Here is a 115343-nt window from a genome sequence, read left to right on the forward strand (position 1 = left end):
TGGCAAGAATGCCGGGCGAGCATGATACACTTAAGCTCCGGTTAAACTCCCGTCCAAACCGAAGCAATGAGCTAGAAACGTCAAGGCCATGTCTACGCAGAAAACCTTTCTTGTTCTATCCGCCCTGGGCGAAGACCATCCGGGTATTGTCGATCGGCTGTCGAAGGCGGTGCTCGACCAGGGCTGCAGCATTGAAGACAGCCGCATGACTGTGCTGGGCGGCGACTTTGCCGCCATTTTGCTGATCGAGGGCAAATGGAACACCCTGGCGAAGGTGGAGAATGTTCTGCCGGAGCTCGAGCGTCAACTTGGGCTCACCATCACCAGCAAACGCACCGGCGAGCGCGATCGCGGCGGCAATGAGATTCCCTATGCGGTGGACGTTGTCGCCATGGATCATCCTGGCATTGTCCATAATCTCGCCGGGTTCTTTGCCGATCGTGGCATCAACATCGAGGACATGGCAACTAACACCTATGCCGCCGCCCACACCGGCACGCCCATGTTCGCGGTGCACATGACCGTTGGCATCCCTGCCGACACGCACATCGCGACCTTGCGCGAAGAGTTCATGGACTACTGCGACGGACTGAATCTCGACGCGGTGCTCGAGCCCCTGAAAGCCTGAGGGCACCCGCCAAGTGCGCTCCACGGGCCAGCGCTGTTTGAGCCAGTGCTGTTTGAGCCAGCGCTGTTTGAGCGCCACTTGAGAAAGACCGGCCATCGCACCCACCTTCCCAGAGGCGCCGCAGTGAATCCGACGGATTATTGAGTCCCATGGATTCTATCGTCCAGGCCGTATGAACGATGGGCGCCGACACAACCGAGTTTCTCAACAACAAGGGGACGGACGCATGCCTCCAGCCATCGGCGACAAGATTCCAGAACTGACCGTCAAAATCACCGGCGACCGAGACATCGCCCTAAGCGATTTCCGCGGACGCAACTTGGTGCTCTACTTCTACCCCAAGGCCAGCACGCCTGGCTGCACCCAGGAGGGGCTGGACTTCACCGCCGCCGCGGACGACTTCGCCACCGCCAACACCGCCATTCTTGGTGCCTCGCGGGACGGGCTGAAAGCGCAAGACAATTTCAAAGCCAAACAGGAATTCAGCTTCGATCTCGTATCTGACAAGGACGAGGCGCTGTGCCAACTCTTTGACGTGATCAAGCTCAAGAAAATGTACGGCAAGGAATCCCTCGGCGTGGAGCGCAGCACCTTCCTGATCGATGCCGACGGCGTCTTGCGCCGGGAGTGGCGCAAAGTCACCGTGAAAGGCCATGTTGAACAAGTTCTTGCCGCCGCGCGCGAGCTCGCTTGAGACAACGCCGGGCCGGCTTCCCCAGCGGCCATCCGCTAACCGCGCCCTGACCGGGCACGCTGTCCAGACACCGCCATGATCAAGCGACAAAAGGATTCGACCTGCCTGTTCGTGCTCGACACCAATGTGCTGATGCACGACCCGACGGCCATTTTTCGCTTCCACGAGCATCACGTCTTTTTGCCCATGGTGGTGCTCGAGGAGCTTGACGCCGGCAAGAAAGGCATGTCGGAGGTCGCCCGCAACGCCCGTCAGACCAGCCGTTTTCTCGATGATCTGATCAGCGACGCCAGCCGCGAAGACATCGACGCGGGCCTGACAATACACATGCTTGGCGAGAACAGCCGCAGCATCGCCGCGCCGCCTTCGGGGCGGCTGTTCTTTCAGACCCAGCCCCTGTCGGCGACCGCTGCGATCAATCTACCCGGGAAAAACGCCGACAATAATATTCTCGCCACCGCACTGGCGCTGCGCGAGCAGCGCCCGGAGCTGCAGGTTGTCATCGTCTCCAAAGACATCAACCTGCGCATCAAGGCGACGGTACTCGGCATCGACGCTGAGGACTATTCCAACGACCAGGTACTCGATGATGTCGACCTGCTCTACACCGGCCTGCGCACGCTCCCGGCCGATTTCTGGGACAGGCACGCCAAGACGCTCGACTCCTGGAAAGAGGAAGGCCGCACCTTCTACCGCATCACCGGGCCAGACCTGACCGACTGGTACCCGGGCGAATGTCTGTCACTCGAAGACAACCCGCCGTTCGAGGCCATGGTGCGGGAAAAGCATGGCGAGCAGGAAGCCATCATCGAGCTGGTCGAGGACTACAGCCTGCCGCGGCACAACGTCTGGGGCATTCGCGCGCGCAATCCCGAGCAGAATTTCGCGCTCAACATGCTGATGAATCCAGAGATCGACTTCGTCACCCTGCTCGGCACCGCTGGCACCGGCAAAACCCTGCTGGCGCTGGCCGCCGGACTGGCCCAGGTGCTCGATCGCAGCATCTACCGCGAGATCATCATGACCCGGGTGACGGTGCCGGTGGGCGAGGATATCGGCTTCCTGCCAGGCACCGAGGAAGAAAAAATGACTCCCTGGATGGGGGCACTGATGGACAACTTGGAAGTACTCACCCAGACCGAGGGCGGAGAATGGGGCCGTGCCGCCACCAACGACCTGGTGCGCAACCGCATCCGCATTTCATCGCTCAACTTCATGCGCGGGCGGACCTTTCTGCACAAATACATCATTTTGGACGAAGCGCAGAATCTCACCGCCAAGCAGATGAAAACTCTCATCACCCGCGCCGGCCCTGGCACCAAAATCGTCTGCCTGGGCAACATCGCGCAAATCGACACCCCCTACCTGACCGAAACCAGCTCCGGGCTGACCTATGTGGTCGATCGGTTCAAGGACTGGGAACACAGCGGCCACATCACCCTGATTCGCGGCGAACGCTCGCGCCTGGCGGATTTTGCCTCCGACCGGCTATAAGATCCTGCATACCTTAAGCCATCGTCGTTTCTGATTTTCGACGACGCAGGAGAGGAAGCCCGCCAGATATGCTGTGGGGATGTTGCTGCGGGGATATTGCTGTGGGGAAGTCAGAATGCTGCCGTGGGTCACGCACTGGCGCGCATGACCCGCGGCATTAGCTGGTACTTACCAGCGCGAGCCACCGCCGCCGCCGCGGGAGGGGCGATCGCTGCGTGGCTTGGCCTGATTAACCCGGAGCGGGCGGCCTTTGAGCGGGGTTTCGTTCAAGGCTTTGATGGCGGCATCGGCTTCGGAATTGTTCGGCATCTCGACGAAGCCAAACCCTTTGGAGTCACCGGTGAATTTGTCGGTGATTAAATTGGCGCTCTCCACCTGGCCATAGGCACCAAAGGTGTCGCGAAGTTCGTCTTGGGTGACGCCATAAGCCAGGTTGCCAACATAGATATTCATCAATCGTTATCTCTCTAAGAACATTGCGCATCGAATAAAAAGTTTCCCGGCGAGCGATGCGCGACCAGCCGGGAGATACTCAGGCCCCATCCGTTATGGAGTGGACCACGATATAAAGTAGATCATCCCTGGGGATGACGCTAGTGGGGGATTACCTGAAAAATTTCGCTAACGCGCGGCTCTTGGTGCGTCCCTGCTCGCAGACCGGGGGCTCTTGCGTCCGCGCCCGCCAGCACCTGGCGGTGTCTGGCGACGTGCCCGCGGTGGCCTAGAGCGCGGACGGGCATCCGCGGAATCCTCCGTCTCCCCGCTGCTCGCCGGGCGGTCGGAAAAACCCGCGACTGGCTGATTGTCGATCCGCCGACCGAGCAAACGCTCAATGCCGGCGAGCAGTGAGCGTTCCTCCGGGCTGACCAGCGAGACCGCGGTGCCGTTCTCCCCAGCTCGCCCGGTGCGGCCGATGCGGTGGACATAGTCCTCCGGCACGTTCGGCAGCTCGTAATTCACAACATGCGGCAGACGTTCGATGTCGAGCCCGCGCGCGGCGATGTCGGTGGCGACCAGGGTGCGCACCGCGCCGCGTTTGAAATCGGCCAGCGCGCGGGTGCGGGCGCTCTGGCTCTTGTTGCCATGAATGGCCGCTGCACTGATGCCATCGCGCTCGAGTTGCTGCGCGAGCCGGTTGGCGCCATGCTTGGTGCGGGTGAAGACCAGGGTTTGATCCCAGCCGCCGCTGGCGATCAGGTGCGAGAGCAGCGCGCGTTTGTGGCCGCGGGCGATTGGGTGCGCCAGCTGGCGCACGGTCTCGGCCGCGGTATTGCGGCGCGCGACCTCGATGCGCAGAGGATGGGTCAGCAGGCCGGTGGCCAGCTGCTCGATCTCGCGTGAATAGGTGGCGGAGAACAATAAGTTCTGGCGCTTTGCCGGCAGCAGCTTGAGCACGCGGCGGATGGCGGGCATGAAGCCCATGTCGAGCATGCGGTCGGCCTCGTCGAGCACCAGCAGTTCGATTCCAGCCAGACTCAGATTCCCCTGATCGGCGTGGTCGAGCAAGCGCCCGGGGGTGGCGACCAGAATATCAACGCCACGGCGCAACTCGTTGGTTTGTGGTCCAATGCCGACACCGCCAAAAATCTGCAGGGCGCGCAGCGGCAGGAACTGGCCGTAGGCGCGCACGCTCTCGCCAACCTGAGCGGCCAGTTCGCGCGTGGGCGTCAGCACCAGCGCGCGCGGCCTGCGTGAGCGGGGCGCGCCGCGGCCTGAGGAGTCTTGTGTGGTCGGCTGGGAGCTTTCGCTCAGGCGTTGCAACAGCGGCAAGGTGAAGGCGGCCGTCTTGCCGGTGCCGGTCTGGGCGCCGGCCATTACATCGCGACCGTCGAGGACAGCCGGGATGGCCTGACGTTGAATCGGTGTGGGCTGGGTATAGCCTTGCGCTTCGACAGCGCGCAGCAGTTCGGCCGACAGGCCGAGGTCGGAAAATGACATGGAAACTCCTGAAGATATCTGGGTGGCCTACCCAGAATTCAGGCTGGGCCGGTATAGGCGTCGGGGTAATAACGTTGGCGAACTTGTAGTGCCTAAGGTGTGCGATCAACGGGCGGGCGGTAAGGCGGACATCCGTGAGAGCGGGCAGCACCTACCGGAGGGCGCTGCATCTTGGGGTGCACCATACGCGAATAGCGCGGAAAAGCAAGCACAATATTCGCCTGCCCCGATTTCAATCCCGCGTTTCGCGCACGCTGCGCAAGGGCCCCGGCAGTGCCCGCTAGTGCTGGGTTTTCGCCCGTGGGCGCAGCGATGTCGCGCGGCCACTCCTTGGCATCCTCGTGACAATTGGCATTGCAAACTTTTGCCAACGGGACATGAACGGTACTTCACAAGTTCGGAACCTGCACGTATACTCGGGGACCATTCGCTTTGGCGAATACGCAACTCGGGGCCGCGGGAGCGGTCGGACGGGCAAGAGCCAACTGACGACAACGGCTCGGCCCACGCGACCAACCTTGGCAAGAAAGCCTGGGTCGTTTAAGCAGTCCCGGTTTCGTTGTGACATAAACCGCTTATCCCGCAAGACGTAACCATTCAGGAGAGAGACAATGAGAAAGTTTTCAAAAGTGCTTGGCGCTGCAGCAATTGTAGGCGCAGCTGCGTTCTCGATGGGTACCGCGCAGGCTTGGTGGGGTCCCGGTTGGGGTGGCCCTGGCGGCTACAACAACAACGGCTGGGGCGATGGCCTCGGTGACATGTTCGGTGACGGTTATGGCAACATGGACTTCAGCATGTCCGGCGGTGGCGGTGGTCGCGGTTATGGTCGCGGTCGCGGTTACGGCTATGGCCGTGACAACTATGGCTACGGCTACGCCCCCTATGGCTATGGCCAACCCTACGGCGGCGGCTACGGCCCGGGCTATGGCTATGCGCCTCCGGCTCCTTACGGTGCTCCCTATGGCGCGCCGGCTCCTGCCGCTCCGGCAAACAGCGGTGAGTCCAAGTAAGTTGACTTGACCTGCCCTCTCGCGAGCAGACCGCTCGCGAGCTGGCGCTTCAGGCAGTCATTTGCTTGATGCATGAGGCCGCGCCCTGTGGGCGCGGCTTTTTTTTTGCCCGCCATTTTTGACCTGCCAAATGCGCGCACCCGGATGGTTTGGCGCATGCCCTGGCGGCTGATTCGGCGCGTCGATCAGCTCGCGTCTCTTGATCTCCGTCAATGACAGCTGCACAATGGCAAAAAATCGAGACGGAGTGGAGCGCTTTGAGTCAGGAAAAGATTATCTCGTTTGAAAATATCCGGGTGGCTTGTCGCAACTGCTCGCTCAACGCGCTCTGTTTGCCGATGGGTCTGGCGAGCGAGGATGTCGAACGACTGGAGAGCGTGGTCAAGCGCTCGCGCCCTCTGCATCGTGGCGAACACATTTTTCAGGGCGGCGAACGTTTTCAGTCGCTGTTCGTGGTTAAGACCGGATCGGTCAAGACCTATACGCCAAGCCCTGAGGGCGGAGAACAAGTGCTCGGCTTCCACCTGCCGGGCGAGCTAATCGGCCTGGATGCGATCGATCAGGACTTTCACTCTTGCTCGGCACGGGTTCTCGAGACCTCGGCGATTTGCGAAGTTCCCTTCAAGCGGCTTGAGGAACTGGCCGCCACCCTGCCCTCGCTGCAACATCAGCTCTATCGGCTGTTGAGCAAAGAGATCGTCGAGGAATCCGAACTGCTGATGCTGCTTGGCAAACGCAATGCCGAGGAGCGCCTGGCTGCGTTTCTGGTGAGCCTGTCGCAACGACTCGGGAAACGGGGCCTTTCGACAACGGATTTCCACCTGAGCATGTCGCGCCATGAAATCGGCAACTACCTCGGTCTGGCAGTCGAGACCGTCAGCCGGCTCTTTACCCGCTTTCAGGACGAACGCCTGCTGGATGTCGACCGCAAGCATGTTCAAGTTCGCAACATGCCAAGGCTCGAGGATCTCGCCGGCATTGCGCGCAACCAAACAAGCTGTCGCGAAACCAGCTAAAATTTGCGGTTTTTTCTCAGGGTTTTTCGTTATGCACGAGCTTCGCAATCGGCCCTCGCGGTTTCTACCTGCCCTCCCCGGCATCGGGCGACCGGCCATCAGCATCCCGACTGCACTGTTGGCGACCTTGCTGTTGTTCTTCTCCGGCGCTCTGCTGGCATCCGAGTCTGGCGCCGCGCATCTGGATCTGACCACCACCTGGGTCGGCTTCACCTCGCTGCTGATTTTTGTCGTCGCCTATGGCCTGGTGATGACCGAGGAGTTCACCCATCTCCCCAAATCCAAGCCGGTCATGCTAGCGGCGGGCCTCATCTGGCTGCTGGTGGCTTACTACTATTCCACCCACCATGGCTCGTCACATGCGCCGGCCGAAGCGGTGCGGCACAACATCATGGAGTATGGCGAGCTGTTTCTCTTCCTGCTCGCCGCCATGACCTATATCAACACCATGGAGGAGCGCCTCGTCTTCGACGCCTTGCGCTCCTGGCTGCTGCGCATGGGCTTTAGCTACCGCACTTTATTTTGGATGACCGGCTTCATGGCCTTTCTCATCTCGCCGGTGGCGGACAATCTGACCACGGCACTGCTGATGTGCGCGGTGGTGATGGCGGTCGGCGCGGACAATCCGAAGTTTGTCGGCTTGGCTTGCATCAATATCGTCATCGCCGCCAACTCGGGCGGTGCCTTTAGCCCGTTCGGAGACATCACAACCCTGATGGTATGGCAGAAAGGCCTTGTGCCCTTCGCCGAATTCTTCCGCTTGTTCATTCCATCGTTGATCAGCTTTTTGGTGCCGGCCTGGTTCATGCACAAGGAAATTCCCAACATCAAGCCCGCCGCCAGCGACGAGCGCGTGCGCATGAAACGCGGTGCCATCCGCGTTGTGCTGCTGTTCATGGCAACCATCGCCACGGCGGTGAGCTTCCACAACTACTACCATCTGCCGCCGGTGCTGGGCATGATGACCGGGCTGGCCTACCTGGGCTTTTTCGGCTACTACCTCAATCGCACCGGTGAGCTCGCGACCGTGCGTGCCGGAAACATCGTCGACAGCATCCCCTTTAACTTCTTTAACAAAGTGGCGCGCGCCGAATGGGACACTCTGCTGTTTTTCTACGGCGTGGTGCTGTGCGTTGGCGGCTTGGGCTTTATCGGTTATCTGTCGCTGGTCAGCCATTTCGCCTACGACGGCATGGGGCCAACCATCGCCAACACCTTGGTCGGGCTTCTTTCAGCCGTAGTCGACAATATTCCAGTGATGTTCGCGGTACTGACCATGAACCCCGAGATGAGCCACGGGCAGTGGCTGCTGGTGACCCTGACCGCCGGTATCGGCGGCAGCCTGCTCTCAATCGGCTCCGCCGCTGGCGTGGCGCTGATGGGCCAGTCGAAAGGGATGTATACCTTCTTTGGCCACCTCAAATGGGCACCCCATATCGCAGCCGGCTATTTCGCCGCCATTGCCAGCCACTTCATTATCAACTTCGGGACCTTTGCTGAAAAGGTGAGCTGAAGCACGACCTTTGGTTCTAGTACCTCATTTCAGCTTAACTTGCGGATATAAGTGCTTCAACTTCACACGCGCTTTGTCGTTGGTGAATTGCCAGTCGACGCCGATTTGGGCCTCGTTGCGTTGTTCTGCCCAGGCGGCGGTTTCGCGGCGAAGCGTTTCGATATCGCCGATGCGGCGGTCTAGGCACTGCTTGGTCATGACACTGAGTTCGATTTCGGCAATGTCCAACCAGCTGCCGTGCTTTGGTGTGTAGTGGATTTCCAAGCGCTCGATCAACCGCCGCGCTTCCTCAGGTGGGAAGGCTTTGTACAGAGAGGCGGGCGTATGCGTATTGAGGTTGTCCCAGACGATAACGACTTTCTCGGCGTCGGGATAGTCCACGTCCAGCAATGTCTTGATTTCTTGGGCTAAATCGATCGCGGTTTTGGTTTCGCGCACACTGACTTTGCGCCATTGCCCCAAGGGTTCTGTGATCATGAAGTTCACCGCCGTACCGGCGCGCTCATATTCATAATCGTAGCGTTCGGGTTGGCCCGGTTGCATCGGCAGGGGCTGGCGTGTCTCGGCAATCAACTGGGTCGGTTGTTCATCAATGCAGACAACTGGCTTCTTGGGGTCGTAGGGGCGGCGGTAGACCTCCAGGACATCTTCCATTTGCGCCACAAAGGCGGCGTCTTCCCCGGGGGGAATCACCCAGCACTTGCGCCGATGCGGTTGGAGTGCGTTTTTTTTAGTGCGCGCATCACCGTGGGTGCCGAGATGCTCTCAACGACATCCAGTTCCACCAACTTCCCCGCGAGTAAATTCAACGTCCAGCGCGCGTATCCGGGAGGCGGCTCGCTACAGGCAATTTGCACCAACCGCGCCTGCTTTTCCCCATCGAGCAGGGGCTCGCAGCTCGGGTGCTCACGTTGCTTGCGTGAAAGCGCCGCTTCAAATCCTTGTTCGACGAACCGCTCGCGAATGCTGAAGACAGTGCGCGGCGCGCAACCGAACGCCTCAGCGGCTTGTGCATCGCTCCAATTCGCCCCTTCGGCATCGACCTTGAGCAATACATTCGCATGTTTGATCTTCTGCGCCGCCGCTTGCCCTTTGCTCACCAGGTCTTCCAACAAACCACGCTCTTCATCGCTGAGACGGACTACATATTTCTTTGTCATAGCGGTATCTCCTTCTGCAATGCTCTAAGAGATACCACTAGCGGCTTGTTTTCGCAACATAAGCCGAAATAAGGTACTAGGCCGGGTGACGGGCGCGGGGTTTTGCAGCAACAGGATGCCGCTGCAAAGCCTAACTTTTTAGCCAGACACAGGCTCCACCACTTGCCTTGTCGATGGCCTGCAGCCGGCCGCGATGGGCTTCGAGCTCTGCCTCGGTAGCGCGGATGACCGCTAACGGCGGGCGATCTGTCGATAGAGTGCGAACCGCCCGCGGCCCCTGCCCCGGACGGCTCGATGCTGGCTCCTGATCCAGCGCCAGGCTGCCCTGACCGCCGGTCATGGCCAGATAGACCTCGGCCAGAATCTCGGCATCGAGCAGCGCGCCATGCAGGTCGCGCCTGGAGTTGTCAATGTTGTAGCGCTTGCACAGCGCATCCAGGCTGTTGCGCTGCCCCGGATGACGGCTGCGGGCCAAAGCCAGGGTATCGATCACCTCGCACTGGCTCTCGACCTTGGGAGAGTCCTTCCGCCACAACCGCAGCTCGTGATTCAAAAAGCCCAGGTCAAAGGCGGCGTTGTGAATGATGAGTTGCGCACCGCCAATGTAGTCGAGAAAGGTTTCGGCGACCTCGCCGAAGCGCGGCTTGTCGGCGAGGAAGTCGCTTGAAATGCCATGCACTTCGACCGCACCCTCCTCCACCGCGCGATCCGGCTGCAGGTATTGGTGGAAATTCCGGCGCGTCAAGCGCCGGTCCACGAGCTCGACACAGCCGATTTCGATGATGCGGTGGCCTTCCTTGGGCTCAAGCCCGGTGGTTTCGGTGTCCAGCACAATCTGTCGCATGGCGATTTATCCTGAGGTTTTCGCTAGCCCTGCAATGCCGCGGTTGGCGAGCTGGTCGGCGATTTCATTTTCGCGATGGCCGCTGTGCCCGCGCACCCACTGCCAGCGCACGCGATGCCCAGACAGAGCGCTGTCCAAGCGCTGCCACAGGTCCTGATTCTTGACCGGCGCGCGCGCCTTGGTCAGCCAGCCGTTGCGCTTCCAGTTAGCCATCCAACGTTCCACGCCATCGCGTACATAGCGCGAGTCGACGGTGAGAATGACCTCAGTGGGGCGTTTGAGCGCCTCCAGCGCCTGAATCACCGCCATCAGCTCCATGCGGTTGTTGGTGGTGGCCGGCTCGCCACCAAATAGCTCTTTCTCCACCGTGCCATAGCGCATCAGCGCACCCCAGCCGCCTGGGCCCGGATTGCCCTTGCAGGCGCCATCGGTGAAGATCTCGACTGCTTGGGTCATACCTCAATCTCTGCCTCTTCGTTCACGACTTGACTTCCTCGCATCCCCTCACTGCTCATCCCTGCGCCTTCAATCACGGCTCGACTCCCGCGCCGTGGGCTTGACCGCGCGACCGGGCAAGAGCGATGGCCGCGGCTTCCAGCTTGAACGCAACGGGGTCAATGTCGACAGCCGCTTGACCGCGCGGACCGCGTAAACACCGCCAAAAACCGGCCAATAGCGCCCGCCAAGGTGATCCATCCAGTCGAGCCGAGGCGAGAACGCCCGCCGCCACGGCGGGCGGAACACCAGCATGCGTTTGACCTCGACATGAAAGCCGATCAACTTAAGCCAGTCGCAGACGCGAAACAGCGTCAGGCGCGAGCCGCACCAGGGCACGACACCGCGCCGCCGCGGCCACACGCGCCGGACACCCCAGGTACTGAGAGGATTGAAGCCAAACAAAAACACCCGCCCCTCGGCAACCAGCACCCGGTCGACCTCACGCAAGACCCGGTGCGGGTCGGGGGAGAAATCCAGACTATGCGGCAGCACCACGGCATCCACGCTGTCGGCAGCAAAGGGCAGCCGCGCAAGCTCTCCTTTCAGCGGCAGCACCCTGCCCGGTGTCGCACCCGTCAGCGCCCCGGCTTCGGTCTGCAACCATAGCCGATGACGAATCCGACAGGCATCCAGCGCACTGACAAAGGGCTCCGCAGCGCCGACCTGAAGGAGAAAATAACCAAAGGCATCCTCGAGCAGACTCTCGAGACAATCCGCCTCCGCCTCCGCGACACCGCGCCCGAGCGGGCTGCGGTACCAGGCATCGAGCGCGGTCAGCGGGTCCGCTGATATGGCATCGCAGTCTTTCATGAAAGCTCCTTTGGAGCGAAGGCGGAAATGACCGCCAAGGATAACGCGCCCGAGCTTTGTTCGCAGAACCGAAAAACTCGGATAAGACTGGCAATCGTCAGGGTTATCCCGTACAGTAAGCTTTGTAATAGTGTTATTCGCTCAATCGTTGCGGGTCAGCTTGGCGCATCCTAGCAAGCATGGTGGACAAACTTTGTCCTTATCCTGACTCAGTTCTTACCCCGTTAGTTCTTATCCCACCGGAGGATCAGTGTGTGACCGTGACAGAACACTCTGCCCGAGAGCCACTCACTGGCAAGGCTCAAGCCATCAAGATTCCGACGTTAAAAGCGCCAAATAGCGCCCGCTCCGGTATCAGCTCCCGCATGAGCCCCGGCAAGAACCCTAGCATCCTGCCGGGCATGCGGCCTGTTATCCACCGGTCCAACATTGGCGCCCACCGCCCAAGCGCCGCGGGAAGCATCCGCCGCTCCGCACTGCTCGCCACGCTGCCGCTGGCCATGGCGACACTCAGCGGCTGCGGCTCGACGCCCGGGCGAAATACCGACATGCTCGCGGACCAGCCGCGCTCAGTATCGGCGCGCGAATACGGCTTTGTTCGCCCCGCCATCGATCCTCAATCCCTGGCGCGCAATCACAGCGGACGCGCCGCGCGAGGTGATGCAGTTGCATCCCTCGCCATCTCCGGCAACCCCTGGCAGCGCATCAGCGGCGGCCGCAGTCTGAATATCCCGGCGAATCCGCGCGTAGCCAAAAGCCTGGAGCAGCTAGCCAGAAACAAAAACTACCTAAACGAGCTCGCCGCCCGCGCGCGCCCCTACCTCCACCTGATACTGACTGAGCTCGAGCGCAGCGGTCTGCCGACCGGGCTGGCACTACTGCCCGAGATCGAGAGCCGCTATAACCCGCGCGCCGTCTCACCCATGCGCGCCGCCGGCATGTGGCAGTTCATGCCCTACACCGGCAAGGAAATGGGCCTGGAGCAGAATGCCTGGTACGACGGCCGTTACGACGTGATGGCATCGACTCGCGGTGCCGTGCGCTATCTGCGCGAGCTCAACCAAGACTTCGACGGCGACTGGGCGCTGACCCTTGCCGCCTACAATGCAGGCCCGGCGCGCGTGCGCGCCGCCCAGAAAGCAAATGAGCGCGCCGGCAAGCCGACTGACTACTGGTCACTCAACCTGCCAGGCGAGACCGAGGAATATGTGCCCAAGCTCCTCGCCGTCGCCAGCCTGGTGCAAAGCCCCCAGCGTTACGGACAGCGGCTGCCGGCATTACCCGCGGGCTCGCCATTGGCCGTCGTCACGACCCAGGCGCCGGTTGACCTGGCACAAGCAGCCCGCGCCAGCGGCATCTCCGCCAGGACCCTGGCCAGGCTGAACCCCGCGCTCAAGAAAGGCCGCAATCGCGCTGGACAGACCGCCTATCTGCTGGTGCCGGTCGAGGCGGCCTCGCGCCTGAGCCAACACCTGAGCCAGGTCTCCAGTGGCACAGACAAGGCCTTGGCATCAACAAGACAAGCTCCGGGCGGCAGCTCCTGAGCGCTTTTCTTAATAACGCGTGGCTGGCCTCAGAAAACAAAAGTTTTTTTGATTTTACTGGACCTTTTCCCGAAACAGGTATAGCCTAACAAATAAGGCGTCGCCTGCGATGCTCGATCACCGCCTGGGTATTTTCTTGAGCCTAATCATTACCCAGGGTGCATGATGCAAAGGCTGTTGTGCATGTCCGCCCCGAGGGGAAAGCCTGATGCCCAAGCGGACGCACCCACTTGAACCAACAGGTTCAAGAACAAAGGACGGTACCGGCACACGCGGGGGGCGCCGTTTTTTTGCCCGACACTCTTGCGGCTAATTCCCCTATCGCTCCAATCCCTCTCGCCCCAATCCCTCTCGGTCGATCTTAAGTTAGCCATTGTTCCAGGCTGATCGCAACCATGAGCGCCAGCAGCCTGTGCCAGCAATGATTCCCTCCGTCGCGTCGCTTCGGCGCGAACTGCGCTCCAGGCGGCGATCGCTCAGCCCAAGCACTCAGCGTCAGCACGCGCAACGGGTTGCCGCGCGCATCCTGTCCCTGCCTGGAATCGCGAGGGCTCGGCGCATCGCGCTCTATGTCGCAGCCGATGGTGAACTCGATCCGACCCCGATCCGCAAGCGCCTCGCGCGCGCCGGCCTCCACTGGTATCTGCCGGTGATCACCTCATGTTCTCCGCCACGCTTGGCCTTTCATGCCGATCGCACGCCTCGGCGGCGACGCCCCAATGCCTTTGGCATTCCGGAACCTCCCCATCGCCGGCAGGCTGCGGTGAAGCTGTTGGCGCTCGACGTGGTTTTGCTACCACTGGTCGGATTCGATGCCCACTGCCAACGCATCGGCATGGGGCTTGGTTTCTACGACCGCCGTTTTGGGGATATTCGTTCGCGCGTGCACTGGCACCGGCGCCCGCGCCTGATCGGTCTGGCTCACGAGTGCCAACGTCTGGAGTCCATCCACGCCAAACCCTGGGATGTCGCCCTCGATGCTGTGATCACCGAGGCGGGCCTCTATCGCTGTGGCGCGGATCAGGAACGCACAAACGCCAGAGTAGAATCTTAATTATCCCTTAACTATCGTTGATAACTTCCTGTTATAAAATTTCTTGTTGCGGCAATCGTCTGAGTCGCTGTTGACGGGTTTGACCGAGTATTCGCAACCGCTTATACTGCGCGGCTGTAACGACGGACCCGCATTCGCTTGCGCCATCCGGGATCAACCGTGGGCTTGGGCTTTACTGAGTTGCCCCGCCCCACCGACAGCGACCGGTTGCGAAAAACCGGTGATCAGAAAACGGTCTGAAAATGGACGGGACGATGGCGCAGCCACACCAGGGCAGAGCCGAAATCCGGCATTTGCTGCGCTGGCAGGGGATCATGACAGCAATCATGTTGCTTGCGGCAGCACCTTTTGGCTTTGCTGCCCTGCTCTCCGCCGCAGTTGGAGGCGCCGCGTGCCTGCTGGCGAATCTGGCTGCTGCCTTTTGGGTCTTTCGTCGCTATCGTGCACAACAGCCGGGCGCCTTGGTGCTTCGGTTTTATGGTGCTGAAATTGTCAAGATCACCTTGATTCTGACACTTTTTGCGATCGCCTATGTGGCGTTCGAGAGTTTGATTTTGCCGATTGTGCTGGGGAGCTATCTGATCGTCCAGACAGTACCGGCGCTGATTCCCGATCGCTCCGGCGATGGATCGGCGCAGCGTCGCTGCTAGCGAGATCACATAGACCCGCACGTTCTGCATCATTTTTATCTATTACAAACGCAATCGAGAAGAACCCCACGGGCCATCCCATGTCTTCAGAAGCCGCGATGACCGCACAGGATTACATCCAGCACCATCTGACCAACCTGACCTTTGGCTGGCATCCGGAGTATGGGCTGGGCTTTGCGCGCGACAGCGCAGAAGCCGCCGAGATGGGCTTCTGGGCCTTTCACGTCGACACCATGTTCTTCTCGCTGCTGTTGGGTGGCCTCTTCCTGTGGTTCTTCAAGCGGGTTGGAGAGAAAGCCACGGCTGGAGTTCCCAGTGGCGCTCAAAATTTTGTCGAGTGGATCATCGATTTCATCAATGAGAACGTACGCGGCTCCTTCAGCGGCCAGAATCCCATGGTCGCGCCGCTGGCGCTGACTATTTTCATCTGGGTCCTGTTGATGAATACCATGGACCTGATTCCGGTCGACCTGCTGCCGTTCTACTTCCAGCATCTCACCGGAACCTTCGGCGCCGATCCGCATCACGTCTTCCTCAAGGTGGTGCCGACGACAGATCCCAACACCACCTTCGCAATGTCCCTGGTGGTCTTTTTCCTGGTGATCTACTACAGCATCAAGGTCAAGGGCGTCGGCGGTTTTGTCGGCGAGCTCACTCTGCAGCCCTTCGGCAAATGGGGCATGCCGGCCAACCTGTTGCTCGAGGGCATCAACTTGCTCTCCAAGCCGGTCTCGCTATCCCTGCGACTGTTCGGCAACCTCTACGCGGGTGAGATGATCTTCATCTTGATCGCAATGATGTACGGTCAAAACATTATCATGGATGTCTCCGGCGGCGCGCTGCAGCTGGCCTGGGCCATTTTCCATATTCTGATCGTGACCCTGCAGGCGTTCATTTTCATGGTGCTGACCATCGTCTATCTGGATATGGCACATCAGGAGCACCACTGATTCGGCTCGTTTCTGATCCAGTTCGTTTCTGATGCGCGTCGCTCAGCCTTTTTCTTTCTGTTTCACTCTTTAATTTCCAACACCCACGGGGGACACAATGGAACTTGCACAAGCCGTTCAATTCATCGCCGCTGGTCTGATGCTTGGTCTGGGCGCTGTCGGCGCCGCGATTGGTATCGGCGTACTCGGTGGCCGTTTCCTCGAAGGTGCGGCGCGTCAGCCGGAGCTTATTCCAATGCTGCGCACCCAGTTCTTCATCGTCATGGGTCTGACCGACGCACTGCCGGTCATCTCGATCGCCATGGGTCTGTACTTGATGTTCGCTGTCTGACGCGCCTCCGGCACCACTCGCCGGATACCTGTCACCCGTCTCTCCAGAGGCTTACGGATGAATATCAATCTCACACTGATCCTCCAGATGATCTCCTTCACGGCTTTCGTCTGGTTTTGTATGACCTATGTCTGGCCGCCCATCATTCACGCGCTCGACGACCGTAAAAAGCGCATCGCTGAAGGGCTGGCTGCCGCCGAGCGTGGTGCCAAAGAGCAGGAGCTCGGCCAACAGCGCGCGCTTGAGGTAATGCACAAAGCCAAAACCGATGCCGCCGAGATCGTCAACCAGGCACAGCGCCGCTACAACGATATCCTTGAGCAGGCCAAGCAAGACGCCGTTGCCGAAGGCAGCCGGCTGAAGCACGCGGCCGAGGCTGAAATCGAGCTGGAGACCAACCGCGCGCGCGAAGAACTGCGTGAACAGGTCGCCACACTCGCGATGGCCGCGGCTGAAAAAATCCTCCAGAAGGAAATCGACGCCAGCGCACACCGCGAACTGGTCGAGTCCTTCGCCAAGCAAATTTAAGGCGAGACCATGGCCGGAGACTTCACGACGATCGCCCGCCCCTATGCCGAGGCTGCCTTTGCGTTGGCCAAGGCCGAGGATGCGCTCGAGCCCTGGTCGCAGGCGCTGATGACCTTGGGCGCCATTGCCGCTGACCCGCAGCTCGATACCGTCATCGGCAACCCGAATGTCGCGCGCGAGCAGCTCTGCGACTTGGTACTGGCCGTCGCCACTAGCGACTCCGGCGCCAACGCACTGCCAAGCGGCCCAGCCAATCTGGTGCGTCTGCTGGCAAACAATGATCGCCTCCCTGCCCTGCCGGAGATCGCGCGCATGTTCGATCTACGCAAGACGGCCGAGCAAGGGGTGCGCAAGGTCCTGGTCCGCAGCGCTTTCCCGCTCGACGATCAGGAACAGCAGGGTCTGATCACCTCATTGAAGGCCCACTTCGGCGCCGAGGTCGAGCTCAGCGTCGAGCAAGACGAGAACCTGATCGGCGGCGTGGAAATTCGCGCCGACGACCTGGTCATCGACAGCTCGATCCGGGGCAAGCTGCAGCAGCTCTCAAACGAATTGCAATTCTGAACGGAACACCGCCATGCAACTGAATCCTGCCGAGATCAGTGATCTGATCAAACAGAAAATCGAGCAGTTCGACCTCAAGACCGAGGCGCGCGCCGAAGGCACCATCGTGAGCCTGACCGACGGCATTGTCCGCATTTACGGACTGTCCGACGCTCAGTATTACGAAATGATTGAGTTCCCGAACAACACCTTCGGACTAGCGCTCAACCTCGAGCGCGACTCGGTCGGCGCCGTTATCTTGGGCGACTACACCCACCTCTCTGAAGGCGACTGGGCACGCTGCACCGGACGCGTGCTGGAAGTCCCGGTCGGCGAAGGACTGCTCGGCCGTGTGGTCGACTCCCTCGGCGCCCCGGTCGACGGCAAGGGGCCGGTCGATTGTAGCGAGACCTCATCGATCGAGAAAATCGCCCCCGGCGTCATCCAGCGCCAGTCGGTCGATCAACCCCTGCCCACCGGTCTTAAGGCCATCGACGCCATGGTCCCGGTGGGTCGCGGCCAGCGCGAGCTAATCATCGGCGACCGCCAGACCGGCAAGACCGCGGTGGCCATTGATGCCATCATCAATCAGAAAAACACCGGCGTTAAATGTATCTATGTGGCCGTCGGCCAGAAGAACTCCTCGGTTGCAGGCGTGCAGCGCAAGCTCGAGGAATTCGGCGCCATGGACCACACCATCATCGTGCATGCCGGTGCCTCGGACTCGGCTGCGATGCAGTTCATTGCCCCCTACGCGGGCTGCGCCATGGGCGAGTACTTCCGCGACAAGGGCGAGGATGCGCTCATCATCTACGATGACCTGACCAAACAGGCCTGGGCCTATCGTCAGGTGTCCCTGCTGCTGCGCCGCCCGCCGGGCCGCGAAGCCTATCCGGGTGATGTGTTCTATCTGCACTCGCGTCTGCTTGAGCGCGCCGCGCGCGTCAACGCCGACTATGTCGAGAAGCAAACCGGCGGTCGGGTGCGCGGCAAGACTGGCTCGCTCACCGCGCTGCCCATCATCGAGACCCAGGCGGGTGACGTCTCGGCCTTCGTCCCGACCAACGTCATTTCCATCACCGACGGGCAGATCTTCCTCGAAACCGATCTGTTCAACGCGGGTATCCGCCCGGCCATCAACGCCGGTCTGTCGGTTTCGCGTGTCGGTGGCGCAGCCCAGACTAAGATCATCAAAAAGCTCGGCGGCGGTATTCGTCTGGCACTGGCCCAGTATCGCGAGCTGGCGGCCTTCTCGCAGTTCGCCTCCGACCTCGACGAGACCACCCGCAAGCAGCTTGAACGCGGCGAGCGCGTGACCGAGCTGATGAAGCAGATGCAGTACTCACCGATGACCACGGGCGCCATGGCGGTGTCGCTGTTCGCGGCCAACGAGGGCTACCTCGATGACGTGGATGTCGGCAAAGTGGTGGCCTTCGAGCAGGCGCTGCAGGGCTACATGAAAAGCTCGCACAAGAGTCTGATCGACAAGATCGACGAAACCGGCGACTACAGCGACGACATCAAGGAAGCCTTGCACCAAGCCATCAAGGACTTCAAGGCTAACAACACCTGGTAAGCGCGGGTAGCGCGCGGCCTCGCTCTCCCTCAGGCGCGCCGAGCGCCTAGGGGGATGCAACAGCTGCGGCTTGCCCAGCGCTCACGAGCCCATGCGCACCCCAGGGGTGCCATCGATTAACCAGGAACGCATCAGGAACTCCTCATGGCTGGCGCTAAAGAAATTCGCACCAAGATCACGAGCATCAAAAGCACCCAGAAGATCACGGGCGCGATGGAGATGGTCGCCGCATCCAAGATGCGCAAGGCGCAGGAACGGATGCAGGCAACCCGTCCCTATGCGGAAAAAATGATTCAAGTTATCCGCCATCTGGCCAAGGCTTCGCCCGAGTATCGTCACAGCTTCATGTCGCAAGAACGCGAGGTAAAGCGAGTCGGCTATATTGTCGTCTCATCCGACCGCGGTCTGTGCGGTGGCCTGAACACCAATCTGTTCAGAATGCTGGTCAAGGAATTCAAACAAAAGCGCAGCGACGGCATCGACATTACGTTTTGTACCATCGGCACCAAGGCGCTTGGTTTTTTCAAACGTTTTGGCGGCGAAGTGAAAGCGCAGGCATCGCAACTTGGCGACAAGCCCCGCATCGCCGACATCATCGGCCCGGTCAAGGTCATGCTCGACGCCTTCGAGAGTGGCGAGGTCGATGCGGTCTACATCGCCTATAACGACTTCGTCAACACCATGACCCAGAAGCCGACGCTGCGCCAGCTGGTACCCATTCTCCCCGAGGATGATCAGCCGGCCGCCTCCGGCCCGGTATGGGATTACATCTACGAGCCCGACGCCCGCCTGGTGCTCGACAACCTGCTCGCCCGCTATATCGAATCGCTGGTCTATCAGGGTGTGGTCGAGAACGGCGCCTGCGAACAGGCTGCCCGTATGGTGGCGATGAAATCCGCCTCCGACAACGCCGGCAGCCTGATCGACGAACTGCAACTGGTCTACAACAAGGCGCGCCAGGCCGCGATCACCCAGGAAATTTCCGAGATCGTCAGCGGAGCTGCGGCTGTCTAGCTGCCCTAACCCTGACGTGCGTCACCGTTTTTCAGAATTTAATTTTCGAACCCGCCGCAAGGCAGAAGAGAGGAAAGCATTATGAGCTCCGGTAAGGTGGTGGAAATCATCGGTGCCGTCGTAGACGTGCAATTTCCGCGCGATCAGATGCCTAAGGTTTATGACGCGCTCACAATCGACGCCACTGGCCTGACGCTCGAGGTGGAACAGCAAATCGGCGACGGCGTCGTGCGCACCATCGCGATGGGCAGTACCGATGGCCTGAAGCGTGGTGTCGATGTCAGCAGCACGGGCGCGCCCATCAATGTCCCGGTTGGCAAGGCCACCCTCGGGCGCATCATGGACGTACTCGGCAACCCGATCGACGAACTCGGCGCTGTCGGCGCCGATGAGACCTGGGCCATTCACCGTCCAGCGCCCAAGTTCGAGGATCAGGCCAGCTCGACCGAGGTATTGGAAACCGGCATCAAGGTTGTCGATCTGATCATGCCCATCGCCAAGGGCGGCAAGGTTGGCCTGTTCGGCGGCGCCGGCGTGGGCAAGACCGTGACGCTCATGGAGCTGATCCGCAACATCGCCGTCGAGCACTCGGGTTATTCGGTCTTCGCTGGTGTTGGAGAGCGTACCCGCGAGGGTAACGACTTCTACCACGAGATGAAGGAGTCGAACGTTCTCGACAAGGTCGCACTGGTCTATGGCCAGATGAACGAGCCCCCGGGCAACCGCCTGCGGGTCGCCCTGACCGGCCTGACCATGGCCGAGTTCTTCCGCGAGGAAGGCCGCGACGTGCTGATGTTCGTCGACAACATCTACCGCTACACCCTAGCCGGCACCGAGGTCTCAGCGTTGCTTGGCCGTATGCCTTCAGCGGTGGGTTACCAGCCGACCCTGGCCTCAGAGATGGGCGCCCTGCAGGAGCGCATCACCTCCACCAAGACCGGTTCCATCACCTCCTTCCAGGCGGTTTATGTCCCGGCGGACGACCTCACCGACCCCTCCCCGGCGACGACCTTCGCCCACTTGGACGCCACCCTGGTATTGTCGCGGCAGATCGCCGAGCTCGGCATCTACCCCGCGGTCGATCCGCTCGACTCCACCAGCCGCATCCTCGATCCGAACGTGGTCGGCCAGGAGCACTATGAGACCGCCCGCGCCGTGCAGGGCACCCTGCAGCGCTATAAGGAACTCAAGGACATCATCGCCATCCTTGGCATGGACGAGCTGTCCGAAGAAGACAAGCTGACCGTCTCGCGCGCACGTAAGATTCAGCGCTTCCTGTCTCAGCCCTTCTTCGTCGCCGAGGTCTTCACCGGCGCAACCGGCAAGTACGTGTCGCTCAAAGACACCATCGCCGGCTTCCAGGCCATCGTCAACGGCGACCACGACGCCCTGCCCGAGCAGGCCTTCTACATGGTCGGTTCCATCGACGAGGCCGTCGCCAAGGCTGAGAAGATGTAAGGCCCACGGCGAGTCGGCGCATGCATCCATTTGAGACCGCAACGCTCCGCACTCGCCTGTTCGCTTTGCATCAACCGGCCTATCAGGGAGACTCAACACAATGGCAATGACCGTACATGTCGATATCGTCAGCGCCGAGGGTGCCATCCACTCCGGTATGGCGGCCATGGTCTATGCGCCCGGCGAAATGGGCGAACTTGGCATCGCGCCGCGCCACACGCCGCTGATCACGCGGCTGAAGCCAGGCGATGTGCGGGTAGAGGACGACAAGGGCGGCATGGAGCATTTCTACGTCTCCGGTGGCATGCTCGAAGTGCAGCCGGACGTGGTCACCGTGCTGGCCGACACCGCCATCCGCGCCCAGAACATCGACGAGGCCAAGGCACTCGAAGCCAAACGCCGCGCCGAGGACGCATTGGCTGGCAAGGCGGCCGAGTTCGAATACGCCAAGGCTCAGGCTGAGCTGGCCGAGGCCATCGCCCAGTTGCGCGCGATCGAGAAATTGCGCAAGATGCGAGCGAGTTGATTCAACTGGCCAGGGCACGCAGCACCAACTGCCTATCGCAAACCCTCGCCACTCGCGAGGGTTTTTGCGTTATGCGCAAAAATCTTTGCATGTCCGCTGGTTTCGGTCCTCTTTCCCCATTTAGCCCCGATCATTCGCGCGGCATCCATCATCGGGAGACAGCGTTGCCATGAAACTCGGTGTCGTCATTCTCGCTGCCGGCAAAGGCACCCGGATGCGCTCGGCGTTGCCCAAGATCCTGCATCCGCTGGCCGGTCGTCCCTTGCTGCGCCATGTTCTGGATGCGGCCGAAGCCCTTGGCGCGGTGCGCATCTGCTGCGTTTATGGTCATGGCGGGGATCTGGTGCCCAAGACCCTGGCGGACGCAAACTGCGATTGGGTCGAGCAGAGCGAGCGTCTTGGCACCGGCCATGCCGTACTCCAAGCCATGCCCAGCATGGCGGGCATGGACCGCATCCTGGTGCTCTATGGCGATGTTCCGCTGATTGAGCCCGAGACCCTGAATCGCCTGGTGGCCGACAGCAATGGAAAGGCGCTGGGGCTGATCAGCATGCACATGGATGACCCCAGTGGCTATGGTCGCATTGTGCGCGACAAACGCGGTCATGTACTGCGCATTGTCGAGCACAAAGACGCCAGCGAAGCCGAGCTGGGCATTCAGGAAATCAACACTGGCATCATCGTCGCCGACGCGCGTCGCCTGGGCGAATGGCTGACGCAAATCGGCAACGACAATGTACAGGGCGAATACTATCTGACCGATGTAATCGGCATGGCGACTGCTCAGGGGATTGAGGTCATCACCACCCACCCCGAGGCGCCGCAGGAAATCGCCGGCGTCAATGACCGCCTCCAGCTCGCTGAGCTGGAACGCTACCATCAGCGCCGCCTGGCCGAGACCCTGATGATCCAGGGCACCACGGTACTTGACCCGGCGCGACTCGACATCCGCGGCACCCTGATCTGCGAACGCGATGTGACGCTCGATGTGAACCTGATCGTCGAAGGCCGGGTGAGACTTGGCGCGAACGTGCGCATTGGGCCGAACTGCCTGCTCAAAGACTGCGAAATCGGCACCGGCAGCGAAATCTTTGCCAACAGCATTGTCGAGGGCGCGCACGTCGGCGCCGGCGCGCGCATCGGTCCCTTCGCGCGTCTGCGGCCGGAGGCCGACATCGGCGATCATTGCCACATCGGCAACTTTGTCGAAGTCAAGAAATCCAGCATTGCGGCAGGCACCAAGGTCAATCACCTCAGCTACATCGGCAATGCCGAACTCGGCAGCCAGGTCAACATCGGCGCCGGCACCATCACCTGCAATTACGACGGCGCCAACAAGCATCTGACCAAGATCGGCGATGGTGCCTTTATCGGCTCCAACTCCGCGCTGGTAGCCCCGGTCGAGGTCGGCGCGGACGCTACCATTGGTGCCGGATCGGTCATCGCCCGCGACGCACCGGCCGGCCGACTGACTCTGACCCGCGCCCCCCAGAAGACGATCGATGGCTGGGAGCGCCCGCGCAAACAGCAGAAGAAACCTTAGGTGATTCATTATGTGCGGCATTGTCGGTGCCATCGCCCAACGTCCCGTTGCTGACATCCTGATTGAAGGCTTGCGGCGGCTGGAATACCGCGGCTACGACTCCGCCGGCATCGCAGTGCTGTCCGAGGCAGGTGAGCTAAAACGCTTGCGCTGCCTGGGCAAGGTCGCGGCCTTGGCCGAGGTCCTGGCGGACACCACGCTGCCCGGGACCCTGGGGATCGCCCACACCCGCTGGGCAACCCATGGCGAGCCCGCGCAGCGCAATGCGCACCCGCACATTTGCCACGAGCGCTGCGCCCTGGTGCACAACGGCATCATCGAAAACCATGAGACGCTGCGGCAGCAGCAGCGCGATGCCGGGCACAGGTTCACGTCAGAGACGGACACCGAGGTCGCGGTCCACGCAATTCACGACGCGCTCGAGGCCGGGCTCGACCTGACCGAGGCCGTGCGCGACTGCTGCCAACGCCTGCAAGGCGCCTATGCGCTTGGCGTGATCGACCGTCAAGACCCCGAGCGGCTGGTCGCCGCCCGTCGCGGCAGCCCGCTGGTGATTGGCGTGGGCTTTCAAGAGTATTTCATCGCCTCCGACGTGCCGGCCCTGCTGCCGGTGACCAATCGGTTTATCTTTCTTGAAGACGGCGACCTCGCCGAGCTGACGCGCACCTCCTTGCACATCTGGAATGCCGACGGGCAGGAAGTCGAGCGGCTCGTGCGCACCTCCACCCTTTCGGTTGATGCCACCGAGCGCGGCCAGTACCGGCATTTCATGCTAAAGGAGATCTACGAGCAGCCGCGCGCCATCGCCGAAACCCTGGAGGGACGCCTTGGCGCCGACCATGTCCTCCCCGCGGCCTTCGGCACCGAGGCCGAGGCGCTGTTCGCACAGGTGCGTGCGGTCACCATTGTCGCCTGCGGAACCAGCTTTCATGCCGGTCTGGTGGCCAAGCACTGGATCGAATCACTCGCCGGCATCCATTGCCAGGTGGAGGTGGCCAGCGAATACCGCTACCGCCAGCACGTGGTGCCGGAAGCATCCCTGTTTGTCACCATCTCCCAATCCGGCGAGACCGCGGACACCCTCGCTGCACTGCAGATGGCCAAGCAGGCCGGCTACCTCGGCACGCTCGCCATCTGCAATGTGGCCGAGAGCTCGCTGGTGCGCGAATCCGAACTGCAACTGCTGACCCGCGCCGGCCCAGAGATCGGCGTGGCCTCAACCAAAGCCTTTACCACCCAGTTGGCCGCCCTGCTGCTGCTGACACTCGCGCTTGGGCATCGGCGTCACCTGAGCGCTGAGCGCGAGGCCCATGCCGTCGCAGTCCTGCGCAACCTCCCAACCCAGATTGAGCGCGCGCTCACCATCGACGAGGCCGTCGCGGAACTAGCCCAGCATTTCGTGGAGAAGCATCACACGCTTTTCCTCGGGCGCGGGGAGCAGCACGCCATCGCGATGGAGGGCGCGCTCAAGCTTAAGGAAATTTCCTACATTCACGCCGAGGCCTATCCGGCCGGCGAGCTCAAGCACGGCCCCTTGGCCTTGATTGACGAAGACATGCCAGTGGTGGCAGTCGCGCCCAACAATGCCCTGCTCGAGAAGCTCAAATCCAATCTCGAGGAAGTGCGCGCTCGGGGAGGCGAATTATTCGTCTTTGCAGACGATAAAGTGGCCTGGCAGCAAGCCGATGGCGTACATGTGCGGCGGCTGCCGGAGACCGATGACCTGATCGATCCGCTGGTGTTCAGCATTCCGATGCAACTGCTGGCCTATCATGTGGCCGTGCTGAAAGGCACGGATGTTGACCAACCACGCAATCTTGCCAAATCCGTCACCGTCGAATAGCCTATCCACCCCGACCAGCGCACACGCCCTGAGTCAATGGACAGAGTCAAACCGGTGTCGCCGGGCCTAGCACGCGACCTTGATCAACACCACCAGATGCACGATCTTGTGGGCTCTGCTTGAAAAGTGTAGGCTCAAACCTGCGCGGTCGAAGATACCCCGTCCCGGCTGCCGGTCTCCCGTTCACCGAGCTTTTTGGCGTATTTCACAGAATTGGTCAGTCTGCGTCGCGGAGTCATAAAGGTTATGCTGAAGCAGCCGCTTTCGTCTTCATGAGACGATCGATACCATGCGCGTTTCGCCTTGAGCATTTCCCCATCGGGGTTAAAATGGCGCCCATGCAATCATATTCTGCGGTCGCCTTAATCATGAGCCGTCACCGGGTAGCACCGGTCGCTTCATGCAGGCGAAATTTTTAGCCCGCGCAGCACTCCCATGGACAGCGATCAAATCAACTGCATTGAAAATTCCGAGATCATCGCGAAGGTTCTCACCAAGCATTTCAAGGCGCGGGGGAAGCTCTGCCTGTCAACAATCGGTGGCGATTGCAAGGCCAACTCAAAAATTGTCGACAACGACCCCTTTGCTGAGTACATGCTGCTCGACGCCTTGCCGCCCCCCATTGGCGAAACCATCGAGAACGAAGAAAAACTCGAAATCCGCGGCTCGATCGAATCCCTCTACAGCTGGTTCCATACTGACCAACTCGATGTCGTCATCGAAGATGGCGAGCGCTATTACGAGATTCCTTACCCCGACAAGCTCTATCAGCTGCAGCGGCGTAACGCCTTTCGCATTCAGCTGCCCCCGCGCCTCACGGCGACCATGACCGGCGAGATCGAAAGCCCGGTCCGAGAAGAAGCACATCCGTTTCGCGCCATGTTACACAATTTGTCTGCCACGGGCGCCGCCATGTGCGTAAGCGGAAAGACCGCCTCTTTGATCAGTGAGGGCACCAGTCTCTACCAGAGTCGCATCCGGGTTCCGAACATTCTTGATGTGACCGTCGATGCCGAGGTGCGCAACTGCCGCCCCGGAAACGGCGACGGCGACCTGGTCCTTGGCCTGGAATTTCTGTGCCTATCGAGAAAAGACGCCCACACGATCACCCGCGCGGTGATGGAAATCCAGCGCCAGGTGCTGGCCGAGTTCGAAGACTGACAGCGCGCGTTACTTGCCGGCGCCGCTCTTGCGGGCTTTAATCATCTGCTGACCAACGGCCTGATGGAGCAGCTTAAAGGTGCGCCGCTGGGCTTCCTGATTAGTCGTCTTGGGCTCACCGATAAGCCCGAGCCGTGCCTGAAAATAAGCCAGATCGGACTGGAGTTGGATCATAACCAGGCGCCGCTGGATAATTTCCTCACGCGCGTCAGGGCTCTCACCAATGTTTGGCGTGGGTGGCGCCTTGGCCGGGGCTTTATCGGTCATTCAGTCCTCGTTGCGCTGCGATTAGCTCTCAACACTTCTGGCAATTGTATTCCATGCGCGCACCGCGGTCTCGTGCCATGATTGCATAAGGACAAAACGCCACGCTCGGCGCTCCGCAACATCAATCCTTACTCACGCACGCTGACAGCGACCCACCCAATGAACGCGCTCCTTGAGCTTTTTCACGACTCATCCGCTTTTCACGGCGGCAACGCAGCCTTCATCGAGCAACTCTACGAGCGTTACCTGCGCGATCCCGCCAGCGTGGAACGCGACTGGCGTGAGCGCTTCGACGCTCTGCCCAAGCGTGCCGACGAAGACCTATCTCACCAGCGCGAGCGCGAGCACTTCACCCGCGCGAAAGACGCCCTAAGCAATGCCGGTTGGTCGGTTCAGCAGACGCCTCAGGCACGCGGCTCCCTGGACGGCGCTTTGGATGTCAACATCGCCAAGCAAGCTGCCGTGCTGCGGCTGATCAACACCTACCGCTGTCGTGGCCATCAGCTTGCCGACCTTGACCCCTTGCGCCTGCGCCCGCCGCCCGAGGTGGCGGATATGGAGCCAAGCTACCACGGCTTGCTCGAGAGTGATCTGGATCAAGTCTTTCACAGCGGATCGCTCTACGGCCCCGAGCATATGACGCTGCGCGAAATCATCGCCCGGCTCGAGCGCAGCTACCGCGGCAGCGTCGGCTGCGAGTATATGCACATCACCACCACGCCTGAGAAGCGGTGGGTGCAAAAACGCGTCGAGAGCTACCAGGCGCGCCCGGAGCTGACCGCCAAGGACCGCCGCTGGCTGCTCCAGTTGCTCACCGCGGCCGAGGGCATCGAGCAGCATCTACACCGGCGCTATGTCGGACAAAAGCGTTTCTCGCTCGAGGGTGGCGAGGCGATGATCCCGCTGCTCGATGAGCTCATCCAGCGCGCGGGGCGCGACGGCGCGCGCGAGATCGTCATCGGCATGGCCCATCGCGGCCGCCTCAACGTGCTGACCAATGTACTGGGCAAGCCACCACAGGATATCTTTGCCGAGTTCGAGGGCCGGGTCGCGCTCAAATCGGGCCAGCGCGCCGGCGACGTGAAATACCATCTCGGTTTCGCCAGCGATGTCGACACCCCGGGTGGACCGGTGCACCTGGCACTGGGTTTCAATCCGTCCCATCTCGAGATCATCAATCCGGTCATTCAAGGCTCGGTGCGCGCGCGCCAGCGCCGTCGCGGCGACCACGCCGGCAAACAGGTGCTGCCGGTGCTAATTCATGGCGACTCAGCCTTCGCCGGTCAGGGCGTGGTGATGGAGACCCTGCAGCTGTCGCAGACGCGCAGCCATGGCACCGGTGGCACGGTGCACATCATCATCAACAACCAGATTGGCTTCACCACCAGCAATCCACTCGACACCCGCTCGACGCTCTATTGCACCGATGTCGCCAAGATGGTCCAGGGGCCCGTGTTTCATGTTAACGGGGATGATCCCGAGGCAGTGATTTTTGTCACCCGCATGGCGCTCGATTTTCGCAACCGCTTTCGCCGCGATGTCTTTATCGATCTGGTCTGCTACCGCCGCCTCGGCCACAACGAGGCCGACGAGCCGGCGGTGACCCAGCCGCTGATGTATCGCAAGATTCGCCAGCACCCGAGTGCACGCGCCATCTATGCCCAGCGTCTGATCGCCGCCGACGATCTGACCGCGGACGCCGCCGATGCCATGATGGCCGACTACCGCCACGCCATCGAGCATGGCCTAGTGGTCACCCGCCCGGTGCTGCATGAAAATGAGCAGGGTGCTCGCGCCAACTGGCGCACCGACTGGCGCCGCTTTGCCGACAGCCACTGGACCGCACCCCACGACACCGCCCTCCCCCTGAATGACATACGTGCGCTGGCTGAGCGCCTGTTGCGCCTGCCTGACGGCTTCGAACTGCACCCGCGGGTGACCAAGATCTGGTCCGAACGCCGCCAGATGGCCGCCGGCGAGCAGCTGATCAACTGGGGCTTTGCCGAGAACATGGCCTACGCCAGCCTGCTGGAGGCCGGCACCCCGGTGCGGCTATGCGGTCAGGATGCCGGGCGGGGCACATTTTTTCATCGCCATGCGAAAATCCACTGTCAGGCCAGCGGCGATGAATACACGCCGCTGCAGCATCTCAGCGCGGATCAAGGCGCTTTCGTCGCGATTGACTCCATCCTCTCAGAGGAAGCGGTGCTGGGGTTTGAATACGGCTTCGCGAGCGCGGAGCCCGACGCGCTGACACTCTGGGAGGCGCAGTTTGGCGACTTCGCCAACGGCGCCCAGGTGGTGTTTGATCAGTTCATCAGCTCCGCCGGCACCAAATGGGGACTTCAATGCGGCCTGGTCATGCTGCTGCCGCATGGTCTCGAGGGCCAGGGCGCCGAACATTCCTCCGCCCGACTCGAGCGCTATCTGCAGCTGTGCGCGGAGCACAATATGCAGGTTTGCGTCCCCACCACGCCAGCGCAAATTTTCCACCTGCTGCGCCGCCAGATGCTGCGCCCCTATCGGCGCCCGCTGATCGTGATGACGCCCAAGAGCCTGCTGCGCCACCGCCTGGCGGTCTCCGCGCTTGAGGACCTCAGCCGCGGCGGCTTCCAGCCGTTGATTCCCGAATGCGACCCGCTGCCGAGCGAAGGCATCGAGCGCGTTGTTTTCTGCAGTGGCAAGCTGTACTTCGACCTGCTTGAAGAACGCCACACCCGGGGCTTAGAAAATGTCGCCCTGGTGCGCATTGAACAGCTCTACCCCTTTCCGAAAGAGGAATTTGCCGCCACACTGGCCAACTACGCCGAGGTGGAGGAATTCATCTGGTGCCAGGAAGAGGCCCAGAACCAGGGCGCCTGGGATCTGATCAAGCACCGCTTTCAGGCGCTGATCCGCGAGGGCAAACGGGTCTATTATGTTGGCCGACCGGCCTCGGCGGCACCTGCCGTTGGGCATCGCTCGGTACATCTCGAACAGCAGCAACGGCTGATCGACCAAGCCTTGACCGGTCGCGTCAGCCCCAGCATGAATCACAACATCGATCGCATTTCTCCATCGCCATGACAACCAATCATCACCATGACAACTGAGGTTCATGTCCCCGCCCTGCCTGAGTCCGTTGCCGATGCGACGATACTCGAGTGGCACAAAAACCCCGGCGACCCGGTGCGCGCCAACGAGACCCTGCTCGACCTCGAGACCGACAAGGTGGTACTGGAAGTCCCAGCCCCCTGCGATGGCGTTCTGCAAGAGATTCTGGCCAAGGCCGGCGACACCGTCAGCGCCGAGACCCTGCTCGCGCGCATCGACGAGAGCCAGGCGGGCACCCAAGCTCAAGCGCGGCCTTCCGATCAGCCGCCAACCCCTCACCCGAGCGCCGAGCGCGACACCCCGGTCGCACCGGCCGCGCGGCTGCTGATCACCGAGTTGGGGCTGGATGCGTCGCAAATACCGGGCAGCGGCCGCGATGGGCGCATTCACAAGGCCGATGTGGTTGCCTGGCTCGACCGCCACGAAGCGACCGAGCCCGAGGCCGACGGCGACCAGGCAGCCTTCTTGCACGAGGCCGACGCGTCGGCGAGCACCCAAGCCAGTGCCCGCGCGCCAGCAACGGATGAGACGCGACCGCAGCAGCGGGTTCCGATGACCCGCCTGCGCGCGCGCATTGCCGAGCGCCTGCTCGCGGCACAACAGCAAACCGCCGCGCTCACCACCTTCAATGAGGTCGACATGAGCGCCGTGCTGGCGGTGCGCGCCCGCTACCGCGATGCCTTCGAGCAGCAGCACGGCGTGCGCCTTGGCATGATGTCGTTTTTCGTCAAGGCCGCGGTGGCTGCGCTCCAGCAATTCCCCATCGTCAACGCCACCATCGACGGCAACGACATTCTCTATCATGGCTATTACGACATCGGCATTGCGGTCAGCACCGAGCGCGGCTTGGTGGTCCCCATCCTGCGCGACTGCGACCGCCTCGGCCTGGCCGAGATCGAAGCCGGAATCACCACCTTTGGCAGTAAAGCGCGTGACGGCAGCCTGAGCTTTGACGAACTCACCGGCGGAACCTTCTCCATCACCAACGGCGGCGTTTTCGGCTCTCTGCTCTCGACCCCTATCGTCAACCCGCCACAGAGCGCCATTCTCGGCATGCACAAGGTCGAGGAGCGCCCGGTGGCCATCGACGGGCAAGTTGCCATTCGCCCAATGATGTATCTCGCGTTATCCTATGATCATCGGCTGATCGATGGACGCGAAGCAGTGCGCTTTCTCGTGGCGATCAAAAATGCCGTCGAAGACCCGACCAGACTCTTGCTGAATTTATAATCTGGTCACGCTAGCGCCAGAGGATTACCGCCACCAATGAAGGTCATGATCCGTGTCGACCGCGTCGCCGCCGTCCTTGCCGGCTGCGACATCTATGGTGATCTGATCGCCGAAGTCGACCCGCGTGAGCTCAATCTTGACGAGCGCAACGCGCTCGCCTTCGCACCGGAACAGCACGGCGTCACCGACCTAACCGCGCCTTTGCCGACACCCGGCAGCTACCCGGCTCCACCAGAAACGGCCACGCCAGATATCCGCGCCTGGCTGCGCTGGCGCATCAAATGCGCACGCATCCACGAGCTCGCCCTGATCCAGCAACGGGCCGAATGGAAGGCCCAGGCCGACGCCTACCTCAGGTACTGGACGCAACAGCCCCCGGAGCGCTTTATCCGCAAGGACTGGCCGGCCATTTACTACAGCGCCGCCCTGCCCGCCGGAGACGTCGAAGCCCCACCCCTGCCGGAGCGCGATGCCACCGAGGAGCTCGCACGCATCGAGCAAGTCCTGGCCGAAAAGCTCGACGAAGCGCGCGAGCTCGCCGAGCAGCGCAACCGCGACATGGAAAAGCAAAAGGCCCAGGCCGCCGCCCGGCGGCAAGCGTCCCAGCAGCGGCGCACCCAGCAGCTCGCCACCTGGGTCGAGAACCACATGGATGACAACGCCAGGGCCAGATTCAAGCTCAACCTGCTGCCAGAGGATGAAATCCTCGACGCCATCCGCGCAGCCGCCTACGAACCCTTCGACAGCCTTGAGCGTTATCGCAAAATCCGCTTCGACGACATCACCCACGGCGATCTGTGTCTGGAAGGCCAGAGCCTGGATTGCGACACCGATGAAGCCAAGCATCTCAGCGCCGAGCAGTTCGAGCGCTTCCGCGCGATCGAAGCCGCCGCCCCCGAGGGCGCCAAGCTCAAGGCACTCATCCACAGCTGCGCCTGCGAGACCTGCAATGCCGGCACCATCCGCCGCAGTGTGCAGGTAGTGATTCCCGTCGGCGAGCTCTTGTTCAGCCGCGAGTATGCACTTGACTCTGGTGGCCAGACGGCACCCGCCGATGCACCAGCATCCGAGCAGCAGCGCCCGCCACCCGCCAATGCGCCAGCCTCCGAGCAACAGCAGCGCCCGGCGCCCGCCGCAGAGCAACAATACGCCAGCGACTGAGAACCGCCACTCCTTCGTCGCAGTCAGCCATGGCTCATTTGTATGTTGCCGTCACCGCCCACGGCTACGGGCATCTAGCGCAGGTCGCGCCCGTCATTCACGCGCTGCGTCAGCGCCTTCCCGCGCTGCGCGTCACCCTGCAGGGAAACCTGAATCCCGAAGTCGTCCGCTACCGCCTGCCGGCGGGCGTCGAGCAGGTCGCGCACGCCGCCGATGTCGCCCTGCCGATGGACAACCCGCTACAGGTGCGCTGGGAGCAAGGGCTCGCGCTCTACCAAGCGTTCGAGGCCGACTACGACCGCCATCTCGCGCACCAGATCGCACTCCTGGAAGACGCCCGCCCGGACCTGCTGCTGGCCGACATCCCCTGGCTCCCACTCGATGCCGCCCGCCAACTCGGCATTCCAGCCGCGGGCCTGTGCTCCTTAAACTGGCTGGATATTCTGCAACAGAGCCCAGTCGGCGAACGCCTCCCCAAGGCTGTAACGGCCCGCCTGCAATCGGCGTATGCCGGTGCCAAGTTATTCATTCGCCCGGCCCCGTCCATGGCCATGCCCTGGCTGGAAAACAGCATCGCCGTCGGTCCCATCGCCGAACAGCGCCCGCGCGATCCAAAGGGTTTGCGCAAGCAGCTGGGATTGGCACAGGATCAGCGCCTAATCCTGATGCAATTCGGCGGCACCGGCACCCTAGCACTCGACCCAGAACCACTCGCACGCGCGCGCATGCAGCTTCTCACCGCCGACCCCGGCATTCCCGCAAGCTCCACGGTCAGCCGCATCGGCGGCCCAGGACTCGGCATGCTCGAAGTACTCGCCTCCTGCGACGCCATGATCACCAAGCCCGGCTATGGCAGCTTCGCCGAGGCCGCCTGCCATGGCATACCCGTGCTCTATGTCCCCCGCGATGACTGGCCCGAAACCCAAGCACTGATCGACTGGCTGCGCCACCAGGTACCCACCGACGTCATCGCGACCGAACGGCTCGCACGCGGCGACATCGTCGAACCCCTCGAGACACTGCTAGAGCAAACCCGCCAGTCCAACCACAAACCCGTCGCACCAACCGGCATCGACCAAACGCTCAAGCATCTCCTGCCCTGGCTGCAGCGCAGCTCGTCATAGCAGAAACGACAGATGAACTTTGGGTTTCGGGTCGGGTAACGGGCGCGGGGGTCTCCAGCGGCAGGACGCCGCTGGGAAGCCTACAGGGATGTATTCACGGCGTCCCCCGCGACCGTTATCCGACCCGAAACAAGCCGCAAACTCACGGCTCATTCCGCTAAGGATCGGCGATATAGCAATCACAAATGCGTTTTCGGCTTAAAGCACCAATCAACGGCCAGCAGCAAACTCACAAGCCGCCAGCGCCTCTCTCGCCCGCGCCACAGCAGCGCGGACCTGGTTCGGAGCAGTGCCGCCAAAGTGATCACGCGCCGCCACCGAGCCCTCAAGCGTCAGAATGGAAAAGACATCCTCGCCGATTGCCGGCGAGAACCGGCGCAGCTCCGCCAGACTGAGGTCCGCCAGATCGCAGCCGCGCTCCACGCCAAGCGCCACCGCGCGCCCGACAATCTCGTGCGCATCGCGAAAAGGCACACCCTTGCGCACCAGATAGTCGGCCAGATCAGTCGCGGTGGTAAAACCCTGCAAGGCCGCCGCGCGCATACGCTCGCGATTGCAGCGCAGCGCGCCCATCATGTCGGTGAACACCTTCAGCCCACCGCGCAGCGTGTCGGCGATGTCGAACAGCGGTTCCTTGTCCTCTTGATTATCCTTGTTGTAAGCCAGCGGCTGAGCTTTCATCAGCGTCAGCAAAGCCACAAGATGGCCGAACAAGCGCGCGCTCTTGCCGCGCAGCAACTCAGGCACATCCGGGTTTTTCTTCTGCGGCATGATCGAAGAACCAGTGCAGAAGGCATCAGACAGCGTAATAAAGCCGAACTGCGCCGAAGACCAGATGATCAGCTCCTCGGAAAAGCGCGACAGATGCATACCGATAATGGCCGCGGCAGCGCTAAATTCGATGGCGAAATCCCGGTCGGACACGGCATCGAGCGAGTTTGCCGCCGGGCGGTCGAAACCGAGCAGTTCGGCGGTGTAGTCGCGGTCGATCGGGTAGGTAGTTCCGGCCAGGGCGGCGGCACCAAGCGGCATCACATTAATACGCCGGCGCGCGTCGCGCAGGCGCTCAAGATCGCGCTCGAGCATTTCGTACCAGGCCATCATGTGGTGACCGAAGGTAACCGGCTGCGCCGCCTGCAGGTGGGTAAACCCCGGCAAAACAGTCGCGGCCTCGCGCTCAGCCAGATCGACCAGCGCCTGCTGCAGCCCGCGAATAGCCCGGCTGATGTGGTCCACTTCCTCGCGCAGCCATAGGCGAATATCAGTCGCAACCTGATCATTGCGCGAACGTCCGGTATGCAGGCGCTTGCCGGCATCACCAATGTCGGCGGTCAGCGCCGCTTCAATGTTCATGTGCACATCTTCGAGCGGCACCGACCAGGGGAAGTTATTCTGCTCGATACGTGTTGCAATCCGCTCAAGACCCTCGACAATGGCCTGGCACTCACCGTCGCTTAAAATTCCCTGACGCGCGAGCATGCGCGCATGCGCCTGGGAGCCCTGAATATCCTGCCGATACAAGCGTCGATCAAAGCCTACCGAGGCGGTAAAGGCCTCGACAAAGGCGTCGGTCGGTTCGTTAAAGCGCCCTGCCCAGGGCTTTTGACTAGACTCTGGTTGTTGCATGAGTTCCGCCGCAAACGGTGAATGGCTATCGCAAATCGCCGTTAATGCCTAAAGTTATATGATCGAATCGGTGGTGAGAGAACAAATGAGACGCCCGCCCCAGGCTGAACCAACGCCAGCTGATCCCACCAAGGCTGATCCCACCAAGGCGAGTCTGCTACCTGACTTCTGCAGCCTGCCGATGGTGCTGGGCGTGGTTATTTACGCCGAGCTGCTGGCGATTCTGATCACTCTGACCTCGCCGCAGCCGCTGACGACATTCTGGACCAGAATGGGGCCGCTGTCAGTTTTCGTCCAGCTGATCGCCCTGCTCAGCGCCGCGCTCCTGTGCGGCGCGCGACCGTTGCTCGGACGCGTCGATGCCCGTCTCGGCGCGCTCAGCGCGCTCGCCATGATTATCGGCGCGAGCGCCGCAGTCACCTTCGGCGCTGCTCTGCTGATTCCGCAGGAGATGACTCAAGCCCTGTTTCCGCGCGACGGCCTTGGTGGACTCATACTGCGCGCGCTTTGCATCAGCGCCATCGTCGGCGCGCTCATGTTGCGCTACCTTTATTTACATCAGCAATGGCGTTCCCAGGTGGAAGCGGTCGCCAATGCCCGCTTCAAAACCCTACAGGCAAAGATTCGCCCGCATTTTCTGTTCAATAGCATGAATACCATTGCCAGCCTGACGCGCACCGACCCCAAGCTCGCTGAGGAGACAGTGCTGGATTTGGCAGATTTGTTTCGTGCCTCGCTGGCTGCGGATACCGACACCGCCACCCTGAGCGAAGAATTCGAGCTGGCGCGCCGTTATCTGAATATCGAACAGCAACGCCTTGGCGCGCGTATGCGCGTAGAGTGGGACATCGCGCAGGTACCAGAAGATGCTCTGCTACCGCCATTAATTCTCCAGCCCCTAGTCGAGAACGCTGTTTACCACGGCATTCATCCCTCCATGCATCCGGGCTATATCCGCATCAGTGCGCGCTATCGTCACGGGCAAATTCATGTAACCATCGTCAACAGCCTGCCAGCGGACGGGGAGCGCGTTAGATCGAGCCCCCGCGGCCACCGGATGGCGATCGATAACGTCAGTCAGCGACTCGATGCGATGTTCCCCGGAACCGCCAGCCTGCGCCACGGTGCCAAAGACCAGGAATACCTGGTGCGATTCGCCTTTCCTCACCCCAGGAGACGGGCATGAAGATACTCATCGTCGATGATGAAGCTCATGCACGCGAGCGCCTGCGCCGCCTGATTGGCGAGCTCGATGGCGATTATCAGCTGGTCGCCGAGGCCGACAATGGTGCCGATGCGCTGCGCCGCTGTGTCGAGACCAACGCCGATCTGGTGCTGCTCGACATCCGCATGCCCGGCATCGACGGGCTCAGCGCCGCCGAGCAGCTGGCGCGGCTCAATCCGCCGCCGGCGGTTATCTTGATTACCGCCTATCCCGAGTACGCGCTGGAAGCATTTGAGCATCAGGTCGCGAATTATCTGGTCAAGCCAGTCCGCGGCGAGCGGCTGCGCGAGGCGCTCGAGCGGCTGCATGTCGTTACCAGACCGCAGCAACAGCCGCCGGAGGATGGCAGCACGCCATCGGCCTCCCCGCGGCGCTATCTGAGCGCCCAGTATCGCGGTGGGGTGCAGACGGTGGCGGTGGAAGATATCCTGTTCTTGCAGGCCGAGCAGAAATACGTCACCGTCCATCACGGCAGCGGCAAGCTGCTGATCGATGAATCACTCAAGACCCTGGAGCAGGAGTTCCCCGGGCGCTTTTTGCGCATTCATCGCAGCACCCTGGTCTGCGCCCGACGCCTGATCGGACTCGACAAAAGCCCGGATGGTGGGATTCTCGCCGTCCTTGACGGCAGTGACCAACGCCTGCCCGTGAGCCGCCGCCACCTGCCCAACGTGCGCCGCTTTTTGCGCGCCAGCTGAATTCGCTCCCGGCAAAATACGCATTATCGATGCGGCAGCCCCGCGCAAATCGCTATACTCCCCGGTCTGAATTTTTTTGACCCTTTTGCACCGGACCTCATGTCATGACCGATACCCTCAAGATCGCTACCCGCAAATCCCCCCTTGCCATGTGGCAGGCCGAGCATGTCGCCGCCGCTCTCGGTCGCTTGCACCCGGAGTTGGAGGTTGAGATCGTCGGCATGACCACCCGTGGCGATAAGATCCTCGACGCCCCCTTGGCCAAGGTCGGCGGCAAGGGATTGTTCGTCAAAGAGCTTGAACAAGGCATGCTCGAGGGCACCGCAGACATTGCCGTGCATTCAATGAAAGACGTCCCCGTCGGCTTCCCCGATGGGCTGCATCTGGCCGCCATCCTAGAGCGTGAGAATCCGCACGATGCTTTCGTCTCCAATCGCTTTGCAAGCATCGATGAGCTGCCCCAGGGCGCCTGCGTCGGCACCTCCAGCCTCAGGCGCCAATGCCAGCTCGCCGCCCGCCGCCCTGATCTGCGCATCGAGCCGCTGCGGGGCAATGTCAACACCCGCCTGGCCAAGCTCGACGACGGCGCCTATGACGCCATCATCCTGGCCGCCGCCGGGCTGATTCGCCTTGGCTTTGGCGAGCGCATCCGCGCCACCTTGCCACCGGAGCAGAGCCTGCCAGCGATCGGCCAGGGCGCCATCGGCATCGAGTGTCGCAGCGACGATGCCCGCGTCAATGCCTTGATCGCCCCGCTGCACCACGCCAGCACCGCCGAGCGCGTTCTTGCTGAGCGCGCCATGAACGAGCGCCTCGACGGCGGCTGCCAGGTGCCCATCGCCGGCCATGCCATCCACCAGGACGGACAGCTTTACCTGCGCGGGCTGGTCGGCACCCCGAATGGCCTGCGCCTTCTGCGCGCCGAGGAAAGCGCCGCCCCCGATCAGGCCGAGGCCATGGGCACGCGCGTGGCCGAGGCGCTGCTTGCACAGGGCGCCGATGAGATTCTCAGCGCGCTGAGTGAAGAATGACAAACCCTGCCCGCAACTCAATAGCGCGCGACCTGCCGGACGGCTCGCTCCCCGGCCCCCCGTGCGATCTCGGCGGCCAGACTGTGCTAGTCACCCGCCCGGCGGAGCAGGCAGCGCCGCTGTGCGCACTGGTCAAGCAGGCCAATGGCGAGCCGCTGCTCTTCCCCACCGTCAGCATTCGCCCATCGGACCATGCGGGGGAAGCACAGCAACGCCTGCAAGAGCCCTGGGACATCCTGATTTTCATCAGCCGCAACGCGGTCAATTTCGCGCTCAAGCTGTTGCCCGGCGGGAAGCTTCCTGCCGCGCCGCCCGCGGGACCGATGATCGCCGCCGTTGGCGCGGCCACGGCTGCAGCTCTGGGCGACGCGGGACGCACGCCCGACCTGATCCCCAGCCAGCATTTCGACAGTGAAGGCTTACTTGAGCTGCCCGAGCTCACGCAGGTGCAGGGCCGGCGCATCCTGATCGTGCGCGGAGAAGGCGGCCGACCGATGCTCGGTGACACCTTGGCGCAACGCCAGGCCAATGTTGTCTACGCTGAGGTCTACAGCCGTGGCCTGCCCGAGCGCGATGCCACGGATCAGTTACCGCTCTGGCATGAAAAACTCAAGCTGCTGACCGCCACCAGCGACGAGGTGCTGCACAATCTCCACCGCCTGGTGCCCGAGTCCGAGCACCCCTGGCTGCGCACCCTGCCGCTGGCCGTCTACAGCAATCGCACCGCCGCCAGCGCGATGGAGTTGGGCTTTCGCACCGTGGCTGTCGCCTCCGAATCGAGCGACCCGGCCCTTGTCGATGCGCTATGCCGGCTGGCGCAGCGCGCACCGCGCTAGCGAATATCCCCCGGCTGATCATTGCGCAGGTAGGCTTCTTCCTCGGGTGTCAGGTCGACCTCATCAAAGCCGTTGATCATCGGCATAACATGCTCGCGGAAGGAGTGGCCGGTGGTCAGCATGTAAACATGGATAAGCACGAAGGCCAGAATCAAAAATGCCGCTGCCGTGTGCACCTGGGCGATATTGCTCAGCCATACCGGCGCTCCTGGAAGGCCGCTCCAGAGAAAATAGAACAAATACAAAAGCCCGGTGATCCAAATCGCCGGAAAGAGCACAATCTTTAGCATCAGGTAGGCCAGCGCCTGTAGCGGATTGTGCTTGCGCCAATAGGCCTTGCGGTAAGGATGGCGTTCCCCCTTGAAAATGCCATAAGCATAGAATCTTAGCACCCCCCACATGCCCTGCCAGGTGGGGATAAAATGCCGCCAGGTGCGGGTGGTGAACAACCAGAACACGCTAAAGGCCCACAGCAGCAACAGCGCCAGAGCCGCGCCTGTATGCAAGGTCACCGCAGTTCTGAAGCTCAGTAGCTGATGAAAGCCGTGCAGCCCAAAGCCCGTAACCAGCAGCACCAGGATCAACAGCATTTGCGCCCAGTGCCAGAAGCGCTCAAACAGACTGAAGATTTTAACCCGTTGAATCGTCATCAGTGGCGCGCTCCCTTGGGTGAGAAAATGCGGATGAGACTGTGAATGATGATGCCCGCCAGGGTGCCACCAACCAGCAGGGTGCCGATGATGTCCAGCCAGTGGTTATGATCCCGCCCGGGAAGATAAATCCCCTCCACCGAGGCCAGACGGCTCGCCTTTGGCTGATGGCAGTCGCGGCAGGCCAGCGCGTTCTCTTTGGGCGCGACCATGTGGGTGATGGGCCACCATGACAGCGTCTCGATAAAGCCAAACTCGCCTGAGTACTCCAGCCCGAAATCCGCCATGCCCTTGGCGATGGCCGCGCCCATGTCGTAGTTGCCCCAATAGGCCGCCTTATCCTCGCCCCAGAGCTTGGTATAGACCAGCGTCCCCCGCCCCTTGTCATAGGGTTGCCAGGTATGCATGCGCTTGAACGGCCAGATGCGCGAGCTCGGATCATCGTGCGAGCCGCTAAAGCCGTTGATCTCAATAAATTCCGCATTCGGGTCGAACTGGGTATCGATGGTGGTATAGCGCATCTGCCCGTCGAACCAGGCATATTGCGGGATCACATTCTCGTCATAGGTAAAGTCGCCCTTGATCGACTTATAGGTATAACGGTGCTCACCATTGCCCTGGATATAGCCTTCCTCGTGGTAGCCCTCGCCATCGCGGGTCTTACCAGAGGTGCGCCAGTCCCAGTCAACGATAGTCGCCACGCCACCACGCGCGAACTCAGGAATATGGCAGGTCTGGCAGGCAACGCTCTGCACATGATCATTGAGCTTGAAATTGGCCAGTGAATCGACCGGATGCGGCGCCAGCCCATGGCAGGACTCACAGGTGGCGACATCGGTGCGCATGCCCGGCTGGCCGGTGCCCTCAAGATCCTTCGACACCACCTGATAGCGACTGCCGGCCCAAATATGCCTGCTAGTGATATGGCAGGCGGTGCAGGCGAAGTTGAGCCCGTCCTCGCCCATGTGCACATCAAGCCGGCGCGGCGGCGCTTTCAGCGCGCTCGATAGATCGCCGTGCTTCACATTGTCGCCGCCGCCGCCGTAGAAGTGACAGGTACCGCAGTTGGCGCGCTCGGGCAGGCCAACACTCTGCGCAACGGCAGGGAAGTCGATCGGCGGCTTGCCCTCAAACATCACCGAGCAGGCACTGTTTCCGGGGCTGTTTGGGGTTTTGTAGTAGGTGCCGGTGGTCTCGTGACAGACCAGGCAGTCGATCTTGGTCTCGTCGCTGAAGTCGAAGCTTTCGTCCTTCCAGCCATAACCGGCGTGACACTGCGCACACATCCCCTCGTTACCTCGGGAATTGGTGCAGAAATTATTGATTAAATAGCGTTTACCCAGTTGCTGCCCGGTATCAGGATTCACATAGGACCAGGTCCAATGGATGTTCTGCATGAAATGCTTGCCAGTCTCGGTGTGGCAGCCAAGACAGGCTTTGGTCACCTCCGAGCCATCGGCAAAGGGACCTTTGAGCTGATCAAACTTGCTGTGGTCCGCCGTCCCGCCCTGCAGCGGACCGGACACCTGCGTGCGGTTGTCTGGCGTGGCCGGGGGCGTGGGCCAGCCGTCGTGTGCCGCCTCGGCAAGAACACTCGGCGCCCCACCCAGGATCAAGACACCCAAGCTTAAGGCCGCCACAATCCGCACGGCCAGTATTCGCAAGGCCAGTATCCGCAAAGCTAGTATCCGTGCGATCAAGCTTCGCCCGATCAAGCTTCGCCCGATCAGACTTGGCGGCCGCGGAACTTGAACCGGCGGCGAACAGGAAAACCAGGTACAGTGACGCATACAATCGACTCCTTTGGCAGTTTGGTGTGGCTATTGTTTTCGGATACCAGATAGCAAGCCGCTACCGGCGCACCACGACCACAAATCCAGCATCGTCGAAGATTGCAAACTTGTCAGTGACTTCGCGCAACCAATCAAAATTGTCCGAGCCAATTTTAGGGAAATCAAAATGCTGAAAAGTTGGCAAATTTCCAATTCTTTTCTCGCCAACTTGTTCAACATGATCAATACTTTGAGTTACAATAAAACGAGCAGACCCGCGACGATGACTGTCGCCTACAGACAAGCCCGCGCAGGCTCCATATAACACTCTGTTTTCGTAGACATTAACGCCCTTGCCCCAAGGCCCTAAACTCTACAAGACCCCAAACTTACACAAGGCATAGCCTCTCCATGATGATGTTGCGACCCAAACCCGCCTTTGCCTCGCCTCGCAGGCGCCGACGGATTGACCTGTTCAGCGCGGTCTTGGTCTTCGTCCTTCTTGGGCTGCCGATGTCGCTGATCTATCAGGTCTCGGTCCACTATCTTGGCGATAATCCCGCCATCGCCTTTGTCGATATGCTGCGCGTTGGGGAACCCTAGCCAAAGAGCTCGTTGCTCCCGGCTCCGGTACAATCAACGTACGACGAGAGCCGACGCACACTAATGCCCGCCAGCCAAACGCCCGATAAAGAGCAAGGACACCGCAGCACCCAGTCACTTCGTCGCAATGGAACGCCACATCTGACCCCAGGTCTTAGCCAGGGTCCGATCCCTCAGCGCGCGCTCAAACCGCGCCGGCAGCAACTCCTCACCTGCCTGCTGCTGCTGACACTCACACCCTTCTGGACTCTCACGCCTTCCTCGCCTGGCGCATACGCAGCCCCGTCCGATCCATTCCCCCGCCCACCGGCGTTGCAGCCGGCGATGCGCTTCTGGATGAGGATCTATTCTGAATTCGATATTTCCAGCGGCTTAATCCACGACAGCCGCGACCTGTCGATCATCTACACCCCGCTGTATCTGAACCAGGGCGCCCCCCTTGCCTCGCAAAACCGGGTGATTGAAGAAACCATCGCCCACTATCGCGCGGCCATGCTGGCGTTGGCCGAAGGCAAAAGAGCCGACCTCAATGCCTTTGAGCAGCACGCACTCGAGCCCTGGCGCCGGCGTGGCGGTCAGCCGCATGAGTTGCGCGAGGCGGCGGAACGCATCCGCTTCCAGCGCGGACAGGAGGATCGCTTTCGCGAAGGGCTGGAGCGCGCGCAGCCCTGGCAGCCCCAGGTCGAGACCATCTTCCGCGAGCGCGGGCTGCCTGTCGGTCTCGCCGCCCTGCCCCATGTGGAGTCATCCTACAACCCCAAGGCGATCTCCAAGGTCGGCGCCGCCGGCCTGTGGCAATTCATGCCCACCACGGCGCGGCGCTATATCCGGGTGGATGAGGAAATTGACGAGCGCTACGATGTCATTAAATCGACCCAGGCTGCGGCCAATCTGCTGCATCACAACTACTCGGTGCTCGAGCGCTGGCCGCTGGCCATCAGCGCCTACAACCATGGTCTAGCCGGCGTGCGCCGTGCCGTGCGCGCCACCGGCAGCCATGACATCGTGCGCATCATTGATGAATACCAGGGCAACCGCTTCGGCTTCGCATCGCGCAATTTTTATGTCGCCTTCATTGCCGCCCATGATCTGTCGGTCGCACCGGATCGCTATTTCCGCCCACTCGACCCGAGCGAGGCGCTTGAGGTCGTGGCACCGGCTTATCTCCCCGCGCCGCGACTCGCTGAGTTTCTCGGCATCAGCCTACACGACCTGCGCGCCGTCAACCCGCAGATGCATCACGATGTCTGGAACGGCAAGCAGCTGATCGCCCGCAATGACCGCCTGCGCCTGCCCCCGCCCATCGAGCAGCCGCTGGCCGAGCGCAAACTGGCCGAATTCTCCGCGCGCTTCGGGTTCGATGGCCAGCTACCGCTCACCTATTACGATCTCAGCTATGGGGAGTCGCTTTCCGGTGTCGCCCACCGGCTCGACACCAGTATCAGCGAACTGGTCGCCATGAACGGCCTCGACGACGCCCATGCGCTGCAAACCGGCCAGCGCCTGCGCATCCCGCGCGGAGAAGTTCCCATCCCACTCGGTCCCGGTGCAGCAATCCTGCTGCCAGAACTGCTCTCCCTGCAAACACCAGAAGAGGACACCCTGGCCATCGCCGCCGCCGCGCTCGACCAGGAGCCAACACCCGCGCCAACACCCGCACAAGCATCTCCAAGCCCGCCGGAGCTTGCCTCACAAGCCACCGCGCCGACTGAGGCCCCGCCGATCGCGGCCAACACCACGGCAGCCGACCAACCCGCGGATGTCGCGCAGCCACAGACCAGCATCCCCAGCGCCGGCACCCCAGATGCCCCCCCAGATGGCCTCCCAGATAGCCCAGCAGATGCCCTCCTAGCCTCTGTCGAGCCAGCCAACGCAACGCCCCTGGCCGAGACCCAGCCCGATCTCGCCGCCGACCCGACCGACTACAGCGTCTCCGCCGACGCCAGCATCGAAATCCAGGTTGCAGAAACGCTCGGTCACTATGCCCAGTGGCTAAAGGTCGATGCCAAACAACTGCGCGCCGACAATGCGCTTGGCGATGACAAGCCGCTGATGATCGGCCAGCGTCTGAAGCTGGATTTTTCGCACATTTCCGCGGAGCAGTTCGAACAGCAGCGCATCGCCTTCCATCGCAATCGTCAGCTCGACTATTTTGCGCAGTACCGCATCACCGGCGTCGCCGAGCACCTGATTCGTGAGGGCCAAAGCCTGTGGGACATCGCCGTCAAGACCTACCAGATCCCGCTCTGGCTGCTGCGACAATATAATCCGGACGTCGAAACCAACGCCGTGCTGCCACTCGACCGACCGCTCTATGTTCCCATCGTCGAGACCCGCATGAAATCCAATGCATCCCTAACAGCGGTGGGAAACCGATAAACGCGAGCGACGGATAACAGACCTCACCCCATAAGCCGGGCGAACCCTTTATCCGCGCGCCGAGCGAGCACAAGCAGCTCGTCAGGACGGGCTTTCGGGCTCAATCAGCCCAAGGCCAAACTGCCCCAGCCAGAGCATCACCGGCAGCACTGAGGGCAGAATCAAAGAACCAAAGTGGTAGCAGAGCGCCACCGCCTCGTGCTGCCAGGGTGAAAAACCCAGCAGTGGGCGCGCTTCCTCGCCGAGGTTAAAAGAGAGGACCTTCAGAATCTCCGCACCGATGCCGAACACCTGCCCCGCACTCAGCACCATGACCCCCAGCAGCCAGCCGAACAGCTTCTTCCAGTCCTCATCAATGGGCACAGCCAGCACCAGCGCCGTGTAAAGCGGCAGACTGAAACTGTATTTCAGCGGGTTGATCTCGAACAACAACTCGCCGACACCCTGCCCGGGCGCGCCCGATGGCACCAGTTTGGTGACCACATCCAGCCCCGGTCCCATCGTCTCGATGCCAGCAATCACGGCCGGAAACAGCCGTGGCAGCACCGCTTCCGTCAGCATCGCCAGCCACTGTGAGAGCAAGGGCGACAGGTAGTACCAGGCGCCGAAACACAGCGGCAGCCAGATAATCACGGCCACCACAAAGGGCCGCAGCCAGGCGCCAGGTTTAGCGCCAACAAAAAGCGGTCTGTCGCCGTTCATGCGATCGCACCGCCAGGCTGGGTGCGCGGCGGCCTGATCCAGTGCAGCCAGAACAGAAACACCAGCAGCACATCGAGCATAATCAGCGCCTGCCAAGCATAAAGATGCGCCCACTCGAAGAACGTTTGGTGCCACTGCCCAAGGTAAAAGAGCGTGATGATGCGCAGCAGATTCAGCACCTGCACCGTCAACACACCGCCAGCCAGGCCAATCAATCGATCGCGCCAACTCGCCGGATAAGCCACCATGGCCGCCACCAGCGCAATGGATTCCTCGACCCCATTGCAGCCCGCCTCAATCGACACGGCAAAGCCGTTTTCGCGGTTCCAGATCAGATTCTCTTGGGTCAACACCCGAGCGTCCCAAAGCTGAATGAGCCAGCCGCTCAGCGTTGCCACACTGTTGGTGAAAGGCACCACCACTGCGGCCTGCACCGAGGGCAGCCATTCGAGCACGAACAGGGCCGTCAAAAGCAAGGAAAAGCGAACAAAGAAGCCTCGCATAGGACTAGATGGCCTGCATCCGCATGCAAGACGACGGGCTCGACCTGATTGTCGAGCCCTGTCGCCCAGCTTAGCCTAACGCTCGCGCCTGACGCGAGCGCCGACGGCGACCAACATCATCAGCACCAGCAGCGCAAGCGCCCATTGCGAGAGGGTCGGAACGCTCTGAGGTGCCACGTTGGGCCCGCCGGGCAAGAACGTAAACGGGGTCGGCTCCGGATTCGTCTGCGGGTTAAGCGTGTCATCAGACGTCAACCCAACCAGCGGATCACCACCGTCCGGAGGCATCCATTCAGCGATTCCCTGATTTTCATAGGTCGTCACCGTCGTTGAGGCGACAGTCACATCGAAGGCGATCTGAAGCTTATTCACCGCCGTAGCGACCGTCGCATTCCAATCCGGGCCAAAATTCGCCACCACTCGCACCAGTCCGCGTGGGTAGGCCGGGCTTGGCTGATCAACTGCGCAGGAAACCACAGAGGTTATCCCGAAGGGAACACAGCTCGCATTGCCGCTCACGGTCATCCCTACCGGAGGCTCATCGGTGATCACCACACCGTTCAGAGCGATTGGGTTATCGTTGCCCCACTCCATGGTCCAGCGCACCAGAGACAATCCATTCTGCGTACCGATTTTCACCCCAAACGGCGGATCGAACACATAACCAAAAATGGTTTCAGCAGGATCCTCACCCGTAACCGGCGGGAGTTCGAGCGGATCACCGTTCTCATCGACCGGCGTCATGCTCACTTGAACAAGATTCACCAGGCTGGTATCGCGCATTTGCTCCAGATACCAGACCGCCGTTGCGCCAGGTGCCAATGGCAAGGACGACCCTGCACGCATGATCATCGCGCTTTGATCGCCGCCTGGTACCACCTGCAACTGCGGGTCATTGAAGACCGGGTCCGCCAATGCTGTCGTACCAGTATTGGTGAGTGCGACGCACCAGGTAATCGGCTTGGGCGCCCGACTCTTATCGACCACCGCCAGCTCCTTCACGCCTGGACAGCCGGCCCCGGCATCATGTCCCTGATAGACCGTCTTGAGCACCGCCAGCTCCGCTGGGGGTAGCGGATCAGCGCTCAGTTCGAGCAGATAGTCCTCCACTTCGCCATCCGGGGCCGATCCGGTCGCAACCAATCCCAGTCGCGAACTACAGCGGAAGCGCGCGTAACTGTCACCAAGCACGGCATTGCTGGGAACGTCAAATGGGTAGACCGTCCGGACACCCGCGCCCTGGAGCTGGTCGCTGACGATCTGCTCTTCCGCACCTGAGAACCGCCCGTCGCCATTAAAATCGATCCATCCGCTGAGGTAGCAGCCCGCACTGTCTCCTACGGTAACTGCGATCTGCGACTGACGGCCAAGCATGAGCGAAGTCAGGAACTCAACCCCATCCTCGTCATCGCCGGCGGTCACGCAACTGCCCGTGGTGGTGCCGCTGGCAGCCGTCTCATCGTCGGCCAGCGCGGTTACACCCTGCTGGGTGCCCGTATCAGCATCGACGCAGGTGCCCAGATAGGGCGTGCCGATCACCAACTCGTGGCTCGGACCACCGGAGGCTTCCGTCGTCTGATAGCTATCAGGCGCATCGCCAAAGTCCAGCTCCGTCGTGATCGGCTCTGGGCTCAGGTCGAACAGAGAGTCCTCCACTTCGCCATCCGGCGCCGCTCCCGTCGGTGCAAGCCCGCCGGCACTAGCGCAACGGAAGCGCGCATAAGCCGGTCCGAGCGTGGCGTCCGCAGGAACTGCGACCGTTAGCGGGGTCACGCTGCTCGCAGCCAGAACCTGATCCGTTGCAATCTGCTCATTGGCATCAAGGAAGTCGCCGTCGGCGTTGAAATCGATCCAAGCGTTGAGCGTACAGGCCGCCAAATCCGCAACGGTGATCTCAAGCTGCGCATCTTCCCCACGGCGCAGTGGATCAAGGAGACGCACGCCGTCCTCGTCATCGCCGGCAGTTGCGCAAATGCCCGTGGTCAACGGCATTGCCGTGCCATTGCCAGCCGCATCGTCATCGGCCAGCGCGGTAACACCCTGCTGGGTGCCCGGGTCAGAGTCGACGCAGGCGCCAAGGTAGGGAGCACCATCGACACCGAGAACGTGGCTCGGACCACCGTCTTCGGCCCGCGTGTTGTAGTTGCTGGTCGACGTGCCTGACTGCGAGTCCGGCGCATCGCCAAAGTCCAACTCAGTCGTGATCGGCTCTGCACCCAAGTCAACCCGATAGTCCTCCACTTCACCATCCGGTGCCGGGCCAGTCGGTGCAAGTCCTCCGACGCTGGCGCAGCGGAAGCGCGCATATGAGGAACCGTTCGCGGCGTCCGCAGGAACCGCGACTGTCAGCGGGGTTCCGCTGCCCGCAGTCAACACCCGATCCGTTGCAATCTGCTCATTGGCGTCAAGGAAGTCGCCGTCGGCGTTGAAATCGATCCAGGCATTGAGCGTGCAGTCCGCCACATTCGGCGGTACGGTCACTTGAAACCGCGCATTTTCCCCAGGGAGCATTGGATCAAGGAAGCGTACGCCGTCCTCGTCTTTGCCGGGAGTCGCGCAAGTACCCGTGATCATCGGCGTTTCCGTGCCGCCGGCAGCTGCATCATCGTCAGCCAGCGCGGTCACATCCTGCTGGGTGCCGGGGTCGGAGTCGACGCAGGCGCCCAGGTAGGGAGCACCGGCCACACCGAGAACGTGGCTCGGACCACCGTCGACGGCCAGCGTGTTGTAGTTGGTGGTCGATGTGCCTGTCTGCGAGTCCGGTGCATCACCATAATCTGTTGGCGTGATGGTCGGATCAGGCTCGGGCGAGGGCTCCGGATCAGGCGAGGGTCCCGGACCAGGGTCAGGCGATGGTCCCGGACCAGGGTCAGGCGATGGTCCCGGACCAGGGTTGGGCGGAGTGGCCGGTGCATTCAGAGTGATCCGATAATCTTCCACCTCGCCATCTGGCGCCGAACCCGTCGCGCCCAGTCCCTGTCGCGTACTACAGCGGAAGCGCGCGTAACTGTCACCGATCACGGCATTGCTGGGAACCGTGAATGGGTAGACCGTCCGAACACCCGCGCCCTGGAGCTGATCGCTAACGATCTGCTCTTCCGCACCTGAGAACCGCCCGTCGCCATTAAAATCGATCCATCCGTTGAGGTAGCAGTCGTCACTGGCGCCTACGGTAACTGCGATCTGCGACGGGCTACCACGCGTCAGCGAAGTCGGGAGCTCAACGCCGTCCTCGTCATCACCGGCCGTCGCGCAACTACCCGTGGTCGTGCCGCTGGCATCCTCGTCGTCGGCCAGCGCAGTAACACCCTCTTGGGTGCCCGTGTCAGAATCGACGCAGGTGCCTAAATAGGGCGTGCCACTCACTAGCGCATGGCTCGGGCCATCGGCAGCATCCGTCGTCTGGTAAGTATCCGGCGCATCACCAAAGTCCAGATCCGTCGAAGTCGGATTTGCGCTCAGGTTAACCAGATAGTCCTCCACTTCACCATCCGGCGCCGCGCCAGTCGGTGCAAGTCCGCCAATGCTTGCGCAACGGAAGCGCGCGTAAGCTGGGCCGAGCGTGGCGTCAGCAGGAACCGCGACTGTGAGCGTGGTCACGCTGCTCGCAGACAGAAGCTGATCCGTTGCAATCTGCTCACTGGCATCAGTGAAATCGCCATCGGCGTTAAAGTCGATCCAGGCGTTGAGCGTACAGTCCGCCACATCAGCGACGGTCACCTCAATATTCGCATTTCCCCCACGGCGCATTGCATCAAGGAAACGCACGCCGTCCTCGTCTTCGCCGGCAGTCGCGCAAGTACCCGTGGTCAATGGCGTTGCCGCGCCGCCGGCAGCCGTATCGTCGTCGGCCATGGCGGCGACATCCTGCTGGGAGCCCGTGTCAGAATCGACGCAGGCGCCCAAGTAGGAAGCACCGGCCACACCGAGAACGTGGCTCGGGCCATCATCGAGGCCCAGCGTGTTGTAGTTGCCGAGCGCTGTGCCTGCCTCTGGGTCCGGAGCATCGCCATAATCCGTCGGCGTGGGTGCCGAGTCAGGATCCGGCTGCAGGGAGACCCGGTAATCTTCCACTTCACCATTGGTGACTTCCTCTACCGGGGAGAGGCCACCGGCATCGCTGCAGCGGAAGCGTGCATAAGAGGTGCCGGGAGTGATGCCTGCCGGGACGTTGACCGTCAGCGTGTGGGTCCCTACCGTGAGCGATTCTGCGTCGAAGATACGCTCACTGCCGTCGATGAAATCACCGTCGGCGTTGTAGTCCACCCAACCATCGAGGGCGCAGGTAGCGTTGGTTACGGTGACGTCAAGTGATACCGTGGCGCCGGCGACAAAGGCCGGTGGAAGAACCACGCCGTCCTCATCGTCATTGTCGGTGCAGGTGCCTGCGGTTACGGTGCCAGCGTTAATGTCGTCTGCATTGGCATCGGGGTTCTGCAGGGTGCCATCACCATCACTGTCTGCGCAGGCACCCAGCCAGGTCGTCACACCGGGCTGAAGGTGTCTCGGACCGCCATCGCTGAAGGTGGTGTTGTAATTGGCAGCCGCCGTGCCATCACTCGCGTCGGGCGCATCGCCGTAGTCGGCGGGGTAGTAGCTGTTAGTTACGGATACGGTTCCGCAGACATTAGTACTGTCGCCGGGAGTGGGATCCACGCCGTTCGTATCTGCTGAGGCGCAGTTCTGCACCGTACTGCTGGTGTAGCTCTCGATCAGTACCGGTACGGTAATCTTGACCTCACTGCCGACGCTGACCGAGCCGAGGGTGCAGGTCAAGTCCTGACCGCTGATGACGCAAGGGCCGCTGGTGCTGTCAGTTGCGTTGCTCCAGCTAGGCGTGGCTCCGTGAAAGCGCATGTCATCAGACAGAGTGTCGGTCAACACGGTTTCATCGCTCCCCAGTGGCCCGTTGTTGGTCACGGTGATGTTCCAGTTGAAGGGCTCGTGCAACTGCACCGTCCGCACCTCGCCAGCGTTGTCGCCGGAGAATTTGGTCACCACGAGATCGACCTTGGCCTGAGTGGAGGTTAATTCCGCCTCTGAATTATTGCCCGTATTGGTCTCGATTTCATTGGCGCTGATGGTGGCGTTGGTTTCATTGGTATCGCCGCCGGAGTCGGGTTCGCTCAGAAAGCGGAAGTGCAGGTAGTGAGGGATGGTGTCGCCTGCGGGTATCTGCCAGACCCCATCGACATCAGTACCCACATCGCAGGTCAGTGTGAGGGTGTCCGACCCGGTCACGGGGTTGGAACCGCTTTGGGTGCACTGATTCGCTGGGCTGGTGGTGCAGTCGTCGCTGCTCGCAACCGTGTCGCATAAGAACTCCACTTGCTTGCCGGCCTTGGGCGTCATGGTAAATACAGCCTGCGTGCCGGTGGCGAGTGACGGGCCGAGGTTCTGATTCGCCAGCGTATACACAACATCGTTTGCTGAAGTATTGCCAACGCCAGCGCCATCGTCGGCAGGATCCCAGGCTAGCGGATCAGGAGAGTCGTTGTTTTCGATCTTCACGTCGATGAGCGAGGCTATAATTTCGAGGGTCTCGGATGCGCTATTATTGCTACCAGTCTCCGCCTCACCGTCGCCACTGGTGCCACCATCGCTCTCCCAGGTGGTGGTCGTGGCGGTCGCCGTGTTAGTGAACGTCCGGACTGCCTCGCCACTGTCCCAATTCGGGCGAATGGTGAACTTGATATTCTTGGTGTTACCGCGGTTCATGGAGCCAAGATTGCAGGTCAACGTTGGCGGAGTGCCAGCCGTGTAGATATCGCCCACATTCAGGCCAGTACAGGTGTTGCCACTCGGAGGGGTAACGCTGATGACGGTAAAGCCGGGGTCTCCGGCTGGAAGGGTGAAGACATCCTTGACCTCTACCCCTGCTGCGGTCGATGGCCCGTTGTTGCGCACCGTGAGCGTGTAGTTTGCGTTGACACCCGCCTCGACAGACTCTGGGCTGACCACCTTGGTCTGCAACTCGATATCCGCGACGGGCTCAATCTGGACGGTGCTTGAAGCTTCGTTGTTGCCGCGGTTATCGTCGCCGACGGTGGAGGAGTACGCGCTGGCGGTATTGGTACGCGAGCCATCGCGCAGCGGGCGTGTTGCTTTAATGGTGAGTGTTACCTACTCCCCCGCTGCCAGCGGGTCGCTGCCCGTGGATTGCTTACAACTGATCTTGCCGTCCGTGATGCTGCAGGGATCGAAGGTGGCGGCAACGCCCGTGGTGTCAACGACTGCAGTTACGCCAGAGCCACCGTTGTAGGAGACATATACCGGCAAGTCGTCTTCGATAGTAATGCCATCGACGGGAGCGGAAGCGGAACCGGCCGCGTTGAGGGCCGCGTTGGTCACCGTGATGGTGTAGGTCACTGTTGGATCATTAGCCGCCAAGATAGCTCGGTCCGCGCTCTTGCTGACCTGTAGGTCGGCGATGGGACCTGTGGCTTTGACGGTCTCGCTGTCGCAGTCGTTGGTGTCGTCGTAGTCGCCCGGCGTTCCGCTGTAAACAGAGCAGGCTGTGTTGGTGCGGTCGCCGATGGTGGTTGCGGTGGTCGTGATCGTCAGCGGCTCGCTAAGACTGCCGTTGTTCAGCGCTGCGTCGTAGGTGCAGACGATATCACCTACATCGCCTGCTGAGATCGTAGTGGTCGAACAGTCCCAACCCGTTCCCGAGGCGCTTCCGAAAGTCTCGCCGGCGAGGAGCGTATCGGTAATGGTAATGGTCCCGCTAAGGGTACTGAGGGGCCCCTTGTTGCGCACCCGGATGCTGCTGGTAATCGTACTGCCCAGCGCGACCGGATTCGGGCCCTTGGTCTTGAGCATTTCGATATCCAGGCCGTTCGGGTTGACCACGATGGTGCCGGTACGGCTGTTGTTGGTCGCATCAGCATCCGAAGTGTCCGACGATATTGTGGCGCTCGGCGGGTTGGTATAGGTTTCTTGAGCGGTGACGATCGGTGCTGTGAGCGAAACGGTGATATTGTCAGTAGCGCCGACGGTGAGCGTGGTGCCGTTGCAGGTGACCTCCTGCCCGCTGATAGTGCAATTCCAGCCGGTGCCGGTTGCACTATTGATGGTGAAACCCGCAGGAATCGGGATGATGACCTTCGGATTAACCGCGGCAATGGGGCCGTTATTGCGCGGCTGGATGATCAGGTTGAAGGTATCCCCCGCGATCACGGCGCCCGGGTTTTGGACCGTAACCGCGATATCGGTGCCAGCCCCGACCGTTACATCGATGTCGACGAAATCATTGTTCGGATTTGCGTCTGTCACTGTTGAACTGTTACCGAGGTTGGTCGTCGCCGTGGTCGTCAGGGTGCCGGTCGCCGCGCCGGTTACCTGGGTGACGAAACTGATCTGGGACGAGGTGGCGCCGCTGGCGAGGCTGGTGCGGTTGCATGTCAGCTTACCGCCCGGGGTGGTGCCGTCGTGGGTGCAGGTCCAGTCATCGTCTGAAACCGAAACAAAGGTGGCATTAGGCGAGAGCTGAAAGACCACCTGCGGGTTGAGTGCTTCGTCGGGGCCGTTGTTGAGGACATTGGCGACATAGGTGACGTTACCACCGCCGGTCACCGGGTCGGGGCTTGCACTCACAAACACCGGCACCAGATCCGCGCCGTTTTGAACAGTGGTATTCTGGGTCTCTGTGTTGTTGGCTATATTTGTATCGGAATCAGTGGTCGAAACCGTTGCCGTGATGCCATTGATGGTTCCGGTAGCTATGGTGGAGGGCACATTGACCTGGATATTGACTGTTTTTATGTCCCCGCCACCTGGTGCTGTATTGCCAACCACGGAGCCATAATTGCAGGTGACCTCCCCGGGAGTGCCCCCGGCATGCGAACAATCGGCATTGTCATCCGAGTTGTATGTCGTTCCGGCCGGCAGAGGGAATACCAGTTCAACGCCGGCGGCGGTATCACTCCCGTTGTTCCGAACGTCGATCGTGTAGGTAACGATCCCTCCGCGCCCGACCGGATCGGGGTCGTCATCGAGTTTAGAAACCTGCACATCGACGGCCAGCGCGGCGGCCGAAAGGCTCGTTAACAAAAATCCGAGTACCAGGCGACCGATGAAGGTCGAGCGGTGACGAGTGCGCGGCTGGCCAGTGGCCGTTGCCGTGCCCGTTGCCGTGCCGATTGCCGTTCTGGTGACGGCCAAGTGATTGGTTGTCATACAAGACTCCTGAGATCTGCAGAACTGCGCGCGAAGAGATATCGAGCGCGCAGCTCCTTCCGAAGAGGAACATCGACTGCGGGGTTGGCTTCTTTCCGTGCAAAAACACGGAAGCTTTGCGACCTTTTCTGACTCACCTTAAAAACTCCTTAACTGCACAGCACTGCTAGTTTTTTCCCATTGCGGGGCACAAGCTACCACAGTGAAAATGAGAAACCTTGCACTTGCTTGCAGGTGCGCGAGGGGGCGCCCTTAGCACGACGAAAGCCGCCGCCGTGAAGCGAAAGCGCAGCGCTTGCCCGATGCCTGGGGATTGAAACCTACGGGGAGCCGGAGGAAGTCTCCGGCTAGGGCGGCGGGAGATAAAAAGCACCCGACGATTTTGCGGCGGCGTTATACGCAAGAACAACAGACTTTGCGTATAATCGCGGTATGCACCCGCGACGACTTTCACTCACCGCCCGCACCCTGTATGCGGAACTGCTGGATTTGGCGCTGATTGAGGCGGATCAGGGGCTTTTTGCCCACTTACCCGGAAGTGTGGTGCAGAAGCGGATTCGCGGCTCAAGCTACCTCTACTTCCAGCACCGCACGCTGAACGGCCAGACCCGCCAGATTTACCTTGGCCCGGATACCGAGCCGACGCGCGAACGTGCAGTGCGATTGCGGGCACTCGCCGCTCAGCGAGCCGAACATCGACAGGGGCTGCAAGAGGTGGCTGCGGCGTTTCTCGCAGCCGGAGGCCATCACACCGAGCATGCGCCGATGCGCATCTTGCGGGCGTTCGCGGATGCAGGCGTGTTGCGGCCCGGATCGGCGAATCCGGTCTTGGTCGGTACCCATGCCTTTGCCGCCCTGGGTAACATGCTCGGCGTGCGTTGGGCGAGTCAGATGCAAACGCAGGACATGGATCTGGCCGCAGGTATGGATGTCGATCTCGCGATTCCACCGGAGATGCCACCCATCGGTTCGGTGCTGGAGCGTCTCGACATGGGCTTTCTGCCGGTGCCGGCACTCGATCCGCGGGCTGCCTCGACATCCTTTCATGTGCGCGGCCAGAGTTTGCGGGTTGACTTGTTGACCCCCTTAATCGGCAAGCCAAGGGCTGCTGATGTCTTTGTGCCCGGATTAGGCGCGGCCGCGCAGCCCCTGCGTTTTCTCGACTATCTGATTGAAGCACCCGTGCCGGCGGTCATGCTCGGCAAACGCGACCTGGTGCTGGTGAATGTTCCCGACCCGGCGCGTTTTGCCTGGCACAAGCTGTTGGTGTCGGAAGAACGCTGCCTTGCCATGGCGGCCAAGCGCGCGAAAGACCGGGCACAGGCGGCACAGTTGATTCGGGTGCTGAAGGAGGAGGCGCCTGAGCAACTCGCCAAAGCTCGCGCCCAGCTCGAAGCCCGTGGCCCGGGGTGGGTCAGGCGATTAGAACGGGCACTTGCGCACATCAAGGATGTGGCGGAATGAGCCGCCATAAAATCCGGCGCTGGATGGCTCTGCTGCGGGAACTGGCATACACTTAAGTTAATCAGACAAGATTCTGAATCTTTCGAGGCCGCCGATGACTACGCTCGAATCGATCAAAGAAACCGTCAAGCGCGAATTGCCCGCGTGGCTGGAATCCGACCCTGCTTTTCGCGAGGCGATTCTCGGGCTGACCGCCAACCTGTATAGCCGACGCGAGGAGACCAACGACTGGTTTCATCAAACGCTGGATGAAATGCGCCGTGAGCGCGAGCGCCAGGATGCACTATGGCGCAAAAATGACGAACGCCTGGAGCGCGAGCGGGTAGCTAACCAAGTGGAGCTGGCTGCCCTGCATGAAGAAAGCTTGGCGCTGGGCAAACGCATCGACCGCAGCATCGGTGCCTTGGGCGCACGCTGGGGGCTGCGCTCGGAGAAAGCTTTCCGCGATGCGCTCGCCGGAATTCTGGAAAAAACCTTCGACGTTGAGGTGCTCAATGTCAGCGAGTACGACGACGCTGGCGAGGTTTTCGGTCGCCCCGATCAGATTGAGATCGACGTGATCATCAAAAACGGGCTGCTGATCCTGTGCGAACTCAAGTCCTCTATCGACAAGGCCGGGATGTCTATTTTTGAGCACAAGGCCCGGTTCTACGAACGGCACCATCAGCGCCAGGCCAATCGGCTGATTGTCATCTCCCCGATGATCGACAGCCGCGCCCAGGATGTCGCCCGACGCTTGGGGATTGAAACCTACGGCGAGCCGGAGGAAGTCTCCGGATAACACGGCGGGAGATGAAAAGCACCCGGCGATTATGCAGCGCTCGGGACCAAGAGCGTTAAGTCCTTTGCCATGCTTGAGCCGGCCGGGGTTTCAGCTCCAACCCGAGTCCCAACGCATGAGCCATCTTGAGCACCAACGCGAACGACGGATTGCCATCGGCGGACAACGCCTTGCGCAGCCCCTCGCGGGTCACGCCTACCTCCCGGGCCAGGGCGCTGAAGTTGCGCGCGCGGGCAATGTCGCCCAGCGCGCTGCGGATCAGCGAGCCGTCGCCAGGGTCTTCCTCAATGCACGCCTCCAGGTACAGCCGAATATCCTCCTCGGTCTCCAGGTAGTCAGCACTATCCCAGCGGGTAAATCGTTCAGTCATGGCTCAGGTTCCCATTCTTTGGCCAGCACTTTCGCGCGCGCAATGTCGCGCACCTGTGTGGACTTGTCGCCACCGCACAGCAGCACAATGATCGCCGCACCCTGACGGATGAAATACAGCCGGTAACCCGGCCCGTAAAACAAACGCATCTCCGAGACACCCTCGCCAACCGGTGCAACATCGCCTAGGTTGCCCGCCGCTGCGTTGCGCAAGCGCGCGTTAATCCGCGCCACTGCTTGGCGATCGCCCAGACCCCGCAACCAGCGGGAGAAGGTCTCGGATGCGATGATCTCGAACATCAGGCAAATGTAAACTGTAGTTGGCAGTCGGTCAACTACGTTGCTGGTGAATTGCAGCTGCGGATCACTAGTGGCTCAAGGTCCGGACTCCAACCAAGCGGGCGAGGAATACAGCGACAAACATCGGGCCGGGCACTTGCGCACATCAAGGATGTGGCGGAATGAGCCGCCGTAAAATCCGATGCTGGATGGCTCTGCTGCTGGAACTGGCATACACTTAAGTTAATCAGACAAGATTCTAAATCTTTCGGGGCCACCGATGACCACGCTCGAATCGCTCAAAGAAACCGTCAAGCGCGAATTGCCGGCGTGGCTGGAATCCGACCCTGCTTTTCGCGAGGCCATTCTCGGTCTGACCGCCAACCTGTACAGCCGGCGCGACGAGACCAACGACTGGTTTCATCAAACGCTGGATGAAATGCGCCGTGAGCGCGAGCGCCAGGATGCGCTATGGCGCAAAAATGACGAACGTCTGGAGCGCGAGCGCCAGGAGTCCGAGCGCAAATGGGATGCCAATCAGGCAGAGCTGGCTGCCCTGCGCGAGGAGCAAAACCGCAAATGGGAAGCCAACCAAGTGGAGTTGGCTGCCTTGCATAAAGAAAGTCTGGCGCTGGGCAAACGCATCGACCGCAGCATCGGTGCCTTGGGCGCACGCTGGGGCCTGCGCTCGGAGAAAGCTTTCCGCGATGCGCTCGCCGGAATTCTGGAAAAAACCTTCGACGTTGAGGTGCTCAATGTCAGCGAGTACGACGACGCTGGCGAGGTTTTCGGTCGCCCCGATCAGATTGAGATCGACGTGATCATCAAAAACGGGCTGCTGATCCTGTGCGAACTCAAGTCCTCTATCGACAAGGCCGGGATGTATATTTTTGAGCGCAAGGCGCGGTTTTACGAGCGGCACCATCAGCGCCAGGCTGATCGGCTGATTGTCATCTCCCCGATGATCGACAGCCGCGCCCAGGATGTCGCCCGTCGCTTGGGGATTGAAACCTTCGGCGAGCCGGAGGAAGTCTCCGGCTAATACGATAGGATATTAAACCAGCCGCAGCGGCAGACACAGGCGGTAGCCGATGCCGCGCTCGGCCTGGATGATGGGTTGCTCCATGCCGCGCGCCTTGAGTTTGCTGCGCAGGCGCGAGAACAGCACTTCGAGCTGCTTTTTGCCCTGTTCGCTGACTTCGCGGCTGAGCAGTTCGAGCAGTTGCCAGCTTTCCATGCACTGATTCTCAGCCAGGGCCAGGGCTTTTAGAAGGGTGGCTTCGTCTGGGGTTAGGGTCAGCTCGCCGCCGGGGAACACCAGGTTTCTGGTGTAACGGTCCAGAAGGCTGATCTGGACATCCGCCGGCGCGGGCTTGAGTCGGCGCCCGAGGGCGCGGATGGCAAAAGCGAGCTCCTCGGCTGGCACCGGCTTGGCCAGTTACATATCGGCGCCGTGCTCGTATCCGCTGATTTTTTCAGGCAACTGATCGCGTGATGTGACCATCACGATACCCAGATCCGGTTGCACCGTGCGCAGACGCAGCGCCAGGCTGAGACCGTCCTCACCGGGTAGGTTCAGGTCCAGCACCGCAACGTCAAAGTCGGACTGATCGGGTAGCTCGCACACCGACTCGGCGCAATCGACACCGATGGCGCTGAAACCTTGCGCGTTCAGGGTATCGACGGTGATTTCGCGCAGGGGGCCAAGATCCTCGACCACCAGCACCTTCAGGCGGGGTTTGTCGCTAGCCATCGCTCAATATTCCCTTATTCATCTCAAAATTTTGCTGTCTACAGAGCCTGGCCAATGGCCTTGCCGTACCTATGGTAGTCGGCACAGCGAAGCCAGCCCCGATCTTACCAAAACAAACCTCTGCATTACCAAAGCGAAAATCCGAAACCTTGCACTTGCTTGCAGAACGAATCGCGGATTTGTTCACTTCAAATAAATGCTTCAGAATCACCATTGGCCTGCGAATCCTTAACCGTTGGACCCCGTCATGCGCCTTTCATTGCGTTTTATCCTCATCGGTCTTCTGCTTTGTGAGCTTGCGGCGGCAGAGGCGCCATCGGCAAGTCGTGTTGATGTCATGCACTGGTGGGTCTCCGCTGGCGAGCGCAACAGCATCAATGCCATGCGACAGCATATCGAGCACCAGGGCCTTGTCTGGCATGAGGAAGCCGTTGCCGGCAGCGGCACCAACCGCTTCAGCGACGAACTACGCCAACGGGTGGCGGACGGGAAACCGCCGATGGCTGCCCAAGCCATTGGTTATGACATTCAAGACTGGGCGCGCCAGGGACAGTTGGTGATGCTTGACGATATCGCCAGGGAACAGCAATGGGATGAAGTCATTCCGTTTGCGATTCAACATTTGTCCAAGTATCAGGATCACTGGGTTGCCACCCCCGTCAATGCCCACTCCACCAACTGGCTGTGGGTCAACCACGCACAACTCGCGCGCCTTGGTCTGAAACAACCGGACACCTGGCCTGATCTGATCGCCATGCTGGATACCGCCAAAGCCGCTGGCCTGATCCCGATCGCGATGGGTCATGAAGCTTGGGAGCACACCCTGCTGTTTGAATCCGTGGCCGCCGGGGCAGGCGGGGTTGAGTTCTATCGCCGGACCTTTGTGGAGCTTGCGCCCAACGCCCAGGATATCGAGATGCTTCAGCTGGTATTTGAGCGCATGAGCCAGTTACGGAACTACCTGGATACGGGTTTAAGTGAACGCAGCTGGAACCAGGCCACTGATCTCACCCGTTCCGGGGAGGCGCTGATGCAGGTGCAGGGAACCTGGGTGAACGGTGAATTCAGCGCCCACGGACTTGTTCCGGGGCAAGACTATGATTGTTTCCGCTTTCCTGACACTCAGGGAATGATGCTGCTGAACAGTGACCAGTTTATTTTATTCAAAGACTATCCGGCCGAGCCGGAAACAAGAGACATGTTCGTGAGCACACTCATCAGCATTGACTTGCAGCGCGACCTCAATATCGTAGGCGGCGCAGCTCCCGCGCGGGTCGACGTGCCGCGAGACCAGTTCAATGCATGCGGTCAGCAGGCGATCAACGATATGCGTACCGACAACATGCGCCGGACGATCATGGGCTCGATTGCAATGGGTAATGCCCATCCGGCTCCGGTGAAAAATGCCCTTTATCAGGTGATCACTGACCATCTGATGGGGCGTATCAGCAATACCCAGGCACAACGGTGTCCGGCTCATTTTCATAGGTACGCCGCCAATAATGGCCGCAATTTGGCCTCATAGAGCGCAGGAGACGCTGGCGAGAGAAGCGAGTGTTTGAAAAACCTCAGCACCTGACGGCTGATTTTCGACGTATAGCGGAACAGCGGGACCGTCCAGTCTGGTCGCTCGGTGCCATCTGGCGCACCGGGGGCTTTGCGCTGACGTTGCTCCTGTTTGCGCAAGGCTTTGTGATCACGCGCGCTCTCGGCACCGAACTGGCGGTGCAGCAACAGCGTCACTAACGCATGGGTGATGATCGCCAGGCAGACCTGATTGTCGATGGCCACCGGGCTTTTGCCCCAGGCTTTGGCATGGGCGAAATCATTTTTCCAGGTGTCAAAGCATTTTTCCTCATCCCATCTGCGGGCATAAAGAAACGCGACAACACCGGGCAAGAGACCGAAATCATTGGTCAGAAACTCCAAGCGCCGGCCCTGGCGGGTGCGCAAGGTGATCAACCGCCACTCCTGGGAGGAACTCAACAAGGTGATGCGCTCATCGCGCAGCACCCCGGCGTTCTCCGGCGTCTTGGCAATGGGCATGGCGGCACGCGAGCCCACCACCAGATTGGACTTCATGCGCGTGATCAGGGTACTGCCCTGGGTGCGTTTCTTCCGGTCCCAGAAGGCGGCATCAATGAAGGCGCGATCAACCACCCACAGCGTTCGCGCCTCCTGTGTCAGCGCGCCCGGGCGCGCATCGTAGTCCCGCAATAGGTTGATCTCATGGCGGCTACGCGTCTCCACCAACGCATCCTCGGCCAACCCCAGGCGCAGGTTGTAGAACACCAGTTCGCCATGTCCCTTGGGATTATCCTCCCCGCCTTGCTTGGGCGTGCAGCGGCGATAATGCGCACTTTCTTCCTGATAGGTGCCATCCATCGCCCGCACCGGGCGGCCATCCAGTCCAGGAACTCCCGCCAGACGATCAGGCAGCACCGCCCCCACCTCGCGCATCAGCACCGGAATCATCGCTTGCAGCACTGCGCGGCGTTCAGTGGAGGCCAAGGCATCGGACCAGGTCGAGCGCGCCAAGGGCACCACCGACTCTGCCTGCGGGGCGAGCTGATCACGCAGATGATCGAGCGCTTGCACCTGCTCGCGCAGCACCCCCATCCCCTGCAACTGGCGCCACACGCCCAAGGCAATAAAGCGCTCCATGCTCAACACCCGCCCCACCGAGGCTGCCCGGCGCACAAACGCCAGTGCGTGCTGCACGGGCGCCACCAGGTCGGCGAAAACAGTGTCATTAAGCAGGCCATTCATCAGGGCATCGAGTCGGTTGGGGATCATGACAAGCACTCCAGTGTGGTATCTTTGAGACACCCACGTCTTTCGCACGCTCAATGTGCTTGTCAAGTCTTTTTTTCAGTTTTTCCCAGCGGTTTTCTATTTCGCGGACCGCTACAGCGGCCCCGTCCAACGAGACAAAAAACGCATTCCAACTGCAACACGCTTGCACAGGACTGCATGGCGCTTCTGTATGGTGGAATTATGCGTCATGGTGGAAATTTGAACCGGACACCGTTGCCATCTGAACAAAAAAGCAACGCCCAGAGTTTACGCGGATTGCGCCTGCTGCTGGCGGACGACAATGAACTCAACCGACTCGTTGCAAAAGAGCTATTGATGGATGAGGGCATAGTGGTTGACGAGGCCAGTGATGGCCAACAGGCTGTTGATCTGATTGAAGCCGCAGCTGACAACACATACGCCATCGTCCTGATGGACATGATGATGCCGAAACTTGATGGTCTCAGCGCCACCCGCCGACTGCGCAGAAGCCCTCGCTTCGACAAACTCCCCATCATTGCCATGACGGCCAACGCAAGCAAGGAAGATGTGATGAAGTGTATGGAAGCGGGTATGAATGCGCATGTTGCCAAACCGATTGAGTTGGAAATTCTCCTTAAAACACTCGCTGAACATCGCCTTTGCTCTGAGGCCACTACCCTTGAGGAAGCGCAGACGCAGGCCGACAATACCGCGATGGTCGGCAGCGCCTCTCCGGCAAGCCATCCAGCAAGCCATCCGGCCAGCTACCCCGCAAGCAACACGCTTGATCCGAAGTCGCTTGAGCATCTGCGAACGATCGTCACCCCTGAGCGTTTCAACTCATTGGTGGACATGCTCATTGCAGACATCCAGCAACGTGGGGAATTATTTCAGTCACTGGCCCCGCAGGGCGAGCCAAAGCAGTTTCGACAGCATGCCCACGATCTCATCGGATCGGCAGGCCATGTCGGACTCAATCAATTGCGAGACTTAGGCAAGGCGATGACACAAGCTGCCAAGGATGACGATGTTCAAACAGCGCGTCGATTGGCCGCGGAGATTCACAGGGCGACTGGTGAAGCCATTCAGGAATTACAGAAGCGCTTCAAAAGCCAATAAGCGATCATACGGACATTCTGGGAATACAATCTTATGGCTGAAGAGACCAACCATCGACGGCTCACCGAGTCCGCTGGCCGTGCTAAGCAAAAAGTCCTGATCGTCGACGACCAGCCGTTAAACCTTGCTTTTGCAGCGGCCGAGATTGAGGACATCTGCGACCCGATACAGGCTTATAGCGGAGAGCAGGCTCTCAAGCTTGCCGGCATTGAACAGCCAGATCTGATCTTGCTGGACGTACAGATGCCCGGCATGACGGGTTTTGAAGCCTGCCGCCTGCTCAAACAGAACTGCCAAACGGCCGAAATTCCAGTCATTTTTCTGACCTGCATGGATGAAGAAGCCGATGAAGAACAGGGTCTCAACCTTGGTGCCATCGACTATATTGCCAAGCCATTCAGTCCAGCCATTCTCAGGGCTCGGGTTCGCAACCATCTGCTGATCCAGCGACAACGTATGCAACTCGAACGTCTCGCTCAATGTGACGGGCTGACGGGAGTGGCAAATAGAAGAAGTTTTGATCAGGTCTTAAACGTAGAGTGGCAACGACTCGCCGGGATTAAAGAACCCCTCGGTTTACTCATGATTGATGTTGATCTCTTCAAGGGCTTCAACGACCATTACGGCCACCTCGCTGGTGACCAGACACTGCAACAAGTGGCCACTACCATCAACCGTCAAATGCAGCGCGCGCACGACCTTGCCTGTCGCTATGGCGGCGAAGAATTTGCCTGTATTTTGCCGCACGCCGACCAGGGCGGCGCAAAAGGCATCGCTGAAAGTATTCGCAGCGCAATTCTGGACCTGCGCATTGAGCACGCGGCATCACCGGTCAGTGACTGGGTCACCGTCAGCATCGGCGCGGTGAGCATCGTCCCAACGATTGATAAAGCCCCGGAAACATTGATCTCACAAACCGATCAATGCCTCTACCAGGCGAAAACCGGCGGTCGAAACCAGGTCAATCCAGGTTGAGTTTCGACGGGACTTCAAAGCAGCGCCACCGGCAGGCACAGACGGTAGCTGTCAGTCATGGCTCAAAGTTCAGGGTGTGGTGGTCGGCCAGACTCGGATACGAGTCTGCGTGCCAGAACGGCCTATTCCAGCAAATCGGCGACGGCAATGGTGCAGTCTGGCACTCGCTCCGGCTGCAATAGAGCCCCTGGGTGGGCAAGCCAGGTGCTCCGATAGCCGCCTCGGCCATCGGGGTCGCGGTTGACCTCCACCACGCGATCCTGAAGATTGAGTATCCAGAGTTCCGCAATTCCATGCTGGGCGTAGAGCGGTCGCGAACAGATCAAGCTGCGCAGAGCTGCTGGTTTGCGACCAGCCGGACAGTCCCACGCCGATTAGGCGCACGGGACGGCCAGCCCAGGTGGCTTCAGCGGCAAGCATTGACCGGGCGACGCAAAACACACCCTGCTCGTCCGCCGTCGGCACCTTCAGGGAATGCGAGCGGGTATGGGTCTCGAATGGGAAGAAACGCATCTTCAAGGTCACCACCCGCCCAAAGTGACCCGTCTGCCGCGCTGTCCAAGCGACCTCGCGCGCGGCCCAGTGCTAATGTCGCTTCCAGCACTTGGGGATCAGTCACATCCTCGGGAAAGGTTGTTTCCTTAGAAATAGACTGGCGCGGCCGGTCGGGATGAATCTGGTCGTCGGCGATTCCGCGTGCCTGACATTAGCACTGAGTGCCAGCACGCGCGCCGAGCTGACGGCGCAGGGTCTCGAGCGAGAGTTGGCGCACATCGCCGATCGTTCTGACACCCATACGCGCCAGCCGGGGCGCGGTCTTGGGGCCGATGCCACGCAAGGCATCAAAGGGCATGGGGGCGAGAAACGCGTCCACCTGATCATCGAGCACTACAGTCAAGCCATCCGGCTTGCGACAGTCGGAAGCCAGCTTGGCGATGAGCCGGTTCGGCCCGATGCCGACCGAGGCGCCGCACCGCTTGCGCGATGGGCATGGCGGAATGCACGCCGAACCGACGTGCTTCGTAGGAGCAGGTCGCGACCACGCCGCGACCGCCGGGCTGGGCGCCAACCACCACCGGGCGAGCGCGCCACTCGGGATGATCGCGTTGCTCGATGGCCGCGAAGAAGGCATCGAGATCGACATGCAGGATCAGGCGTGACATCGGCCGGTTGGTCTCTGGTGTTTGGCACCGATGGTTTGGGTTCCCTTGCGTTTCTGGCGGCGCATTGGGCGACGGGGAGGCGTTTTCTTTGGAAGGCTGTATTGCTCAGTCCCGCGCGTGCGGATCGGCGATCCAGCCTTCGAGCGGGTCGATGACGGTTGGCGCGGCCGGCTGACCATAGCCATCCTCCCGTTGCGTCCAGGCCCAGGCAGCCTGGATGGCACAGAGCAAGGCATCGAGGGTATCTCCGGTGGGATCATCGGCCAGACTCACGGGTGCTGTGACCTCCAGACCATAAGCGGGTCTGACGGCCCCGTCCACGACGGCGGTCAGCAAGGCGGGGCGCGCCTGCTTGTGCGCATAGCTTTGCTTCTTGGGATCATCCTGCTTGTAGGGCCGCCGTCCAATCAGCTGACGGGCGAGTATGCCGGGGTAGGCTTCGACGCAGAGGCGCTTGGGGTCGCCGGCATGGACTCCAGGAATGGTTACGCCTGCACGCAGCCGCCGCGGGGCGCCCTCGAAGAACATCAGCCCGACCGGGGGTTGCGGCTCGGACTACGCCATTGGCCGGACTGTGAGAGTAGGCTGAGCAGGGACGATGAGTAACGAAGATCGCCGGGTATTTGGCCACGCCTGCGGGAGGCATCCATGCGCCTGATTTTGTTCCTGAGCTTCTTGGCCAATCTGATCTTGGCCGTAATCTCGTTCGCGTTGCTACCCGAGCGGGTCGCCATCCATTTTTCCTTGGGCGGCCTCGCCGACGGTTGGGCTTCACGCGCGGCCAGCACCGCCCTGATGCTGGGAGTGGACACCCTCCTCTTCTTGCTGTTCTGGTTCTCCCCCACGCTACTCAGACACACACCGATGCGATGGGTGAATCTTCCCCACCGTGCCTACTGGTTGAGCCCGGAGCGGCGCGAGGCCACCGTTGTCCGCTTGAGTCACCGGCTCTGGGGTTTTGGAACAGCACTCTTTGTTTTTCTGCTGGTTGTCGGACTCTTGACTCTTCAGGCCAATCTCTCCAATCCCGTCCGACTTGATGAGTCATTGTTCTTGATCGCGCTCGGGGTCTTCTTGGTCTATGTGCTGGGCTGGACGCTGCGTCTCTGGCGCGATTTGCGACCGCCCCAATAACCGCCGCGCTGAGCTGGCTCAGTTGGTTTGGCCAGCCCTGCTTGCGTTGCGGAGCAAACCATTGGACTGGCAACTGGAACGACGTTGCGCGCCAGTGCCCGTTTCCCAGGGCATTACCAATGCCCGGTGCCTGGCTCGCCTTTGAATGGACCCACAACATCGTCGGTGATCCAGCCGCCGTAATAGCCGCCAGCCTGTGGTCGCACGCGTTCACTGCCAACAAAGCAGTCAAGCCGCGCGGGATAGCAGGAAAAGTAGCCGGCGATGACGGCCGCGTCATCCCAGGCATGCGGATAGCGCCAGAGCGCATCGCGGATCAGGCCCTTGGGGCCTTTGATGTGAAAATACTCAGCCTCGCCTTTCCATTCGCACAGGGTGCGGCGATCAGAGGGCTCCAGCAACGACTGATCGACGGCTTCTGGCGGCAGGTAGAAACTCGGTGGGCTGCCGGTCTCCAGGGCGCGAATGGCGGATTCGGTGGCAGCAATGCGCAGATCGCCGGCAACAACAGCCACTGGCCGATGATCGTGCTGATAGGTTGGTGGGCGCGGGTAATCCCAAACGGATTCTTGATCTGGCCCCGGACTCTGTGCGAAGAGTGGTCGAGTCTGGCCGCGGTACTGCCAGGCTTCTCGGGCCGCTTGGAGGTTGGGTCGGTTGCTAGGCATGCTACGGAGAGTTTGCTCTAATTGGTGGCCCACTGCCTGCGGATATTGGGGGGGATTCTCTGAATGAGCAACACCGAGAGCGAGAAGACTGCACGACCCTGACCAAAGCTGAGGTTCGCGATGGCTAAACCACAAACACCGCTCCTAACAGCGGACATTATCATCGAACTGGCCGACCGGCCCCTCCGGCCCATCGTGCTGATTGAAAGGCGCTTCCCCCCGCCGGGCTGGGCCATACCCGGTGGTTTTGTCGACATTGGCGAGCACATCGAAGCCGCAGCGGTGCGCGAAGCCTTTGAGGAAACGGCGTTGCGCGTGACACTGCGAGCGCTGCTGGGGCTTTACTCCGACCCACAACGCGACCCGCGCGGCCATACCGCCAGCGCGGTCTATGTGGCAGAAGCGAGCGGTGAACCACGGGCGCAAGATGATGCGCGCAATCTGGCAATCTTCCCACCTGATGCGCTGCCCGCGCCGCTGGCATTCGATCATGCACAGATTCTCGAGGACTATCGGCGCTACCGGGAGACGGGCCAAATCAAACCGCTTTGGTCGCCGGACGTTCAAGTGTTGCCTGGTGCTTGATGGCGAAAACGCACATGCGAACTTTGGATGACGTGTTGCAATCGGCTTCGGACGTGTTATTTCCTGCGGAATTGGGCAAGCGGAAAATCAGCGTAACAAGCACCAATAGCGATGGTGATACGCCTCTGCATGTCATGGTGTGGCGCAAGGACCAACAGGCGATCGTGTTTCTGATCAACGCCGGCGCGGACGTGAGAAGGATTAGCGCGGGTTCTACCCGCGGGTATCGATGACCTGCCGCTGGCGGAAGGGTGCTTGCAGCAGTCGCATAAGCATGCGTCGCGGCGGCAGCCACTGAATGCGGGCGCCATGGCATTGGTTTTTGAGCACCCGCTCGGCAAGTCCGGGAGCGACGGTCTCGACCCTGTCGCCGAAGATATTGATGAAACGCCGGATCTGCTTCGCTTGTTCCGGTCGCATGCTGAGCGCGAGCAGGTCGGTCGGCACCACGCCTGGGTTGAGGCTGCTGAGCTTCACCGGTGTGCCGCGCAGTTCGGCGGCGAGTGACTTGGTGAAATACCGCAGCGCCGCCTTGCTGGTGCCGTAGAGGGTGCTACCGTGGCGGCGCTCTCCGCTGCTCCCCCAGCCTTCAAGCGTATAGATATGGCCATGGCCCTGCGCCAACATGCCGCGCGCGGCGGTGCGGCAGCCTTGCATGGTGCCGAGCAAATTGATGCGGATCAGGGTCTCGATGGTGGCCGGGTCGTGCTGCCAGAAGTCGACTTCATGCGAGCCGATGGCGGCATTGTTGATCCAGATATCGATGCGTCCGAAATGACCGACGGCCGCGTCCCAGAGCGCCTGGACCATAGTTGCATCGGCGACATCACAAAGCCGTCCATGCAGCCGGCCTTCGGCTGCGGGGATGGACGCCATGAACTCGGCCAGGGTCTGATCGAGGCGACCGGCATCCCGACCGCAGATCATCACCCGACACTGGCGTTGCAGAAAGTCGCGCGCGAGCCCGCGACCAATGCCACGCGTCCCGCCAGTGATGACGATGACGGATTGATCCAACTCTGACCTCCTGGGTGGTGCCATGTCGGGCTGTAGGCGTGACGCCAACAGATTGACCCGTTTCAGCTAAGATTTCCAGTGACTTTGCCAGGAACATGGACCGGGACTGTAATTACTCCAAGCCTTCGTCTGCAAATCCTGATCATTGCAGATGATCGGTCCCCCGGTCATCCTTCCGGCCGGTCAAGGTCGCCAGCACCGCTGGGTAACTCTGCGCCTCCTTGGCCCCCACGCCCTCGGTCAAGCTATCGCCAAAGGCGAGGATCACCGCGTCGGGCGACAATGGACTCAGCGCCGGTTGATCGCTGCAAGCCGCGAGCACCAGCAGCAGGACTTAAGATTCATGCCGCCCACCTTGGTTAGGCAAAAACACGGAAAATAGCGCATTTAGACAGTCTTTAAGACGTCCTTTGACAAGGGGGTTGAGCGATCAAGTATACCAACAAGCCATCACCATGGTCACCGGCGCCGCTGATCGCCGGGTCCGGTGCAGCACCTTGTTTCCACGTAGGGAAGGCCGTTGATTCCGATCCCGGTCCAGTTGCAGGCTTGCACCGATCAGCCTGGCCGCCTGACCCGCTTGACTCGGATCAAGGCCATCTCCCCGAGCCTGGTTGCAGACTGTACTCCGCTGTCGCGCAGCGAAGGCCAATTGCTGGCCTGCGCCGCGCGCGATTGTTCCTGTCTCTCCTCACTGCCACCGGAGTGCGTCCATGTTCTGTAATCAATGCGAGCAAACCTTTCGTCAATCTGCCTGTGTGACCAGCCCCGGCGTCTGCGGCAAGAGCGAAGATGTGCAGTCCTTGCAGGAACTGCTGATTTTCGGCCTCAAAGGCATGGCCGCCTATGCCCACCATGCGCGCCGGCTTGGACAGTCCGATGAGACGGTCTCAGCCTTCATCGAAGAAGCCCTGTTCGCGACCATGACCAACGTGAATTTCGATGAAGACACCCTGCTGCACTATTGTCTGGAATGCGGCGAAAAGAATCTGCGTGTCATGCAACTGCTCGATGAGGGCCATATCGCCACCTTCGGCGCGCCCCGCCCGACCCGGGTCCGCGAGGGCACCTTAGCCGGCCCGGGCATCCTGATCACCGGCCATGATCTGCTCGATCTGTGGCAACTGCTCGAACAGCTCGAAGACACCGACATCAAGGTCTACACCCATGGCGAGATGCTGCCGGCGCACATGTACAGCAAATTTCAGGCGCATCCCAATCTCGCCGGCCACTATGGTGGCGCCTGGCAGGATCAGAAAAAAGAATTCGCCGATTTTCCCGGTCCCATCGTCGGCACCACCAATTGCGTGCTGATCCCCCCCGAGAGCTATCGCGAGCGGCTGTTCACCACCAATGCGGTGGCGGTCCCGGACGGTCAGCACATCAAAAACGGCGATTTCTCCGCCGTAATCGCCGCTGCGCGTACCTGCCCGCCATGCGAACAGCGACTCGGCGTGGAGCAGCCGGTGGGCTACCATCGCCAGGTGCTGCTCGAGCAGGCCGGTACGATTCTCGACGCCATCAAAGCCGGACAGATCAGCCATTTCTTCGTCATCGGCGGCTGTGACGGTGCCGAGAAGGGGCGCAACTATTTCACCGATTATGCCGCCGCCACGCCAGCCGACTCCTTCATTCTCACACTCGGCTGCGGCAAGTATCGCATTCGCGATCACGCCTACGGCGAGCATCTCGGCCTACCGCGGTTACTGGACATGGGCCAGTGCAACGATGCCTATGGCGCCATCATGGTGGCGGTAGCCCTGGCCGAGGCGCTGAAGTGCACGGTCAATGATCTGCCTCTGACTCTGGTCATCAGCTGGTTTGAACAAAAAGCCGTGGCGGTGCTGCTAACGCTGTTGCATCTGGGCGTGAAAGGCATCAACCTCGGCCCTCAGCCGCCGGCATTCATCACCCCGGGCGTATTTGCCCGTCTGCAAGCCGCTTATGATCTGCGCTTGACCAATGGCGATCCGCACGCGGATCTCAAACTCGCACTCGCCGCCTGAACCCAGGCCGAGGAGTTGCCCCATGAACAGCGTCAGCCTGCGCGAACAGCTCATTTCCGCACTGGGCGGTGGTGTTGGCATTTTGGCCACGGCGGCGCTTGCGCTTTGGCTGTTCCCGGCGGTTGACCCCGCCCTGCCCTGGCTGATTGCCTCCATGGGCTCCTCTGCGGTGCTGTTGTTCGCGGTTCCGCACGGGCCACTCTCCCAACCCTGGCCGCTGCTTGGCGGCCATCTTGTTTCGGCGCTGATCGGGGTGGCCTGTGCGCGTTGGCTCGGCACCGATCTCTGGAGCGCGGCCACCGCGGCGGGACTCTCCATCGGCGCCATGCATGCACTGCGCTGTCTTCATCCGCCCGGCGGTGCCACCGCGCTGACGGCCGTCATCGGCGGGCCGTCCATCACGTCGCTCGGCTTTGGCTTTGTGCTGATGCCTGTTGCGGTCAATGCACTCACCTTGCTGTTGCTCGCCGTGGTCTGGAATGCGCCCTGGCACTGGCGGCGTTATCCAGCCAACTGGCCCGCACGTTGGCGGCGAGACCAGGACAGCGGCGCCCCAGTTGCAGAGCCGGCCGCGCCCATGCCGCTGGAACATCGGCATCTTGCCGCCGCGCTGCGCGCGATGGACTCCTTCATCGATGTCTCGGAGCCGGATTTGCAGCGCATTTTTGCTTTGGCGACTGAGGAAGCGCGCCACACCCGCGCCGCAACGCCGCCGATTCGGGTGGGTCAAGCCTACAGTAATGGCAGCTTTGGCCAAGACTGGGAAATCCGCGAAGTCCTGGCGCTCGAGCAAGCTGCAAACGAACCCGTCACCCAGGTGCGCTTCCGCCGCTTGGCGGGCCAAGGCCGTCGCTGCGAGGGGGGATGCAGTCTGGAGACGTTTCGCGCTTGGGCGGTCCATGCGGTCGAGCGCGACGAGAACTCCTGGCGACCGATTGATCGCACGGAGCCGGAAGATTGAGCATCAAGGTGCACGGAGGATGTCATGCCACCCGATGAGGCACTGCGCCAGGCGCCGCTGCTCGCGCAACTGAGCGACCAACAACTCGAGCGTCTGCGCGCGAAGGCGCAGATTGTCCAGGTGCAGGCCGGGCAGTGGCTGTTTACCCAGGATGATCCGGCCGAATGCTTTTATTTTGTTCATTCGGGCCAGATCCGACTGTTTCGCCTCTCGGCCGAGGGCGAAGAGAAGATCATCGAACTGATCAGCGCCGGCCAGACCTTTGCCGAGGCGCTGATGTTCATGGGCACCGGCCGCTACCCTGTCTGCGCGGCCGCGCTGGTGCCGACGGAGCTCGTCGCCATTGACGCGGCGGACTTCACCGCCATGCTGCGCGAGTCGCCCGAGACCTGCTTTGCCTTGCTCGGCAGCTTGAGCCAACGCCTGCACGCGCTGATCGCCGAGATCGACAATCTGGCGCTGCATTCTGCGAGCGTGCGCTTTGCGCGCTGGTTGATTGCAGAATTGCCAATAGACACGGATCAGCTGACGCTCGCCTGGCCAAAATCGACGCTTGCCTCGCGCCTGACGATCAAACCTGAGACCTGGTCGCGCATTACCCGCCGGCTGTCCGAGCAGCAAGTGATCGCGGTCCATGGGCAGGTCATTCGCGTGCTTGATCGCAAGGCCCTGCAGCAACTTGGCGATTCGGGTGACCCGGTGCTGATACCAAGGCGTCAGGCCCGCAAAACCGGTTAGCAGCCAAAAATCATCAGCCGATCTCCAGCCTCACTGCCAGCGATGGCAAGGCAAGCGCCCCCAACAGGTCAAACTCTGACAATGAATCCGACCGGATACTTGTTCATTCGATTCAACCATCACGGTGATACTCAGCCCGCGCAGGGCCGGGTCGAAGATATCAAAGACCCGGATGTGCAGGTCATCCAGGCCTGCGACCACGATGACCTCGCGCTGCGCGGCCGTGCTCGGCGTGATGGTCAGGGAGAAGCGCTCGATGGCGCCGGTCCAGGTGTTGGCTGTGGTCAGAACATGGCGCACCGCCCAGACGGTGCCCAAGCCGCCGATGTCGCTCGGTCCCCAGACCGATCCGCCGGGTACGGGCTCGTAACGGTGGCCGACCTCCAACGGGCGGTCGGCCGGAAAGGTCTGGCGCCGATAGTGGCGGATGCGCTGGACCCAGTTTGCATACAGCTCACCGCCGAACTGGCGCACCGTGCCCAGTTCCAGCAATTCCTGGCGCGCGGACGGCGACAGGCTATTCAAGCGCGCCTGGACAGGCTCGGCCTCAAGGAGGTCGAGCAGCCCAAGACGTGCCAGTGTGTCAGTGATCTCGGGCGTGCCCCGAGCAGGGGTGCAGCTCTGGGTGTCCCAGTCGTAATCGGCGCAGCAGCGCTGCTCGGCGGCACCGGTGTCGATCCAGCCACCACCCCGGCAGGCGAAGGCGCGGCGCTCGCTCTGATAGGTCACTGGCTGGCCATCAACCTCGGTGCGGAACGACAGAGCGGCGAGCTCCGACGGCGTCGTGCCGGCGGCCTCGTGCGGATCACCGGGGGCGATGTCGGGCAGAGGAAAGGCGACCAGCGCCTCGACCGGATGGCCGCTGCGGTTCTCGAATCGATAAACCACCTTGATCCGGTCGCTGGCTATCAGACAGTTGGCCGCGGTGGTTTGGCTGCCCCCGGTGCTCCCGGGGGCTCGGTGGACATCCTGATGGGGTGGAATCCTGGTCAGTAAGCCGGCCCGCTACCCTCGTATTTCAGTCCTTTCCCGGCTGCCTGCTCACGCACGGCGGTGAAGATTTTGTGATCCAGCGAATCCTCGGCATCGCCGTTCTCTGCCACTTTTGACTCCAGATACTCAGTGCGCTGGCGACTCAGCGCCTGAATCTGTGCGCTCAGTTCCTCGCGCTCCTGGGCTTTTTTCTCGATCAGAGCGCGCTGCTCGGTTTTGTCGAGGCCGGCGAGTGGGGCGGGTAGTTCCTCGGCGGGCAAGGTCTCCAGCTCGAGGCGTCCGCTGGCCACTTCATCGACCAGTTCGTGCTCACCGATCAGGCTGGCTTTCCCGCTCTTGGACGTGACGAAATCCGCGCGCCTGGCCATGGCGGCCGGTGAGGAAGCGACCTTGGCCCGCTTCTCGGCAGCTAGCTTGTCGCGCTTGGCCGCGCGTTCCTGGGTTTTGCCGTAATAGAGCCGGGTATCGTCGAGCTTGGCGGACAGCTTGGCTAACTCGCCGTCATAAGGCGTGGCGACGGCGACCGCGCTGCCGTTCTGTTCAACCTGAAAGTAACCGCCCCCGCCAAGCTGGGCAATCCGCTGCCATTGGCTGGTAGTATTCTGCTGACTGCCGCACTGGATGGCGTTGACGTGAATGCCGCGCTTCTTGGCCAGCGTGAGCGTCTGTGGGTAGGGGATGTCATTGTCATAGTCCATGTGCGCCGGCGCGTCGCCGACCAGAAAAATCACCTGATAGGCACTGCCGTCCTGGCTCCATTGGATGCTGTGCAGAGCATCGTGCAGCGCCTGATTGACGCTCTCCGGCCCATCGCCACCGCCATTGGCCTGAAACTGCATCAGCTCGGCATGGATGGCGTCAAGGTCGGGCGAGAGCGTGACCACACGGGTGACATAGTCATCGCCGCGATCGCGATAGGCCACCAGCCCGATGCGAATTTCCGGCGCCGGCTCGGCCGCGGCCATGGTCGATGCAATGGACCAGATCTTGTCCTTGGCGGCCTGAATCAGCCCGCCCATGCTGCCTGTGGTGTCCAGCACGAATACCGCTTCGATCACCGGATGCTGGCGCGTATCCACAAGTGCCGTGGATGTTGGATTCGCAGGCTGGAGGTTCGGGGAGCTGGTCGCGGGAGCCGAGAATGCGGTTCGGATGCTCGGATAGCCAAGAATAGCTAGCAGAGTGACGCCGAAAAGCGCGGCGGTGAAGGGAACAGCAGTTTTGCGTTGCATGCGCATGGTCGAATCCTCTTTTGGCAGGGAGTGCAGTGGTTGGTGTTTAGGTGTCAGGCGAACAGTCGTCTTCGGAGTGTGCTGGATTGATTGACTGTGGATGCGTCAGGGATGGGCAACGGTTTTTGCAGGGAGTCCGAGGCGGTTCGCCATCAGGTCCGCGCCGCCAGCCGTTGCAGCGCTCGCTCGGCCGCCCGTTCTGCAGCCGTGAAGCGTTCGTCGCTGTCAGGTTGCGTGGGAGACTCTGCGCCACCGGGTTGCGGGATCAACACGAACAGCGCCTGAGTCAGCAGCCAAGTCCATGCCGCGAGGTGCAGGCTGCCGCTGTGGGCCAGTGCCCAGACCGCGGCCGCGGTGCCGAGGGCAAGCAGGCCCAGATCCAGCAGCGCTGCCAAGGGCGTGCGGTGAAAACACCAAGAGCGGGTGAGCCATATCATTCCAAGCTGCACGGCAAGCAGCGGCCAGAGCCCGGTGAACAGTCTGGCGCTCAGGAGACTGGCGAACACCCAGGCAAACGCGAGCCACAGGCGCCCGGCCGGGGCCGGGCTGCGTGCAAGCAGATAGAGTCCGTAGCCCATGCCCAGAAGCAGGCACAACACGCCAGGCTGCTGATGGGACGGCACCAGCCAGAGCAATGAATATGCGAGCACCGGCGTGACAACCGCCCCCAGCAAGGCGAGGCCGACCCCTTCGGCAAATCCGGGTCTGCTCATGCCGCCGCCTCCCGCTGGCGCTTGGCCTGCAGCAGTGCAATTTCGATATCCGCATCGCTGACTGTGCCGCTGTATTTCGCGGCGGCAGGGTCGGCATCGTGGCGATCCGCCCCCTCCGCCTCGGCATCGAACAGGGCGGCACGGGCGCACAGATCCATCAGGCGGCTGTCCTGCTCCGCAAGTCGGGAACGGCTCTGTGCGCAGGCGCGCTGGTTGTCCTGGAGCTGACGACCGAGACGCGCGATGGTGCGCTCGGCTTCCAGGCGGCGGCGCAGTACCGCGCGGGCCAGATTGTCCTGACCGGCACTCAGGCAGTCATCAAGCGCGGCTTGATCCTGCTCCAGACGCTGTTCAAGCTCGGTGCTGAGTTTCTCAAGCCGTGCGGCTTCGTGCTCCAGGCGCTTGAGCCGCGCCCCTTCCAACATCTGGGCTTGCTCCATGTCACGCACCGCCTGGGCCAGCACCAGCTCCGGTGCTTCCAGGCGGTCGAGCATAGCGTTTAGATCGGCGCGCAGCAGGCGCGATAATCGGGTGATAATGGCCATGAACCTGACCTCCGTCGTTGCAGTGAAGTGACGGCTTCAGTCTAGGAACAGACGCGCGCTAAGCGTAGGCAGGCTTTGGTAAAGATGGGATGCACAAATTTACCGGGAATTTACCTTGGCGGAGTCTGGTCCGCGCTAGGCTCGGGTAGTTGAAGACTGATCACCAGCGACACTATGGCTGATTCGAACCCCAACAAACCCCGGTTGCTAATCATTGAGGACGAAGAGCCCATCCGCATTGGGCTTGAGGATTTGTTTGTCTTTCATGGCTATCAGGTCGAGAGCGCCGCAGACGGACCGGGCGGACTAGCCAAGGCGCTGAGCGGCCGGTTTGATCTCATTTTGCTCGACATCATGCTGCCGGGGCTCGACGGCTTTGCCATCTGCGACCGGGTGCGGGCGGTCGATCGGGCGCAGCCCATCATCATGCTGACGGCGCGCACCGCCGATGAGGACATTATTGCCGGCCTGCGGATGGGGGCCGATGACTATGTCGCCAAGCCCTTTTCCGTGACCGAGCTGGTGCTGCGGGTGCAGGCGGTGCTGCGCCGCAGCGGTGGAACCCCGGCGGGCGGAGAATCCTTGCGGCTTGGCGAGCTGACGCTCGATCTCGCTAATCTCAGCGGCCAGCGTGGCGATGCCGAGATCCCCTTCACCCAGCGCGAAGCGGAGATTCTCAATTATCTTGCCAACCATGCCGGGCGCCCTGTCAGCCGCGATGAGCTACTGAACAAGGTCTGGGGCTATGCGCGCGACTGCGGCATCGAGACGCGCACGGTCGATATCCATATCGCCAAGCTCAGGCGCAAGATCGAACCCGACCCAGCCGATCCGCAATGGCTGCAAACCGTGCGCGGCCTGGGCTATCGCCTGCGCCTCGACGCCTGATGTCGCCGCGCAGGCCATCCTTTGCCTGACCGAATGCCAATGCACGCGCTCGATGACCGCCGCGCCCGCCGGCGGCTGAAGCTCGGCATCGGGCTCTTCGTGCTGGCCCTGGCCATCCCCAGCGCGCTTCTGGTGCTCAAGGCCTACGATCAGATGAAATGGGAGTCCTTTCGCGCCCAGCAGCTGGTGGCAGAGGAGCTGGCCGCGCGCATCGACGAGCGCCTCGCCGCCATTGTGCGTACCGAGGAGGCGCGCCCAATCGATGATTATTCCTTTTTGCGCGCGTCGCAGCCCGCAGCAGCGGGCGCGGCGGATCGCTCCCCGCTGGCTGCTCTCGATGGCGCGGGCCGAATTCCCGGATTGATCGGTTATTTCGAAGTCGCCGACGACGGGCGCTTCAGCTCGCCTCTGGTGCCACGAATGTTGGCGGATGCTGGGCAGCTCGGGCTCGACCCCGCCGAGCTGGCGCAGCGACAGGCGCGCGCGGGCCGTATTCAGCAGGTGCTGATCGGCAATCGGCTGGTGGAGCGGGCGGAATCGGACAGCGCTTCAGTGGCGGTTGCGGATGAAAAGACTGACCGCGAAGGTGCTGGGGCTGCATCGCTTGGTGCGAGCGAGACGGCCGTCTCGGAGGAACGATTGGATGCGCGCCAGAGCGCAGTCGAAGCGCCGTCGGACTTGCGACCAGAACTGTCTGCGAACGGGACGCAATTGACAGTTTCGGAATCCGAGGCTGAGTTAAACGAGTCCCTGGACTTAGAGCCAATAGAAGGCGCGCGTCAGGTACCGAATCTGGCACCAGCGCCGGCTCCCACGCCGGCCCCCACGGTGTCGGCCGATGACAGCCCGCGCCTGTCCCAGGCGGCTTTCGCCCGACTCAAGACCAAGGACGGCAGCTCCGGACGCGAGGGGCTCGTGCAAAGGGATAAGGCTCCAGTCGCGCTTCCGCAGCTTGACGACAGCTTTGCCAAGCGCAGTCGCCGCGAGCTCAAGGAGGAGGCAGCCACTGGCGCTGCCGAGACGCCCGCAAAGAGCGCTGGCCTAGAAGCTGAAGCGCGCAAAGCCGCGTCTGGCGACGGGCCGCGGGCCGATTCGATGGCTGAGCCGGAGCCACAACCGGCATCTAGTTCGACCGCGGTGCAGCTGTTTCACCGCAGTGTTGGGCCGATCGAGGTCGGCTTGCTCGATTCCGGTCATCTGCTGCTGTTTCGCAGTGTCAGGCGCGGGGCTGAGACGCTCATTCAGGGTGCCCTAATCGAGCAGGCCACCTTCCTGCAGGCACTGATCGGCGAGCCGCTGGCCGCTACCGTGCTGGCACAAAACACCCATCTCAGCCTTGCCTATCGCGGCGAGTTGCTGAGCAGCTTTCGCGCCGAAACCGGAGGCAGCCGTCGCTTGGGCGTGCGCTCGGGCGTTAGCTATGCCGAGCCGCTCAGCGGGGCTTTGCTGTATCGCACGCGCTTGCGTGAGCCCTTCGGCGGTTTCGAGCTGATTTTCAGCGTCAGCCATTTGCCGCCACCGCCCGGTGCCCTGGTAATCGGCTGGATGGCGGCCACCCTGGCATTGGTACTCTTCGTCGGGGCTTGGTTGATGTATCGCTTAGCCGCGCGCCAGCTGGCGCTGCTGCGTCAGCAGCAGGATTTTGTCTCCGCTGTCAGCCATGAGCTGAAAACCCCACTGACCTCTATCCGCATGTATGCGGAGATGTTGCGCGCGGGTCTGGCACCCGAGAAACGCAAGGAAACCTATTATCGGTTCATCCAAGAGGAAAGCGAGCGTCTGTCGCGGCTCATCAATAATGTGTTGCAGCTCGCGCGCATTGGTCGCGGACGCCTGGCCCTTGAGCCGCGCCCCGTGGCCGTTGGCGAGTTGCTGGCCATGGTGCGCGAGCGCGTGGCGCACCAACTCGAGCGGGTTGGTTTTGAACTGCGGATCGATTGCGCGTCGGACATGGTCATGCGCGCCGATCCCGATGCCTGCGTGCAGATTTTGCTCAATCTGGTCGATAACGCGGTGAAATTTGGCGCCGATGCGTCTGAGCGCCGGATCGACATCGCCTGCGAGCCAGTAGAAGATGCGCGCTTGCGTTTGCGGGTCCGCGATTTTGGTCCGGGCATTCCGCAGGATCAGCGCAAGCGCGTCTTCGATCTGTTCTATCGCGGCGATCAGGCGCGCCATGCCGCCGTTTCCGGCACGGGGATCGGGCTTGCACTGGTCCAGCGCCTGATGCAGGCCATGCACGGGCGGGTCGAGGTGATCGGGCGCGAGCCTGGGGTTGAATTCTGGCTTGAGATGCCGTTGGCGGATTAGCGCGACCGAGGCCCATGCCGCGCTGATCAGCATTGCGATCCACTCAACGGTGGTGAGACATGAACGCGGTCACCCACCTTAATCAGGCCCGCTTTGCGCACGCGAAGACAGTGACCGGAATGCCGTCCCAAAGCCTTCGCCGTTCCATGCCCCGAGATTCGGTCGAGATAACCGCACGGCGGGCGGACCCGATGCCATTCAAACAGGGCATCGCCGATGCGGATTTCCCGGTTGCGCAGTTCAGTTCGTGCCAACCCGGAAACGACCAAGTTTCGCCGATGCTGGCCGGCATCAAGTGCTAGCCCATGCCGGAGTTGTGCCCGAATCAGATCCTCGGCGCAGATCAGCGTGATCTGACACCCATCGGTCAGCCGCCAAAACCCGCCCCCGCGCGCGTAGCGATCATCGGCGAGTCCCGCGTCAACAAGTGCCAAGGCCTGATCACAGGAGCGCATCGGCGCGCCTGCTTGGTCGGCGACGAAAATCGCCGACAGTCTTCCCTCCCGACTGCGTCCGCGACGCAGCCGATGCTGAAGCCTCAGTATCCAATGCGCCAAACTAGCCACCGGGTTCTCACCTTAGACAAAAGCAAAAAAGTGGCGATCAATCGTCTCTCCCGCGACGCGAGCCGGACCTCAGCACCGCGCTAGATTCGGCCATTATGTTGAGTGCTCCATGATGGCCGTGATGCGAAGCCTCAGGTAGCGGCCATGAGTAGACAATCCACCGCCTTCACCGGATGTATCTATCAGAGCCAGCGATTTTCTCGCTTGAATCCAGCCCAAATAGACAACATCACCAAGGGGAGCAGTTGTAAGAGCAGGATTACCCACCAAAGCTGCCGCCAATCCTTGGCGGCAAGCGCATCTGGATCAGCAATTGGCTCAACCATCATATTTTGGCACCTCCGCGTTTCGCTACCTTCCAGGTCGTCGAGTGCGTGTTGCCATGCCCTGGCCTTTTCGGTGCGGCCCAAACCAAGTGGTTCACGATAATAGGGTGCCGTTGTGAGCAGACGCTCTGCGCTGCTGCGTCGCTCAGTCTTAATGAGAGGATCATCTTCGACAGCGGCCACGTACAAACATGTCTCTGGTGAACGGGTAGAGACGAGTCTCGCAACATAGTGATAAGGGCCGCGGTTGCTTTCGCGTTCTGCAGCGCTGAAGATCCAAGGTTGGTATGCGCCGTATTCGACGCCGAATTTCCCTTGATCAACCCTGGCATCGCGCAGACCGAGCATGACGTTCTCACCCTTGTAGCGCATAGCCTCAGCCAAGAAGACCTCAGGTAGGCGCTCAGCAAAAGCGGTTTGCCACCACACATTGCCTTGAGCGCCGACGAACAGTACACTTCCCATCGTAAAGAAGCCAAGCAAAACGCCGTAACCGCCGCCATGTTCGTAGGAAAGGTTAAGCTTTGGAAACCAGCGGCGTAAGGGCTTGTGAAGCTTAAATGCGATGCCAATGAAGCCAAGCATCATGATCAAAGCAACACCACCATTCACGATGAATGCGGTATCGGGATCGATCCAGTCTGCCAAGAAGATAAACAGGATGACGCCTGCAAGCACCACGGTCAGGTAGAGCAGTTGCAGATAGATGATGTTTGGCAACCACTGCTTGATTGCCGCGCGAGTTGTTTGTGGCTCAACCGCGCTTGGGGGCTTTCCGGTGCGTCGCCAATCGTCCCAGCGTTCGGCGATCGATGACCACCAAATATCTCGGTTCTCATCAATCGCCAGATATGCCTGCTTGCCTCGATCATCCTGGTAGCCGATGGCCGGTAACAGGCGATGCTTGCCTTCGCGTTTCCCGTCCTTGTTGAACCGATCAGCGTCCTGTTTGGTGCGCAGAGCACGCAACCGACTACGCTTGATGATGGTTGCGGTCTCGCCACGGACATACAGCAGGCGGTCTTCGAGAAGATAAACGCCGTCTCGCCAGCGCCCCTTTTCTCTCAACCATCTCGCGCGTGTCGCCGGCAGCCAACGGCGAAGTGCGATCAGGCTGCCAACGAGCAGCGGCAGAGAAAGCATGACGAGCATCGCGGCTGTGTAAGCGGGGCTTGCTTTACCCAAGAGATAGGCCCGCAGAACCGGATAGGTCATGACCACGGTGAGCAGAACGATTGGAACTGTCCACCAAGGGCGGCGGAAGCCTGTTGGCCAGAAGCGCGACGGCTCAGGTAACGAGTGGCTTGGGTCCAGCCACGGCTGAAGCGAGTCGGGCAATTCCCCTCGCCGCACCGTTTTCATTGCGCAGCCTCTTCGGGCAGGCGCCAAATCCTGTGCAATTTCTCCGTTAGGGTTCCGCTATCCATTCGACTTTCCAGTCCACAACATCCAGCCTGCTGGGACAGCGACCAATAGCAGCAATACCCCAGCCGAAAAGGTAAAAAAGGAGGGCGACATACGCTCAACCACTGCATAGCCTGGCCATGTCGGGTGATGGTAGACCGTCAGGCTATGTCCAACGCGGTAGAGTTTCACGCCCGTGCTAGGTTCCCCTCCTAGAGACCAGAAGGAGTAACGATCTCCGGTGTACTGTTTTCCATCAACCTGATAATTGTACTCAAAGTGGTATGTAGTGCCTGGCCGAAAAGTCGATTTTTTCGCAAGCCATACGCGGCTGCGGCCGAGTTAAACACGTCATGTCGACGGCTTTTTTCGGTGCGAGCGGCACCGAAATCTGCGTATTAATAATGATTCTTAAATGCGACAAAATTAAGGCAAACCGATCCCTCGGGCCGTCTCACGGCACCCGGCGGAATCGCCTTAAGCGGCGCGTTTGAGTTGTCGGCGCCGACGGCGTTCGGCCTCGGCATCAGCGGCGATGAGGATGGCGCCGAGGCGGTGGATGTTGCGCCCAAGCACCGCGAGGGCAACATAGCGCTCGAAGCCGTCCGCGCCATGGTCGGGACAGCGGTCGAGACCATGGCCTTCGAGCGCATTGATGGCTGATTCAACCGCCGAGTGCCGGCGTTTGCGCCGGCGGAATGCGGGATCTTGCTCGCGCTCACGCTCGGCGGCGTTGCACTTGCCTTTCTTGGGCAGCACGGGGAAGTCGATCACCTCGGCGAGTTGCTTTTGGTTGCTGGGGCTGTGAAAGCCTTTGTCGAAACTGAGGCTTTTGATGCGTGGGTAGCAGGCTTTGAGGTGGGTGGCGATGGGCACGGCAACTTGGTCATCGGTTTCACCGAACATCACCCGATGCTGGAGGATGAAACCAAACTGATCCTCGCTGATGGCCACGCGCACGCCAAGCTCGACCGGGGTGCCGGCCTTGCCTTTGCTGACCCACTCGGTATGGGGCTCGAAGATGGAGAAGACCTTCTCGGCATGCGGGATGCGCTCGCCTTGCAAGACACGGCGATCGATCTGTTCGATGAACAGTTCGGCATAGTCGATGTAATCATTGAGCGCGGTGAACTGTTCGGCTGGGACATGATGGAACACCACGAGCTTGTAGCGGGTGTCCCGGGCGCGAGTGAGGAACTGCTCGGCAATGTCGAGGTAAGCGCCGTAAGCGGCATCGATCTCCTCTTCGCGTGCCGCACGCTTGGCTTCATCCTTGGAGGTGGAGCGCTTGAGTTGCTGCACGCGCCGATAGGCTCGTTTCAAGCAACGGATGTTGTAGGCGCTCTGGCGCCAGTCGCTCAGGCCATGGTCGCTGCAGAAAGCCGCCGAGGTCTCGATGGTCTTGCGCACGGCGTCCTGGAGCAGATTGATGTCGGTGGGGAAGTGCACATCGGTTTCAACGACGAAGGAATCGCAGCGCGCTTCCAGCGGGGAGTCCGGATGCGGTTTCACCAAGTCATGTCCAGCCTTGACCACCACGGCATTGATGCGCGCGAGCAGCTCCGGAGTGAACAGGCGCAGGTTGTCTTTGAGAGTTTGCAGGCTGTAGCGATGCTCGTCGGCCCAGTCGCTGTGGCCGAGCATCTGGCGCACCAGGCGATGCTGGTTGGCGAGTTCTTGCACCCGGTCGTAGTCGGCATTCAACCCCAAGCGCAAGGTGCCCAAGACCAGAATGCGCCATTGCGACATGCCCGGACGCCCGGTCTGGGCACTGACGAACTCCTCGCCGTCGGCGCGCACCGGCAGTACATCGGCGAGGATGGCGAAGACCTCATTGCGCAGCGCCTCGGTGGTGTAGATGTGCTGCAAGCCCCGTAGCAGGCGCGGGATGTCATCGCGGGAGAAGCAGTCGAACTCGATGGCAGCGATGTCGCATTCGCCAAGTTGCATCTGGGCACGAAGGATGTCACGCATGGGAGAAGCTGGTATGAACGAAGTTTGGGTTGTTGGGACAGTGCAGCGCGGCTCGATTGCCCGCCGGCCAAGCCAGTATTCTTAATACATTCAATTGCTTGCGCTTCTTCCTGCCATCGCCACAGGATACGCCGGGGTTAAGGGAGCAAGAAATTGACTAAACTTCACCAATCGCTTCGCATTCTAACGCATTGTCTTTTCTTGTGAAAATCACTTTTCGGCCAGGCACTAGGTAGAGTAGGTTCTGCCTCCGGAACCTTTGGAGCCTGTTGTCTCATATGACTCCACCACGACAGCCGGGACTGGTACCCAATGGTCCTGGCCTGAAGCAAGAAAGATGTTCTTGCCAACGTAAAAGAGGCCTGCAAGAGAAAGCAACAAACCCACCAAGCCGTACAACCGGTTGCTCGTGGTTTTCTCTATTTTTATCCAGCCAAACCAGGGTTATCCAGCCAAACCAGGGGCCACGTTCGCCTCTGAAGCGCTTTCTTAGGTCATTCTGAAGGCTGCGCGGAGACACTGGGGCGCCGAAAGTCGTGTTGGAAAGCTCCCTGTCTCCAATGACGTGTCCCGACTGCATGCGCTTTTTCCGATGATGACGAACTGCTCCGAGGTGGCCGCCGAGTACTGACAGTCCCACATACAAACCGTCGCGGTGAGCGCCACGGTGAAAAAAAGGCCGAACGGTACAGAAGGGTTTGAAAGCATCGTGCTTGCCAGCTGAGCGTAATCACGATAATTGCGGGACCCATTTCCAAGCCATTTGAAGGACATGGAATGCGTGTGGGATCACGGGGGCCGTTACTGGCCGACAGCGGGAAGCCGGAATCGTGAACCACGCTCCCCCCCTGAGGGGGGAGAGACGCAGCGGGTTCAGTTGCCTCTAGCGCTCTGGCGAATGGCGCGAGCGAGGGTGTAGCGGGCATAGCGCTCGGCATCGGCTCCGCGACGCGGGGACGCGCGCTCGAGCAAGCGTTGGTAGACCGTGGTCGGTGCAAGGCCGGCCTCAAGAGCGCCGCAGACCCAGCCCCATTCGCGGGCAGATTCGGACGGATCACCGGTGGATAAGCGCGCCCGTGGAGCGCAGTTGACGACCGGCGGCGGAGCCGGAGCCATCGTTGGCAAGGCCGGAGTTGGATCCCAGACGCGCTCCTGCGGGCTTGGTCGCCGAAGGACATTGACCCACTCCCCGCCACGCTTGGCATTCTTCATCCCGGCGAGCCGACCGAGGTGCTCACCGGAGACCGAGCCCGGATCGGCGCCAACGCGCGGGATCAGCCAACGCTGCACATCACAGCGCTGCGCCTCATCGAGCGCGCGGGTCAGCCGTAGCCACAGGTGGCAGCCCCCGAGCGTCGAAGTCTGCACCACCAGGGCCGCATAGTGCCGAGCGATGCGCTGCGCCATCGGCCGTGCGACATCATCGAGAAACACCATTGGCCAGGGATAGCCGCGGGCTGGACGGATATAAATATCGGCCTGTTGGACATTGCGCGCTCTGGCCAGCCCCAACGGAAGCTGATCCAAAGAGCGATCATGGAACCACAGCATCGTCGCCTTGGCGGTGCGCACCGCCAAATCGGCACGCACGATGCCAGCGTCGTGCCATGCCTCAAGCATCACGGCGGTGTGTCTTGCCGCTGTCATGGCCTGGTGCGGGCGCTCAGCGCTCAAGCGGCTCATCAGGCGCCCGCCCTGGCACTCGGGCGTTGGCGGGCGTTGCCCGCCGCTGAACCAAACACCTCAAGGTAGAGTTGTTCATCGAGCTGCGCGCGTTCGAGCCGAGCAGCCTGCGCCAGCAATTCTGCCGCCATGGTCGTGAGCACGCGATAATTGCCCAACGCATGCTCAGCGAGCGTCTTCATCAGCCCTGCGCTCATCAGACTCGCATTGCCGGCACTGTGTTGTAAATGCTCCAGGCAGGCGACCAGCGCCTCGCGACTGGCATACTCCATACTCAGGCGCGTACGGATACGACTGCCCAGCGGCAGCAACTCCTCACGGCGCAGCTTGGTCGCCAGGCGGCCATCGCCGGCCAGGATCACGCTCAACAACGTGCGCGAATCGAACTGCATGGAGGTCAGCAGACGCAGCTCATTGAGCACCGTCGGATGCATCTCCTGCGCCTCGTCGATGAGCAACACCGGGCGCAACAGCGTCGTCTCCAGATGCGCCAGCCAGCGCTCGCGCAGGATCTTGAAGCCACCCCAGCGGTTATGGGGCTTGAGGTCAACGGCGAACAGATCGCCCATCTCGCGGTAGAAGTCCGCCACCTTCGAGCTGGGATGCGTGAGCGCCCCAACGCTGATATCGGGCAGCTGGCGCAGACGCTCATCGAGCAGGCGCAGTACCGCACTCTTGCCGGTACCCGGATCACCTTGAATGAGCGCAAAACCGCCTTCGCGGATCAGGCTCTGCTCGATGCGCCAGCAAAACTGCTCCACCGGCGCGCTGCGATGCAGTGCCGCCGTCGGCAGCTCCGGGGAGAACGGATTGAACTTCAGTCCATAGAGGGCCAGCAGGGTCTTGTTCATCGACTGGATTCCAGGTCATCGTGTTTTGGCAGATAGGCCGGCGGCAGACCGGTGGCGGCATACTCGGCGAGCAAGTCGCGCAGCAACGGTGGCAGCGTCGTGGCGCGTTGTGATGGCGGTGGCGGTGCGCCGGCGGGCTCAAGGCGCCGACGCTGCCCGGAGGCATTGGCGGCTTTATCGAGGGGATAGAGGCGGCAGAGGATGGCGCCCGAGTGGGGATCAACCACGTCCACAGCACTCAGATCCCAGCGGGCATAAGCGATATGCAGTTGCTCAAGGTGACGCAAGCGCGCCGGCACCTCGAAGCGCTTGCCCGCCAGGCTGAGCGTCCCATCGCTGCGGCGCTGACGGCGTTGGACGCGACAACGAAAAGCGCCGCGGACCTGCTCGCTGTCCGGACAGGGGCGCCCCACGTTGGGCGCATCGAGAAGACGCGCAAGCGGCGTGGCGGCAGTCTCGCTGTGGACCTTGCGGTGGTACTCCTGCTCCACCCACGCCTGAGTGAGGGTGTTGAGCTGAGGCAGACTCAGCTCCGCGATGTCCTTGAGCATCGCCATCAGGCGGCCTTCCAGCGTGGCCCAGAAGCGCTCCTGCTTGGCGTTCTGATACGGGCTGTACGGCAGGGTCGGCTCATGGAGGATGCCCAGGGCGTGCAATCCGGCGGTGAACTCCTCGGCCTGCATTGCCGCGCCGTTATCGCTCATCAAGGCGCGCGGCAGCCCGCGCTTGTGCAACGCCTGCCCCAGGCCATGGACCAAGGTCTCGGTGGTCTCATCGAGGTACCACTGCAGATGGCAGATCAGGCGGGAGTGATCGTCAATGACCGCCAGCAGCAGGGGCTTGACCCAGACGCCACCCCGGGTGAGGACTTTGCGCGAGCCATGATGAAAGTCCAGATGCCACAAGGCATGGACATACTGGGCTTCATAGCTGCGCACCTCGCAGGCCTCCAGGCGCCGCGCGGCCTGTTCAGCGCCCGGCGTCTTGCGCGCCGGGACACGCCGGCGGTGCAAGCCCGCGCGCTTCATGAAGCGGCGCACGGTGGCATAGGAGGGCAGCGGCCCCAGGGTCTGATCGCCCGCGCACAAGGCGGCGAGGTTGTCGTAATGCAGCTGCACCGTCCAACCGGGGTAGTCGCGGTACTGGGCTTGCACCGCATCCATCAGGCGCGGACTCAGCGCGCGCTGCTCCCCGGCATCGCTGCGCCGGCGCGGGCGCAGTGCCGCCACCGGGTCTTGGGCATCGCGTGCGAGGTAATACCAACGCTCCAAGGTGCCAAAGCTAAAACTGACCGCCCGCCCAGTCACCGGATGGCGCCATGACTTGGCCGCTAGCGCCTTCAGCCGCGCGCCCAGCGCGTTCGCCGGCGCAGGATCAGCCAATAAAGGACCAATAATGGCAAAGCGCAACCGCGCCCAACCATCGGGATCACCGAGGCCGTTGTCATCGGACATTCGTCTTCACCTCCCAGTTGTTTCACACATCACCGGGAGTCTAGAAGGCGCCGCCCAGCGGCGCGATGAGGTCTTCTGCGGGTTGGCGTTGCCCTACAGCGAGCCTGTCGCTGTCGTGCTCGGGGCGATCAATATCAGCAGTTGCACGACGCGCTCGGACAACGCTTTTGCGCTCAATTTTTCCAGCAGGGATCCTGGCAGGTGCTCGGTGGCGATCGGCGGCATCAACAGACCAGCCAAGGATCGAAAGCAGCGGGTTTGCACAAACTGCTCACGCCACCAGTGCTGCCACCGCCGCAGGGTTTGGACGGTGACACCGAGCGTCTTGATCAAGCGCTGGCGACGCGATGCGCTCAGCCCGCAATGCAGGGCGGAAATCAGCACGACGATGACCCCGAGATAGACCTTGCGGCCCAGAAACCGAACGGAAGGCGGGGTGCTGCGCCGCCGGCACCCGTCCGCGGCACAGCAGAAACTCAGACGGCTCTGGTAGCTCTCATCCAAGACGCCACGCACAACACCTCGGGGCTTACGCGGATAACGGGCGCTGTGCAACGCACCACCGCAGTCACAGCCGCCCGCGCGGACTTCCTCGGCAATCGACTCGTCGATCCGGGTGAGCAGGTGGTAAAAGTTCGTGTCGGCAAGAAAGGCGTGACACACTGGGACTGTCTCCTGGTTTTTGGCGAAATTCGGAGACAGCCCTCTCGGGCAACTTGCGTCAAGTTGTTTGAGGGGGTTTTTTGTTTTCCCTCACTGAATTTGCTCAGAATCGCGGCCGATTCCCGCAAATAGTCTGCTCAGGCTCAGCCAGCCAAGCCAAAGCGCAGCGCAAGCCGGGACGCTGACCATTATCCCCCAAAGACGAGCATGCCTCGGCCAGGACGTAAACCGAAAGCGATGCTTCCAAAACCAACACCGGCAACCCCAGCACCCAGCACGTCGGATAGAAACCCTGCTCCCACATAGGACAACAATTCAATCAAACGACCTGGAAGCCAGATAAGTGTCACGCCGATGACGAAGACCGCCAGATTGAGCGTAATCACGATAATTGCGGGACCCATTTCCAAGCCATTTGAAGGACATGGAATGCGTGTGGGATCACGGGGGCCGTTACTGGCCGACAGCGGGAAGCCGGAATCGTGAACCACGCTCCCCCCCTGAGGGGGGAGAGACGCAGCGGGTTCAGTTGCCTCTAGCGCTCTGGCGAATGGCGCGAGCGAGGGTGTAGCGGGCATAGCGCTCGGCATCGGCTCCGCGACGCGGGGACGCGCGCTCGAGCAAGCGCTGGTAGACCGTGGTCGGTGCAAGGCCCGCCTCAAGAGCGCCGCAGACCCAGCCCCATTCGCGGGCGGATTCGGACGGATCCCCGGTGGATAAGCGCGCCCGTGGAGCGCAGTTGACGACCGGCGGCGGAGCCGGAGCCATCGTTGGCAAGGCCGGAGTTGGATCCCAGACGCGCTCCTGCGGGCTTGGTCGCCGAAGGACATTGACCCACTCCCCGCCACGCTTGGCATTCTTCATCCCGGCGAGCCGACCGAGGTGCTCACCGGAGACCGAGCCCGGATCGGCGCCAACGCGCGGGATCAGCCAACGCTGCACATCACAGCGCTGCGCCTCATCGAGCGCGCGGGTCAGCCGTAGCCACAGGTGGCAGCCCCCGAGCGTCGAAGTCTGCACCACCAGGGCCGCATAGTGCCGAGCGATGCGCTGCGCCATCGGCCGTGCGACATCATCGAGAAACACCATTGGCCAGGGATAGCCGCGGGCTGGACGGATATAAATATCGGCCTGTTGGACATTGCGCGCTCTGGCCAGCCCCAACGGAAGCTGATCCAAAGAGCGATCATGGAACCACAGCATCGTCGCCTTGGCGGTGCGCACCGCCAAATCGGCACGCACGATGCCAGCGTCGTGCCATGCCTCAAGCATCACGGCGGTGTGTCTTGCCGCTGTCATGGCCTGGTGCGGGCGCTCAGCGCTCAAGCGGCTCATCAGGCGCCCGCCCTGGCACTCGGGCGTTGGCGGGCGTTGCCCGCCGCTGAACCAAACACCTCAAGGTAGAGTTGTTCATCGAGCTGCGCGCGTTCGAGCCGAGCAGCCTGCGCCAGCAATTCTGCCGCCATGGTCGTGAGCACGCGATAATTGCCCAACGCATGCTCAGCGAGCGTCTTCATCAGCCCTGCGCTCATCAGACTCGCATTGCCGGCACTGTGTTGTAAATGCTCCAGGCAGGCGACCAGCGCCTCGCGACTGGCATACTCCATACTCAGGCGCGTACGGATACGACTGCCCAGCGGCAGCAACTCCTCACGGCGCAGCTTGGTCGCCAGGCGGCCATCGCCGGCCAGGATCACGCTCAACAACGTGCGCGAATCGAACTGCATGGAGGTCAGCAGACGCAGCTCATTGAGCACCGTCGGATGCATCTCCTGCGCCTCGTCGATGAGCAACACCGGGCGCAACAGCGTCGTCTCCAGATGCGCCAGCCAGCGCTCGCGCAGGATCTTGAAGCCACCCCAGCGGTTATGGGGCTTGAGGTCAACGGCGAACAGATCGCCCATCTCGCGGTAGAAGTCCGCCACCTTCGAGCTGGGATGCGTGAGCGCCCCAACGCTGATATCGGGCAGCTGGCGCAGACGCTCATCGAGCAGGCGCAGTACCGCACTCTTGCCGGTACCCGGATCACCTTGAATGAGCGCAAAACCGCCTTCGCGGATCAGGCTCTGCTCGATGCGCCAGCAAAACTGCTCCACCGGCGCGCTGCGATGCAGTGCCGCCGTCGGCAGCTCCGGGGAGAACGGATTGAACTTCAGTCCATAGAGGGCCAGCAGGGTCTTGTTCATCGACTGGATTCCAGGTCATCGTGTTTTGGCAGATAGGCCGGCGGCAGACCGGTGGCGGCATACTCGGCGAGCAAGTCGCGCAGCAACGGTGGCAGCGTCGTGGCGCGTTGTGATGGCGGTGGCGGTGCGCCGGCGGGCTCAAGGCGCCGACGCTGCCCGGAGGCATTGGCGGCTTTATCGAGGGGATAGAGGCGGCAGAGGATGGCGCCCGAGTGGGGATCAACCACGTCCACAGCACTCAGATCCCAGCGGGCATAAGCGATATGCAGTTGCTCAAGGTGACGCAAGCGCGCCGGCACCTCGAAGCGCTTGCCCGCCAGGCTGAGCGTCCCATCGCTGCGGCGCTGACGGCGTTGGACGCGACAACGAAAAGCGGCGCGGACCTGCTCGCTGTCCGGACAGGGGCGCCCCACGTTGGGCGCATCGAGAAGACGCGCAAGCGGCGTGGCGGCGGTCTCACTGTGGACCTTGCGGTGGTACTCCTGCTCCACCCACGCCTGAGTGAGGGTGTTGAGCCGCTGCAGGCTCAGCTCCTCCAGCCCCTTAAGCATCGCCATCAGGCGGCCTTCCAGCGTGGCCCAGAAGCGCTCCTGCTTGGCGTTCTGATACGGGCTGTACGGCAGGGTCGGCTCGTGGAGGATGCCCAGCGCATGCAATCCGGCGGTGAATTCCTCGGCCTGCATTGCCGCGCCGTTATCGCTCATCAGGGCGCGCGGCAGCCCGCGCTTGTGCAACGCCTGTCCCAGACCATGCACCAAGGTCTCGGTGGTCTCATCGAGGTACCACTGCAGATGGCAGATCAGGCGCGAGTGATCGTCGATGACCGCCAGCAGCAGGGGCTTGACCCAGACGCCACCCCGGGTGAGGACGTTGCGCGAGCCATGATGAAAGTCCAGATGCCACAAGGCATGGACATACTGGGCTTCATAGCTGCGCACCTCGCAGGCCTCCAGGCGCCGCGCGGCCTGCTCGGCCCCGGGTGTCTTGCGCGCCGGGACACGCCGGCGGTGCAGGCCCGCGCGCTTCATGAAGCGGCGCACGGTGGCATAGGAGGGCAGCGGCCCCAGGGTTTCATCGCCCGCGCACAAGGCGGCGAGGTTGTCGTAATGCAGCTGCACCGTCCAACCGGGGTAGTCGCGGTATTGCGCCTGTACGGCCTCCATCAGGCGCGGGCTCAGCGCGCGCTGCTCCCCGGCATCGCTGCGCCGGCGCGGGCGCAGTGCGGTCACCGGGTCTTGGGCATCGCGTGCGAGGTAATACCAGCGCTCCAAGGTCCCAAAGCTAAAACTGACCGCCCGCCCAGTCACCGGATGACGCCATGACTTGGCCGCTAGCGCCTTCAGCCGCGCGCCCAGCGCGTTCGCCGGCGCAGGATCAGCCAATAAAGGACCAATAATGGCAAAGCGCAACCGCGCCCAACCATCGGGATCACCGAGGCCGTTGTCATCGGACATTCGTCTTCACCTCCCAGTTGTTTCACACATCACCGGGAGTCTAGAAGGCGCCGCCCAGCGGCGCGATGAGGTCTTCTGCGGGTTGGCGTTGCCCTACAGCGAGCCTGTCGCTGTCGTGCTCGGGGCGATCAATATCAGCAGTTGCACGACGCGCTCGGACAACGCTTTTGCGCTCAATTTTTCCAGCAGGGATCCTGGCAGGTGCTCGGTGGCGATCGGCGGCATCAACAGACCAGCCAAGGATCGAAAGCAGCGGGTTTGCACAAACTGCTCACGCCACCAGTGCTGCCACCGCCGCAGGGTTTGGACGGTGACACCGAGCGTCTTGATCAAGCGCTGGCGACGCGATGCGCTCAGCCCGCAATGCAGGGCGGAAATCAGCACGACGATGACCCCGAGATAGACCTTGCGGCCCAGAAACCGAACGGAAGGCGGGGTGCTGCGCCGCCGGCACCCGTCCGCGGCACAGCAGAAACTCAGACGGCTCTGGTAGCTCTCATCCAAGACGCCACGCACAACACCTCGGGGCTTACGCGGATAACGGGCGCTGTGCAACGCACCACCGCAGTCACAGCCGCCCGCGCGGACTTCCTCGGCAATCGACTCGTCGATCCGGGTGAGCAGGTGGTAAAAGTTCGTGTCGGCAAGAAAGGCGTGACACACTGGGACTGTCTCCTGGTTTTTGGCGAAATTCGGAGACAGCCCTCTCGGGCAACTTGCGTCAAGTTGTTTGAGGGGGTTTTTTGTTTTCCCTCACTGAATTTGCTCAGAATCGCGGCCGATTCCCGCAAATAGTCTGCTCAGGCTCAGCCAGATAGGAATACCAAGGGACAGTTTCATGATTCGGCCGATCATGCTTGCTATTGCCGCGAGAGAGCGGATTCATTCTCGAGAGTGGCGACGCGCCATGCGCGTTAGGGCTCTTTCTGGCGAAAGACTCATCAACCGCAAGTTTTGCCGGCTGCTCGCGACGAGAAGCGAGCTGTCTCCAGACCTTTCCCCTACCCCCCCACCTTAACAACGCCATGGAATCCCTGGCCAGCAAGCTACCGATGGATGCCAATAAGAACGCAATCCCGAAGACCAGAACGACGACAACGAAAAAGCCGGGGTTCTTCTTCTCGAGAACGGCAGTCGACGGCTTCTCAGGATTGTAATAAACGGTGACGCGATCACCGGGGTCATAGCGCTGGATCCCAACGCTTCTGTCTCCGCCGACGTTTTCGAAGGAGTAGCGATCCGCCGAATAGGTCTTGCCGTCGACCTGGTATTCGTAGGCGAAGATCTCTCGCCATGGTTTCCCGGGTGTGGAGGGTGGAGCCATGAGGGCCTGGGTGATGGTGCCCGGGACCTCAGCCCATGAGTCCTGGATAGAGCCCTGAAGCAGGGTGTAGGCCTAGGGAGTTCAATTTGAGCTGTTTCACGCACATTGTAAGCTGGCAACTACCGTGCGGGCCTATGTTCTCAAGCTGCTGTTTTAGATGATTTAATTTTGTCTTCTAGGTGAAGGGAAGTTGCGTGAGCCAGAACATGGGAAATCTGGCCAAATTGAACTACCTAGTGTAGGCCGCTGCACCGATACAGATGACCGAAAGGACCAGCATCAGGGCGCCGCCGCGCGTGATAAAACCCTCCCAATCGATCCGAAAGGGGGTCTTCGGGTTGTTTTCGGGAGCGCGCGGCAAGGATTCGCGCTTAGCCACCGGAGATTGGCGCCTTGGCGGCCGTTGTGGAAATGGGTGTTGCGTATCGGTACCCTGACAAACCTCTTGCGCGGATGGGTCCCTGCAACAACAGGTCAACAATCTCATCGCGCGCCTGTCGCGCTTGAGGTGACAGGTGATTATCTTCCAAAGTTGCAGGCTCTTTTAGCGCGTTTCCACGATGTTGCAGCTCTATACCGCGTGGGAATCCCGGTTAAACCGGTTCGGGAAGTATTGTGAGCGGAGCGACGTCACGCTTTCGATTCTGACGGTACCTTTGCTGATTTTCCAACTGCATAGAACAGCCACCCGGTGCCGCCCAGAAAGAGCCCCATCAAGACTGGGACAAAGGTTCCCCAATTCCAGCCGGTCTTGAGGACGGCGTCGGTTGGGTTTTTCGGATCGAAATACACAGTGACTGCGGCGCCTTGTGGAAAGCGTGATGCCGCTTCTGCTTCCGCCTCGGCGCGCGCTCCGTAGAGGCGACTCGCACGTTCGCCTTGTCCAAGCGAATAGCGAGAAGATGTGTAGGAATCACCCTCAACATCGTAGGTGTATTGAACAGACACGTAATACTCGACGTAAGTGTTTCGTGCAGCTCCGGCAGGGTTTTTCGTTAAGGACACGTGAGTGCTCACCTCAGCGTTGAGGACCGAGCCTTCTGCAGACGACCAGGAGAGGGTCTCATTCGCGATAAAGAGAAAATAGATCCCGAAGACAATCAGTAGCGCCCCTAAGGCACCGACTCCTAGACCGAACAGCCGGAGTGTCTTATGGGCCTTGAGATCTTGCTGCTTTGTATCATTCTCATCCGACACTGAGCAATCCTCCACAAGTACGCTGTGCCTAGGTAGTTCAATTTGGCCAGATTTCCCATGTTCTGGCTCACGCAACTTCCCTTCACCTAGAAGACAAAATTAAATCATCTAAAACAGCAGCTTGAGAACATAGGCCCGCACGGTAGTTGCCAGCTTACAATGTGCGTGAAACCATACCATTACCCATAACTATCCCTGACGCTGCGGTAAGCCTCCAGCGCCATGACAAAATCGGGGATGCGCTGCAACCCAATCCAGAGCGTCTTCGGTCCCGGGAACCCATCGGATTTGCGGTTGAGAAAGCCGCCCAGGGAGGCGACCATGCGCACCATGGTATCGAGCGAGGGCGGCTGCTCGGGTGGCGCTTGTTTCTGGGTGACCAGATAGACCGCCTTCCATTCCTCCTCGGCAAAGACCGCATCGCAAGGCAACTCCGGGCACTCGCGCCCGAGCATGGTCAGGTACAGCACCCGCCACGCGATGATCATGTACAAAGCGAGCGCCGGCTCCAGGCGCTCGCGCGTCTCGAGCTGCAGCTCCTCGATGCGGCAGCCACTTTTTAAGATCCGGAAAAAAATTTCCACTTGCCACCTGCAAAGATACCAGGAGAGCGTCTCGATGGCCTCTTGGGCGCTCTGCACCGCCAGATTGGTCAGCAACAGCCAGTTGAGTGGCTCCTCGCCGGCGGGCGGATTGACCTCGGTGGCCAGCAAAGCCGTGACCGTGACATCGGGCAAGGTGCGATCCGGGCGCCAGGGTGCCTTCAGGGTCACGCGCACCACCTTGATCTCCTGCGTGACCTGGCGTGCTTTGGCCCCCTTGGTGGCGGGACGCTCGAAGGTGATCTCGGTGAGCACCGGGGCGGCGTCCAGGGCCTCATTGAGCTTTCTGCCATCGGCCAAGCAGCGGTCGCGATGCTGCACCCGTACCAGCCAATCGGCGCTGTTCTCGGGGATGGGCGCTTCAACAAACAGGTCGTAGATGTCGCCCTCGCGATCGGCAACATAGGTCAAGCGCGTGTCGCTCAGTTCCTCGGCCAGCGCATTGACGCGCGCGTAGCCATCGACCCAGCGCACGCTTTCTTTCTCCTCCAGTGGGCGGCGCGAGTCTTTGTCCTGGCCCAGGCTACCGGGCTCGCGCACAAAAGTGTGCAAATCCAGCAGCCCCAGCGCGAGGCGCTCGGGCGTGACCGCCAAGGTGGGATGGATGTACATCCCATAGCGGCTCTCAAAGTTCAGTGGCCCAAGACCGACAATGCCTTTTTTGGTTGTATAGTCCAGCTCGCTGGTATCTTGGATACACAGCACCCGCGGATGCTCGCGCAGACGTTCTTCGGTACAAGCAAAATGGGGTGCGAGGATCTGCTCGGCGGTGACCGTGGGATGATCGAAAAAGCGATAGGCGGCCCGGGTCTCATACCAACCGTTGCAAGCCCCGGGAATACTTTGTGTCGGCTTGGCGCCGAGGGTTTCAAGCACCTGTTGGGCGCGATGATTCAGGCGCTTGTCGCCCAGAGAGATGTCCTGCAGTTCAGAGGCCAGCGCGATCATGCCACCACCCCCAGGGCGGCGCGGAAGTCCGCCGCCAGCGGGTAGACATAGATCGCCTTGCGCGGCAGCGCGGCCCGATGGGTGCGGTCGCACTTGCCGCGCCCGGTGGTTTCGCCCAAGTCGTGCCAGTTGGCGGCACGGTAACAGGTCCCGGCAAAGCGTGGGGTCTCGACAAAGGTCTCCAGCAGCACCAGACGCTCGCCATAGCGGGCGGGAAAGTCGACACTGACTTGCCGCGCGGCCAAGGACAGCACCTTGGAGGCGAGGTGTTTGACCTGCACCCAGGGCAGGATGAGGAAGCGGGCGTTGTTGAGCACCCGTCCCAGGTGTGCTTGGCGCTGCGCGGGCGTCCAGCCAATCCAGCGGTCGCGGGCAGCGACTTTCCAGGCCGCCGCGCCAAAGCCGATGGCGCCGAGCAGACCGCCATCCCACTGGATCAGGTAGCGCAGCTGCGCACCAGGCAGGGGACTGTAGCCGAGGTAGTGGTAGCGCTCGATCAGGCCGTTCCATAATTGCGAGGCCCTTCGATCATCAACGCGCGCCAGGCGCAAGCCGCTGAGCGCGCGCAGCGGGACGGACACTGGGATCGGTTCGGGCCGGGACTCGGGGCGCGGGACGAAGCGCCGCCCATTGCCATTGCCGCAGGTCGGTGGCGGCAGCACAATGAGCCCGGCACGATGCAACCGCAGCAGTCCCACCCGGGCACTCATGAGCTTGGGGCGGCCTTGGATATCGGTCCACTCCAGCGCGCGGCACACCCGCCGAGCGATCTCCGCGCGCAGCGGCGGCTGCGCCAGCGCGATCTCCTGGCGAATGCGCGCTAAGTCGGTCTCGTTGAAAGGGCGCCCACATAAACGGCTTGGAATCGCTTGGTCCATGGTCTCCCGTCCCCTTGCTGAAGATGAAAGGGCATCTCAGCAGAACTCGGGAGCTGTGTCCAGCCCCGGACGACGCTGGGGCGGGGAGATATGGGTAATGGTATGGCGTGAAACAGCTCAAATTGAACTCCCTACGCTGTGCCCAAGCCAACATAGCACGAACAGGATAAACCACCCAACCTGCTCATCCCGGACGAAACGTAAGCCTAATGTCGGCTTCGGATCGGGGCCGTTGATCATATCCTCCGGTAAATGAGGGTAGCGCCCTTGCCAGTTTCGCTGACGAGCTGCACCCAGCCGAGCTCGTCGTGATACCAGAGGTCGATTGCAACCTCGTCGGTGTCGATGGTATAGCGCTTCACGGGAATGTCACGGCCGTAGACATTAATCTTATCGACACCCCGCTTGCGCACAGCGACGCGTTCCAACTCGCCTGTTTGCGGGTTGAGAAGGCGCTTCTGCTCAAAAACTTGGCCGCAAGCGCAATGCGCGCATCGCGCTCAAACTCCAGCGGCGATAGATTCAACACCGCTGGAAGCGATTCAGGATAGTCGATGCTTAAGGTGTTCATATTTCCTCTCTTTCCCATTATGCTCCAGCGTCACTTCTGAGACCGTTTCGCCAACGTGCGCTCATCGGGCAGTGATCCAAATCTGAAAAATCGGAAAAATCGAATCTGGTTCGTTTTTTGTTTTGCCGCTCTCCTCGCCCTTGTGCCAGAGCTTTTGTCGTGACCGGCTCCAGTAGACCGCCTCGCCGAGTTCCATGCTCTTGGCCAGCGACTCCTCGTTCATGTTGGCGACCATGAGTATCTCGCCACTGGTGGCGTCCTGGGCAATGGCCGTGATGAGCCCGCTGCCTTTGGAGAAATCTACGGCGTTTTTGATTGCGTCGGGAAATGTCATAAGGGTCCTAAAATTATCGGAAAAGTTGACAGGTGAAGAACGCGACCTGGTTCAGCTTGAGTCAGCGCACCGGCTGTGCATCTACAATCAGCGGAACACTGTCATAGTCGGTGCATTCCGGGTCACCCTGACAAGACGCGGCTGCAACCCGGGTTTGCTGATAGGAGAAGCGCACCTGCTGACCCACAAGCGGGCGGGCGCAGAGCGAGAAATCGGCCATTCCTTCTTGGCGAATCTGTTGCTCGTCAACAAAGGTGATGTAACAGGCGATGTCGCCCGCCTCCATGGCTTCAATCCGATAAACCGGTCCAGCTCCGGTCCCTGCCCCTGCCCTGCCCTGGCTATTTGACTGCACCCGGTAGCGAACGGACTCGTCCGGGAAAGTGTTCCAGCCGGTCCAGACCTCATTGAGGGTAACCAAACCTTCCCCCAGTGCCTCGATACGAAAAACCCAGGTCTGCGGCGGACACCCCTGAGGACCATCCGGACCCGCCTCCTCCACCGCCAAGAGCGTATTCTCCGACAGAGAGCGGACTCGCGCGGAGACTGTCGGCTCGCCATTGCGCGAACAGGTGAGTTCATCGTAACGCTTCATCCGATCCTCGCCGATGAATTCAAACCCGGCACAGCTTGCCCCCTCCATCACCAAGCGCGTATTGGCCAAAGGATGTGCCTGCAATGCGGCCGCACAAGTACAAAGGGCAATGGGGAAAAGTGATTTCTTGAATTTATTCATTCAGGTATTGCCGATTGATCGCAGTTTTGGAAGCATACAAGGAAGGTTCGAAGCTGATGTCAATTCATGTTGTGCGGGATTATCGCAATGAACCCCGGCATCTTAATCGAAACTAGCGCGGCCCCGTCCGTGCCGAAGCGGGCTGCCGTCATGCGTTGCTCACTCCGATCAATACCGCGCAACCTGTCGCAAACGCGCTCCAAGCGCAAGCATGTGCTGCTGTTTGATGCTGACTTGCGCGGCTTTCATCCTATCCCAAACCGCGCCCCACTCGCCCAGCTCAGCATTGTCGAGATACTGAACGGCCTGATGCTGCCGGGTGAAGTGCACTCGGCTGCCCTTGGCGAGCAGGTGTTCGTTGAGATCGGGCAGCAGCAGGGCATCAGCGCGCGGAAGGGTGTGGGCGATCCGCAGCCCGGCCGGGTCCCAGTCGGAGAATACCGTGACGGGGATCTGTTCAGGCAGGATGCTGAGCAGCTGGCGAGTGCCACGCGCGAGTCCGCCGTGGCCGCGATAGAGCACCAGGCTGGCAGCGAGTTCGGCGGGTGCGGCGAAGGCGTGCCAGTCGTCGAAGCTGTCCAGGTTTTCGACGACAACTAACTGGCTGACCGCGTCGAGATTTAGCGCTGCCAGGGGGACACGCAGGCTCAGCTCGGGCGTCAACCTTGGCAGAGGTGCCGACAACTCGCCTTTCACCAGCACATGCTGATCGTCCGGTCGCTCGCGGGCGATCTTCTCGTCGATCACGCTGGCGGCGACCTGTCGGCGGTTGCCCTCGGGCACGCCGGCGCGCGGGTCGAAACCCCATGCCTGATGAGCCAGCGCGCGCAGTTCGCGGCGTTGCTCGGCATTGAAGTGCAGTCGCCGGCCGCGGGTCTCGCCCATCTCAAAGGCCTGCTGAATCTCGTTCCAGGTCGACGAGCACTTCACGCTGTCCAGTTCATCGCGCAGCAGGCGGTGGACGAGCTGCATGTGCCGCTTGCTCAGGCCAGCCATAGCCGCAGGTCGCGAATGATGAAGTTGCCGCTGTAGAGCGGATGCGACTCGCCGAGCATGTCCAGCTCGAAGTGATGCTTCTGTTCCTCGGGCAGGCCATCGTAGCCGCCGATCACCTGATACAGCCAGCTTTCGGCATCCCAGGGCAGAGTCTCCTGGCAATGGTAGTCGAGCGCCGAGATCGCCTGGCCGCTGTCGATGACCTGGCAGAAATAGGCGTCCACCGCTGCGCGGATCGGGCTGGATGTTACCTCGAAGGCGTCCGGTGTGTGCAGCGTCAGATCGGGCGCGTCGCCAAGGGACTGGACTGGTCGGTCTTGGGTCTGCTTGGCGCGGATTGGGGCTAGCAGGGCCAGCAGCTCGAATTCCAGGGTTGAATCGTGGATGTCCAGGCTCGCTGGAGCCAGCACCGGTGCGGCCTGATTGAACAACTGTGGTACTAACCGAGCGGCGGCATGGGGTCCGACCTCATAGTCCGGATGCTGCTCCATGTGCAGCAGCCAGCCCTTGAGCAGCCGGGTACGCCCGCGAATCTCGCGGAAGCGGCCTAGCTGTTCGAGCAGCCGCCCTTGCACGATGCTCAGCTCCTGGGTGCAGGCGCTCAGCGTGCGTTGCAGGTTGGTCACCAGCAGATGGCGCAGTTCGCGGAGATCGCCGGCGGACTCGGCCAGCGCCTGGAAACTGACCAGTTCCAGCCCGCTGAGCAGCTCGCTGACCTGAGTCTGCGCCAGCTCGTTTTCGCGGATCTTGGCGTTGAGCGTGCCGACGTAGCCGAACTCGTTGTTGATGCGACTCCAGAGCACGCGGATGCTGTGCTGTAGGGTCTCGCCGAAGGCGTAGACGTGTTCTCTCAGGTCGGCCAGATAGACCTCGGCGGCGGCGTAGTCGCCCTGATGGTGGGCCTCTTTGTAGTGGTCGGCCAAGGTCTTGAAGCTGGCCAAGGCCGAGCCGGTGTTGGCGTCAATCTGACGATTGCGCTCATCGCGCAGGGCCTCTTCCAGCAGCGCCCGAACGACGCGGCGCAGGTGCAGGTCCGCGCCGGGCTCAGGGCGATAGAGGATGCCGTGCTTGACCAGGCGCCCCTGCACGCCTGGCTCCAGCACGTCATCCGCCACTGAGCCTGCCAGGTAGGCGTCCATGATGGGCTCGGCCTGGGCTCCGAGCTGGCGCAAAAAGCGCACTCCCGATTGTCGCAGCGTGCTGCTCACAGCAACTGGCCCTGGCTGGCGAGTTCGGCCTGAGCCTCCAGGCCGAGTCCTTCGGCCTCATCGATAAAGCGGATGACCTCGTAGAGATAATCCAGCTTGCCCGTGGCCAGATAGATCTGTTTGTCCGGGTTGGGACGGGTCAGATAGCCTAGATCGCACAATCGCTTGAAGACCAGCTTGACCTGGGTATCAGTCGCCAGGCTGGTGGAGCCGAACAGCCGATAGTGGCTGATGCGGGCCAGTTGCTCGCGCAGCGCCGGGGTGTCCTCAATAACGGTCTGCAGCTCATTCAGACGCAAGGGCGCGCCCTCGGTCAGCGGCGCGTCCTGGGCCGCTGCCTCCTGCACCAGCACCAGCCATTCGGCGATCGGCGTTAGCGCCTGGCAGATGTCGCGGAACTGCTGGCTGATCACCTTGCGCTCGTCGTCGTCAAACTGGCGATAGCCGCAGAAAAACACTTCGCTGTCGGCGCCGGTCCCGACCGTGGCGATCTGCCGGTTGAGCTGGCTTAAGTAGGCGTCCACTTCCTCGCGATTGCCGGGGGTCGTCAGAAAGCGCCATCCGTCCTCGTCGGTTGTGCGACAGATGAAGGCCCCCTGAAGCAGACGCTCGATGACATGGCCTTTGATCGATAGCATCTACAGGCCCTCCTCTGGATAAGCGCCCGCTGCATGGTCCGGCTTGGAGGCCACCTCTCCCCGGTCGCCAGCCCCGCGTTGGCGCAGCTTGGCGGCGATGGCGTCGATGCGAGGCTTGACGATCTGCAGTTGGCGGGTCTGTTTGTCGACGATATAGCGGTTGGCGAAGAGCCCGAGGATCTCCGAGTCGGGGTTGGGAAAGGCACCGAGCACGCGAATATCGTTGGCGGCGCAGGCATCGAATATCTTTTTCACATTGTGATTGTGCAGGGTGCCCAGTTCATCGATGGGCCAGTGGATGGTCACCGGCGCCCGGCCGCGCAGCAGCCGGGTGAAGGCGAGCAGGAACTTGCACAGGATCATATAGGCCATGCCGTGACTGGATGATTCGTTGAGCTGGCGGTCGGTGCGGATCACCAGATCGCTCTGTCCCTCGCGCAGCCGCAGTTCGATCTCCAGCAGTCCGGCGACGCCGCCGCTCTGCGCCGAGCGGCCGATAATGTCCAGCGCCCGGCGCATGCTGCTGACATAGTCCTCGTCGGGGAGGCCGCTGAAGTCCTCATCGCGCCATTCGCGGAAAGCATGGATGAATGCCTTCAGCTCGGGCCAGAACTCAAGCTCGGTGATGCGTGAGCGGATACGCACCGCCGAGTCCGACACCCCGTCGAGGGAGAGGTCTTCCGCCACCTCGCGAGTGATACGCGCGCTCTGCGTGGCGATGCGTTGGTCGATATCGGCCAGCACGTCGTAATAGCTGTTGAGGTCGATTCCGAACAGCCGGCCCTGCTCGCGCAGCGCGGTCAGGCTTTGGGGCAGCAGAACCTTGAGCAATTGCTCCAGGTGCGGCACCAGCTTGCGGTGGTCCAGCGCGGGGATCTCGCGCTCACCAACCAGCATGCAGTCGGCGCGGCTGCGCTCCCAGAATTCCGCAAGGCTGGAGCCGGCGTTGCTGGCGATCAGTGTGTCGAAATGTTCCACCAAGACCTTGACCGCATCGAGCGCCTGTTCGCGCACATAAAGCTGCTTCTCGCCCTGGCGCAGACGCTCGTCCAGCGCGCCATCGGGCGGGGCCCCGTCACCGGACAATCTCAGCTCGCCCATGCGGCGCAGCAGGATCTTGAGCCGATTGAGCTGCTCCTGCGCCTCGTCCTTGCGCAGCTTAGCCTGGGCGCGCTCGGCTTCCAGTCGGCCGCGCTCGGTCTTGAAGGCGCTGGTGGCCGCATTGAGTTCCTGGTCCAGTTCGGCGGCGCGCCGACGGCTGTCTTCGAGTGCTTGTTGGAGGGCCGGTTTGCGCTTGAGCCAGCTGCGCTGATACCAGTCGTCATAGCGCAGCACCTCGGGGCGGCGCCGCTCGGTGCGCTCGATGCGCTCATCGAGTTGGCTGATCTGCTGCTTCAAGGTCATGATGGCCTGCTCATCGACACCACGGGATTTCAATTCACCCTGGTACCATTGCTCGCAGGCGTCGAGCTCGGTCTGGGCCTGTTGCTTGCGTTCGTCAATCGCAGTGCGCAGGCGTTGGATCTCGCTGTCGATCCGCCCGATCACTTGCTGCCAGTGGGCCTTGAGCTCCATTGCGACTTCAGTGTGTCTGGACTGGATGTCCTCGCGCCACTGCTCGCGCTCGCTCGCCAGCTGCTGGATGCGCGTCATCAGATCTGTCAGCGCCTTACGATCCTTGCGCTTGCGCTCGCTCAATGCCTCATTGATCCGGCTCTGTTCAGTAGAATGCTCCTCGCGGATGCGGCGCAAGTCGTCTCGACGGTTGTCTCGCTCGGTGCGCGCGACCGTCAGCTCAGGCTGCAAGGTCTCCAATGCCTCGGAGTGCTCGCCAAGCTGGCGCTCGGCGGCCTGCTGCTGATTGTCGGCATCCTTCTTGGCATCCTCGGCCAGTTGGAGGCGTTGGCGCAGGGTCTGCTCGGAGGCCGCATGCTCCGGGGTGTCGATGGCCGCCAGGTCCAATCGCAGGCCAAAGGCAGCGTCCTGCGCCGGCTCGGCCAGTGCGGGCTTTAGATCGCTGCGTTGCAGCAACGCGGGGTCGATCAGCTTGCCCAGGCGCGTCTCCCAATCGGGCTGCTCGCGACGCAGGAACTCAAGCAGGCTGTGCTGGCCGGGAAAAAGCAGACGCTGCACGGCATCCAGCTCGCGCTGGCGCCCGTCGACCTGGCGCCTCGCGGCTCGCAGAGCGGCGTCGGCTTCATTGCGCTGGCGCAGTTGCTGCTGCTCCCTGCCCTCCAGTCTGCGTACCTCGGCATCGGCTGAGTCGGAATCGGCCTCCGCCTGCTCGCGGCGCCGATCAAAAATGGCGAGAGACTGGCGCTCGTCCTCGGTGTAGCTGGCACTCTCGATCTGGGTCTCCAGGCGCTGGCGATCCAGGCCAAGCTGGACGTCCCGCTCGCGGAAGTCTTCCTGGCCGGTCTCCATTTCCGCCTGCTGGCGTTGTTGCAAGGCGCTGAGCTCGGCAGTTTGCCGTTCTAGCTGGTCCGTCCTTTGGTCCTGCAAGACCGTCTGTTGCTCGCGTAGCTCGTCGAGCTGGCGCTCGCGCTGATCCTTGATCCGCTGACCTCGCTCCAGATAATCGCGCTCCACATCCTGATGCTGATCAGTGAGCAGGCGGTACCGTCCGCGCAGGTTCTCCAGGTCCTCACGCCAGGTGCCGACCGCCTCCAGATCGATCCTGGCCTGCTCGATGTCGGCCTCCAGGAAGCTCTGGTACTGCTGCTCGATTTGCTCAAGCTCGCCCTCGTCGCGGGTGATCTCGCCCTTGCTGGCTGATCGCTGCTGGTTGAGATCATCGCGCTGCTGCGTCCAGCGCTCCTCCAGCTGATTCAGCGCTGACTCCATTTGCGCGATAGCCGCGTCGGCTTCTTCAATCAGGCGTTGCTGGCGCGGCTCATCGCTGCGATAGCCGAGCCGCAACCCACTCAGGCGCCGCTCACAAGCCAGCAGGTCCTGGTACTCGCGCTCCAGTTGCTCGAACTCCGGGCGCATGGCGTCGAATCCCTGGATCAGCCGGCTTTCGCGCATCCAGTCATCCACCCGCTGGAGCTTGAGGCCAGACGTCGGTGGGCTGACCCCGTCCTCTTCCAAAATGGCGGCAATCATGGAGCGCACGGTCTCCATCTTGCCCTCGCGCGAGTGCACCGCCTGGGCCAGTTTCTCGATATGGCGCAGCGCATGACCGGGCTCGCAAAGAGAAAACTCTCGGGCGAAGGCGCGCAGCTCACCACTGCTGGCGCCTGCGGCCAGTTGGACACGGTCGTTTTGCAGGATCGCGCGGTATTCGCGCGTATTGAGCAATCGGGTCGCGCTCACCTCCGCCTGCTTCAGTCGCCGACCCAGCTCGGCCATGCCGAAACAGCTCAGCGTGTCGCCGTGACGGCTGCGGGTGTAGTCCGCCAGGTCGAATGCCTTCTGCACCAGTCGGTAGGCGACGCCCTTGCCGTCTGCGGAGGCGGCCAGCACGGCCTGACAGGCCTGTCCATCCATGCGCTGATATTCATAGATGATAAAGCTCTGCTCGGTCGGCAGGTACCAGCGCTCGAAACTGTCTCGGGTCGATGGCACGACCCGGCTGGGATATTCGCCATAGAACACGGGCACCAGACGCTGCAGGGTTGTCTTGCCGGAGGCGTTGGTGCCGCAGATGTTGGTGTGGGCATCGACGACGAGCTCCACGACACCTTGGAGATGGGTGTTGATCAGGATGATACGGTTCAGGCTGGGCATGCGAATCCTTGCGTAACAGGGAGACCGGCGGTTGATAAAGCGGGAGTTCCGATGACAGCATCAGTCACCCGTAAACAGGGTGAGCGCTGACTGCCCATACAGTTACAGGCTCTGATCGCCGAAGCCTCGCCGTGGTCCGAACTGGGACAGACTAGCTGGTTTTCCCAATCCCCGCCCAGCATCTGCACGAGCTCCTATGCCATTCATTCGCCTGTCGACGAGCAACCGTGCAGGCAGTTTCTCAGCGCCGCAGAAGTCGTCCGTCGATCTCTGCATTCAACCTGTCTTGCTGGCGAAAGGAATCGGTCACCATATCCAACAGAAGAAGTCCGGTCGCAGTGGCATCCGAGAGATCCTTGAGCTCGGCATAGCCGTCGCCACCGGCGGCCAGGAAATCCGGCATCACCAGTCGATAGGTGACCGTCGCTCGGATCATTAGTGCGTGACATCGCGACCTTACTCGGCATCCTAACCGGGATATTCAGGCGATCGAGCGCAGCCCCGCGGCCATGGCATCCGCGTCGGTTTGCTGCAAAATCACTCGCAACTCCCCGACTTGCCGCTCCAAGAAGCGGTTTGGATCCTCAATGCCATGGAGGGCGTACCAGTCCGGCACGTCCATCAGCTCAGCCGCCAGGCGTTCGGGCGCGAGGAGCTGGTAAATGGGTTGCCAACGACCCTCGACGCGCAGGGAGAGATGGGGGTTGAGCAGGTAGTGGCCGCGGCGCACGCGCAGGAACAGCTTGCGGTTGCCCGGACCTTCGCGCGCCACTTCGTTTTTGGACAGGATGGATGACAGGTACTGTCGCTTCTTGCGTCGGGCGGGGATGATGGTGTCCGGGAAGTGCGCTAGGATCTGCTCGAAATCCGTGGCCGCCAGAAATGCTTTGCCGCCGCGCGCATAATTCTGGCCCAGGCGCTGATAGAACAGCACCATGGCGACGCAGAGCATCAGATATTCCATGATCTTGCGGTCGAGCTTGATCAGGCGCCCGTCGACCTGAATGTCCTGGCTGGGCGGCGCCAGGCGCTCAAATACCGCCGGTAATTTCTGGCGTGCATAACGCTGATCGACACAGGCGCGCTCCAGGCTGATCTGAAACGCATTCAGTCCATTGGCATCCACCAGACTGGTGTCGGCATCGCGCGTGAGCAGTTCTTCGATCAGCTCCGCGTGCCCTTGGCGGCTGGCAATCATCAGCGGGGTTTGGTTGAAGACGTTGCGGAAATCCACGCCATAGCGCTCGACCTCCCGCACGACGCCGCTGGTGTGCTTGAGCCCATAGGCCAGGTAGTGCTTTTTTTCAAGCATGCCCATGGCCTTGCCGGGGTGCTGGGCGGCGCTGAAGCCGGCGTCGATCAGCGCATTCAGCCAGCGCTGGTCGCGATAGACCAGGGCGTATTCCATCAGCGCGACGCGGGCTTTCTTTTCGCCCTGTGCGAGCGCCTTTTGCTCGAGCTCCGACAACGCCTCGCCGTGCAGAACCGTCCAGGGTACCTCGCGTTGCTTGAGGATCTGCTCGCGGATTTCGGCGGCCTGATCCTCCTTACCTTGCATTTCGAGCCGGTGGGCCTCGCGGCGCCAGTCATCAAGGCTGGAGCGTTGTTCCTCGACATCATTGACGTCCTGATGCACCTCGGTCAGGCCGAGCAGTTCGAGCAACCCCTGCTTGGGCTTGGCCTCCAAGACATAGAGGTTGCGCACGGCCCGGGTCACGGCGACATAGAGCGCATTGATGTAGAACTTATAAATCTCGAGCGACTTGTCGCTCTTGTCGCGTCCGCGCGCGTAGCGCAGTTCGCCCTGTAAGTCCTCGGGCGCCAGATCGCCGGCGATGTCGCGGTAGCGTTTTTCCTCCGCCGACAAGAAGTTGTAGAGCAGGACGTTGTCGTATTCGAGCCCCTTGGCCTCATGAATGGAAAACACCAGCGGGGTGCGGAAATGCTTGCGCACCTCCGCCTTCTGATCCGGATGCAGCACCAGGATGGCGAAGCGCGCCGAGGCGGCGGTGCGGCGATCGAGATCGCTTTTGACGGCATCGCTGTCGGCGAGCAGTCCCACCGTGCCAATCTTGGGACCACGGCTTTGGACCAGATAATTGCTCTCGCGGTCGACCGAACCAAAGCGCGCCTGCTTGATGTGCAGCAGGCGGTTGGCCATCTCGGTGATCTGCGGCGAGTTGCGGAAGTTGGCGTTGAGGATGCGTATCAGCTCGGTGGAGCCGCTCCCTGCCTCGTTGCGCTCATGCCAGAACAGCGTCTTGACCTTGGCCCAGGAGAAAAAATTCGGGTGGACGATTTGGTTGGAGTCGCCGCACAGGAGGAAGCCGGTCGGGTCATTCAAGGCGCGCAGAATGAGCAGCAGCTGGACCGCTGTGAGGTCCTGCACCTCATCGATGACGATGAAGTCATAGCGCGGCGTGATCAGCTCCAGCCAGGCATGGCTGACCAGGTTGGCGTCGAACCAGCCCTCCTCTTTCAGTAGACGCAGATAGCGCTCGAACAGGTCGTAGACGGCATCGCGCAGCTCAGGCGCATAGATCGACTGGCGCACGCCGAGGCCGCGATAGCTCTCGCGATCCAGATAGGGCCGCTCCTCGTCGGTGCCGGTGAGAGCGCCCTGGAATTCCTCGAACAAGCGATGGGTATCGCGCAACTCGCGCGGGAGCTTCTGGCGCCCAGCCCAGGCGGCGAAGGCGCGCGGGGTCATCTCACGGCCCTCGGGCACGCGGATGGTCTCGAGATACTCGCGAAAGGATAGGAAGTCGACCTCCTGGTCCTCGTTCTCGTAGCCGTTGGCGTAGTAGAGATCGCGGGCGTTCTGCACCAGGAAGGGGGAGCGGGTCACATAAAGCACCGTCCCGACGGCGTCCTTCATCTTCTCGAGCGTCAGCGCCGTCTTGCCGCTGCCGGCCGAGCCGATCACGATCAGCGGCGGCGGTTGCTGGTAGATGGCTTCCTGGTCGTTGTCGAAGCTCAGTACCTTGTCGAGCAGATGGAAACGCGGCAGCTCGGGATTCAAATACCGCAGCTCAGGTGCGTCCGCCAGAGCAATCGGGTCGGCATCCGGGATTTTCGCCTCGTCGATCACGGCTCCGCGGCTGAGGAAGCGTGATTTTTCATAGGCATGGGCGGCGATGTATTCAAGAACCAGGATGCAGCCTTCATCCCCGTGCCGATGCAGGGCGAACAGCAGACGATTGGCTTTGTCGAGCCGGGCGCGGAAGAGATTCTCGCCCACCTTCTTGACCTCGGCGGAGCGGAAATCCCCGTCGCGCAGGTAGCCGGCGAGTTTCTCGTAGCCGGGTATCTTGCGCGTGTCGAGGCCGCGGTAAGTGAGCAGGCGAAATGACATGGTGCTGGCTGTTTGGCGGGCTGTTGTAAAACCCGACATGCTAGCGGACCCCTCTGCTAAGTCAAAGTGGATACAGGCCAGTGCGAGCGCCGGGTCAGTGCGGATTGGCAGGCGCGCTTTCGCTATCCGCTGTGGCTGCTGGAGACCTTCGTCGATCCACCCCGGCCACGGTCCAGAAAAACATCTCCCGCCTGCGCCGGTTCGCGACCGGTTTGATCCAGGCAAAATCCAATGATTCCGTCTCGGCAACCATTGATAAGCTTGCCCGCAAGGTCCGCCGTGTCTTCGACTACTTGCGTATGACAGCTAACTCCAACCCCCGCGTTGGCCAAACAGCTCCCGTCGGCTAGAACGGATTTGCCGAGCGCTGGCGAGATCAGCCGGCATTTGCACCTTTCGCTTGTCCGCTTCCGACCCAGAGCTGTCAGTGGCCGTTCTATGCCCAGAGGCCGCTTCGTCCTGGTGAGCGGTCACTGAGTTCTGCCGGCTATCCGGCTGAACTCGGCAGTAAGCGGTTCCCCCTTGACCTCACAAAGTGAGACTCTTAAGTCGTGGCAAGCGGTCGCTGAAGTTCAGAAATTCTGGCGGATTAGGCAGCGACTTTGAACGCCTGTGCAATCAAATAGACAGCTATGCTTCGCGTAAGGCATCAATGACAACAGATGCAGACAGGGTGTCGAACACATCGTGGCGTGCGTGCACGGCATTCACCCAGTCTCGGCAGGTTTCGATTGAGAGCTCCGTTCCCCCTTCTTCTCCGAGCCCAGGCGGTAGGAGCTGATGGTAGTGATCGCGCAGTGCCGTGACGGCATAGGCCAAGTGCTCTCGTCGCTCACGAGCATCATCAGGCAAGGTATTGAAAGACGAAACGACCCAGACACAGCCGTCGATAAATGCTTGAACGGCGCTGGACCATTGGGGTTGAATTCGCTCGACATAGCTTTGCAGCACCCTGCCGTCAACCCCCTCGATTTCGGTCAATTGTAGCCAGTCGGATAGATGATCGATCATGGCCTTGAAGGCGCTGATGGCCTCTGTGAATCGTTTGACAGCAGCGATTTCGACCGTATCCCAGCATGAAATTCCAGTGGCGCCCCACTCCTTTTCGGACACGGGACGCCAGACCTGATCCAGCCATCGAAGCTCGGAGCTTGATCCATCCAGGGTCAGACGGTACATCGGCATCGTCCGGACCTGGCGATCCAGACTGCGCCCTTTGAACGTCGACAGGATGACGATGTGCTCCCATTGGTGTTCCAATGTTCTGGTTTGAGGCTCGCTGAGCCCAGCCTCTTGGACCCCTTGTCGCAACAGCGGATGCGCAAGGGATATCGCCGTCAGCATGTGCTCGGGCGTTGCACTGTCCATCCGGATCCAAAGCGCTGGAGCCTCGTTCCAGCTTGCTGGCTTCGCCATGAGAGAACATTGGACGCCTTGGGTTTCCAGGGCTCGCAGCTCACGCTCGATGCGCGTCGGTATCGCGAGCACCGAGGCTATGAAGCGTGCCGTTGCCCGGTGCTTCGGGTTGTCCCAGTGTGTCGTCGGTTGTTCGAGATAGGCGCTCCAAAGGGCTGTGACCTCGCGAAAAGACTGGCTTTCGAGCCGATCTTGATGATCGAGTGTTTCCGCTGGCATCCTCGCGGAGAAGAGTCGGCGGAACTCTCGTTGAAACCCCATTAAGGCGGAGTCCGCATCGGTCAGATTCAGCTGCGTCAAGTGTGGTGGTGCGAGATTCCCACCCAACTCGCCGAGTTTGGCCTCGATCAGTGCGCGGAATAACTGCGCGTCTGACTCCCCTTCCGCGCACTGGATGCAGAAGTAGGGCTGAGACTGCCCCAGGAAATTCCCAAGTCCTCTGAACAGCTCCGACCGATAGCGGAGGAAGCGACGATAAGGACTGATTGCGAATCCTAGCTGCAAATTCGACGGGCTCTTCTGTCGGCTGTCTCCTTGTCGCATCTCGCTCACAAACCCCCATTCATCGACAGCTTGCCGAGGCAGCGAGGGAGCCTGGCTTAGAGACTGCTGAAGGCTTGTCCAATTGGCAAAATTCAGTCTATCCGCCAGGTGTTTACGTTTGTGCTTGTCCTTGAAATGGGCGACCAAGGCCCGTCGCAGCTCCCGCATCGTCGAAGCGATCGCTTCTCGAATAGCCCAGAGCTCGGACAGGTACTGCTGCCAGTCATCGGGGCGCAAGCGCTGCTCGATCAAGGCGCCGCAGATACTGTTGAGGCGCACGGCCCAATGCGGCGGGATGCGGGATGGTTTGATGGAGGTCGTGGTGCTGTCGTGATCCAGGGAGAAAAGGATCCGATGTCCATAGCCCTGACTGCCATAACCCGCATGATCGGGGTAGATCCCACGCAAGAGTTCGACCCGTTTGATCGCTTCGGTATGCAGTCGGTCCTTGTGCTCCTCGTCGCCATCGGAGCTTGGCTCGACGTCCTCAGTGCCGTCCGACCATGACACCAGAAAATGCGCGCGGACGATTCCGCTTCGATCCTCGATCCAAGGGGTATCCGTCTCTCGGCGAAAGCGTTCGACGATGTCCTCCCGGTATCGCTCGAGCCAAAGTGTCATCCGACGGCTGTCGAGCTCCCAGCATCCGCGTAGCAGATCGGCAATCGTTCGAAGCTCCAGGTCTTGCGGCACCAGATTCAGATCGACTGCGGCGAGCCAGTCGCGGAGATGGTCATGGATCTCCCAACGTCCAACCCAGTCGCTCACCTCCGCGATCGCGGCCCAATCCGGGTGCGTGGTCGGCGGTCTTGGAGAATCCCTCCGTTTGCTCAACCATTCCCGAGCCGGTGCCGTGGCCAACGACTTGGGTGGCTGCCGATCGAGCACCGACTGCATCTGAGCCTTGCGCTCGGCGGGAATCGCACCGAGGTCTTTCCAGACCGCCGTTCCATGGGGAGGATTGAGGTCGGCGAGATCCAGATCGAGCATCATGTTCCACGCCGAGCCGTGCTGGCGCCGAATTTCCTCGACCATGCCTGCGATCTGCTCGACATACTGTTGGACACCCCACCAGAGCAAGACGCGCAGCACGGCGCCGAAGACCTGCCAGGTTGGCGGTTGCCAGCCCTCAACGTACAGGGTCATTCCTGGCATCGCTTGGGCCCGGCGAGAGGCCAGATGCAGCAGGAAGACCTCGACATCGGTATCGGGGATCAACTCAAGACAATCTTGAGCGAGTTCGAGCACATCGAAGCTCATCCCCTCACAGAGGAGGATGTCCGTGAGCAGTCGGGAGCGAACAGGATGCAAACCATCCAGCAAAAGCCCCTGCTCCAGGGAGCGGATCAGGTATTCACGCTCCAATCGCTCGACGAGGAAGCCGAGATCCGCATCTGGGAAGCGCTTCCGCAAGGCGAGCACCTCAAGTCGTCCTCCGAGTGCCGACGCGAAAGCGACGAGTGCCAGTAGGCGAAGCTCCACGCGAGAGCCGTCTCCGCGATGAATATCCGTCCGGATTCGCTTGACCTGAGCCAATAGCTTCTCGCGGAGGGACTCGGATCGATTGACCAGATAGACGAATTCCAACAGAGGTCCTTCGCCATCATTACCACCGAGGAATCGAGCCCAGGCTTCATCGAAGGAGAGAAACTGCCCTGGCGTCTCCGGTCGAGAGAGTTGGCCATAGATGGCCTGAGCTTCAGCTCGATCCAAGCTCAGTGAGATGTCCTCGAATCCAACATCCGCCCGGGAATGGGTCGCCCGGCGCCAATCCTCTTCCCGAACCGTGACCAACACGCGGATCTGGGGAATACGCGCCAGCTCTTCGACGAGCAGCGTCCAGCCTTGGTCGTGGGGGCGAACGTCGACATAGATGACGATGGGTGCGCCAACCGCTTGAGCATGCGCGGACAGGGTCGCGGCGATCTGCAATGCCTCCCGCCGGTTCTCGATGAGCTTGATGTGCAGGCGCCACGAGGATGGCGTTTCCATGTGCAGCCAGCGATAAGCGAGTGCCGACTTGCCCTGACCGGATGCGCCATGGACGATGACGACGCTCTCTTTCGCGAACCCCGTGCTGATGTTTTTGAGCCAACGATCGCGTGGGATGTCGCAGTTCGCTAAGATGTGCTCGTAATGCGCCGACATTCCTTGCTGGAACTGGTCATGCAGCCGTTCCGTCGGCATCTTCGGTGCCCCATCTGGATCCAACGGCTCGATGACGCTGACCCAATCGCGCCAATATCCGGCGCGAGCATTCAAATAGCGCCCGACGTGAGCGAGTCGTTTGATCAGGTCCGCATGGGTGATCCGCTCACGGTGCTCGGCTGCTTCATAAAGCCACTGACAGAGAATGGCGCTGGCGTGCGTGGCCTCTCCGCCAAGAGGAGGGTAGAATCCGAGGAATCGTTCGACTTTCTCAGTGACTTTTTGCTCTTGGTCCTCGCACAGCGTCACCCGGGAGAAGAGAAGGTCGATATCCGACGGGCCAAGGCCCATGCGCTTGAGCTTGGTCGCAACCTTGTTTCGCGCGGAGCCTTCACCTGCCCAGGCCGCCGCAAGCTCCGGACCGAAGGGACCGAAACTTAGGATGCGAATCGTGCAATCGGGATGGTCCTGCGCGATCCTCACCGCCCGTTTGAGGGTCGCTTTCAGGTCGGTCAGGGTGAGGTTTGCTCCATACCCTTTGACCTGAACTGCTTCACGAGTCTTTCCATCCGCGTCGAGGATCGCAAGATCTTCGATTCCTTCCGGCCAGATGTGTCGTCCCGAGAGGGCTGTCTGCGGCTCGATCAGTCGAGATAGGGTATAGAGAATCTGCAACCGAAAACCGCGTAGCGCTGGACCGGCAGAATCGATTGGATCGCGTTCCATGCGCCGAGGGATCAGGGACGCGGCGAGGGTAGATTCTCGCGCATGCCGCGCAAGGACTTTAGTAGCGACGGCAGATCATCCCGGATGATGCTCCAGACGGTGTCGTCATCGATTCCCAAATAGCCATGGATCAAACGATTCCTTGTCGCAATGATGAGACGCCAAGGGATTTGAGGGTTGGCCAAACGCACATCATCGGGAATACGCGTCGCGGCCTCGCCAATCAGCTCAAGGTTTCGTATCGTGGCGTCGTAGACGATTGAGTTGCCGACGAATGTCTGTTGGTCCAGCCCTTGTGAATAGGCCGATACCTTCTCTCCAAATGCGACCATGTCGTCGAGGTAGAAGGTCCACTCTCGCTTGCGGTCGGATGGCTCAGACATGAATCGCCTCGCGTTCGACATAAGGCGCTAGCTCTCGACGCAGTGCCTTGCGAGTGACTAGATCAACCGGGCGACCGAGGAGGTCTTCGAGATAGAACTGCACGCCGAAGTAGCGCTGCGAGGTCGAGGACCCATCGAAGGACACGAGGATGTCGATGTCGCTGTCCACTCGCTCATCGCCACGAACGGTTGACCCAAAGAGCGCCAGTTCGGAAACACCAAATAATCGAGAAAGATCCTTCTTGTGCTCGGTTAGAATCTTCAGCGTTTGGTCACGGTTCACGTTTGCACCCTGCAGTAAGATTAAAAGCCCGATTCCGCGCTTCAAGAACGGTGATTGGATCGAAATGTGCTGCAGCAAGCCTAGCATGGGATGCTATGCGTCACGATGAGCTGAGATGAACCCGATCTGGATTGCAGGAATCCGAAACCATTTCGCTTGACCGGCTGGTCGAAGGGGCTAGAGTGCACTTTCGCAGGCGGTATGCATCGATCAGGAGACTCGCTATGACGAACACGTCGCCATCCTCGGTGCTGCCAGACTCGTCGGTATAGGTGAACTCCATGATCAGAAATGCCCTTAGGTTGCGCGCAGGAAGGCTCTGAGCTGTTTAAGTTTTTCCAGTAGCTCATCGAAGGTCACGATCTCGACGTCCTTGGAATTGCGCCGGAACAGCTCGAAAGACTTCTTCTGATCATCACCATCAGGCGTCGTGCCAATCACGAGGCAGCAATGTACCGCGTAGGACTCGATGTCGTAGACCCGCGTGTTATCCTTGATCTGAGCAATCTGCTTTTGAAACTGGTACTTCTGATCCAGCGCCTGATTGATCGACCCCGACAGCTCGGCCGACGGCGTGAAGACTCCACTGCGGAACGGTGTCTTGTTGAGAATCGGCGTCTGTCGTGTCTTGATCTCAAAGATTGCCGTATTGTTGGTCAGGCTGTTCTTCACCAGAAAATCAGTGATCTTCTCCCCGTCGCCTGAGAGCTTCCGTCCACCGACCGAGGCCTGGTCCCGAACCTTGATCACGGGGTAGCCGAAAGCCATGTTCAGGATGAACGGGTTCTCGTTGAAGAATTCCTGCCAGCGTTCCTCGACCAGTTTCTCGCCAAGCATCCCCTCATAGCGTTTGATCAAGGCTTCCAGCGTTACAAGCTCGATGTCGCCGCGTAATCTCGCCAACTTCTCCGGCTGATCTGCGGCGATATCGGCGGCATGGCTGGTCAAGGCGCCGATGACAGCGTTCTGGTCTTCCTCGGACAACTCCTCCTTGCCCGCTGCTGCGGCGGTGAAGAGCTTGCGATACGGGTGCCGACCCGTTTTCGGTGCCCGCTTCGGCGCTCCGAGCCGTTCTGCCAGGATGTTGAGAGCAGCAGTCCCTTTCACGGCGCGGACGGCAGATTGCGCGTGTCGGTCGATCTTGTTCAGTTCGAGGCGCGCCTGCTCGAAATCCTTCTCAGCAATGTAGAAGATTCGATTGCCGTCCGGGTCGGGACTTGTGGCGTGTTTGCTTGTGATGACAATTTCAGTGCAATCGGTCAGTTCTTCCACCGCATCAATGATGAATCGGTACGACTTCGCAAGGCCAAGCCCGTAGGCGTAGTCCTTTGTGAACGCCGAGGGCAGATGCTCCAGGACTTGGTGCAAGTCCTCGGGTGTCGTCGGTACGGCGCCGTCAAACTGCGGAAAGATGATGTCCGTGTCATCGAGCGTGATACGCTCGATCTGGCCATACTTCGGTTTGAGAAAATCGGATCGGTTGCCGAATGTGATGATCGGATGCATGGTTAGAAATTTGTGCTGGCCGTTGATGGCCAGCAGCTTGGTTCTGTAGCTATCCGCTTGCGCTAGGTCGAGCCTTGCCTCCAACAGACTCCGTTCCGGAGGTATGAAGTAGACCTCGACGAAATTGGGATGGACTTCCTCGACCTCGAGGGTGCCATCGCGTTCTGGGTCATGCTGCCGGAAGCCGAGCGCCATCAGCTAGTATCCTCCTAAGTGGGCAGCCGCCGCCGACCGGTGAGCAGCTTCTGCGTCAGCGCTCGCTTCTGGGTCTTCAGCGCCGCGACGGACTGGCCGAGCGGGTCGATTTCCTGGTGCAAGGTATTGAGGTAACGGGCTGTGGCGGTCTGGGTGTTGGTATCCCGGAACGGAATCGTGATCGCGGCGAACTTGGAGAAGGATACCGTCTCGCGGACGCTGCCCAATGCGCTGTTCTTGATGCGCTGACGGGCTTCATGGGAGTTCAGCCAGTACAAAAGTAGTCCGAGTTTGGCTTTGTCCTTGTCGCGCTGAACACGATGTACATCGAGCTTAGCACGCCATCGTCCCAGCCATCGAGTCGGGCGAGCAAGCCGACGTTGATGCGCGACGGGTTTTAGGCGCGTAGCAGAATTATAAACATCCTATCTCTGCGAGAGCACCCTTTCCTAGCGCCCCTCTGAACCTGCTGTCGCCCCCCGCTCTGGCCTTTGACCGCCTACGAGACCAGATTTGGCTGCCTCAATCTAACCTGGTAAACCGCACGGAGACAGGCTTTTCTCGTTGTGGCGACCCTCTGGCCAGCCACCACCGTGGTCGCGCCGCAGGCGTCGCAGACAAAAAATGATTGGGGTGGGCTCATCCGAGTATATCGAGCAGTATACTTATCGAATTATAGCAACACGGAATACATGTCGCGATTTCAAGCGCTGATGCGCACGGGTCCATCACAGGCCGGACAGGTCTCGATATCGATGCCGAAGACCCATTTCAGATGTAGCCCCCAGGTCATTGATGCGCGCCCTTCGGCGGGTGTCGGCTCCTGTGAACCCTCCTTCGTATCAGGCTGGCCAACCCTGCCTTGCTTGACCGGTGTCAACCGCGCACGGTCGTCGCTATTCGGCAAAAAGACCCCGCCAAAACGGGTCTGATTCACTCCCCGCTTCGGCACCAGGGCCGCCAGTTGCGCGATGAAGTTGGGGGCTTGAAGCCAAGATTCGCGGCGCTGTTAGCTAACAGTCATGACGCGTATTGTGCAGAACGCTTGGAGGCGACGCCAATGACCGCTTCATGGTCTACAAGCGACCGCGCCGGTCAAGGTCCCTAGGTCCGGTCTTGGCCGGTAAGCGCCCTGCGTAGTAGGCGCCGGTAATCTGGAAAAATCCAGAGCGCTGTCTCTTGCCTCAAGGG

General features: G+C 61.2%; 104 protein-coding genes, 1 other RNA gene and 3 pseudogenes. 45 read left to right on the forward strand and 63 right to left on the reverse strand.

Annotated elements, in window-relative coordinates; all coding sequences use genetic code 11:
• The first annotated feature begins 88 nt into the window (after positions 1-88).
• The 3 genes from Thiosp_RS13890 (at position 89) to Thiosp_RS13900 (ending at position 2816) form a co-directional block, all read left to right on the forward strand.
• Entirely contained in the window at positions 89-628 is a 540-nt protein-coding gene (locus Thiosp_RS13890) for a glycine cleavage system protein R (RefSeq protein WP_201065005.1), read from the forward strand.
• A gap of 226 nt (positions 629-854) precedes the next feature.
• Positions 855-1322, forward strand: coding sequence for a peroxiredoxin (locus tag Thiosp_RS13895; protein WP_201065002.1), 468 nt, complete (start codon positions 855-857; stop codon positions 1320-1322).
• 75 nt (positions 1323-1397) lie between these two features.
• Complete coding sequence (locus tag Thiosp_RS13900; protein ID WP_201064999.1) at positions 1398-2816, forward strand: PhoH family protein; 1419 nt, start codon at positions 1398-1400, stop codon at positions 2814-2816.
• A gap of 168 nt (positions 2817-2984) precedes the next feature.
• On the opposite strand, the gene Thiosp_RS13905 is transcribed toward Thiosp_RS13900, so the two are convergent.
• Complete coding sequence (locus Thiosp_RS13905) at positions 2985-3269, reverse strand: RNA recognition motif domain-containing protein (protein WP_201064996.1); 285 nt, start codon at positions 3267-3269, stop codon at positions 2985-2987.
• 168 nt (positions 3270-3437) lie between these two features.
• Entirely contained in the window at positions 3438-4754 is a 1317-nt protein-coding gene (locus Thiosp_RS13910) for a DEAD/DEAH box helicase (protein WP_201064993.1), read from the reverse strand.
• Positions 4755-5365: 611 nt separating this feature from the next.
• Here Thiosp_RS13910 and Thiosp_RS13915 point away from each other — a divergent pair.
• The 3 genes from Thiosp_RS13915 to nhaD all read left to right on the forward strand — a co-directional run bounded on the left by Thiosp_RS13915 (position 5366) and on the right by nhaD (position 8293).
• Complete coding sequence (locus Thiosp_RS13915) at positions 5366-5764, forward strand: sulfur globule family protein (RefSeq protein WP_201064980.1); 399 nt, start codon at positions 5366-5368, stop codon at positions 5762-5764.
• A 257-nt stretch (positions 5765-6021) separates the two neighbouring features.
• Positions 6022-6780: a fumarate/nitrate reduction transcriptional regulator Fnr gene (fnr, locus tag Thiosp_RS13920; protein ID WP_201065122.1), complete on the forward strand. Its 759-nt coding sequence runs from the start codon at positions 6022-6024 to the stop codon at positions 6778-6780.
• Between the two features lie 31 nt (positions 6781-6811).
• Positions 6812-8293: a sodium:proton antiporter NhaD gene (gene nhaD, locus Thiosp_RS13925; RefSeq protein WP_201064977.1), complete on the forward strand. Its 1482-nt coding sequence runs from the start codon at positions 6812-6814 to the stop codon at positions 8291-8293.
• 24 nt (positions 8294-8317) lie between these two features.
• Here the strand turns inward: nhaD and Thiosp_RS13930 are convergent.
• The 4 genes from Thiosp_RS13930 to Thiosp_RS13945 form a co-directional block, all read right to left on the reverse strand.
• A protein-coding gene (locus tag Thiosp_RS13930; RefSeq protein ID WP_323696471.1) for an IS630 family transposase occupies positions 8318-9453 on the reverse strand; the annotation gives its coding sequence in 2 pieces (ribosomal slippage) (positions 8318-9027 and positions 9027-9453; 1137 coding nt in all).
• A gap of 130 nt (positions 9454-9583) precedes the next feature.
• A complete protein-coding gene (gene dnaQ / locus Thiosp_RS13935; RefSeq protein WP_201063387.1) occupies positions 9584-10297 on the reverse strand; it encodes a DNA polymerase III subunit epsilon in 714 nt (237 codons plus the stop codon).
• Between the two features lie 6 nt (positions 10298-10303).
• Positions 10304-10753, reverse strand: coding sequence for a ribonuclease HI (gene rnhA / locus Thiosp_RS13940; protein ID WP_201063386.1), 450 nt, complete (start codon positions 10751-10753; stop codon positions 10304-10306).
• A gap of 69 nt (positions 10754-10822) precedes the next feature.
• Entirely contained in the window at positions 10823-11605 is a 783-nt protein-coding gene (locus tag Thiosp_RS13945) for a class I SAM-dependent methyltransferase (RefSeq protein WP_201063385.1), read from the reverse strand.
• A gap of 260 nt (positions 11606-11865) precedes the next feature.
• Here Thiosp_RS13945 and Thiosp_RS13950 point away from each other — a divergent pair, with 260 nt between their 5' ends.
• The 15 genes from Thiosp_RS13950 (at position 11866) to Thiosp_RS14020 (ending at position 26326) form a co-directional block, all read left to right on the forward strand.
• Entirely contained in the window at positions 11866-13149 is a 1284-nt protein-coding gene (locus Thiosp_RS13950) for a transglycosylase SLT domain-containing protein (protein ID WP_201063384.1), read from the forward strand.
• Between the two features lie 98 nt (positions 13150-13247).
• A non-coding RNA gene (gene ssrS, locus Thiosp_RS13955) (6S RNA) lies at positions 13248-13432 on the forward strand.
• Positions 13433-13570: 138 nt separating this feature from the next.
• Positions 13571-14203, forward strand: coding sequence for a 5-formyltetrahydrofolate cyclo-ligase (locus Thiosp_RS13960; protein WP_201063383.1), 633 nt, complete (start codon positions 13571-13573; stop codon positions 14201-14203).
• A 242-nt stretch (positions 14204-14445) separates the two neighbouring features.
• The gene (locus tag Thiosp_RS13965) at positions 14446-14853 is read left to right on the forward strand and encodes an ATP synthase subunit I (protein ID WP_201063382.1); all 408 of its coding nucleotides are present in this window, start codon (positions 14446-14448) and stop codon (positions 14851-14853) included.
• Positions 14854-14933: 80 nt separating this feature from the next.
• Positions 14934-15803, forward strand: coding sequence for a F0F1 ATP synthase subunit A (gene atpB / locus Thiosp_RS13970; protein WP_201063381.1), 870 nt, complete (start codon positions 14934-14936; stop codon positions 15801-15803).
• 97 nt (positions 15804-15900) lie between these two features.
• Positions 15901-16134, forward strand: coding sequence for a F0F1 ATP synthase subunit C (atpE, locus tag Thiosp_RS13975; RefSeq protein WP_200280342.1), 234 nt, complete (start codon positions 15901-15903; stop codon positions 16132-16134).
• 57 nt (positions 16135-16191) lie between these two features.
• Complete coding sequence (locus Thiosp_RS13980; RefSeq protein WP_201063380.1) at positions 16192-16662, forward strand: F0F1 ATP synthase subunit B; 471 nt, start codon at positions 16192-16194, stop codon at positions 16660-16662.
• A gap of 9 nt (positions 16663-16671) precedes the next feature.
• Positions 16672-17226, forward strand: a complete 555-nt coding sequence (locus Thiosp_RS13985; RefSeq protein ID WP_201063379.1) for a F0F1 ATP synthase subunit delta — start codon at positions 16672-16674, stop codon at positions 17224-17226.
• 13 nt (positions 17227-17239) lie between these two features.
• Positions 17240-18781: a F0F1 ATP synthase subunit alpha gene (atpA, locus tag Thiosp_RS13990; protein WP_201063378.1), complete on the forward strand. Its 1542-nt coding sequence runs from the start codon at positions 17240-17242 to the stop codon at positions 18779-18781.
• Between the two features lie 144 nt (positions 18782-18925).
• Positions 18926-19795, forward strand: a complete 870-nt coding sequence (gene atpG, locus Thiosp_RS13995; RefSeq protein WP_201063377.1) for a F0F1 ATP synthase subunit gamma — start codon at positions 18926-18928, stop codon at positions 19793-19795.
• Positions 19796-19876: 81 nt separating this feature from the next.
• Complete coding sequence (atpD, locus tag Thiosp_RS14000; protein WP_201063376.1) at positions 19877-21253, forward strand: F0F1 ATP synthase subunit beta; 1377 nt, start codon at positions 19877-19879, stop codon at positions 21251-21253.
• A 100-nt stretch (positions 21254-21353) separates the two neighbouring features.
• Positions 21354-21779 (forward strand): F0F1 ATP synthase subunit epsilon, encoded by a 426-nt coding sequence (locus tag Thiosp_RS14005; protein ID WP_201063375.1) that lies wholly within the window; start codon positions 21354-21356, stop codon positions 21777-21779.
• A 169-nt stretch (positions 21780-21948) separates the two neighbouring features.
• Entirely contained in the window at positions 21949-23322 is a 1374-nt protein-coding gene (gene glmU, locus Thiosp_RS14010) for a bifunctional UDP-N-acetylglucosamine diphosphorylase/glucosamine-1-phosphate N-acetyltransferase GlmU (RefSeq protein WP_201063374.1), read from the forward strand.
• 10 nt (positions 23323-23332) lie between these two features.
• Complete coding sequence (glmS, locus tag Thiosp_RS14015; protein ID WP_201063373.1) at positions 23333-25165, forward strand: glutamine--fructose-6-phosphate transaminase (isomerizing); 1833 nt, start codon at positions 23333-23335, stop codon at positions 25163-25165.
• 435 nt (positions 25166-25600) lie between these two features.
• Positions 25601-26326 carry a flagellar brake protein gene (locus Thiosp_RS14020; RefSeq protein WP_201063372.1) on the forward strand — a complete coding sequence of 242 codons (726 nt, stop codon included), beginning with the start codon at positions 25601-25603 and terminating at the stop codon, positions 26324-26326.
• 9 nt (positions 26327-26335) lie between these two features.
• On the opposite strand, the gene Thiosp_RS14025 is transcribed toward Thiosp_RS14020, so the two are convergent.
• Positions 26336-26593 (reverse strand): hypothetical protein, encoded by a 258-nt coding sequence (locus tag Thiosp_RS14025; RefSeq protein ID WP_201063371.1) that lies wholly within the window; start codon positions 26591-26593, stop codon positions 26336-26338.
• 159 nt (positions 26594-26752) lie between these two features.
• Here Thiosp_RS14025 and Thiosp_RS14030 point away from each other — a divergent pair, with 159 nt between their 5' ends.
• The 4 genes from Thiosp_RS14030 to Thiosp_RS14045 are packed head-to-tail and all read left to right on the forward strand — an operon-like array spanning position 26753 to position 33201.
• On the forward strand, positions 26753-29659 hold the full coding sequence (locus Thiosp_RS14030; RefSeq protein ID WP_201063370.1) for a 2-oxoglutarate dehydrogenase E1 component: 2907 nt from the start codon (positions 26753-26755) through the stop codon (positions 29657-29659).
• 15 nt (positions 29660-29674) lie between these two features.
• Positions 29675-30916: a 2-oxoglutarate dehydrogenase complex dihydrolipoyllysine-residue succinyltransferase gene (odhB, locus tag Thiosp_RS14035; RefSeq protein WP_201063369.1), complete on the forward strand. Its 1242-nt coding sequence runs from the start codon at positions 29675-29677 to the stop codon at positions 30914-30916.
• Positions 30917-30952: 36 nt separating this feature from the next.
• Entirely contained in the window at positions 30953-32077 is a 1125-nt protein-coding gene (locus tag Thiosp_RS14040; RefSeq protein ID WP_201063368.1) for a hypothetical protein, read from the forward strand.
• A 29-nt stretch (positions 32078-32106) separates the two neighbouring features.
• Complete coding sequence (locus Thiosp_RS14045) at positions 32107-33201, forward strand: hypothetical protein (RefSeq protein ID WP_201063367.1); 1095 nt, start codon at positions 32107-32109, stop codon at positions 33199-33201.
• 210 nt (positions 33202-33411) lie between these two features.
• On the opposite strand, the gene argH is transcribed toward Thiosp_RS14045, so the two are convergent.
• Entirely contained in the window at positions 33412-34827 is a 1416-nt protein-coding gene (argH, locus tag Thiosp_RS14050; RefSeq protein WP_201063366.1) for an argininosuccinate lyase, read from the reverse strand.
• Between the two features lie 85 nt (positions 34828-34912).
• Between argH and Thiosp_RS14055 the strand changes: the two genes are divergently transcribed.
• The 4 genes from Thiosp_RS14055 to Thiosp_RS14070 all read left to right on the forward strand — a co-directional run bounded on the left by Thiosp_RS14055 (position 34913) and on the right by Thiosp_RS14070 (position 38617).
• Positions 34913-36013, forward strand: a complete 1101-nt coding sequence (locus tag Thiosp_RS14055) for a sensor histidine kinase (RefSeq protein ID WP_201063365.1) — start codon at positions 34913-34915, stop codon at positions 36011-36013.
• A complete protein-coding gene (locus Thiosp_RS14060) occupies positions 36010-36750 on the forward strand; it encodes a LytR/AlgR family response regulator transcription factor (protein ID WP_201063364.1) in 741 nt (246 codons plus the stop codon). Before Thiosp_RS14055 ends, Thiosp_RS14060 begins: the two co-directional genes overlap by 4 nt.
• Before the next feature lie 104 nt (positions 36751-36854).
• Positions 36855-37781, forward strand: coding sequence for a hydroxymethylbilane synthase (gene hemC / locus Thiosp_RS14065; protein ID WP_201063363.1), 927 nt, complete (start codon positions 36855-36857; stop codon positions 37779-37781).
• The gene (locus Thiosp_RS14070) at positions 37778-38617 is read left to right on the forward strand and encodes a uroporphyrinogen-III synthase (RefSeq protein WP_201063362.1); all 840 of its coding nucleotides are present in this window, start codon (positions 37778-37780) and stop codon (positions 38615-38617) included. Before hemC ends, Thiosp_RS14070 begins: the two co-directional genes overlap by 4 nt.
• Here Thiosp_RS14070 and Thiosp_RS14075 read toward each other — a convergent pair.
• The 3 genes from Thiosp_RS14075 to Thiosp_RS14085 form a co-directional block, all read right to left on the reverse strand.
• Positions 38614-39267, reverse strand: a complete 654-nt coding sequence (locus Thiosp_RS14075; RefSeq protein WP_201063361.1) for a cytochrome b/b6 domain-containing protein — start codon at positions 39265-39267, stop codon at positions 38614-38616. The genes Thiosp_RS14070 and Thiosp_RS14075 overlap by 4 nt on opposite strands.
• Positions 39267-40892: a tetrathionate reductase family octaheme c-type cytochrome gene (locus Thiosp_RS14080; RefSeq protein ID WP_207187977.1), complete on the reverse strand. Its 1626-nt coding sequence runs from the start codon at positions 40890-40892 to the stop codon at positions 39267-39269. Before Thiosp_RS14080 ends, Thiosp_RS14075 begins: the two co-directional genes overlap by 1 nt.
• 226 nt (positions 40893-41118) lie before the next feature.
• Positions 41119-41343: a hypothetical protein gene (locus Thiosp_RS14085; protein WP_201063360.1), complete on the reverse strand. Its 225-nt coding sequence runs from the start codon at positions 41341-41343 to the stop codon at positions 41119-41121.
• A 107-nt stretch (positions 41344-41450) separates the two neighbouring features.
• Between Thiosp_RS14085 and Thiosp_RS14090 the strand changes: the two genes are divergently transcribed.
• Both Thiosp_RS14090 and Thiosp_RS14095 read left to right on the forward strand, forming a co-directional pair.
• Positions 41451-41642, forward strand: a complete 192-nt coding sequence (locus Thiosp_RS14090; protein WP_201063359.1) for a hypothetical protein — start codon at positions 41451-41453, stop codon at positions 41640-41642.
• A 336-nt stretch (positions 41643-41978) separates the two neighbouring features.
• The gene (locus tag Thiosp_RS14095; RefSeq protein WP_201063358.1) at positions 41979-44021 is read left to right on the forward strand and encodes a transglycosylase SLT domain-containing protein; all 2043 of its coding nucleotides are present in this window, start codon (positions 41979-41981) and stop codon (positions 44019-44021) included.
• Positions 44022-44102: 81 nt separating this feature from the next.
• Here the strand turns inward: Thiosp_RS14095 and Thiosp_RS14100 are convergent, their stop codons facing one another.
• From Thiosp_RS14100 to Thiosp_RS14115, 4 genes are all read right to left on the reverse strand, one after another.
• Entirely contained in the window at positions 44103-44723 is a 621-nt protein-coding gene (locus Thiosp_RS14100; protein ID WP_201063357.1) for an exosortase H-associated membrane protein, read from the reverse strand.
• Positions 44720-45226, reverse strand: coding sequence for an exosortase H (gene xrtH / locus Thiosp_RS14105; RefSeq protein ID WP_201063356.1), 507 nt, complete (start codon positions 45224-45226; stop codon positions 44720-44722). Before xrtH ends, Thiosp_RS14100 begins: the two co-directional genes overlap by 4 nt.
• A gap of 75 nt (positions 45227-45301) precedes the next feature.
• The gene (locus Thiosp_RS14110) at positions 45302-51199 is read right to left on the reverse strand and encodes an IPTL-CTERM sorting domain-containing protein (RefSeq protein ID WP_201063355.1); all 5898 of its coding nucleotides are present in this window, start codon (positions 51197-51199) and stop codon (positions 45302-45304) included.
• Positions 51200-51349: 150 nt separating this feature from the next.
• On the reverse strand, positions 51350-53404 hold the full coding sequence (locus Thiosp_RS14115) for a DUF11 domain-containing protein (protein WP_201063354.1): 2055 nt from the start codon (positions 53402-53404) through the stop codon (positions 51350-51352).
• Positions 53405-53836: 432 nt separating this feature from the next.
• Between Thiosp_RS14115 and Thiosp_RS14120 the strand changes: the two genes are divergently transcribed.
• Both Thiosp_RS14120 and Thiosp_RS14125 read left to right on the forward strand, forming a co-directional pair.
• Complete coding sequence (locus tag Thiosp_RS14120) at positions 53837-54868, forward strand: GSU2403 family nucleotidyltransferase fold protein (protein ID WP_201063353.1); 1032 nt, start codon at positions 53837-53839, stop codon at positions 54866-54868.
• A 94-nt stretch (positions 54869-54962) separates the two neighbouring features.
• The gene (locus tag Thiosp_RS14125; protein ID WP_201063352.1) at positions 54963-55649 is read left to right on the forward strand and encodes a PD-(D/E)XK nuclease family protein; all 687 of its coding nucleotides are present in this window, start codon (positions 54963-54965) and stop codon (positions 55647-55649) included.
• 55 nt (positions 55650-55704) lie between these two features.
• Here Thiosp_RS14125 and Thiosp_RS14130 read toward each other — a convergent pair whose 3' ends face one another.
• Complete coding sequence (locus Thiosp_RS14130; protein WP_201063351.1) at positions 55705-56019, reverse strand: addiction module antidote protein; 315 nt, start codon at positions 56017-56019, stop codon at positions 55705-55707.
• Entirely contained in the window at positions 56016-56318 is a 303-nt protein-coding gene (locus Thiosp_RS14135; protein ID WP_201063350.1) for a type II toxin-antitoxin system RelE/ParE family toxin, read from the reverse strand. Before Thiosp_RS14135 ends, Thiosp_RS14130 begins: the two co-directional genes overlap by 4 nt.
• A 259-nt stretch (positions 56319-56577) precedes the next feature.
• Between Thiosp_RS14135 and Thiosp_RS14140 the strand changes: the two genes are divergently transcribed.
• Entirely contained in the window at positions 56578-57339 is a 762-nt protein-coding gene (locus Thiosp_RS14140) for a PD-(D/E)XK nuclease family protein (RefSeq protein ID WP_323696472.1), read from the forward strand.
• Positions 57340-57351: 12 nt separating this feature from the next.
• On the opposite strand, the gene Thiosp_RS14145 is transcribed toward Thiosp_RS14140, so the two are convergent.
• On the reverse strand, positions 57352-57723 hold the full coding sequence (locus Thiosp_RS14145; RefSeq protein ID WP_201063348.1) for a winged helix-turn-helix domain-containing protein: 372 nt from the start codon (positions 57721-57723) through the stop codon (positions 57352-57354).
• 12 nt (positions 57724-57735) lie between these two features.
• On the reverse strand, positions 57736-58050 hold the full coding sequence (locus Thiosp_RS14150; protein ID WP_201063347.1) for a response regulator transcription factor: 315 nt from the start codon (positions 58048-58050) through the stop codon (positions 57736-57738).
• Between the two features lie 247 nt (positions 58051-58297).
• Here Thiosp_RS14150 and Thiosp_RS14155 point away from each other — a divergent pair, with 247 nt between their 5' ends.
• Positions 58298-59575 carry an ABC transporter substrate-binding protein gene (locus Thiosp_RS14155; RefSeq protein ID WP_242518227.1) on the forward strand — a complete coding sequence of 426 codons (1278 nt, stop codon included), beginning with the start codon at positions 58298-58300 and terminating at the stop codon, positions 59573-59575.
• On the opposite strand, the gene Thiosp_RS14160 is transcribed toward Thiosp_RS14155, so the two are convergent.
• On the reverse strand, positions 59533-60846 hold the full coding sequence (locus tag Thiosp_RS14160; RefSeq protein WP_323696473.1) for a transposase: 1314 nt from the start codon (positions 60844-60846) through the stop codon (positions 59533-59535). The two genes, Thiosp_RS14155 and Thiosp_RS14160, sit on opposite strands and share 43 nt — an antisense overlap.
• Before the next feature lie 177 nt (positions 60847-61023).
• Here Thiosp_RS14160 and Thiosp_RS14165 point away from each other — a divergent pair, with 177 nt between their 5' ends.
• Both Thiosp_RS14165 and Thiosp_RS14170 read left to right on the forward strand, forming a co-directional pair.
• Positions 61024-61947 carry a response regulator gene (locus Thiosp_RS14165; RefSeq protein ID WP_323696474.1) on the forward strand — a complete coding sequence of 308 codons (924 nt, stop codon included), beginning with the start codon at positions 61024-61026 and terminating at the stop codon, positions 61945-61947.
• A gap of 33 nt (positions 61948-61980) precedes the next feature.
• Complete coding sequence (locus tag Thiosp_RS14170) at positions 61981-62922, forward strand: diguanylate cyclase (RefSeq protein WP_323696475.1); 942 nt, start codon at positions 61981-61983, stop codon at positions 62920-62922.
• A gap of 122 nt (positions 62923-63044) precedes the next feature.
• Here the strand turns inward: Thiosp_RS14170 and Thiosp_RS14175 are convergent, their stop codons facing one another.
• The 5 genes and pseudogenes from Thiosp_RS14175 to Thiosp_RS14195 all read right to left on the reverse strand — a co-directional run bounded on the left by Thiosp_RS14175 (position 63045) and on the right by Thiosp_RS14195 (position 64613).
• Positions 63045-63248: a hypothetical protein gene (locus Thiosp_RS14175; protein ID WP_323697144.1), complete on the reverse strand. Its 204-nt coding sequence runs from the start codon at positions 63246-63248 to the stop codon at positions 63045-63047.
• A gap of 52 nt (positions 63249-63300) precedes the next feature.
• Positions 63301-63450, reverse strand: a pseudogene (locus Thiosp_RS14180) (DinB/UmuC family translesion DNA polymerase); the annotation flags it as partial.
• Between the two features lie 178 nt (positions 63451-63628).
• Entirely contained in the window at positions 63629-63811 is a 183-nt protein-coding gene (locus Thiosp_RS14185) for a DNA polymerase thumb domain-containing protein (RefSeq protein WP_407702792.1), read from the reverse strand.
• Positions 63801-64085 (reverse strand): Y-family DNA polymerase, encoded by a 285-nt coding sequence (locus Thiosp_RS14190; protein ID WP_323696477.1) that lies wholly within the window; start codon positions 64083-64085, stop codon positions 63801-63803. Before Thiosp_RS14190 ends, Thiosp_RS14185 begins: the two co-directional genes overlap by 11 nt.
• Before the next feature lie 105 nt (positions 64086-64190).
• Complete coding sequence (locus Thiosp_RS14195; protein WP_323696478.1) at positions 64191-64613, reverse strand: DUF429 domain-containing protein; 423 nt, start codon at positions 64611-64613, stop codon at positions 64191-64193.
• A 120-nt stretch (positions 64614-64733) separates the two neighbouring features.
• Between Thiosp_RS14195 and Thiosp_RS14200 the strand changes: the two genes are divergently transcribed.
• Positions 64734-65219, forward strand: a complete 486-nt coding sequence (locus tag Thiosp_RS14200) for a DUF1648 domain-containing protein (RefSeq protein WP_323696479.1) — start codon at positions 64734-64736, stop codon at positions 65217-65219.
• 113 nt (positions 65220-65332) lie between these two features.
• Here the strand turns inward: Thiosp_RS14200 and Thiosp_RS14205 are convergent, their stop codons facing one another.
• Positions 65333-65734, reverse strand: a complete 402-nt coding sequence (locus Thiosp_RS14205; protein ID WP_323696480.1) for a DUF427 domain-containing protein — start codon at positions 65732-65734, stop codon at positions 65333-65335.
• A 273-nt stretch (positions 65735-66007) separates the two neighbouring features.
• On the opposite strand from Thiosp_RS14205, the gene Thiosp_RS14210 reads away from it, so the two are divergent.
• Both Thiosp_RS14210 and Thiosp_RS24730 read left to right on the forward strand, forming a co-directional pair.
• The gene (locus Thiosp_RS14210) at positions 66008-66472 is read left to right on the forward strand and encodes an NUDIX domain-containing protein (RefSeq protein WP_201069408.1); all 465 of its coding nucleotides are present in this window, start codon (positions 66008-66010) and stop codon (positions 66470-66472) included.
• Between the two features lie 134 nt (positions 66473-66606).
• On the forward strand, positions 66607-66705 hold the full coding sequence (locus Thiosp_RS24730) for a hypothetical protein (protein WP_407702793.1): 99 nt from the start codon (positions 66607-66609) through the stop codon (positions 66703-66705).
• On the opposite strand, the gene Thiosp_RS14215 is transcribed toward Thiosp_RS24730, so the two are convergent.
• Positions 66686-67489, reverse strand: a complete 804-nt coding sequence (locus Thiosp_RS14215; protein ID WP_201069407.1) for an SDR family oxidoreductase — start codon at positions 67487-67489, stop codon at positions 66686-66688. The two genes, Thiosp_RS24730 and Thiosp_RS14215, sit on opposite strands and share 20 nt — an antisense overlap.
• Before the next feature lie 142 nt (positions 67490-67631).
• Positions 67632-67772: an SGNH/GDSL hydrolase family protein gene (locus Thiosp_RS14220; protein WP_201069406.1), complete on the reverse strand. Its 141-nt coding sequence runs from the start codon at positions 67770-67772 to the stop codon at positions 67632-67634.
• 430 nt (positions 67773-68202) lie between these two features.
• Between Thiosp_RS14220 and hcp the strand changes: the two genes are divergently transcribed.
• From hcp to Thiosp_RS14235, 3 genes are read left to right on the forward strand one after another with little or no spacing between them, the layout of a single operon-like run.
• Positions 68203-69495 carry a hydroxylamine reductase gene (gene hcp / locus Thiosp_RS14225; RefSeq protein WP_201069405.1) on the forward strand — a complete coding sequence of 431 codons (1293 nt, stop codon included), beginning with the start codon at positions 68203-68205 and terminating at the stop codon, positions 69493-69495.
• A gap of 22 nt (positions 69496-69517) precedes the next feature.
• On the forward strand, positions 69518-70456 hold the full coding sequence (locus Thiosp_RS14230; RefSeq protein WP_201069404.1) for an HPP family protein: 939 nt from the start codon (positions 69518-69520) through the stop codon (positions 70454-70456).
• A 24-nt stretch (positions 70457-70480) separates the two neighbouring features.
• The gene (locus Thiosp_RS14235; RefSeq protein ID WP_201069403.1) at positions 70481-71194 is read left to right on the forward strand and encodes a Crp/Fnr family transcriptional regulator; all 714 of its coding nucleotides are present in this window, start codon (positions 70481-70483) and stop codon (positions 71192-71194) included.
• Positions 71195-71224: 30 nt separating this feature from the next.
• On the opposite strand, the gene Thiosp_RS14240 is transcribed toward Thiosp_RS14235, so the two are convergent.
• The 4 genes from Thiosp_RS14240 to Thiosp_RS14255 all read right to left on the reverse strand — a co-directional run bounded on the left by Thiosp_RS14240 (position 71225) and on the right by Thiosp_RS14255 (position 74677).
• Positions 71225-72082 carry a DUF4424 family protein gene (locus tag Thiosp_RS14240; RefSeq protein ID WP_201063224.1) on the reverse strand — a complete coding sequence of 286 codons (858 nt, stop codon included), beginning with the start codon at positions 72080-72082 and terminating at the stop codon, positions 71225-71227.
• 101 nt (positions 72083-72183) lie between these two features.
• Positions 72184-73419, reverse strand: coding sequence for a vWA domain-containing protein (locus Thiosp_RS14245; RefSeq protein WP_242518196.1), 1236 nt, complete (start codon positions 73417-73419; stop codon positions 72184-72186).
• Between the two features lie 152 nt (positions 73420-73571).
• Positions 73572-74132 (reverse strand): hypothetical protein, encoded by a 561-nt coding sequence (locus Thiosp_RS14250; RefSeq protein ID WP_201063222.1) that lies wholly within the window; start codon positions 74130-74132, stop codon positions 73572-73574.
• Positions 74129-74677, reverse strand: a complete 549-nt coding sequence (locus Thiosp_RS14255; protein ID WP_201063221.1) for a PspA/IM30 family protein — start codon at positions 74675-74677, stop codon at positions 74129-74131. Before Thiosp_RS14255 ends, Thiosp_RS14250 begins: the two co-directional genes overlap by 4 nt.
• 174 nt (positions 74678-74851) lie before the next feature.
• Between Thiosp_RS14255 and Thiosp_RS14260 the strand changes: the two genes are divergently transcribed.
• On the forward strand, positions 74852-75565 hold the full coding sequence (locus Thiosp_RS14260; protein WP_201063220.1) for a response regulator transcription factor: 714 nt from the start codon (positions 74852-74854) through the stop codon (positions 75563-75565).
• A gap of 39 nt (positions 75566-75604) precedes the next feature.
• The gene (locus Thiosp_RS14265; protein WP_242518195.1) at positions 75605-77875 is read left to right on the forward strand and encodes a sensor histidine kinase; all 2271 of its coding nucleotides are present in this window, start codon (positions 75605-75607) and stop codon (positions 77873-77875) included.
• Positions 77876-77901: 26 nt separating this feature from the next.
• On the opposite strand, the gene Thiosp_RS14270 is transcribed toward Thiosp_RS14265, so the two are convergent.
• The 31 genes and pseudogenes from Thiosp_RS14270 to Thiosp_RS14415 all read right to left on the reverse strand — a co-directional run bounded on the left by Thiosp_RS14270 (position 77902) and on the right by Thiosp_RS14415 (position 114430).
• Entirely contained in the window at positions 77902-78330 is a 429-nt protein-coding gene (locus Thiosp_RS14270) for an MOSC domain-containing protein (RefSeq protein ID WP_242518194.1), read from the reverse strand.
• 293 nt (positions 78331-78623) lie between these two features.
• Complete coding sequence (locus tag Thiosp_RS14275; protein ID WP_201063218.1) at positions 78624-80129, reverse strand: hypothetical protein; 1506 nt, start codon at positions 80127-80129, stop codon at positions 78624-78626.
• A 57-nt stretch (positions 80130-80186) separates the two neighbouring features.
• Positions 80187-80411 (reverse strand): annotated as a pseudogene (locus Thiosp_RS24735) (hypothetical protein); the annotation flags it as partial.
• Positions 80412-80648: 237 nt separating this feature from the next.
• Entirely contained in the window at positions 80649-82145 is a 1497-nt protein-coding gene (locus Thiosp_RS14280; protein ID WP_323696482.1) for an ISNCY family transposase, read from the reverse strand.
• An 873-nt stretch (positions 82146-83018) separates the two neighbouring features.
• Positions 83019-83828: a DNA-primase RepB domain-containing protein gene (locus Thiosp_RS14285; RefSeq protein ID WP_323696455.1), complete on the reverse strand. Its 810-nt coding sequence runs from the start codon at positions 83826-83828 to the stop codon at positions 83019-83021.
• Complete coding sequence (locus tag Thiosp_RS14290) at positions 83828-84679, reverse strand: ExeA family protein (protein WP_323696456.1); 852 nt, start codon at positions 84677-84679, stop codon at positions 83828-83830. Before Thiosp_RS14290 ends, Thiosp_RS14285 begins: the two co-directional genes overlap by 1 nt.
• Positions 84676-86133 (reverse strand): DDE-type integrase/transposase/recombinase, encoded by a 1458-nt coding sequence (locus Thiosp_RS14295; RefSeq protein ID WP_323696483.1) that lies wholly within the window; start codon positions 86131-86133, stop codon positions 84676-84678. The genes Thiosp_RS14290 and Thiosp_RS14295 overlap by 4 nt, the downstream gene beginning before the upstream one ends.
• Positions 86134-86226: 93 nt before the next feature.
• A complete protein-coding gene (locus tag Thiosp_RS14300) occupies positions 86227-86796 on the reverse strand; it encodes a hypothetical protein (protein WP_323696484.1) in 570 nt (189 codons plus the stop codon).
• 188 nt (positions 86797-86984) lie between these two features.
• A complete protein-coding gene (locus tag Thiosp_RS14305; protein WP_323696485.1) occupies positions 86985-87287 on the reverse strand; it encodes a hypothetical protein in 303 nt (100 codons plus the stop codon).
• Between the two features lie 34 nt (positions 87288-87321).
• Positions 87322-88131: a DNA-primase RepB domain-containing protein gene (locus Thiosp_RS14310; RefSeq protein WP_323696455.1), complete on the reverse strand. Its 810-nt coding sequence runs from the start codon at positions 88129-88131 to the stop codon at positions 87322-87324.
• Positions 88131-88982, reverse strand: coding sequence for an ExeA family protein (locus tag Thiosp_RS14315; RefSeq protein ID WP_323696456.1), 852 nt, complete (start codon positions 88980-88982; stop codon positions 88131-88133). The genes Thiosp_RS14310 and Thiosp_RS14315 overlap by 1 nt, the downstream gene beginning before the upstream one ends.
• Positions 88979-90436 carry a DDE-type integrase/transposase/recombinase gene (locus Thiosp_RS14320; RefSeq protein ID WP_323696457.1) on the reverse strand — a complete coding sequence of 486 codons (1458 nt, stop codon included), beginning with the start codon at positions 90434-90436 and terminating at the stop codon, positions 88979-88981. The genes Thiosp_RS14315 and Thiosp_RS14320 overlap by 4 nt, the downstream gene beginning before the upstream one ends.
• Before the next feature lie 93 nt (positions 90437-90529).
• On the reverse strand, positions 90530-91099 hold the full coding sequence (locus Thiosp_RS14325; protein ID WP_323696484.1) for a hypothetical protein: 570 nt from the start codon (positions 91097-91099) through the stop codon (positions 90530-90532).
• A gap of 103 nt (positions 91100-91202) precedes the next feature.
• Entirely contained in the window at positions 91203-91760 is a 558-nt protein-coding gene (locus Thiosp_RS14330) for a DUF3592 domain-containing protein (protein ID WP_323696486.1), read from the reverse strand.
• Between the two features lie 630 nt (positions 91761-92390).
• Entirely contained in the window at positions 92391-92957 is a 567-nt protein-coding gene (locus Thiosp_RS14335; RefSeq protein ID WP_323696487.1) for a DUF3592 domain-containing protein, read from the reverse strand.
• A gap of 179 nt (positions 92958-93136) precedes the next feature.
• Positions 93137-94507 carry an IS4 family transposase gene (locus tag Thiosp_RS14340; protein ID WP_323696488.1) on the reverse strand — a complete coding sequence of 457 codons (1371 nt, stop codon included), beginning with the start codon at positions 94505-94507 and terminating at the stop codon, positions 93137-93139.
• The gene (locus tag Thiosp_RS14345; RefSeq protein WP_323696489.1) at positions 94504-95385 is read right to left on the reverse strand and encodes a DUF4338 domain-containing protein; all 882 of its coding nucleotides are present in this window, start codon (positions 95383-95385) and stop codon (positions 94504-94506) included. The genes Thiosp_RS14340 and Thiosp_RS14345 overlap by 4 nt, the downstream gene beginning before the upstream one ends.
• 236 nt (positions 95386-95621) lie before the next feature.
• Positions 95622-95813 (reverse strand): DUF6134 family protein, encoded by a 192-nt coding sequence (locus tag Thiosp_RS14350; protein WP_201064005.1) that lies wholly within the window; start codon positions 95811-95813, stop codon positions 95622-95624.
• 258 nt (positions 95814-96071) lie between these two features.
• Positions 96072-96290: pseudogene (locus tag Thiosp_RS14355) on the reverse strand (phosphoribosyl-AMP cyclohydrolase); the annotation flags it as partial.
• A gap of 61 nt (positions 96291-96351) precedes the next feature.
• Positions 96352-96954 (reverse strand): hypothetical protein, encoded by a 603-nt coding sequence (locus tag Thiosp_RS14360; protein ID WP_201064007.1) that lies wholly within the window; start codon positions 96952-96954, stop codon positions 96352-96354.
• A 240-nt stretch (positions 96955-97194) separates the two neighbouring features.
• Positions 97195-97998: a DUF7281 domain-containing protein gene (locus Thiosp_RS14365; RefSeq protein WP_242518308.1), complete on the reverse strand. Its 804-nt coding sequence runs from the start codon at positions 97996-97998 to the stop codon at positions 97195-97197.
• An 11-nt stretch (positions 97999-98009) separates the two neighbouring features.
• On the reverse strand, positions 98010-99203 hold the full coding sequence (locus tag Thiosp_RS14370) for an RNA-binding protein (protein WP_323697119.1): 1194 nt from the start codon (positions 99201-99203) through the stop codon (positions 98010-98012).
• 23 nt (positions 99204-99226) lie between these two features.
• The gene (locus Thiosp_RS14375; RefSeq protein WP_201064013.1) at positions 99227-99868 is read right to left on the reverse strand and encodes a hypothetical protein; all 642 of its coding nucleotides are present in this window, start codon (positions 99866-99868) and stop codon (positions 99227-99229) included.
• The gene (locus Thiosp_RS14380) at positions 99869-103597 is read right to left on the reverse strand and encodes an ATP-binding protein (protein ID WP_201064015.1); all 3729 of its coding nucleotides are present in this window, start codon (positions 103595-103597) and stop codon (positions 99869-99871) included.
• A gap of 241 nt (positions 103598-103838) precedes the next feature.
• Positions 103839-104033, reverse strand: a complete 195-nt coding sequence (locus Thiosp_RS14385) for a hypothetical protein (protein WP_201064017.1) — start codon at positions 104031-104033, stop codon at positions 103839-103841.
• A 45-nt stretch (positions 104034-104078) separates the two neighbouring features.
• Complete coding sequence (locus tag Thiosp_RS14390) at positions 104079-106952, reverse strand: UvrD-helicase domain-containing protein (RefSeq protein WP_201064026.1); 2874 nt, start codon at positions 106950-106952, stop codon at positions 104079-104081.
• Positions 106953-107582: 630 nt separating this feature from the next.
• On the reverse strand, positions 107583-111785 hold the full coding sequence (locus tag Thiosp_RS14395; RefSeq protein WP_201064028.1) for a hypothetical protein: 4203 nt from the start codon (positions 111783-111785) through the stop codon (positions 107583-107585).
• Positions 111786-111796: 11 nt separating this feature from the next.
• Positions 111797-112168, reverse strand: coding sequence for a HepT-like ribonuclease domain-containing protein (locus Thiosp_RS14400; protein ID WP_201064029.1), 372 nt, complete (start codon positions 112166-112168; stop codon positions 111797-111799).
• Positions 112161-112451 (reverse strand): nucleotidyltransferase family protein, encoded by a 291-nt coding sequence (locus tag Thiosp_RS14405; protein ID WP_040857810.1) that lies wholly within the window; start codon positions 112449-112451, stop codon positions 112161-112163. The genes Thiosp_RS14400 and Thiosp_RS14405 overlap by 8 nt, the downstream gene beginning before the upstream one ends.
• 297 nt (positions 112452-112748) lie before the next feature.
• The gene (locus Thiosp_RS14410; RefSeq protein WP_201064030.1) at positions 112749-114152 is read right to left on the reverse strand and encodes a Shedu immune nuclease family protein; all 1404 of its coding nucleotides are present in this window, start codon (positions 114150-114152) and stop codon (positions 112749-112751) included.
• 14 nt (positions 114153-114166) lie between these two features.
• Complete coding sequence (locus tag Thiosp_RS14415; RefSeq protein ID WP_201064031.1) at positions 114167-114430, reverse strand: restriction endonuclease subunit S; 264 nt, start codon at positions 114428-114430, stop codon at positions 114167-114169.
• Positions 114431-115343: the final 913 nt, after the last annotated feature.

The organism is Thiorhodovibrio litoralis, assembly GCF_033954455.1.
Lineage (GTDB): Bacteria > Pseudomonadota > Gammaproteobacteria > Chromatiales > Chromatiaceae > Thiorhodovibrio > Thiorhodovibrio litoralis.

Bases quoted from the DNA above. Each gene is read 5' to 3' on its own strand.
- Thiosp_RS13890 (WP_201065005.1), top strand. From the start codon at position 89: ATGTCTACGCAGAAAACCTTTCTTGTTCTATCCGCCCTGGGCGAAGAC.
- Thiosp_RS13895 (WP_201065002.1), top strand. From the start codon at position 855: ATGCCTCCAGCCATCGGCGACAAGATTCCAGAACTGACCGTCAAAATC.
- Thiosp_RS13900 (WP_201064999.1), top strand. From the start codon at position 1,398: ATGATCAAGCGACAAAAGGATTCGACCTGCCTGTTCGTGCTCGACACC.
- Thiosp_RS13905 (WP_201064996.1), bottom strand. From the start codon at position 3,269: ATGAATATCTATGTTGGCAACCTGGCTTATGGCGTCACCCAAGACGAA.
- Thiosp_RS13910 (WP_201064993.1), bottom strand. From the start codon at position 4,754: ATGTCATTTTCCGACCTCGGCCTGTCGGCCGAACTGCTGCGCGCTGTC.
- Thiosp_RS13915 (WP_201064980.1), top strand. From the start codon at position 5,366: ATGAGAAAGTTTTCAAAAGTGCTTGGCGCTGCAGCAATTGTAGGCGCA.
- nhaD (WP_201064977.1), top strand. From the start codon at position 6,812: ATGCACGAGCTTCGCAATCGGCCCTCGCGGTTTCTACCTGCCCTCCCC.
- dnaQ (WP_201063387.1), bottom strand. From the start codon at position 10,297: ATGCGACAGATTGTGCTGGACACCGAAACCACCGGGCTTGAGCCCAAG.
- rnhA (WP_201063386.1), bottom strand. From the start codon at position 10,753: ATGACCCAAGCAGTCGAGATCTTCACCGATGGCGCCTGCAAGGGCAAT.
- Thiosp_RS13945 (WP_201063385.1), bottom strand. From the start codon at position 11,605: ATGAAAGACTGCGATGCCATATCAGCGGACCCGCTGACCGCGCTCGAT.
- Thiosp_RS13960 (WP_201063383.1), top strand. From the start codon at position 13,571: ATGATTCCCTCCGTCGCGTCGCTTCGGCGCGAACTGCGCTCCAGGCGG.
- Thiosp_RS13965 (WP_201063382.1), top strand. From the start codon at position 14,446: ATGGACGGGACGATGGCGCAGCCACACCAGGGCAGAGCCGAAATCCGG.
- atpB (WP_201063381.1), top strand. From the start codon at position 14,934: ATGTCTTCAGAAGCCGCGATGACCGCACAGGATTACATCCAGCACCAT.
- atpE (WP_200280342.1), top strand. From the start codon at position 15,901: ATGGAACTTGCACAAGCCGTTCAATTCATCGCCGCTGGTCTGATGCTT.
- Thiosp_RS13980 (WP_201063380.1), top strand. From the start codon at position 16,192: ATGAATATCAATCTCACACTGATCCTCCAGATGATCTCCTTCACGGCT.
- Thiosp_RS13985 (WP_201063379.1), top strand. From the start codon at position 16,672: ATGGCCGGAGACTTCACGACGATCGCCCGCCCCTATGCCGAGGCTGCC.
- atpA (WP_201063378.1), top strand. From the start codon at position 17,240: ATGCAACTGAATCCTGCCGAGATCAGTGATCTGATCAAACAGAAAATC.
- atpG (WP_201063377.1), top strand. From the start codon at position 18,926: ATGGCTGGCGCTAAAGAAATTCGCACCAAGATCACGAGCATCAAAAGC.
- atpD (WP_201063376.1), top strand. From the start codon at position 19,877: ATGAGCTCCGGTAAGGTGGTGGAAATCATCGGTGCCGTCGTAGACGTG.
- Thiosp_RS14005 (WP_201063375.1), top strand. From the start codon at position 21,354: ATGGCAATGACCGTACATGTCGATATCGTCAGCGCCGAGGGTGCCATC.
- glmU (WP_201063374.1), top strand. From the start codon at position 21,949: ATGAAACTCGGTGTCGTCATTCTCGCTGCCGGCAAAGGCACCCGGATG.
- glmS (WP_201063373.1), top strand. From the start codon at position 23,333: ATGTGCGGCATTGTCGGTGCCATCGCCCAACGTCCCGTTGCTGACATC.
- Thiosp_RS14020 (WP_201063372.1), top strand. From the start codon at position 25,601: ATGGACAGCGATCAAATCAACTGCATTGAAAATTCCGAGATCATCGCG.
- Thiosp_RS14025 (WP_201063371.1), bottom strand. From the start codon at position 26,593: ATGACCGATAAAGCCCCGGCCAAGGCGCCACCCACGCCAAACATTGGT.
- Thiosp_RS14030 (WP_201063370.1), top strand. From the start codon at position 26,753: ATGAACGCGCTCCTTGAGCTTTTTCACGACTCATCCGCTTTTCACGGC.
- odhB (WP_201063369.1), top strand. From the start codon at position 29,675: ATGACAACTGAGGTTCATGTCCCCGCCCTGCCTGAGTCCGTTGCCGAT.
- Thiosp_RS14040 (WP_201063368.1), top strand. From the start codon at position 30,953: ATGAAGGTCATGATCCGTGTCGACCGCGTCGCCGCCGTCCTTGCCGGC.
- Thiosp_RS14045 (WP_201063367.1), top strand. From the start codon at position 32,107: ATGGCTCATTTGTATGTTGCCGTCACCGCCCACGGCTACGGGCATCTA.
- argH (WP_201063366.1), bottom strand. From the start codon at position 34,827: ATGCAACAACCAGAGTCTAGTCAAAAGCCCTGGGCAGGGCGCTTTAAC.
- Thiosp_RS14055 (WP_201063365.1), top strand. From the start codon at position 34,913: ATGAGACGCCCGCCCCAGGCTGAACCAACGCCAGCTGATCCCACCAAG.
- Thiosp_RS14060 (WP_201063364.1), top strand. From the start codon at position 36,010: ATGAAGATACTCATCGTCGATGATGAAGCTCATGCACGCGAGCGCCTG.
- hemC (WP_201063363.1), top strand. From the start codon at position 36,855: ATGACCGATACCCTCAAGATCGCTACCCGCAAATCCCCCCTTGCCATG.
- Thiosp_RS14070 (WP_201063362.1), top strand. From the start codon at position 37,778: ATGACAAACCCTGCCCGCAACTCAATAGCGCGCGACCTGCCGGACGGC.
- Thiosp_RS14075 (WP_201063361.1), bottom strand. From the start codon at position 39,267: ATGACGATTCAACGGGTTAAAATCTTCAGTCTGTTTGAGCGCTTCTGG.
- Thiosp_RS14090 (WP_201063359.1), top strand. From the start codon at position 41,451: ATGATGATGTTGCGACCCAAACCCGCCTTTGCCTCGCCTCGCAGGCGC.
- Thiosp_RS14095 (WP_201063358.1), top strand. From the start codon at position 41,979: ATGAGGATCTATTCTGAATTCGATATTTCCAGCGGCTTAATCCACGAC.
- Thiosp_RS14100 (WP_201063357.1), bottom strand. From the start codon at position 44,723: ATGAACGGCGACAGACCGCTTTTTGTTGGCGCTAAACCTGGCGCCTGG.
- xrtH (WP_201063356.1), bottom strand. From the start codon at position 45,226: ATGCGAGGCTTCTTTGTTCGCTTTTCCTTGCTTTTGACGGCCCTGTTC.
- Thiosp_RS14115 (WP_201063354.1), bottom strand. From the start codon at position 53,404: ATGACAACCAATCACTTGGCCGTCACCAGAACGGCAATCGGCACGGCA.
- Thiosp_RS14120 (WP_201063353.1), top strand. From the start codon at position 53,837: ATGCACCCGCGACGACTTTCACTCACCGCCCGCACCCTGTATGCGGAA.
- Thiosp_RS14125 (WP_201063352.1), top strand. From the start codon at position 54,963: ATGACTACGCTCGAATCGATCAAAGAAACCGTCAAGCGCGAATTGCCC.
- Thiosp_RS14130 (WP_201063351.1), bottom strand. From the start codon at position 56,019: ATGACTGAACGATTTACCCGCTGGGATAGTGCTGACTACCTGGAGACC.
- Thiosp_RS14135 (WP_201063350.1), bottom strand. From the start codon at position 56,318: ATGTTCGAGATCATCGCATCCGAGACCTTCTCCCGCTGGTTGCGGGGT.
- Thiosp_RS14140 (WP_323696472.1), top strand. From the start codon at position 56,578: ATGACCACGCTCGAATCGCTCAAAGAAACCGTCAAGCGCGAATTGCCG.
- Thiosp_RS14150 (WP_201063347.1), bottom strand. From the start codon at position 58,050: ATGGCTAGCGACAAACCCCGCCTGAAGGTGCTGGTGGTCGAGGATCTT.
- Thiosp_RS14155 (WP_242518227.1), top strand. From the start codon at position 58,298: ATGCGCCTTTCATTGCGTTTTATCCTCATCGGTCTTCTGCTTTGTGAG.
- Thiosp_RS14160 (WP_323696473.1), bottom strand. From the start codon at position 60,846: ATGATCCCCAACCGACTCGATGCCCTGATGAATGGCCTGCTTAATGAC.
- Thiosp_RS14165 (WP_323696474.1), top strand. From the start codon at position 61,024: ATGGCGCTTCTGTATGGTGGAATTATGCGTCATGGTGGAAATTTGAAC.
- Thiosp_RS14170 (WP_323696475.1), top strand. From the start codon at position 61,981: ATGGCTGAAGAGACCAACCATCGACGGCTCACCGAGTCCGCTGGCCGT.
- Thiosp_RS14190 (WP_323696477.1), bottom strand. From the start codon at position 64,085: ATGTCACGCCTGATCCTGCATGTCGATCTCGATGCCTTCTTCGCGGCC.
- Thiosp_RS14195 (WP_323696478.1), bottom strand. From the start codon at position 64,613: ATGTTCTTCGAGGGCGCCCCGCGGCGGCTGCGTGCAGGCGTAACCATT.
- Thiosp_RS14200 (WP_323696479.1), top strand. From the start codon at position 64,734: ATGCGCCTGATTTTGTTCCTGAGCTTCTTGGCCAATCTGATCTTGGCC.
- Thiosp_RS14210 (WP_201069408.1), top strand. From the start codon at position 66,008: ATGGCTAAACCACAAACACCGCTCCTAACAGCGGACATTATCATCGAA.
- Thiosp_RS24730 (WP_407702793.1), top strand. From the start codon at position 66,607: ATGGTGTGGCGCAAGGACCAACAGGCGATCGTGTTTCTGATCAACGCC.
- hcp (WP_201069405.1), top strand. From the start codon at position 68,203: ATGTTCTGTAATCAATGCGAGCAAACCTTTCGTCAATCTGCCTGTGTG.
- Thiosp_RS14230 (WP_201069404.1), top strand. From the start codon at position 69,518: ATGAACAGCGTCAGCCTGCGCGAACAGCTCATTTCCGCACTGGGCGGT.
- Thiosp_RS14235 (WP_201069403.1), top strand. From the start codon at position 70,481: ATGCCACCCGATGAGGCACTGCGCCAGGCGCCGCTGCTCGCGCAACTG.
- Thiosp_RS14245 (WP_242518196.1), bottom strand. From the start codon at position 73,419: ATGCAACGCAAAACTGCTGTTCCCTTCACCGCCGCGCTTTTCGGCGTC.
- Thiosp_RS14250 (WP_201063222.1), bottom strand. From the start codon at position 74,132: ATGAGCAGACCCGGATTTGCCGAAGGGGTCGGCCTCGCCTTGCTGGGG.
- Thiosp_RS14255 (WP_201063221.1), bottom strand. From the start codon at position 74,677: ATGGCCATTATCACCCGATTATCGCGCCTGCTGCGCGCCGATCTAAAC.
- Thiosp_RS14260 (WP_201063220.1), top strand. From the start codon at position 74,852: ATGGCTGATTCGAACCCCAACAAACCCCGGTTGCTAATCATTGAGGAC.
- Thiosp_RS14265 (WP_242518195.1), top strand. From the start codon at position 75,605: ATGCACGCGCTCGATGACCGCCGCGCCCGCCGGCGGCTGAAGCTCGGC.
- Thiosp_RS14270 (WP_242518194.1), bottom strand. From the start codon at position 78,330: ATGCGCTCCTGTGATCAGGCCTTGGCACTTGTTGACGCGGGACTCGCC.
- Thiosp_RS14275 (WP_201063218.1), bottom strand. From the start codon at position 80,129: ATGAAAACGGTGCGGCGAGGGGAATTGCCCGACTCGCTTCAGCCGTGG.
- Thiosp_RS14280 (WP_323696482.1), bottom strand. From the start codon at position 82,145: ATGCGTGACATCCTTCGTGCCCAGATGCAACTTGGCGAATGCGACATC.
- Thiosp_RS14285 (WP_323696455.1), bottom strand. From the start codon at position 83,828: ATGAGCCGCTTGAGCGCTGAGCGCCCGCACCAGGCCATGACAGCGGCA.
- Thiosp_RS14290 (WP_323696456.1), bottom strand. From the start codon at position 84,679: ATGAACAAGACCCTGCTGGCCCTCTATGGACTGAAGTTCAATCCGTTC.
- Thiosp_RS14295 (WP_323696483.1), bottom strand. From the start codon at position 86,133: ATGTCCGATGACAACGGCCTCGGTGATCCCGATGGTTGGGCGCGGTTG.
- Thiosp_RS14310 (WP_323696455.1), bottom strand. From the start codon at position 88,131: ATGAGCCGCTTGAGCGCTGAGCGCCCGCACCAGGCCATGACAGCGGCA.
- Thiosp_RS14315 (WP_323696456.1), bottom strand. From the start codon at position 88,982: ATGAACAAGACCCTGCTGGCCCTCTATGGACTGAAGTTCAATCCGTTC.
- Thiosp_RS14320 (WP_323696457.1), bottom strand. From the start codon at position 90,436: ATGTCCGATGACAACGGCCTCGGTGATCCCGATGGTTGGGCGCGGTTG.
- Thiosp_RS14330 (WP_323696486.1), bottom strand. From the start codon at position 91,760: ATGGCTCCACCCTCCACACCCGGGAAACCATGGCGAGAGATCTTCGCC.
- Thiosp_RS14340 (WP_323696488.1), bottom strand. From the start codon at position 94,507: ATGATCGCGCTGGCCTCTGAACTGCAGGACATCTCTCTGGGCGACAAG.
- Thiosp_RS14345 (WP_323696489.1), bottom strand. From the start codon at position 95,385: ATGGACCAAGCGATTCCAAGCCGTTTATGTGGGCGCCCTTTCAACGAG.
- Thiosp_RS14365 (WP_242518308.1), bottom strand. From the start codon at position 97,998: ATGCAGCTCGTCCACCGCCTGCTGCGCGATGAACTGGACAGCGTGAAG.
- Thiosp_RS14375 (WP_201064013.1), bottom strand. From the start codon at position 99,868: ATGCTATCGATCAAAGGCCATGTCATCGAGCGTCTGCTTCAGGGGGCC.
- Thiosp_RS14380 (WP_201064015.1), bottom strand. From the start codon at position 103,597: ATGCCCAGCCTGAACCGTATCATCCTGATCAACACCCATCTCCAAGGT.
- Thiosp_RS14385 (WP_201064017.1), bottom strand. From the start codon at position 104,033: ATGATCCGAGCGACGGTCACCTATCGACTGGTGATGCCGGATTTCCTG.
- Thiosp_RS14390 (WP_201064026.1), bottom strand. From the start codon at position 106,952: ATGTCATTTCGCCTGCTCACTTACCGCGGCCTCGACACGCGCAAGATA.
- Thiosp_RS14395 (WP_201064028.1), bottom strand. From the start codon at position 111,785: ATGGAACGCGATCCAATCGATTCTGCCGGTCCAGCGCTACGCGGTTTT.
- Thiosp_RS14400 (WP_201064029.1), bottom strand. From the start codon at position 112,168: ATGTCTGAGCCATCCGACCGCAAGCGAGAGTGGACCTTCTACCTCGAC.
- Thiosp_RS14410 (WP_201064030.1), bottom strand. From the start codon at position 114,152: ATGGCGCTCGGCTTCCGGCAGCATGACCCAGAACGCGATGGCACCCTC.